Raw genomic sequence first — 114,967 nt, 5'->3', positions numbered from 1 at the left:
TCAGCAACATCATCGATCTCGGTGCGCATAGCTTCGGGGTAGAGATCGGGGGCGCCGGGGCGGTGATACGCCACCCACTCCGATTCCAGGTCGAGGGTGATCTGCGGGTAGTTGTTGGTCACCACTTTGCCCGATGGCACGTCGACGATGACCGGCACCGTGATGCCGCGCGGGTAGTCCGGAAAGCGCGCAAAGTAGGCATCCTGGATGCGTTCGATGCCGAGGACGGGGTCGAGGCCCTCGGGATCGCGGTCGAAGGTCCAGCTGTTCTTATCGTGGGTGGGTCCGGGCAGACCGAGGGAGATGGCTTGCTCGAGTCCGAGCAGCCGGCGCACGATTGCCGTGCGGTTCGCCCACGGGCACGCGCGGGCCGCTACGAGGCGGTATCGGCCGGGCTCTACGGGCCAGCCGTCCCGCCCGTCGCGGGTGATGCGGTCTTCAATGTAGTTCGTATCCCGGTTGAACGGCTGGCCCGGTTCGATGTAGCTGGGAGTGAGCGCGTTGCTGGTGATCGCGCTGGGCGCAGGGTTCGGGGTCGTCATGGTTCTACGCTATCCGCGACCCGCCCGGTGACCTACCCGCGCGGTCGACCCGGGCGACTTACGCGGTAGTGTTCCCGGCGACCTGCTCGGCGATCTCGGCGTCGGTTCGGGCGTCGAAGATGCCCCACATCATGTGGGTCGGACCGCTGCCGTCGCTGCGCGGCACGGCGGCGCGGCTGGCCCAGCGCTGCACGAGGGCAACGCTTCCGAGTGTCGCCAACGAGGGCGCGATGCGCTTTTTGACGAGTTTGCCGGCATAGACGGCACCATCCGGAGCGAGTCGCCAGCCGCGTTTGTGGGCGAGCACCTGGCCGATCTCTTCCTCGGTCAACCACCGCGAAAAGCTGCGGCTGGGCGGGTCAATGGCGGTCAGCTTCATGTTGGCCACTGTAGCGACAAGAGGCTGGGTCTGGCCGGGGTATGCCCTGGGCCGGCCATCGGCGCCGGTCCCGGACGGCATTGGCGGAGCCCGGGATGGACCCCGGCGGGCCCCGAACGTGGGCTGACCGGGGGTTCACCCCTCCCGCTAGGGTCGACGGATGGTCGTCATTCCGAGTCCCGTTGTGAGTGACCGACTGTTTTCCGGCGGTCTGAGCATGCATATGCAGCCCATCGTTGACCTGCAAACCGGGCGGCTCAACAGGGTCGAAGCCCTCGCTCGATTGAACCTCAGCGACGGAACCGTGATGTTTCCCGATGATTTTCTGCCGCCGTTGACTCCGGTCGAAATCGACCGGCTCTTTCGTGAAGGCCTTGATCAGTCACTCGGGCATCTGGCCCAGTGGGACGCTCTGGGAGTCGAGGTCACCATATCCGTCAATGTGGCCCCCGCAACCCTGCTGCACGACGATTGCCTGCACTGGGTCAGCGAGGCTTTGGAGCGGTACGGCATCGAGCCGCGGCGGCTCGAGTTGGAGCTGCTGGAATCCGACAGCATGAGCCAAAGGGCCCAGAGCAGCGTGGTCGAGCGTCTGCTCGAGCTCGGTGTCGGACTCGCGATGGATGACCTCGGCAGCGGATACAGCAGTCTGAAACGCCTGTCCACGCTGCCGTTCCGGTCAATCAAACTGGATCGTGACCTGCTGGTCGATATTCGGCGGAAGCCGACCCAGACCCTCAGCCTGATCGCCACCCTGCGCCAGCTCGGTCGCGACTTCGGGGTGAGCGTGGTCGTGGAAGGCCTGGAAGATCAGGGCATGACCGAGGCCGCAGCCGTGCTCGGGGTAGCCCTCGGCCAGGGCTATTTCCTGGCCAAGCCGATGCCGGCCGATGCCCTGCCCACCTGGATCGCAAACTATCAATATCCGCTGCACGCGGGAAGGATCGTCACGAATCTCGGCGCGCTCGCCTACCACTGGCAGTACTCGCGCTGGGACTGGCGCCACGTACTCAACCTCGAGCGCTGCCCGCTCACCGCGTATCTGGCGGCGACGCTGACAGCGGCAGATACGTCGACAGGTGTGTCGACGGATACCGCGGCGGTGCAGCACTGGCACGCCCTCCAACACGGCAGTGGCGGCGAGCAGGGCGGTGGCGAGCAGGGTAGTGGCGGCGAGCAGGGTAGTGGCGGCGAGCAGGGCAGTGACGCCCAGCGCCTGGCCGCGAGCCGGCATCTGGTGGACTGGTTCGAGGAACGCGTGCGCGCCGAGCGCTGACCGGCGCTGACCGGCGCTGACCCGCGCTGACCCGACGCCGGGTCGACTCGTCGACTCGTCGACTCGTCGAATCTGGTTCATAATCGAGCAGCACGCGACTTCAAGCCCGCACCGACGAACCCGTACCGACGACCCGTTTCGACGACCCGTACCGACGACCCGTTTCGACGACCCGCATCGACAATCGAGGAGATCCCATGAAAAGCACACTGAATCCCTACCTGTCCTTTCGTGAAGGCGCCCGCGAGGCGATGGACTTCTACCACGGCGTTTTCGGCGGTGAGCTCACACTCAGCACCTTTGGCGAGATGCACGCCAGTGAAGACCCCGCCGAGCAGCACAAGATCATGCACTCCGAGTTGAAGACCGACGCCGGATTCACGCTGATGGCCTCAGACACCCCCAATTCGATGGAGTATACGACGGGCAGCTCCATCTCCGTATCGCTCAGCGGTGACGATGATGCCGAACTGCGCACGTACTGGGACGGCCTCGCCGACGGCGGTATTATCGCCCTGCCGCTCGAAAAGGCACCCTGGGGCGACAGCTTCGGCATGATCCAGGACCGGTTCGGTGTCAACTGGATGGTCAATATCCTGGGCCCCAAGGACTGACAGCCACCCGGATCGGGCTAGGTTGTGCGCATGACGAGTGATGCCATGCTGCTGGCCGTTCCCGGCCCGCACGGAGACCGCGAGGTGCGGCTGTCCAGCCCGACACGAGTTCTGTACCCGGAGATAGGCCTCACCAAACTCGACGTGGCCCGGTACCTCATCGATGTCGGGGAGGCCTTCGTGACCGCCAATGGTGACCGGCCGGTGTCCCTGCAACGGTTCCCGGCCGGCATCGACGGCGAGCAGTATTTCTCGAAGAACCCGCCGAAAGGCGCGCCCGATTACGTCAGGGCGGTGACCGTGACCTACCCGAGCGGGCGGCAGCATCCACAGCTCGTGATCGACGAACCGGCCGCCGCCGTCTGGGCCGCGCAGATGAACACGATCGTATTCCACCCCTGGGCCTCCCGCGCCGGGGAACCCGACCTGCCCGACGAGCTGCGCATCGACCTCGACCCGCAGCCGGGCACCGACTTCGACGATGCCATCGCCGTAGTCGTCGAGCTGCGCGCGGTGCTCGCCGAGGCCGGCCTCACGGCGTTCGTGAAAACGAGCGGCAATCGCGGCTTGCACGTGTTCGCGCCCATCGAGCCACGCCACGAGTTTCTCGAGGTTCGGCACGCGGTGATCGCGGCCGCCCGCGAACTCGAACGACGGATGCCCCACCGGGTCACCACAGCCTGGTGGAAGGAACTGCGCGGTGAGCGGGTCTTTGTCGACTTCAACCAGGCCAACCGCGACCGCACCATGGCGGGGGCGTACAGTCCGAGGCCGCTCGCGCACGCGCCGGTGTCATGCCCGCTCGCCTGGGACGAACTCGAGAACGCCGACCCGGGCGCCTTCACGATCCTCACGGTGCCGGAACGCCTGCGCACAACCGGGGACCCCTGGGTGAACCTGCACGCCGACCCCGGCACGATCGACGTGCTGCTGGCCTGGTGGCAGCGGGATGTCGCCGACGGCCTGGGCGAGCTGCCGTTCCCGCCGGACTTTCCGAAGATGCCCGGTGAGCCCCCGCGCGTGCAGCCCAGCCGAGCCCGTCAGGAATAGGAAATCACCGGAATCACCGGATTCAGGATCGGCGAGGGCGCAGCAGCAGCACCGTGAGCACCGCGGCGACGAGGGCGAGGCCGGCGACCATGCCGGCCGTTCCTGCCCAGCCCCAGGTCAGGAAGAACACCCCGCCGAGCCAGCCGAACAGGCTCGAGCCCGCGTAGTACGACAGGTTGTACAGCGACGAGGCCTGCGCCCGGCCCACGGTCGCCTCCACCCCGGTCCAGCCGGATGCCACGGCGTGCGCCGCGAAGAACCCCGCGGTCGCCAGCAGCACCCCGATCAGCATCAGCACGAGCAGCGGCGACAGCGTCAGCACCACCCCGACGATCATCATCGCCAGCGAACTGAGCAGCACCCCCCAGCGCCCGAACCGGGCCGCGAGAATGCCGGCCTGCGCCGACGACCAGGTGCCGCCGAGGTACGCCACGAAGACGAGGCTCACGAGGGACTGCGGCAGGCCGAACGGCTCCCCGCTCAGCCTGAAGCCGAGGTAGTTGTACAGGGCGACGAAACCGCCCATCAGCAGAAACCCCTGGGCGTAGAGGGCGAGCATCCGCTTCGATTTCAGGTTTTCGCGCAGCAGGTGGGCGAGCGTGGGATGCCCGCGGGTCGTGTCAGGGGAGGGGCGGCGGGCGGGCCGCGGCACGAAACCGCGCGAGGCGGGAACCAGCACGATGAACAGCACCGCCGAGATCGCGCAGAGCACCGCGACCGCGAAGACTCCGACCCGCCAGGTGCTGAACTCCGTGACCGGGCCGGCCACCAGACGGCCGAGCAGCCCGCCGATCGAGGTTCCGGCCACATAGGTTCCGGCCGCTCGGGCGGCATGGCGGGGTTCGATCTCCTCGCTGAGGTAGGCGATGGCAATCGCCGGAACTCCGCCGAGCATGAGGCCCTCCACCAGGCGGCCGGTCAGCAGCAGCGAAAAGGTCGGAGCGAACGGCACCAGCAGCCCGAACACGGTCGCGGCGATCACGGCGATCGCCATGGCGCGCACTCGGCCGATGCGGTCGGCCACGACCGACCAGGGGATCACCCCGATCGCCAGGCCGATGGTCGACGCCGATACGACGAGGGCGGAGTCCGCGGCACTGACCCGCAGATCCTCGGCGAGGTGGGCGAGCACCGCCTGCGGCGAGTAGAGCTGGGCGAAGGTGGCGATGCCGGCGAAGAAGAGGCCGGCGAGCAGGCGGCGGTAGTCGCTGCTGCCATGCGCGTGGCCGTTCCAGTCGACGGATGCCCCGGGTCGCCCCGCATCCCTCGCCTTCGCTGTCACTCGACCACTGTACTGGCGCGTGTCCGGTGCCGACGCGTGTAGGTGGTCTTGTCCCGGCCCGTGTCATGTCCCGTGTACCGGCGCGGGTACGGCCTCCAGATATCGGGCGGACAGCGTCCTGAGCGCAGTAGCATGTCACGCGTGAAACCGTTTCTGCTGCTGGCCACGCGCCCCGAAGATGAAGCCGCCGACGACGAATATGCCGGGTTTCTGGCCGGCGCCGGCCTCACCCGCGATCAGCTGGTGCGGGTGAGGCTTGAAGCCGGGCCGATGCCGGCGATCGAGCTGAGTGACTACTCCGGCATCATCGTGGGGGGCAGCCCTTTCAACGCGGGCGATGCCGAAGTGGCGAAGACGGCCGTGCAGCGCCGCGTCGAGCAGGAACTCGCCGGGCTTCTCGACCGGGTACTCGCGCAGGACTTTCCGTTCCTCGGTGCTTGCTACGGCGTGGGCCTGCTCACCGCGCACCTGCACGGCATCGTCGACAACACCTGGGGCGAGGAGGCGGGACCGATCGACATCACCCTGACCGAGGCCGGCCGCAACGACCCGGTGTTCGGCACCCTGGCCGAGAGCTTTGTGGGTTTCGTCGGTCACAAGGAGGCCTGCAGCCAGGTGCCGCCCGGCGCAGTCGTGCTCGCGAGCGGCCAGGCCTGCCCGATCCAGGCTTTCCGGGTCGGGCGCAACGTGTACGCGACCCAGTTTCACCCCGAACTCACCCGGGAGAGCATCGTCACCCGGCTGCGCATCTACCGCGACAACGGCTACTTTCACCCGGACCGGCTCGCGGACGTGATGACGGCGATCGGCGCATCGACGGTCACCGAGCCGGCCAAGCTGCTCACGTCGTTCGTCGCTCGCTTCGGTACCGGCACACCCGAGCGAGCGGATGCCGCCCAGGCCGCAGGCGCCTAATTTGTTGCCCAGACATCTGGCCCTCAAACCCGTTCACTAGGTACGATAGTCGTCTAAGTGTGCACAGCGCCGCCCGCTCGACTTCGACCCGCCCTGGCGCCGGCGATGGAGACGCCCGACACGTGCGAACCCGACGACCCTGACGAACAAACCCGGCCAACGAAGGAGTGCGGCATGCAGAACATCAGCCCCTTTCTGTGGTTCGACCACCAGGCCGAAGAGGCCGCGACGCTCTACACATCGGTCTTCAAGAACTCTCGCATCCTGAACGTGACCCGATACCCCGAAGGATCCCCGGCTCCTGCCGGCTCGGCGATGTCGGTCACCTTCGAAATCGACGGCCTGCGGGTCCAGGCACTCAACGCCGGGCCTACCTTTCAGTTCACCGAAGCCATTTCACTGTTCGTGAACGCGAACACCCAGGCCGAGATCGACGACTACTGGAACGCTCTCACCGCGGACGGCGGCGAGCCGAGCCAGTGCGGCTGGCTGAAGGACAAGTTTGGGCTGTCCTGGCAGATCGTGCCGGCCGTTCTCGGCGAGCTGCTCTCTGACCCTGATCCCGAAAAGTCGGGCCGCACCATGCAGGCGATGCTCGCCATGCACAAGATCGACATCGCCGCGCTGCATGCCGCGCACGATGGCACCAACCTCGACACCGCCTAGTGGCTCGAGGGATACGAAAGGAACCATCAATGAGTGAAACCAATCCGCTCGGTGCCGAAGCCGAGGGGATGCCCGCCGATGCGCTCGACGCGTATTCGCGGATCGTGACCGAAGTCGCGGCAAGCGTCACGAAACAGGTCGCCGCCATCGAGATGTTCCTCGCAACGTCCCGTGGGAATGCCCGACGCGGGGGAGGGTCGGCCGTGGTCTTCTCCGAATCGGGTCATCTGCTCACCAACGCCCACGTCGTCAACGGCGCTTCGGCGGGTCACGCCACCTTCGCCGACGGCTCCACCAGCCCAATCGACATTGTCGGCGCCGACCCGCTCTCCGACCTTGCCGTGTTGCACGCCCGCTCCGGCATCCTGCCCGTTCCCGCCACCCTCGGCAACGCCGACACGCTCCGGGTCGGCCAGCTCGTCGTCGCGGTCGGCAACCCGATGGGACTGGCCGGATCGGTCACCGCCGGCGTCGTCAGCGCTCTGGGGCGCTCGTTGCCGACCCGTTTCGGTGACGCCGGCCGCGTCATCGAAGACGTCATCCAGACGGATGCCGCCCTCAATCCCGGCAACTCGGGCGGCGCACTCGCAGACTCCCGAGGCATCGTGGTCGGCATCAACACCGCCGTCGCCGGTGTCGGGCTGGGCCTCGCGGTGCCGATCAACCTCACCACTCGGCGCATCATCGACGCCCTGCTGCGCGAGGGTCGGGTGCGCCGCGCCTACCTCGGCCTGATCAGTGCCCCGGTGCCGTTGCGGCCGGACCTGGCCGTGCGGGTGGGCCAGGAGGTCGCCCTGCGCGTCGTCGACGTGATCGAGCGATCGCCGGCCGCCCGGGCCGGACTCAAGGTCGGCGACCTGCTGCTCTCGGCCGGGCGCCAGCCGGTTCACGATGCCCAGAGCCTGCAACGATTGCTTTTCGCGGAAGCGATCGGACATCCGCTGCCCGTGACGGTGCTGCGCGGCACGGCCATGGTCGACGTGATCGCCGAGCCGGACGAGTTGTCGGCCCTGCGCTAAGGACACCGGTGCTAGCCGAACACCGGCGCTGACTGAACTCCGGCGCTGACTGAACACGGCGCTGACTGAACACGGCGCTGACTCTTGCCCGCTTCATAGGATGAGCATGAGCGCCGCATAGCCAGCAGTGGCTGGATGAACACTAGCGAATTCCCACACCGGGAATTCACCGCTTGTTCATCTGGAGAACCCCCATGCTGCCTGTCGCGATGATAGCCATCGACCTGTTGTTCATCACCCTGCTCACCTTCGGCCTGTACTTTCCCCGGCACCGCCGGCGTGACCTCATTGCGGCCTACCTCGGCGTGAACGTCGGTGTGCTCGCCGTCGCCATGGTGCTCGCGTCCAGTGCCGTCGGGGTCGGACTCGGGCTGGGCCTGTTCGGGGTGCTGTCGATCATCCGGTTGCGCTCCACCGAGATCGAGCAGCACGAAGTCGCCTACTATTTCGCTTCGCTCGCCCTGGGCCTGCTCGCCGGCCTGAGCGCAACCACCACGACGTTGAACTGGTTCGCGGTCGCCCTGATGGGCCTCATCGTCGCCGTCATGTTCGTCGGCGACCACCCGCGTCTCTTTCGCCACTACCGCGTACAAACTGTCGTCCTGGAACGCGCGATCTCCGATGAGACCGAGCTGCACGCCCACCTCGAAGACCTTCTCGGTGCCCGGGTGCACTCCGCGCACGTCACCCGTCTCGACCTCGTCAACGACACCACCGCCGTCGATGTGCGCTACGAGGTGCGGCAGCGGCCGGTCCGTTCGGCACCTGCCGCCGCCGCGGATGCCCCGGGCCGGCTGACCGAGCCAGCGCGCGAGCATCCGCAGCCCGGAACGGCCGTGCTGGCGCGGGTGAACTCATGACCCGGCTCGCCGCCCTCGAGCCGATCAGCCTCGAGGAGCTGACCGACCGGGCGAGCCTGCTCACCCGAGTCGATCGCAAGTACGTGCTGCCGTTGGCCGACCTGGGCGCGGTGCTCGCCGACCTCGCCGACGACACCCGGGTGCTCTCGATCGGGGGAGTGCGCGCCTTCGACTATGAGTCGATCTACTTCGACACCCCCGAGCGCACGAGCTACCTGATGGCGGCGCACCCGCGCCGCCACCGATTCAAGATTCGCACCCGCAGCTACCTCGACTCCGCCGCCACCTACCTCGAGGTGAAAACCCGCGGCGGACGCAGCGTCACCGTGAAGGACCGCCTGCCCTACGACCCCGCCGACGGCCACCGTCTCACCGCCGAAGGCCGACGGTACGCCGACCAGATCCTCGACGAGTCGGGCATCACCGGCACCGCCGGGCTCACCTTCACGCGGGCGCTCACCACGCGCTACCTGCGCACGACGCTCTACCTGCCGGCGTCAAAAAGTCGGGCGACGATCGACACCGACCTGTCCTGGGCGATCGACGATCAGCACCGTCTCGACCTGCCGGCCCTGACCGTCGTGGAGACCAAGTCCGGCTCCCGCGCCGGGGCCGTTGACCGGCTGCTCTGGGCCCACGGCCACCGCCCCGCAGTCATCTCCAAATTCGGCACCGGAATGGCGGCGCTCTGCCCCGAACTGCCCGCGAACAAGTGGGCGCCCGTTTTGAGTCGCTACGTCCACCAGCCCGAGACCCACCAGCCCGCCCGCACCGCTTGGAGCACCCGATGAAAAAGATGAAACGCCCCACCACCGTCCGTTCCGTGGCAATCGGCGCCGTTTCCTTCGTGCTGGCCGTCGCCCTGCTTGCCGGATGTGCGACCTCCCCAAGGGGCTCCGGCACCAGCAGCACCGGCACCAGCACAACGGTCGACACGACGGCCGGCACCACCTCGACCGCCTCCGCAACCGCGCTGTCCACGGCCGCCGAGGTGCTGGCGTCGAACCTGGCCGTCACGGACACGAGCGACGAGACCTGGGACGAGTCCGCCGAGATCGCGATCATCCTGGACGGCGACAGGGCCTCGGCCACCGGCACCGGGTCATCCGCTGCCGTCGCGGTCAGTTCTGAGTCGGGAAGTACCACGGTGACCATCACCGCCGCCGGTACCTACCGGATCAGCGGCTCCCTCGACGACGGCCAGATCGTCGTGACCACCGCCGACACCGGAACCGTGCGGCTCGTGCTCGACGGCGCCGACGTCTCCAGTTCGACGACCGCCGCCATCAACGTGACGGATGCGGACACCGCCACGGTCGTGCTGGCCGCCGGTTCTGAGAACACCCTCAGTGACACGTCCAGCTACACCGAGACTTCGACCTTGGCTGAGACCGATGGGGCCAACGCCGCGCTGTACAGCTCCGCCGACCTCACGATCACCGGAACCGGGTCCCTCACCGTGACGGGCAACGGCAATGACGGCATCACCGGCAAGGACGGACTCGTCATCGACTCCGGCACGATCACGGTGACCGCCGCCGACGACTCCCTGCGCGGCAAGGACTACCTCGTCGTCAACGGCGGCACCCTCGACCTGACGGCCGGCGGCGACGGCCTCAGCTCCGACAACGCCGACGACGCCGTGGCGGGCTTCATCGCCCTGACCGGCGGCAGCCTCGACGTGACCGCCGACGGTGACGGTGTGGCCGCGGTGACGGATGTCGTCGTCACCGGCGGCGAGATCAGCATCGAATCCGGGGGCGGGGCCGCGGCATCCGTCGCCGCTGACGCCTCGGCCAAGGGCCTCACGGCCGGCGTGATCGTCGTGCTCGAGGGCGGCACCCTGGGCGTCGATGCGGCAGACGACGCGGTGCACTCCGACAGCATCGTGCACGTGTCCGGAGGCGACCTGACCCTCGCGGCCGGCGACGATGCGGTGCACGCTGATGTCGAGTTGCTCGTCTCGGGCGGTACCCTCACCGTGACGGAGGCCCATGAGGGGCTGGAAAGCGCCGCGATCACCGTCAGTGACGGCGTGGTCGACATCACCGCGAGCGATGACGGCATCAACGCTGCCGGGGGCAGCGCCACCGGCACGGCGCAGCAGCAGGGCGGCATGAGCCAGGCCGGCAACTACTCGCTGACGGTCAGCGGCGGGTCGATCACGATCAACGCCGCCGGCGACGGCTTCGACTCCAACGGGTCCGCGTCGATCACCGGCGGCAGCCTGGTCGTAAACGGTCCGACGGATAATGGCAACGGCTCGCTCGACGTCGACGGCACCTTCGAGATCAGCGGCGGCTCGATGCTCGCCATCGGCAGCTCGGGAATGGCCGTCTCTCCCGATTCGACCTCGAGCCAGTCGACGATCTCGGCCAGCCTCAGTGCGGCGGAGTCCGCCGGAACCGTCGTGACCGTCGTGGCCGTGGACGGCAAGCAGGTGCTCGAGTACAAGGCGGTGAAAACCTTCCAGTCGGTGGTGTTCTCCTCGATGGACGTCATGGACGGCGCCGGCTACGAGGTCTACGCCGACGGCAGCCTCGTGTCGACCGTCACGGCGGGTGTCGCGACCGCCGGCGGCATGGGCGGCGGGCCCGCCGGTCGCTGACCGCGGGTTCTGCCCGCGCCACGCCGTTGCGCGGATGCTGCGCCGTTGCGCGGGCCCTGTGTCCGGCCCCAGCGGCCGCGAATGTGGCGGTCCATAAGTGACCTTTGACCCTAGACCGGGTGTACGGTGCCTTCAAGACTGGGACTAGACGATCAAAGGACGATCTCATGGCCACGCCGCACACAACCCCGCGCACTTCCGCAGAGCCGCGCACTTCCGGCGAGCAGCGCACTGCCGGACTGCAGCGCACGACCGAACTTCGGCTCGCGCGTGCACGGTGGCGGGCCGATGAATCGGCACCGTTGCTCGATGATGTGGTGGCTTTTGCCCGCGTGGCGTATGCGGGCCTGACGGATGCCGCCGGTCACCCGGCCATCGAGCATCCGCTTCGGGTGATAGACATGGTGAGCAGTGATGACGCGCGGATCGTCGCCGTGCTGCACGACACGCTGCTGCACGAAGCGATCCTCCACGATGCCTCCTGCAGCCCTACCCTGGCCCGCGACCTGCGGGCGCTCGTCTCGGATCGCCTACTGATGGCTGTCGCGGCGTTCTCCCACAGCGACGACGGCATCGACGGTATCTCGGCCGAACTCATCGCGGGCGATCCGATCGCCCGGGAGGTCGAGCTGGCTTGCCTGGCCGACCTGACCGACCCCGATCGGCTCGCCGAGCTCGACCCATTCTCCCGTCGGCGCCTCGAGGCGAGTTGTTCCGCCTCCGCGCGCGCCCTGGGCACCACGTTGCCGGCCGTGCAGGCCGACCACTGGATTGCCAAGCGCAACGCCACCCGCGCGCTACGCGCATCCGGTGAGACCGGGGAACCCGCCCTGGGGCTGGCCTCGCCCCGCACTCGTGGCTCGCGGGTCTGGTCCTTCACGCGCAACCGCTGAGCGGCTCGCGCACGCCGACACCACCCCGTGCACGAGAGCGGCTGAATCCTCGGTCTGGGCCAGCCAGACCGACGAGGCGCCCGCCCCCGCGCAAGCACGAGTTGCCGTACACCCGCTACAGAGCGGCGGCCTTGCGGTGGCGGAGGTGCTGCACGATGCTGATCAGAATCGCGAGCGCCATGATCGCGTACAGCGAGACCGAGATCGGCGAGGCGACCAGGATTCCCAGGTCACCCTCCGAGACGGCGAGCGCCCGGCGCAGTTCGGTTTCGGCCAGCGGGCCGAGAATGGCCGCGATCAGCACCGGTGCCACCGGAATCTCGAAGCGACGCATCACAAAGCCGAGCACGCCGATGGCGATGAGCAGCCACAGGTCCTTCATTGACGAAGCGATCGCGTAGACGCCGAAGACCGAGAACACGGCCACCCCGGCGTAGAGATAGTGCTTGGGAACCAACAGCAGCTTGGCCCAGACCGACGCGAACGGCAGGTTGATGACCAGCAGAATGATCAGGCCCACGAAGAGGCTCGCGAGCAGCGGCCAGACCAGGTCGGCGCTGCGCTCGAAGAGCAGCGGGCCCGGCTGCATGCCGTACTGCTGAAAAGCCGCCAGCATCATCGCCGCGGTCGCCGACGTCGGCAGGCCCAGCGCCAGCAGGGCGCCCATGGCGCTGCCGGCGGTCGCGTTTCCGGCCGCTTCTGGCCCGGCCACACCCTGGATCGCGCCGCGACCGCCGAACATCGAGTCGCCGCGCCGTTTCGCGAGCCGCTTTTCGGTGCCGTAGGCGAGGAAGGTGGGAACTTCCGAGCCGCCGACGGGGATGGCCCCGAAGGGGAGCCCGAAGGCGGTGCCGCGCATGAAGGCCGGCAAGACCTGCTTGAACTCCCGCCAGGTGAGGTAGGGGGAGCCCGAGGTCTGGATTTGCATGGCCGAGCCTTCACGGTGAATGCGGGAGGCCACATGCAGCACCTCACCCATCGCGAGCAGCCCGACGGTGACGACGATGATCGAGATGCCGTCGAAGAATTCCGGGTTGCCCAGCGTGAAGCGCGCCGCGCCGCTCTGGCCGTCGATGCCGACCATGGCCAGCGAGAGACCGATGCCGAGGGCAATCAAACCGCGCACGACGGATTCCGCGACCACGGCCGAGATGGCGACGAAGGCGAACGCCGCCAGGGCGAAGTATTCTGCGGGCCCGAACAGGGTGGCCAGGCGCACCAGGTAGGGCGAGAAGAACACGACCAAGGTTGTGGCGATCATTCCGCCCATGAAGGCGCCGATCGCCGCGGTGCCGAGGGCTTTTGCCGCCCGGCCGTCCTTGGCCATGCGATGGCCTTCAAACGAGGTCGCGATCGCCGATGAGTTGCCGGGCGTATTCAAGAGGATGCCGCTGGTCGAGTCACCGAACAGGCCACCGAAGTAGATGCTCGCGAACATGATGAACGCGCCGGTCGGGTCGAGACTGAACGTGACCGGGAGCAGCAGCGCCACGGCCATGGCGGAACCGAGTCCGGGCAGCACGCCGACGGCGGTGCCGAGAATCGCGCCGATGACCAGAAAGACCAGGTTCATCGGGGTGAGGGCGACGGAGAAGCCCTCGAGCAGGTTGCCTAGTTGATCCATGAGAAGACTCCCGTCAGAATTCCCGAAGGAAGGGTGAGGCCGAGACCGGCCGAGAATGCGAGCTGCATGCACGAGGAGAAGATCAGCGACACCCCGATGTCAAACAACGGGCGTGTGCTGCCCAGCGCCCAGGCGAGCGCCCAGAACAGGGCGGCGGCGGCGAGCAGCCAGCCGATGGGCTGCAAGATCAGCACGAAGATGATGACGCTGGCCAACACGATGCCGGTGGTTTTCCAGTCGGTGAGGCCGATCTTAGACGTGGTTTTCGGGTTCACCGTCGACCGGATCACCCGGATCTCGCTGGTCGTGTCAATGTCGCCTACGTCGTTCAGCAGGTCCGTGGAGACTCCGACGCGGCTGGAATTGCTGTCCCCGTCGACCGGGCGGGGAGCCCGTACGACCTGAACGGCCAGCAGCACGGCGAGCACGTAGAGCAGTCCGGCGACGATGATCGGGAAGAACGTGGGGCCGGGGGAGCCGGCGCCCTCCGGCACGTCCATGGTGACGATGCCGACGGTGAGGAAGACCGCGATGCCGAGCGTCATGGCCGCCACGACGAGTTCGCCGCGGCCGGCCAGCCACGACGGTGTCGGGGACACGGCCTCAGACGCTGACACCCGCGCATCCGTCGTGGCCGGCGAGGCGCCTGCCGGCGGATGGAACTTGTCCTCGCGCCGTTCCGAATCGGTCACAGTCCGAGCTCCTCAACAATGGATGCGACGCGGAGACTTTCCGTGTCGATGAAGTCCTGAAATTCACCGTCGATGGCGTAGCTGTCGCTCCATCGGTTGCGGGCCATCGAGTCGTCCCATTCGTCCGTGGCGTGCATCTCGGTGACGATGTCGACGAGTTCCTGGCGGGCGTCCTCGCTGATGCCGGGGGGCGCCGCGTAGCCGCGCCAGTTCGACATCTCCACGTCGTAGCCGGATTCGATGAAGGTGGGCACGTCGATGCCGTCGACCGGTTCGGCGGCGGAGGTGCCGAGCGCGCGCACCGAGCCGGCCTCGATTTGGTCGCGGAAGTCGTTGTAGCTCGAGATGCCGGCCGCTGCGGTGTTGGAGAGCAGGGAGGTGAGCACCTCACCGCCGCCCGCGTAGGCGACGTAGTTGACGGCGGCGGGGTCGATGCCGATCTCCCGGCCCAGCAGCCCGCTCAGCAGGTGGTCGATGCTGCCGAGGGAGCCGCCGGCGATGGCGGTGCCACCCGGATCCGCGGCCCAGGCGGCCGTGAACTCGTCCATCGTTTCGTACGGAGAGTCCTTGGGCACGACGAGTACGTTGTAGTCGTCGGCGACCCGGGCGATCAGGGTCACGTCGTCGAAGGACACATCGGCCGTGGACAGTTCGATGCCGCCCATCATCGCCGCGCCCGTGGCGAGCAGCAGGTCTTCGCGGCCGTCCATCTGCGCGACCTGGCCGAGGCCAATCGTGCCTCCGGCGCCGGGAACGTTGATCACGCGGGCGTTATTGACGATGCCGTTGGCGCGCAGCGCCTGCTGGGACTCACGGGCGAAGCCGTCCCAGCCGCCACCGGGGGCGGCCGGAGCCAGCAGGGTGAGCTTGCTGCGGGCGGTGGCCCCGCCGCCGGCCGAGCTGGCGTTTGCGGTGGCGGCCAGAACGAGCACCGCGGTCACGGCCGCGAAGGCGACCGTGAGAATCGTTTTTTTCATGCACGAATCCCTTTCTACGGGCGACATCGTTGTTGCCGCAGGAGTGAGGTCAACCCTGCCATCGGCTCCGAGCGACTAGTATCAAAACAGTAGTTGTGGACTTAGATGCACCCGCCCTCGTGCAGCACACGGCCGGACACCGCAGAATATGGCAGGACTCAGGGCACGATTCACACCAGGCAGCGGGAGCAGAATGATCGGCAAGCGGCGCGGCATGCTGCTGCTCGTGCAGCTTCTGATCGTCACCGTCTGCGTGAGCGTCACCACGATCGTCGCCGTACGCGTGCAAGAACGGCTGCTGCTGGACCGCACCATCGAACGGGTCACCGCGGTGGCCGAGAGTCTCGCCGACCTGCCCGCCGTCATCACAGCCGCGCAGGTCTTGGCGGCGGCCGGTTCCGCCCCCGACACGGCGGCGGCGACCGAGGCCCTGCAACCCCTGGCCGAGATCGTGCGCCAGGCGTCCGGGGTCGACTACGTCGTCATCACCGATGCCCGCGGCATCCGTTTGACCCATCCGACACCGGATGCCCGCGGCGCGCTGGTCTCGACCGATGCGTCCCGGGTGTTGCTCGGCGAGACATTCGTCGGGGTGGAGGAGGGCACCCTTGGACTGACGCTGCGCACCAAGGTTCCCATCTGGGCGGACCGCACGGCAGACAGCACTCCGGCAGACAGCACTCCGGCAGTCATCGGAACCGTGTCAGTGGGGTTGCTGGCCAGCCATGGCGCCGCCGACCTCGACGAGGGCGTTCTGCAGCTGACCCCCTGGGTGCTCGGCTCGCTGGTCTTCGGCATCCTCGCGGCAGCGGGTGTCGACCGCGTGGTGGGTCGGCGGCTCGACCGGCTTGAGGCGGACAGTCAGGAGCTCGACGTGCAGCGGCGCCTGGCAGCCGTGCTGCGCGACCAGACGCATGAGTTCAGTAACCGCCTGCATGTCGTGTACGGACTCGTCGAGAGCGGAGACCCGAGGGAAGCCCTCGACTACATCGGCACCGTCGTCCCGGTGGCCGCGCTCGACTCCGCCGAGGCCCTGCGCTCGATCGAGGCCGTCGGGCTGAGGGCAGCCCTGGCGCCGCCACTCGCGGCGCTGACCGCACGCGGCGCACGGTTCGTGCTGCACGCAGACACGGTGGCGCGGGCAGCTCACGTCGATGACGAGCAGGTCACCCTGACCGCCAATCTCGTCGGAAACGCCGTCGACGCCGTCACCGCCCGGGGCACGGAGGGGCGGGTCGAGGTGCTTGTGCGCGCCGATGAACAAGGATTCGCGCTCACGGTGAGTGACAACGGGCCGGGGCTCGACCCACAGCTGCGCACGCGCGTGTTTGAGCGGGGCTTCAGCACCAAACGGCTGGAGCGCAGCCGCGGCATCGATATTCCCCGTGGGGTGGGGCTCGCCCTCGTGCGGGAGATCGTGCTGCGCCGCGGTGGGACGATTGCGGTCGGTCGCTCCGACGCCGGCGGGGCGCGCTTTCGGGTGACGCTGCCGGCCGTCGCCCTCGAGCCTGATCGGGTGTGGCGGTGACCGGCTCGATGACCGGCCCGATGACGAGCCCGATGACCGGCATCCGCACGCTGATCGTGGAGGATGACGCATCCGTCTCGCGGTTGCATGTGCGCTATCTCGAGGGGGTGGGCGGTTTCACGGTGGCTGGCACCGCGGCGACCGGCGCCGAGGCCGTGGCGTTCGTGACCGGGCACGAGGTTGACCTGGTGCTGCTCGACATGCATCTGCCCGACTTCAGCGGCATCGAAGTGTTGCACCGGCTGCGGGCGCTGACCTTCGAGAACATCGACGTGATCGTCGTCAGCTCGGCGACGGAGGCCGTGACCGTGCGCCAGGCCGCGGCGGCGAGCGTGGCGGACTACCTGGTCAAGCCCTTCTCCCGGGCGGTGTTCGACCTGCGCCTGATCGCCTATCGGGCCCGGTTCGCGGCCCGGGTCGCAGCGCGAAAGCAGAACGATACCGGGCAGATCCCCCTGCGCCAGGTTGATATAGACCGGCTTGTCGCCGGTCGGGAGCCCGCGCCCGCGACGCGGCCGATCAGCCTGCGCCCGGTACCAGTCGAAGCGGCCCGCCCGGCCGGACTGTCGGGGCTGCCCAAGGGGCTGTCCGAACCGACCGTTCAGCTGGTGTTGCAGGCCCTGAATGCGCAGGACGTCAGTACAGCCGTGCAGGTGGCCACGGCGTGTGGCCTGGCCCGTGGAACGGCCCGGCGCTACCTGGATTTTCTGCGGCAGGCAGGCCTCGCCGATGTCACGCACCGTTATGGAGCGCGTGGCCGCCCCGAGCTGCTCTACAGCGTGACCCCCGCCGGGCGCAGCTGAGGGACGGACTTCGTGCCTTCCCGTCGCGCGTGAAGGTGCGAAGTGCGTACCTCAGCGTGTCCGAGGGACAGGGGTGGAGTTCAGGGGGTGGAGCTCACGGGGGTGGAGCTTCTTCGGCCGCAGCGCAGAGCGCGCGCACCGCGGCGAGGGGGATCGGCAGCCAGGTCGGCCGGTTGCGGGTCTCGTAGACGGTCTCATAGACGGCCTTGTCCAGCTCGAAGGCGTCGAGCAGGGCGCTCTGGGCGAACAGGTCATGCCCGCTGGCGGTGGCGTACCCCTCGAGGAACGCCGTACGACATTCGGCGGCCCAGTGCGCGATGGCGGCCGGGTCGTGGTCGGGAAAGTCCATGGCGATCGTGCTCGCCGCGTAGGCGAACGAACGCAGCATGCCGGCCACGTCCCGCAACGGCACATCGGGACGCACGCGTTCGTTCAGCGGTTTCAGCGGTTCACCCTCGAAATCGACCAGTGCCCAGCCGCGCCCGGGCACGTTGAGCACCTGGCCGAGGTGATAGTCACCGTGGATGCGCTGCAACGCCGGCCAGTTGGCGGTTTCGGCACGGTCGAAAATGCGGTCGACGGATGCCGCGTGCTCGGCCAGCTGCGGAACCTCGCGCACCGCAGCCCGGTATCGATCCCGCATACCGGCGATCGTGGCGGCCCGCACCGTGGCGGTCGCGTCCTGGCTCGGCATCACCCGGGCGAGGTCGAAGTGCACGTCGGCGGTGGCGGCGCCGAGGCTGCGCGCCTGGGTGCTGAAGTCGGTGCCAGCCTGGGCGGCGGTGAGGGCTGTGCGCCAGGCATCCTCGACCCCTGGCAGAAACTCCTGGGCGAAGGCGAGGTGGCCCCTCACGGTCTGGGCATCGGGTGTGTGGGGATCGGCGCCCGTCCAGTGGCCGCTCACACTGCCGACGGGTTGCGGAACAAGGCGAGAGCCCGCGCGGGCCAGGGCAGTCTGAACGGCGACATCGGGATTCTCGCCCGGGTGCAGGGCTCGGAAGACCTTGCAGATGATGGGCGTGGCGGGCCGGCCCGCGGCATCCGTCACGTCGTAGATGATCGAGGTGTTCGACTGTTCTCCGCGCAAAACCCGGCTGTCGGTCACGTCGTGCGCGGTCGTACCCGCCTCGGACTCACCGGCAGCGTCGGCTTGATCGTTGTCCGCTGCGGGGGAGGCCCCGCCGCGGAGCATGAGGCTCAGCAGTGCCGCGGCATAGGCCGGGTCGTGCGGGGCGTCGTAGAGGTAGCGTGCCAGGCCAGGGCCGGCCGCGTCGATCGGGGCCGCGTAGATCAGGGCGGCGTCGCCGCCGGGCAGAGGGATCGTGCGCTCCGTGAGTGGCAGCTGATACAGCGTTGAGGCCGCACCGGCCGACGAGTCGTCAGCACGGGTGTCGTAGACCAGCAGGGTGCGGATGCGTACCCCGGCATCGGGCGTCGGCAGCGACCACTCCCCGATGCTCGCCAGCGCGGGAACGCTGCCCTTGCTGGCAAACCAGCGTTGCCGCGCCACCCACTCATTGAGGTAGGGCGGCAGCAGGGCGGGCGACGGTGTTGATGTACCGGTGGCGGTCATGCCCACATGGTACGCGAGGCCGGTGACACCGGTGGGGTGCGCTGGTGGTTCGCGCTGGTGGGTTGCCGGTGGTTGACGCCGATGGGCTGAATCGATGGGCTGCGCCGGCGAATCGAACCTAGGAGGTCGGTTTCTCCGGTGACGTGTCCGGCTTGGTGTCGGCAGTCGCCTCGCCGGCCGGCGGGTCGCTGCGAATTTCGGACTTGAAGATCTTCATCGACTGGCCGACGCTGCGCGCGAGCGCCGGGAGTTTGGGCGCACCGAAGAGCAGCAGGACGATGAAGAGGATGACGATGAAATGCCATCCGCTGAGGTTGCTGAGCATGAACGGGCTCCTCGGTTCGACGGATTCGGCATAGTCTGCCGAAAGCTTGTGTCAGTGTACCCGTCGCGTGTGGGAGGCTGCCCTGAGAGATGGCTGCGGGTCGGACTCAAACCTGCGGTGTGCTCCCGACGAGGTCGCTCGCGAGGGATTCACTGGCGACCAGATCGCGGCCGAGCAGTTCCGCAAAGCGGGGCGAGGGTTCCACCCCCAATTCGGTGCCGAGGCTGCGCCGAAACTCTCGGTAGGCCCGAAGCGCGGAGGCGTGATTGTCTTCGGCGAGGTGCCCCCGCACCAGGATGAGTTGTGCGCTCTCGCGCAGCGGGTCGATCGCGGTCGCCGCCCGAGCGGCGCCAATGGCAGGGCCGACGTCGCTGTGGTCCAGGTGATGACGTGCCAGGGCCTCCAGTGCCTCGACGCGTTGCTGCTGCAGGCGGTCCTGTTCGCGCAGCACCCAGTCTTCGTACCAGCCCGGCAGTAGGTCAGCGGATCGCAGCACCTCGGCCGCATCGGCGGCGACAGCGAGCTGAAGGTCGGGCCGAGCCGCGGCATCCGTGATGTCGTCGATGAGACGACGCACCCCGTGCAGGTCGACGCACACTGCGGATTCGAGCTGAAGGGGGTCAATCGGCCGCACCAGGGCGGGCAGGTCGTGGGTGATGCGGAACAGGCTCGCACGCAGGTTTCCGGCAGCCTGCAGTTCTGTGCTGTCTGGCCAGAGCAGTCCGGCCACGACGTGACGCGAGCGGGCACCCAACAGGGCAAGAACGGAGATCAGGCGTTTCTGTCGTGCTCCGACGTCTACGGTTTGCCCGTTCCGCCGCAATTGCCAGCAGCCGAGCACAGTGAGGTTCCAAGCTGGCGCTCCCATGGAGACATGGTGGCGAGGTCTCGGTGCCTTGTCAATGAGACTGCCTTGTCAATGACGTCGGGCGGGTCGACAATGTCTGCGTTCGCGTTCCCTGAGCTCATCAATCGGGCGGGCAAGCGGTGTGGGGCGAACGGTCGGGAGGAATCATGTCCAGTCTCGCGGTCTGCGTAGGGATCAACCAGTTCGAGAACCTGCCCACCCACAGCTGGTTGAACGGTTGTGTGAACGACGCCGACGATCTCGTGTCGCTCCTCACACGGCACTACGGTTTTCGTGACAGCGAGGTGACCCGGCTCACCGATTCGGCGGCCACCAAATCCGCTGTACTCGGGGCGCTGACCGACGCAATGGGCCGGGTACGCACGGGCGAGGTCTCGCACCTGGTGTTCTCGTTCTCCAGCCACGGCACCCAGGTGCCTGACGAGAACGCGGACGAGTCGGACAGCGTCGATGAGGCCTTCGTCACGTACGACATGCGCCAATCGGGGGACAACTGGGACCCCGCATCGCTCATCGTCGACGACGAACTGCACGACCTCTTCGCCCTGCTTCCCGAGAGCGCCCTGCTCGACGTGATCCTCGACACCTGCCACAGCGGCACCGGACTGCGTGCAATCGACCTGCTCCCCAGCCGTCGCCCCCGTTTCGTTCCGCCGCCGACACCGATCGCGGTCGAACGCGCGGAGGCTGCAAACTCGCGGTCGTTCCGCGATCTGGTGCGCGCGGCGACGGACACGGGCGACGAGAGCGAACAGGGCTCCGGGCATCCTGCCCTCTTCGCAGCCTGCCGCTCGAGCCAGACTGCGGCCGATGCTAGTTTCGGCGGCCGCTACAGCGGCGCCTTCACGCACTTCCTGATCCAGGCGCTGCTGGCCAACCCCTACCTCACCCGGGCCGACATTCTGAAACAGGTCAACACCGACCTGCGGGCCGAGAAGTTCACCCAGCGTGCCCAGCTTGAGGCTCCGGCCGCAGGCAAGCGGATGCCGTGGGGCAGCCCCTTCGCCCGGGCCGCGGCACAGGAGCCCGCCGGACGCAACGGGCGTGAGTCTGGCGGGAGTGACGCTGCCGGCGCACAGACACAGGCCAGGGACGACCGCAACTGAGTCGGACCTCCCACCAGCCCCGAAAACCATCGGTCCGGATGTCATCGGGTCGACGGTCGAGCACGTGGCCAGCTAGCAGCCGCCGTCGGAGGCGGCGCAGGGCGCGCGCCCCACTCATCCATCAATCTCNCAGCTAGCAGCCGCCGTCGGAGGCGGCGCAGGGCGCGCGCCCCACTCATCCATCAATCTCCCTGGTCGAAACCACGGTGGGCCAAACCTCGGACTGTGGGTCGGCTCGCCGTGGTTTCGACACGGGCGCGCCAAAGACATGCGCGCCCTGCTCAACCAGCGAAAAGGGGGTGCCCGTTGATCTCGCTGGTTGAGCCTGCGCGCGAAGCGCGCTGGTCGAAACCCGGTGGGCCAAACCTCGGACTGTGGGTCGGCTCGCCGTGGTTTCGACACGGGCGCGCCAAAGACATGCGCGCCCTGCTCAACCAGAGAGAAGGGGTGCCCGTTGATCTCGCTGGTTGAGCCTGCGCGCGAAGCGCGCTGGTCGAAACCACGGTGGGCCAAACCTCGGACTGAGGGTCGGCTCGCCGTGGTTTCGACACGGGCGCGCCAAAGACATGCGCGCCCTGCTCAACCAGAGAGAAGGGGGTGCCCGTTGATCTCGCTGGTTGAGCCTGCGCGCGAAGCGCGCTGGTCGAAACCACGGTGGGCCAAACCTCGGACTGAGGGTCGGCTCGCCGTGGTTTCGACACGGGCGCGCCAAAGACATGCGCGCCCTGCTCAACCAGAGAGAAGGGGGCCGCCCGGGCCGATCTAGGCGGTGGCGGGCGCGATATGTGGGTGGAACGTGGTTCCAGTGACCTGCGGGACGGCGGCTGCGGCATCCGCTGCCTCGAGTTTGGCGCGCTGCCGGGCCAGCGACGTGGTCGGCGCGACGGCGGCGAAGCTGAGCCGGCCGCCCTCGTCGAAGCGCAGCAGGCCGCCGCCGCGGATTAGCACCGGGCCGGCAGCGGGTAGCCCGGCGCGGCGGGCCTCGGCGCGGTCGAGCAGAAATTCCTGCGTGAAGCTGGCGCCGATTTCCGAAACGACGAAGCCGTCGGGGCTGACCCGCACACTTGGCCGGACCCGGTCGACGCTGATGGACCGGGTCGGGTCGATGCCGGCCGCCGTCATGAGGGCCGGGTTTTCCCAGATCAAGCGCAGCACCTCCTCGGGGTCGCTCGCGAGCGCGGCGAGACGGATTGGATACCGCAGCGCGGAAGCCAGGGCCGCCACGTCGATCGGGGCAGCCCGCAAGACTCCGATCGCCGCGAATGCCTGCAGAACGGCGTCGCGGTACCGGCTCTCGTCCTGTGGAACGAGCTGTTCGTCGGCGGACAGGATGCCGTGCAGCAGGTCTTCCCAGGTCGTATCCACCGGGGGCAGGTAGCCGAGGCCCCGCACCAGCATCGCCAGGACCCGGCGGCCGATCACGGCGCCGGCAGCGGCGACCTGATCGAGGCCGGCCCGCCCGCCGGGCCGGGCGAGGCGTTCCAGCCAGAGTCGAACCACGACGGACAGGAGGGCGTGCACGACCGGCTGGCTGCGCGCGTGCGGGCCCGGCAGGGTGCGCCAGTCGTCGGCAATGTCATCGGTCAGGCTGTTGCGTGAGGCCCCGGCCTGTGCTGCGCTGTTCTGGGCACCGCCGGCTTCCGGCGCACGATGAGTGGCGAGTCCGTCGGCAAAACCGAACAACCGCTCCTGCAGCACATCGGCTGTGATGCCCGCCAGGTCGGCCGCGGTCGGATCGGGCGGCAGCGCACCGGCCAGCAGCTGCCCGACCCGCTCGTCGGCTGAGAACACCGACAGGATCGCCACCACATCGGCGACCGCTTCGTGCAGGGCGAGCGTGTCGACCCCCGCGTGCGCGTCGGCCCACTTCGGCCGGTACCCGTCGAGAATCGCGTGGGTGACCTCGTGCGCCACGATGTCACGAAAGAGGGCCAGCGGCACCTGACGGCGTTCGTGGGTGTCGGACCGGTGCCCCAGACGGATGCGCCGCTCGGCACGGTCGTACCCCGAGTCGTTCGCTGCGACCGGGTCATAGGCCGAAATGGACAGGCGTTTGCCGCCGGCCCAGCTCATCCGTCGGCCGAGCGTGGATTCGAAGACGGAGAGCGTCGACGCGGCCACGGCGTAGACGTGCTGGGCCAGGAACCGGCGGTCGCCGAGCAGCTCGGCCCGGCGCGGTGGCGGCGGCCGGTCGACACAGCCCCACGGTGAGTCGGGAGCGGCGAGTCCGGCCAGGTCGCCCGGGCTGGCCGCCTTCGGAGCCCGTGCGGGGTGGTGAACCGTGATGGCGAAGCGGGCGCTCAACAAGGTGGACCCGTCGAGCACAATACGTTCGCCGGGCAGCCGTAACCGGGTGAGGAGGACGCCGGTCGGCCCGCGTGTTTCCGGACCTTCAGCGAGGGCAGTGAGCGAGATCAGGTCGTTTTCGATGGGCACGTGTGCACGGTGTACCGGTCTCCGGTGGCTGTCAAGTGGCTTGATAACGCCCGGGTAACGCCTCGATAACGGCCCGATCGGCAAGCTGACGGCACATGTGAAACCGCTGTACCAGCGAAAGGAGCACCACCATGATTGAGCCCGGATCAGAGAACTTCGCCCGCGGAACCGGACGCCCTCCCGGCAGTGAGGTACTCGAGACAACCGGTCGCTTCATCGTCGTCTTTGATGAAGGCGAGGGTGACCCTACCGCCACCCTGCGCAACGCGGGCCTCGGCAACGTGGCGAATTCGCGTGACTTCAGCAACCAGTCCGTCGACCCGCTCGAGGTCGAGAACGCCGATGCCACCATCTTCTCGGAGCTGGGTATCGCCGTCGTGTCCGCCGACCGTGGACAGGTGCGCAGCTTCGCGCACTCCGCCGAGGACCGCGGCCCCATCCAGTCGATTTCCCCCGAGCTCGTTCACCACATCCAGAAACGGCAGGGCACCCAGACGTCGACCGGCCAGGGGCAGAACAGCCAGGCCGGCCAGCAGGCCGGCTTCCAGACGGCGACGCGCACCGACTTCGGCGCGAACCCGCTCGCGTTCCAGGACTCGCCGCAGTTCACCTGGGGCCTGCAGGCTACCCAGGTTCCGTCGTCGCCGTGGTCGGGCCGCGGAATTCGGGTCGCGGTGCTGGACACCGGGTTCGACTCGACGCACCCGGATTTCGCGGGACGTCAGATCACCACGCAGTCGTTCATCCCCAACGAGCAGGCGCAAGACGGCCACGGCCACGGCACCCACTGCATCGGCACGTCCACGGGAACCAACGCCCCGGGCAGCGGCCCCCGCTACGGCATCGCCTATGGCGCGGAAATCTTCGTCGGCAAGGTGCTCAGCAACGCCGGCTCCGGCAGTGACGGCGGCATCATCGCCGGCATCAACTGGGCCGTCGCCAACAAGGTGCCGATCATCTCGATGTCGCTGGGAGCCAACGTGCCGCAGGTGCACCCGCCCTACACGGCGGCCGGTCGCCGCGCCCTCAACAAGGGCTCGCTGATCATCGCCGCCGCCGGCAACAACGCGGCCCGGCCACAGGGCAACTTCGGCTTCGTGACCCCGCCGGCGAACAGCCCGCACATCCTTGCCGTCGCGGCGCTGCAGCAGAACCTCGACGTGACCTTCTTCTCGGCACGCACCCTCGCGGAGCGCGGCGGACAGGTGGACATCGGCGGTCCTGGTTTCCAGGTGCACTCGTCGTGGTTGATGCCCGCGAAGTACAACACGATCAGCGGCACGAGCATGGCGACACCGCACATCGCCGGCCTCGCGGCGCTCTGGGCAGAGGCGACCGGGTTCCGTGGGCGTGAACTGTGGGCCACGCTCGTGCAGGAGGGCCAGCGACTGCTCGCCCCCTCCGTCGATGTGGGGTCGGGCCTCGGCCTGGCACCGCAGCGCGGATCCCGCAGCGTATCGTCGGACGATGATTCCCGCTAGCCGCAGCCGCAGCCGAATGCGAGGACCAGCGCCATGGTGAATGTCAGCGTCGTCGTTGACGACGGGCACGCCGACGACCTCGACCGGGTCGCCGAACGGCTGCGCGCCAGCGGCATGGCGGTCGACGCTGTGCTCGACGAGGTCGGCATCATCACGGGGAGTGTGCGCCCGCAGGATCTGGCGGCCGTACAGGAGGTGGAGGGTGTGGCATCCGTCACCGCTGACAGGCAGGTGAGCCTGCCGCCGCCGGATTCCGACATCCAGTAGCCGGGCCTGCCGCCCGCTGACTCTCAGGCACTCTATTCGGGGTGTTGGCGGGCGGGGCGGTGGATCACGGTTCCGGTCAGTGCGGCAATCGCGCGCACGACCCGCGGGCGGGCCGCGGCCCAGACGACGAGCGTGAACACGAGAGCGGCGGCGAAGATCCCGAAGCCCAGCCAGCCGTCGCCGTCCTGGGCGGCATACATGTGGTTGAGGTTGCGCAGGGCTCCGGTCGTGAACACCAGGAACACGTGCACGATGACGAAGACGACGAAGAAGATCATCACGGCCATGTGCACGGTGCGGGCGACACGCACCGGAAACAGTGCACTCAGGCGGCGGCTGGTCCACGACGGCGACAGGCGAAGCCCGGTGAACAGGGCCAGCGGAGCTGCCACGAAGACGATCAGAAAGTAGCTGATCGTCTGAAGAGCGTTGTAGTTGACCCAGCCGTTCTCCATCGGCCAGTCCAGCGACGCGTACTGCAGCGCGGCCGACAGTACGTTCGGCACGATGTCCCAGGTCACCGGCACGAGGCGCAGCCACTGCCCGGTGGTGAACAGCAGCACGTAGAACAGCGCTCCATTGAGCACCCACAGGGCGTCGAACGTGAGGTGCACCCAGACGTTCAGGCCGATTCTGGTCGGCGGGCGTTTCGTGCGGAGCAGCCCGTCGTTCTTCCGCTTCCAGAACGTGGTCGGCCGACCGCTGCGCCGGAGCTGCCAGCCGGTGCGGATGATGAAGAACAGGAAGAACGCGTTCAGGCCGTGCTGCCAGGCCAGCCATGCCGGGATCCCCACCGGTGCCGAAGCGGGAAGCGTCGTCGTGCCGGGGTATTCGCCGAGGAATGACTGCACGTCGGGCAGAGAGCGGATGCCCCGGGCGGCCAGCACGATACCGGCCAGCACCACGAGTGCCACCGGAATGACCCACAATAGGCGCAGCCACCGGTTTCGCGGGGGAGTCGCGGAGCCCGGTGCGGCGGGACCCGTGGGTGCGGTGGGGCCCGTTCGTCCGCTGTCCCTCGGTCGCTGCATGGTGGATCGCTCCGTCATCGATTGACCCGAACGAGTACTCTCATGACCTAATTCCTGCGGGCAGTATGGCGCGTGCAGGGGGTTTCCCACACTGCTTTGCAGCCTAGCGGTCACCGGGTTTTCGCCCGAGGTCTGGCGACCGTGAAAAATTGGGACGTAACATTTGGGTCAGGGTCAGCGCAGCAGCGACTCGACATCGCGGCGCATCGTGACGGGGTATTCGGTGGTGGCGGTGCCGACGCGCACGAGCATCTGCAGGGTGGCCCCGGCCGGCGCGTACTCGGAGTGGATGGCCGCATAGGGTTCGGCCATGGACTCGTACTCTTCGAGCACCTGGCTGATGGGCTGCACCACGAGGCCCAGCGTGCGGGCCCGCAGGGACACTGCGCCATAGAGCAGGCCTGCCTCAACCTGTTCTGTGCGGGAGTTTCCGGGGGTGCTGATCAGCGCATAGGCCGGGGTTGCCGCGGCAGCGGCGGTGGCCATCGCCACGTCGCGGGTGGCGGCGCTGTCGGCGGTGTTCATGCTCGGCAGCAGGGTGAGCAGGCCCTGAAGCAGGTATTTCATGAAGCCCGAGGTGCCCTGCCCCTCCACGGCGAATCCGTACCGGGAGTCGTTCTTCTCGTTCTCGTTCGTGCGAAACAGGCCCGCGGACTCGCTCGCGACATCCGCATTGCCGGACTCGATGGTGGTGCCCTGCACGCCGAAGGCACCGAGTGTGGCAACGTCGGCGGCCTCGGTGAACAGGTCGAGGCGGGCGACGGATGCCCCAGCCGTGTCGGAGAACGCGCTCACCTGATCGGCGCTGAGGGTCTCATCGCTGTACGGGCTGCGGTTGGTGTCTGACAGGAAAAGCGAGTCGAAGTCGGCGGCCAGAGCGTCTCCGGTGCCGGGCTCGTCGGAGTTCAGCACGAGTCGGGCCACGGGGCGCTCGGTCATACTCACTGCCAGGTTGGCTTCGTCATATTCGCCCTCGGGAAACAGCTCGATGGCCACGCCGATGCCAAGGTGCGCGGCACCCACCGTCAGGTACTGCAGAAACGTGCCCTGGGAGACCACAATCTGCCGCGATACCGGGTCGACGGCCGGCGTCAGCCGTTCAGCGTCGACGTAGAGCGAGAACACGTCGGCGTCGGTCGAGTCGAGTTCGATGATCCACGGCTGCATGTTGTGGCTGTTCGGGGCGAGCAGGCCGTAGGCGGCCAACTGCACCCGCGGGTCGTCACGCTGCGCCGCGTAGTCGGCGGCCCACGGTTCCAGATAGTGCGGAGTCGCGAAAAGTCCGCCGACGGTGAGTACGGTCACGAGCAGAATAGCGACCAGCCCGACGACGGAACCGGAGATGATCAACCAGAGGCGGCGCATCCGGTGCCGACGCGGGTTCTGAATTGAAACCGGCGGCTGGGTGGCTGGGCGCTCGCGGGTGCTGTGTGTCATGGTGCTTCCATCATCTGGCTCTGCATCACCCGGGGTATAGAGCCGAACGTCCCGCACCGAAGGTCCCCGATCCAGAACCTCCAGCCGGCGAACGGATGCGTGGGGTAGCGTTGCCGGCCCAGCCTACGGAAAGAGTGCCAATGTCGAAACGAACCATCGTCATCACCGGGGCGAGCGATGGCATCGGCGCCGCCGCGGCCCGCAACCTGAGCCGCCGCGGCGATAACGTCGTGATCGTGGGGCGCTCGGCCACCAAGACCAGGCAGGTCGCCGACGAGCTCGGCGCGGACTTTTTCGTGGCCGACTTCGCCGTTCTTGCCGAGGTTCGGGCTCTCGCCGCGACCCTGCTCGAGCGCTACCCGCGCATCGACGTGCTCGCCAACAACGCCGGTGGCATCATGGGAGCACGCCAGAGCACCGTCGACGGCAACGAGAAGACCTTCCAGGTCAACCACCTCGCCCCATTCCTGCTGACCAGCCTGCTCATGGACCGGCTCGTGCAGAGCCACGCGACCGTGATCAATACCTCGAGCGCGGCCAACTCGCTGCTCGGCAACCTGGTGATCGGTGACCTCAACGCGACGAGCGGCTACTCCGCGAACAAGGCGTACGGCGACGCGAAGCTCGCCAACATCCTCTTCACGACCGAACTGCACCGGCGCTTCCACGAGCAGGGTGTCTCGACGGCTGCCTTTCACCCGGGCGGCGTCGCGACCGGCTTCGCGACCGGCTCGACGAGCGTGATGCGCCTCGTCTACACGACCTGGCTCAAACGCTTTCTGAAGACGCCGGAGCAGGGCGCCGACACGCTGGTCTGGCTGGCGACGACGAAGCCGGGAGTGGACTGGGTATCGGGGGAGTACTACGACAAGCGCACGGTCGCGAAGGCGAACAAACAGGCCGACGACGCCGGGCTCGCCCGCGAGCTTTGGGAGCGCAGCCTCGACCTCGTCGCCGCCCCCGTGGTCTGACGTTCAGCCCGCGGTCGGCGGCGGCGTCTCGTAGACGAGTGCGGCGACCACGAGGTCTTCCCAGGACATTCCACTGCTCGTGAAGACGCGGGGGCGGTCGGTCGCGACCGGCACGGCATCCGTCAGCACGCTCTTGAGCGGCACGAGCGCTGACTCCTTGATGACGCCCTCGCCGAGTGGGATCAGCACGTCGCCGCCCTCGCGCAGAGCCACGGCCCGGTCCTCGACGACCACCTGGGCGCGGGAGATGAGGGCGGAGTCGAGCTCGCGGGCATCCGCTTCATGGGAACCGACCGCGATGATGCAGCAGTCGGTGGGCACCAGGGTTCCGTCGAAAAGCGGCTCGCGGGCCGTCGTAGCGCAGACCACGAGCTGGGCATCCTGCACGTCGCCGGCCGCTCCGACGCGCGCCGGCAGCCCCGATGCCTGCACGCGGGTCGCGAAGGCTGCCGCCCGATCCAGGTTGCGGGCCACCACGGTGACGCGACCGATCGAGCGGATGCTGCGCATCGCCGCCACGTGCCCCCAGGCCTGCGGCCCGGTTCCGAACACCACGAGGTGGTCGACAACCGCCGGCGCGAGCACGTCGGCTGCGGCTGCGGACACGGCCGGAGTACGGAGCGTCGTCACCATTGCCCCGTCGAGCAGCGACAGGGGGCTGAGCGTGGCGGCATCCATCAGCAGGTAGACGCCCTGGATGCGCTCCCGGCCGAGCGCCGGGTTGCCCGGCGCGACGGAGGCGACCTTCACGCCCACATACCGCGGCGATTCGGTCGGCATCAGCAGTAGCTGCCCGTGATCGAGGTCGAGGATGCCGCGGGGAAAGTCGGTCGCCGGGTCGAATGCGCCGCGCAGGGCGGCCTGAATCGCTCGCACAGCGGCGCCGTAGCCCACCCGGGCCGTGATCTCCTCGGCCGAAATCCACGGCAGGGCGGGCGGCTGGACGGGGTCCGAAAAGTCGAGTGTCATCCCTCGATCCTGCCACCGGGCACACCGGCGGCGTTCCGTGCCCGCGGCGGCATACGAACTTTGCGAGAATGAAACCTATGACTGAATCGGAATACTCGGCAACGCTGCCGACGCAGGGCGCGACCACGCCGTCTCGAGCCACCAGCGCCTACCGCGCCGCCCGCGACCAACTGCTCGCGCTGCGCGACAACCACGCGCAGGCCGCAGCCGACTTCGAGTGGCCCGCCGTGGGACCCACCTTCAACTGGGCCACCGACTGGTTCGACGTCATCGCCACCGGCAACGACCGCATCGCGCTCTGGATCGTCGAGGAAGACGGCCGCGAGCAGCAGATCAGCTTCGCCGACATGAAACTCCGCTCCGACCGGGTGGCCACCTGGCTGCAGCAGAACGGCGTCGGCATTGGCGACCATGTCATGCTCATGCTCGGCAATCAGGTCGAGATCTGGGAATCCATGCTCGCCATCATGAAGGTCGGCGCGGTCATCATGCCGACCTCCGACATGCTCGACGCCGGCGACCTGGTCGACCGGGTGACGCGCGGTGGCGTGCAGCACGTCATCGCCAACGCGCACGACACCCACAAGTTTGCCGAGATTGCGGGGGATTTCACGCGCATCCGGGTGGGAAAGGCCGCCGCGGCATCCGTTGCTGCACAATCAGGTGACGGATGGCTGGACTACGCCGCCTCCGCCGCAGTCACTCCCGCAGAACTCGGCGTGAGCGTCGCCTCCGACGATCCCTCTCTGATCTACTTCACCTCGGGCACCACGAGCAAGCCGAAAATGGTGCTGCACTCGCAGACCTCGTACCCGGTCGGGCACCTGTCGACCATGTACTGGCTGGGCCTCCAGCCCGGCGACGTGCAGCTCGCCATCAGCTCACCCGGCTGGGGCAAGCACGCCTGGAGCTGCTTCTTCGCCCCATGGATCGCCGAAGCCACGGTGTTCGTCTACAACTACTCCCGGTTCGACCCGACCGCGCTCACCGCGCAGCTGCACCGCGCGAAGGTCACGACGTTCTGCGCGCCGCCGACCGTCTGGCGCATGCTGATCCAGTCCGATGTGGGCAGCAAGCCTGCTGCCCTGCGCGAACTGCTCTCGGCCGGTGAACCCTTGAATCCCGAGGTGATCGCCCAGATCACCCGCGCCTGGACCCTCACCATCCGCGACGGCTACGGCCAGACCGAGACCACCGCGATTGTCGGAAACGCGCCCGGATCCGAGCTGCTCGCCGGTTCGATGGGGCTGCCGCTGCCCGGCGTTGAGATCGCGCTGCTTGACCCGATCACCGGGGCGATCGCCGAAGAGGGCGAAATCTGCCTCGCGCTGTCGGACCGGTCCGTGAACGTCATGACCGGTTACCACGGCGACGCGGCTCTCACCGCGCGCGCCACCCGCGACGGCTACTTCCGAACCGGCGACGTCGCCCGTCGCGAACCCAACGGCTACCTCACCTTCATCGGCCGCACCGACGACGTCTTCAAGTCCTCGGACTACAAGGTGTCACCGTTCGAGGTGGAGAGCGTGCTGCTCGAGCACCCGGCCGTCGCCGAGGCGGCCGTGGTTCCGGCACCGGATGCCACGCGCCTCAACATCGCGAAGGCCTACGTGCACCTTGCGGCCGGCTGGGAGCCTACCCGCGAGACGGCCCTCGCGGTGCTGCACCACGCCCGCGTCGGCCTGCCGCCCTACATGCGGGTGCGCCGGGTCGAGTTCGTCGAACTGCCGAAGACCAGCTCAGGCAAGATCCGCCGCGTCGAGCTGCGGGTGCGCGAGAACGTGGCCGCCCAGCAGGGGGTCGCCCTGCCCGACGAGTGGCGCGATGACCAGTTCCCCGAGCTGAAACGCCCCGAACCGAAGTAGCGTTCGTCGAACCGTGAGTTGAGCATCCGTTTCGGTCCGAAACCGATGCGAAACTCACAGTTCGGCGAGGCCAGCGGTTAGAAGCGGGCGAGCAGCTCGGTCTTCTTGGCCTGGAACTCGTCGTCGGTCACGATCCCGGCATCGCGCAGCTGGCCGAGCTGCAGCAGCTGGCTGCCCGCCGAGTGGTCGATGACGGAGTGGTCGATCGCGGTGATCGCGGGGCGAGTGGATGCGGCGGGCCCGGTCAGCGCAGCCGGCGCGGTGGGGGATACGGCCGGGGAAACAGCGGGGGCAACCGGCGCCTCGCCCATCGTCGACGGCTTGGCCGGCCCGTGGGCGGCACCCTGCGAGATCCGGTCGATCCAGGCCAGGGCGACGGCCGAGAGAATGAACACCATGTGGATCACGACCTGCCAGAGCACGCCGTCCCAGGTGTAGACGTTGCCCGTGATGGTCTCGCTCGGCTCTTCGTTGATGGGGGTGCCTCGCGCGGCGAGGTCGCCGACCTCGATGAACGTCTTCAGCAGGTGGATCGACGAGATGCCGACGATCGCCATCGCGAGCTTGACCTTGAGCACGTTCGCATTGACGTGGGAGAGCCATTCGGGCTGGTCGGGGTGGCCCTCGATGCGGATGCGGGACACGAAGGTCTCGTAGCCGCCGATGATGACCATGATCAGCAGGTTCGCGATCATGACCACGTCGATCAGGCCGAGCACCGAGAGCATGATCGCGGCCTCTTCGACGTGGATGGCTCCGTCGTCGCCCGGCACGGTCAGGGAATGCCAGACGCTGCCGCCGAGGTTCACGAGCTCGACCATGAACACGATCACGTAGATGATCTGCGCCACGATGAGCCCGAGATAGAGGGGAGCCTGCAGCCAGCGGCTGGTGAAGATCATCAGGCCGACGCCGCGCACCCAACTGGATTGCGGCCGGAACGGGCGCGGGGCGGTCGAGGTCGTGGTGGGGGGAGCTTCAGTCACTGGGCAACCCTAGGGTGCGCTTCTTGTGAATCCCCCTGTACGCGGGGGACGCGTGAGGCGGGCCACGAGGCAAGTGGGGCCGAAAGACCCGGGCGCGCGGGGCATCCGTCGGCGTACGGTCTCAGTAGACGCACCGTTTATCGCGCGCGCGTCTCGATACCGCACTGTCGTTACCGCAATCTCGATCCCACAAGGAGAGCGAAATTATGACCATGACCGAAGACACCCGCACCGCCCGCATTCAGGCTGGAGCGCAGACCGAACCCCTCGGCTGGGCGGGCTTCGTCTCCGGTCCCTGGCAGGACGGCATCGACGTGCGCGACTTCATCCAGCGCAACTACACGCCCTACCTCGGCGACGCGGGCTTCCTCGCCGGAGCCACCGCGCGCACGACCGGCGTCTGGGCGAAGCTCACCGCGATGTTCCCCGAGGAGCAGCGCAAGGGTGTCTACGACGTCGACGCGACCACCCCGGCCTCGATCACCGCGCACGCTCCCGGCTACATCGACCGGCCCAACGAGATCATCGTGGGCCTGCAGACGGACGCCCCGCTCAAGCGTGCCATCATGCCCTTCGGCGGATGGCGCATGGTCGCGACGAGCCTCGAAACCTACGGCTACCCGGTCTCGCCCGAACTGGAAACGATCTTCACGAAGTACCGCAAGACCCACAACGACGGCGTCTTCGACGTCTACCCGCCGGCCGTCAAGCGTGCCCGGCACAGCCACCTGATCACGGGCCTTCCGGATGCCTACGGTCGCGGCCGCATCATCGGCGACTATCGCCGCGTGGCCCTGTACGGCGTCACCGCCCTCATCGCTGCGAAAAAGCGCGAGCGGGTCGGGCTCGACATGCAGTCCTCCACCGAAGAGATCATCCGCGGCCGCGAGGAGAACTCGGAACAGATCAAGGCGCTCAAGGAACTCATCCAGATGGCCGCCTCCTACGGCTTCGACATCAAGCGCCCCGCCGAAACCGCCACCGAAGCCATCCAGTGGCTGTACTTCGCCTACCTCGGCGCGGTGAAGGAGCAGAACGGCGCCGCCATGTCCTTCGGCCGCAACACCGCGTTCCTCGACGCCTACATCGAACGGGACCTCGCCGCCGGAACACTCACCGAGGAGACCGCCCAGGAGCTGATCGACGACCTCGTCATCAAGCTGCGCATCGTGCGTTTTCTGCGCACGCCCGAATACGACGAGCTCTTCTCCGGCGACCCCACCTGGGTGACCGAGTCGATGGGCGGCATCGGCCTCGACGGTCGAGCCCTCGTCACCAAGACCGCGTTCCGCTTTCTGCAGACCCTCTACAACCTGGGCCCGGCGCCCGAGCCGAACCTGACCGTGCTGTGGAGCGACAGCCTGCCCGAGGGCTTCAAGCGCTTCTGCGCCCAGGTCTCCATCGACACCTCCGCGATCCAGTACGAGTCCGACGACCTGATTCGCGACGCCTGGGGCGACGACGCGGCGATCGCCTGCTGCGTGTCCCCGATGCGGGTCGGCAAGCAGATGCAGTTCTTCGGCGCCCGGGTGAACACCGTGAAGGCCCTGCTCTACGCCATCAACGGCGGCCGCGACGAGATCACCGGCGAGCAGATCGCCCCCGAGACCGTGCCGCTGGCCGGCGACGTGCTTGACTTCGACACCGTCTGGACCGCCTACCTCGGCACCCTCGAATGGCTCGCCGAGACCTACGTCGACGCGCTCAACTGCATCCACTACATGCACGACAAGTACGCCTACGAGCGCCTCGAGATGGCCCTGCACGACGGCGACATTTTGCGCACGATGGCCTGCGGTATCGCCGGGCTGAGCGTATCCGCTGACTCGCTCAGCGCCATCAAGTACGCCACCGTGCGTCCCGTGCGCGACGAGACCGGTCTGGTCATCGATTACACCGTCGAGGGCGAGTACCCGGCGTTCGGCAACGACGACGACCGGGTCGACTCGATCGCCGTGCTCATCGTCGAAACCTTCATGGGCATGATCCGCAAGCACCCGACCTACCGCAACGCGACCCACACGCAGTCGGTACTCACGATCACCTCCAACGTCGTCTACGGCAAGAAGACCGGCAACACCCCCGACGGTCGTCGTGCCGGCGCCCCCTTCGCGCCCGGTGCGAACCCGATGAACGGCCGCGACACCCACGGCATGCTCATCTCCGCGCTCAGCGTCGCGAAGATCCCCTACGCCGAGGCGCAGGACGGCATCTCGCTCACCAACACGGTCGTGCCGGCCGGCCTCGGCCACACGCCCGACGAGCAGGTGACCAACCTGGTCGGCCTGATCGACGCCTACACCCTCTCGCACGGCTACCACCTGAACATCAACGTGCTCAACCGGGAGACCCTCGAAGACGCCATGGAACACCCCGAGAACTACCCGCAGCTCACCATTCGAGTGTCGGGTTACGCGGTCAACTTCATCCGGCTGACCCGGGAACAGCAGCTGGACGTCATCAGCCGCACGTTCCACACCAGCGTCTGACCCGCGTGAGCGCGATCATGCTCGGCATGCCGAATGCTGCTTTTCCCAGCAAGGAGTGCGCCGTCGTCGCCCTCGACAGCGGCGACGGCCCGGTGACGGATGCCGCCGCACCCGACGCCACGGCGGCCCACCACGCCGAAATGGCCGCGATCCGCGCCGGTACGGTCGCGAGCCTGCACTCCTGGGAGCTCGTGACCGCGGTCGATGGTCCAGGCACCCGGCTGACGCTGTTTCTCTCGGGGTGCCTGTTGCGCTGCCAGTACTGCCACAACCCGGACACCTGGAAGATGCGCGACGGCACCGTGACCGATATCGAGGAGATCCTCACCCGCATCCGCCGCTATGAGGGCGTCTTTACGGCCACGAAGGGTGGCGTGACGGTCTCGGGCGGGGAGCCGCTCATGCAGCCCGCCTTCGTCAAGCGTCTGTTCGCTGAGCTGCACGGCCGGGGCATCCACACCACCCTGGACACCTCCGGGTACCTTGGCGCGAGCGCGTCTGACGCGCTGCTCGACAACGTCGACCTCGTGCTGCTCGACGTGAAATCGGGCCTGCCGGGCACCTACCGCGAGGTCACCGGGCGCGAGCTCGCGCCGACGATCGCGTTCGGTGATCGGCTCGCCGAGCGCGGTATCGCCGTCTGGGTGCGTTTCGTGCTCGTGCCGGGGCTGACCGACGCGGTCGACAACGTGGAGGCGGTCGCCGAGATCGTCGCCCGCTGGCCCAACGTTGAGCGGGTGGAGGTGCTGCCCTTTCACCAAATGGGGGAGGACAAGTGGAACCGGCTCAGCATTCCGTATCCGCTGCACGGTGTGACACCGCCGGATGCCGCGCTCCAGGACCGCGTGCGGGGCCAGTTCCGCGCGCACGGTCTGACCGTCTTCTAGCGGCCCCTCGTTCGGGGGACTTGCGTAACCGAGGAAAATACATTGATTCGTCCCTCGGATCGACTTAGCCTTGGGGGAACGATCGGCTCCGGAGCCTCTCGGGAGTCGGAGCACCATGCTGTTGAGCGCGCGAATCGGAGCGACGGTCGTCGCCGTCGTCGGTGTGCTCGTGCTCGTGGGGTGGTACGCGGGCATCACCCAGCTCACCAATCTGATTCCCGGATTCGGTGCGATGCGGCCCACGACAGCGCTGTGCGTGGTCGTGCTGTCGGCTGCCGTGGTGCTCCTGCAGCACCCCATCGTCGGCCGGATTCTCGGTGGCCTGGTCGTGGTGATCGGAGTGCTGACTTTGGTCGAATACAGCCTCGACGCCTCCCTCGGGGTGGACACCCTGATGCCCGGAATCGACCTGACCCGTGTCGACTTCGGCGAGAACTCGGTGCTGATGGCCCCCGGTACGGCCGCGGCCCTGATCTTTCTCGGGGCATCCGTCGCCCTGATCGGCACCACCCGTCACACGACGCCGGCTCTCGTGCTGGCGATGGTCGGCCTCGGAATCAGCCAGATCGCGCTGATATGTAGGGGTATTTGTCAAGAGGGCGTTTTTGAGCGGCGCCCGTGATGCTGTTGTTCGAGTTCTGGGTGGGAGTGGGGCGCTTTTTCCCCACTCCCACCCAGAACTCGAGAGACTGGAATCTCGGGTGCTGCGGAAGGCTGATCGCCGGTGACCGAAGTGGGTCGAGTTGTCTGTCGACATCACGGTCAGGCTGATATACGCGGGTTGGTTACCGCAGGGCGAAGTGTTCGGCAGGAGTGGAGCCGCTGGTCTAGAAATCGGGCGTCACCTGCGGGGTCGGGCTGCTCATAGCGCGCAAGCGGGTCACTCCATCGTGTTCGTCGCCACGTCGGTCCCCGGCGATCAGCAGTCTGAAGTTTAGGTATCCATCACCGCGAGGGACCAACACCAGCCGGCCAGCTCACGGGCGACGGCGACATTAGCCACGACAGGACGCTTCTTCCGGGCCGTGAACGCCACCCACTGATGATGCAACCGCTCGTTACCGGCCTGGCCGCGCAGTTGAGCTGCGACGGGTGCCTTGTCCCATCGCGCTTGCAACACCGACGTCGGCGACGGCCGATAGTCGCGGCGATGATGCCACGCCGCCTCGACGAGCAGCCTTCGCGCGTGCGTGTTGCCGGTCTTGGTGATGCCGCCCAGCTGCCGGGACTGGCCCGACGAATACTCCGACGGCACCAAACCCAGGTACGCACCAATCGTGCTGCCGGTAAAGCGGTGCCAGTCCGTGATCTCCACCGCCAACGCGAACCCGGTCAGCGTCGAGATCCCGCGCAAGCAACCCAGCCGGTTCACCAGCGGAGTGAAGGGTGAGTCCTCGGCCATCGTCGTGATGGCTTTATCTAGCCGGTCACGCCGAGCGGCAGCCTGCACCACGGCCTCGTAGTTCGCGTCAAACGCGGTCCTATAGGCGAGGTCTCCGCTGCGGTGCTCGCGCAACCACCGGTCATGCTGCCGAGTCCACGCGGCACCGTCGTCATAGACGAAGCCGTGCCGGAGTAACAGCTTGGATAGCCGGTGCCGCGCACTCATCAGGTCCTGACGAGTGTCCTCACGAGACCGCACCAGATCGCGGGCGGTTTCCTCCTCGACGCTGGGGACAGTCACCGCGGTGATCTCTTCCAGATGGAGCAGGCGCATCAGGTGGAACGCGTCGCGGGCATCGGTCTTGACCCGGTCGCCGCTGGGTCGTTGTAGTTTCGACGGGGCCGCGACGAGACACGCAGTCCCTGACTCCACCAGCCGGCGGTAGAGGCCAAACCCGGTCGGGCCGGCCTCATACGTGGCGAGCTGCGGCCCCGGCAACGACCGAGTCCACGCGACCACCTCGTTTAGATCAAACCCGAACCGGTGCCGCAGAACTTCCCCGGTCGTCGCGTCCAAGGCGCTGCCGACGATAGTTCGGGCGTGCACATCCAGGCCAACGAAAGTACGATAATCACTCAACTGGGGCCTCCAGAATTCAGCTATGGATAGGCCAGCCCTGCCAAGCTGGCAACCCACGTATACCTGAACGCAGGCCCCAGCCTCAAGAGCCGGACACCCTCATATCGTCTAGTCGGCTTCGCCTACAGCGCCTCGGCGCTGTACACCGTCGCCGGCGCCGCCGGGATGGCACCGCATACCGGCGGGAGCCTGCTGATCTTGGCGTTGGCGATCATGGCGCAGCGACCCCGCGACGGGCTCATCGGGTTGATGCGCGACCAGGGCAGCGCCGGCACCCTGCTGCGCGGAGCCTTTCCGTTCTTTCTTCTGGTGCCGTTCATCGTCGGCTGGCTGCGCCTCTGGGGCGAGCGCGCGGGCCTGTACAACACGGCGTTCGGCACCGGAATGCTCGTGATCGGCATGACGATCCTCGGTTGCGGGGTCAGCTGGATGGCGGCGCTGCGGCTGCGCGAGCTGGACCACCTGCGCGACGCCAGCGAGGATCAGCTGGCGGAGGTGAATCGCACCCTGGAATCGACGGTGTCCGAACGCACCCGGGAAGTCGCCGAATCTGCAGAGACCCTGCACGCGCTGATTCGGGTGGCACCCGTCGGGTTCGTGCAACTCGACGCCACCGGCGGACTGCTCACGGCCAACGACACCTGGATGGCCCTCAGCGGCATGTCGGTGGAAGAGTCGCTCGGCGGCGGCTGGGCCGCCGCGATCCACCCTGACGATGTCGACCGGGTCGTGCGGGACTGGGCCGTGTGCGTCACCGAAGGCGGCAGCTACGAAGGGGTGGTGCGGTTTCGGCGGCCCGATGGCGAGGAGAGCTGGGTGCAGGTGAGCACGACACCGCTTCACGCCCCGGACCCCCAGCATCACGCCCCGATCATCACCGGACACCTCGCGAGCGTCACCGATATCACCGCCCTGCGCCAGGTCGAGGCCCGCATCGAACACCTCGCCTTTCATGACGCGTTGACGGGGCTGCCCAATCGGGTGCTGCTCCTCGACCGGCTCGAGCAGGCGCTCTTGAACGCCGGCCGTCACGGCCGCGGAGTCGGGGTGCTCTTTCTCGACCTGGACCGCTTCAAGATCATCAACGACAGCCTCGGGCACCATGTTGGCGACGCGGTTCTCAGCCAGGTCGCCACGCGGCTCTGCCAGGGCGCGCGCAGCACCGACACGGTCGCTCGGATCGGCGGCGACGAGTTCGTGGTGGTCTGCCCCGATGTTGCCGACATCGACGATGTGGCCCTCATCGCGGCGAAGATCCGCGAGCTGGTCACCGACCGGATCGTGCTGCCGGAAGACCTCGACACGGGCGGGCATTCGCCGCGGGCAGTGAGCGTGGGGGTGAGCATCGGGATCGCCTTCGGGGTGGGCGGTGACGAACCCGAACCGTTGCTGCGGGAGGCCGACCGAGCCATGTACCTCGTCAAGGATCCCATGCGCACTCCGCTCGCCGCGTTGCCGGATCGGCGGGACCGCTCGGCGCTCTAGATTCGCCTGACCTGATTCGCCTGCCCAGATTCGTCTGCCCTGACGCCCTCTGCGAGACTGGGCGGGCACCAGGACCAGCAGCACCACGCACCAGCACCACGCAGCAGCACCGAAAGGACTCCATGCTCGACTTTTTGTTCGGCCCGATTCCGGGGATCATCGTCACCGTCATCGTCGTGGGGGTCGTCGGCCTCATCTACGCCCGCACGATCTACAAGAACGCGGGGCCCGACGAGGCCCTCATCATCACCGGCAAGAAGAGCCGCAAGACGATCGTCGACGGCGCCACCCTCGAAGAATCCGGACAGCGGGTCGTTCACGGCCAGGGCGTGTTCATCACCCCGTTCTTCCAGAAGGCCTTCAAGATCAGCCTGCGCAGCCGGGCGATCGAGATCACGGCCGTCGCGCAGGACCGCAACGGCATCACGCTCTCGGTCGACGCCGTCGCCATCGTCAAGGTCGGCGACTCCCCGCAGTCGATCCGCGCCGCCGCCCAGCGTTTTCTCGGCCAGGACAAGAATATCGACGCGTTCGCCCAGGAGGTGCTGAGCGGCTCGCTGCGTTCCTCGATCGGCGCGACCGATGTGATGACCGTCATCCAGAAGCGCGACGAACTCGGCACCTCGGTGCTCGCCACCGCCCGTGAATCGCTCGCCAACCAGGGCCTCGACGTCGACTCCTTCGAGATCAAGGGCATCACCGACGAGAACGACTACATCCGCGACATCGGCCGCGCCGAGCAGGCCAAGGTGCGCCGCCAGGCCGAGGTCGCCGAGCACTTCGCCAACCGCGAATCGCAGGAAGCCCTGATCGCCGCCGAGCAGGCCATCGCCGAAGCCCAGAACACGCTCGCGCTGCGCCGCGCCGCGCTGCAGCTCGACACCGACAAGGCTGCCGCCGAAGCCGCCGCGTCAAAGCCGCTCGCCGAGGCGAAGGCCCAGCAGGCGATCGTGCAGGAGCAGGAGCTCACCGCGCAGCGCCGGGCCAGCCTGCGCAAGGCCGAGCTCGAGTCCGAGGTCAACGCGATCGCCGACGCGGATGCCTACCGGATCCGGGTGACCGCGATCGCCGCGGCCGAGGCATCCGTCGCCGCCGCCAACGCCGACCGCGACAGCCGTGTCGCCTACGCCGACGCCATCCGGGCCGAAGGTCAGGCCGAAGCCGACGCCATCCTCGCCCGCGGAACCGCCGAAGCCACCGCAACGCGGCTGTCGGCCGAGGCCGTCGCGCAGCAGTCCGAAGCGCTCATCCAGCTGCGCCTCGTGGAGATGCTGCCGAAGATCGCCCACGAACTGGCCGCGCCGATGGGCAACATCGACCAGCTCACGGTCATTTCGACGGATGGCGCCAGCCAGCTCTCGAAGAACGTCGCCTCCGGCTTCACCGAGGTGGACGCCGTGCTGGCCTCGACCATGGGGGTCGGCATCAAGGACCTGCTCGGCGGTCTTCTCGGCGGCGGTGTCGCCAGTGTTTTGGCAAAGGACGGTGCCCTGGCCAAGGACGGCGTTGTGGCCCAGGATGTCGTGCCGGCGGTTGTGCCCGAAAGTTCCGACAGCAGATCGTAACTTTCAACCCCTAGCTTTAGCCCCCGCGGTGTTGTTGCATGAGTCATTGCCCCCGAACACGGTGTTCGCGGGCGCAGGCGCGGGGGATGACCATGGTAGTCACAGCATTCGAGCCCTACACGTTCGCGGAAACCCACCGGCGCACCGGCCACGGTGTGCTCGGTGGGTTCCTCGGCTTCGTCGCCATGAGCGTGGCCGTCGGAGTGCTGGCGAGCGTGGCCGTCACGCCCGTGCTCGCCGTGTCGGGTGTCGCGGTGAGCAACACGATCAGCGCCTTTGAAAACCTGCCCGCATTCGTCTCCATCGAACCGCTCTCGCAGAAGAGCAACATCTACGCGACGCAGACCGACGGCACGCCGGTGCTGCTGGCCTCCTTCTATGACCAGAACCGGGTCGAAGTGGGGTTCGACGCGATCAGCCAGTTCGTGAAGGACGCCGCCGTGACGGGCGAAGATCCGCGATTTTACGAGCATGCCGGCGTCGACCTGCAGGGAACCGTGCGGGCCACCCTGAGCACCGTCGCCGGCGGTGACACCCAGGGTGGATCCTCGATCACCCAGCAGTACGTGAAAAACGTGCTCGTGCAAAAGTGCGAAACCATTGTCGACCAGGCCGAACACGATTCCTGCTACCTCGCCGCCACCGAGACCACCCCCGAGCGCAAGCTCAAGGAGATGCGCCTCGCGATCGGCGTCGAGAAGAACTACGGCAAAGACGACATCCTGCGCCAGTACCTGAACATCGCCGGATTCGGCGGCACCGTCTACGGCATCGAAGCCGCCGCCAACTACTACTTCAACACCACCGCCGCGGCCCTGACCCTGCCCCAAGCGGCGAGCCTCGTGGCCATCGTCAACAACCCGGTGAAATTCCAGCTGGATCGGCCGGCCAGCGAAACCAACGGGGCCGCCAACGGGTACGCGACCAACAAACAACGCCGCGACTACCTGCTCGGCGAAATGCTGAAGTACGGCAAGATCACCGAGGCCGACCACGCCGCCGCGGTCGCCGCGCCGATCGAGCCCGTGATCACCGAACCCAGCACCGGCTGCCAGACCGCCGGCGACAACGCGTTCTTCTGCGATTACGTCACCCAGAAACTGCGCAACGATCCGGCCTTCGGGGCGGATGCCGCCTCCCGCCTGATGACCTTCCGCCGCGGCGGGTACAACGTGTACACGACCCTCGACCTCGACCTGCAGGCAGCGGCGGTCGCCACCATGAACGCTGAGGTGCCCAAGACCTACGCCGCCGGCGATGTGGGCGCCGTCATCTCGAGCGTGCAGGTCGGCACCGGCCGGGTGCTCGCCATGACGCAGAACAAGGACTACAGCCAGGACCCGGCCGTGCAGGCGACCGGCGGCAACTACACGAGCATCAATTACAACACCGACTTCGCCGAGGGCGGCTCCCGCGGCTTCCAACCGGGGTCGACCTACAAGGTGTTCACGCTCGCCGAATGGCTGAAGGAGGGGCACTCCCTCAGCGAGCGCGTCGACTCGCGGCGCAAGGCCAACTGGGGCACCTTCAAGGACAGCTGCCTCGGCCCCCAGAACTACGACAAGCAGGGCTGGAACCCTCGCAACGACGCCAATGAGAGCGGCGGCAACTACAGCGCCCTCGAGTCGACGATCGGATCCATCAACACCGGGTTCATCGGGATGGCGAAGAAGATCGACCTGTGCGGCATCCGTCAGACCGCCGAATCGTTCGGGGTGCACCGCGCCGACGGCACCCCGCTGCTGCAGAGCGCGGCGACCGTGATCGGTACCAACGAGGTGGCCCCCCTGAGCATGGCGGTCGCCTTCGCCGGAATCGCCAACAACGGCAAAACCTGCTCACCGATCGCCATCGACCGTATCGAAGGCCCCGACGGCATTCAGATTCCGGTGCCGCAGTCCGAGTGTGTGCAATCCGTGGAACCGGCGGTCACCGCGAGCATGGCCTACGCCATGCGCCGGGTCATGACCGGCGGCACCGGACGCCAATCGAACAGCGCGGCGAAGCCATCCGTTCCCCTGATCGGCAAGACCGGCACCACCGACGGCGCCAAGGACACCTGGATGAGCGGGGCCAGTACCAAGGTGGCGACCGTCGTCGCGGTGGTGAGCCTGACCGGTGCACTCAACCAGCGGCGACTGCAGTTTCCGCACGGCCAGGTGGCCACTGCCCGGCACCGCATGTGGCCCGCGGTGATGAGCGTCGCCAATGCCAAGTACGGCGGTGATGCCTTTGTCGAGGCTGCGCCCATTCCGGTGCGGAGCGTGCCCCGCGCGACCCGGGCGCCCGTTGCGCCGCCGGTTGCGCCGCCGGTTGCGCCACCGGTTGCGCCACCGGTCGTGCCACCGGTCGTGCCGCCGGTCGCGCCAGCCGTTCCCGAGACGCCGCCGACGCAGTAGCCTGGACCGGCGCGTTGGACCTCCCGAAAGGGTGGCAAAGTTTGTTCGATTCAGGGGGTGTGTGCGGCGGTGCGGCGACGTAGTCTGAAGCTGCTCGATCTGCGCGGGTGTGAACGCGGAATGGGCGTGCCGCTGCCGCCTCACTGGGGGAACCATGACCGTCCATATTCTCTCCCGTCTTCTTCCCCGTCGCCGGCCGCAGCGGGTGCGGGCGACCGCGCTCGTGCTGGCGGCCCTGCTCGTGGCGACCAGCTGGTGGGGTGCGTCGCCGCAGGCCCAGGCGGCGGGCGCGACGTCCGGCTGGCTGCACACCAGCGGCAGCACCCTCAGAACGGATGCCAACCAGGCCTACGTCGTGAAAAGTGTCTCCTGGTTCGGCATGGAGACCACGAACTGTGCCCCGCACGGCCTGTGGACGATCAGCCTCGACGCCGGCCTGACCCAGATTGCGTCGATGGGGTTCAACACCCTCCGGCTGCCATTCTCCACAGAATGCCTCGCGGCGGCCTCGGCCAGTTCCATCGACTACACCCGCAATCCCACCCTCGCGGGTAAGACCCCGCAGCAGATCATGGACACCGTGATCGTGCGGGCCAAAGCCGCCGGGCTCAACGTGATCCTCGATCGGCACCGGCTCGACTCCGGCTCGCAGTCCGAGCTCTGGTACACCGCCCAGTACAGCGAAGCCCGGTGGATCAGCGATTGGAAATCCCTCGCCAGCCGATACCGGGCGGACCCGACCGTGATCGGTGTCGACCTGCACAACGAGCCGCACGGCCGGGCCTGCTGGGGCTGCGGCGACGCAGCCGTCGACTGGCAGGCAGCGGTAACCCGCGGCGGCAACGCCGTGCTCGCGATCAACCCCAAACTGCTCGTGATCGTGGAGGGCGTCGAGAGGCAACCGGACGGGTCGTCGACCTGGTGGGGCGGCGGACTCTCCGGCGTGGCTTCGAAGCCCGTGACGCTGTCGGTGCCGAACCGGGTGGTGTACTCCCCGCACGACTATCCGGCTTCGGTGTACGGGCAGCCGTGGTTCAGCGCGGCGAATTATCCGAGCAACCTGGCCGGCATCTGGGACAAGAACTGGGGCTTCATCGCCAAGAACGGGATCGCTCCGGTACTCCTCGGGGAGTTCGGCACGAAACTCGAGACCGGCTCGGACAAGCAGTGGCTCGACACCCTCGTCGGGTACCTCGGAGCCCATGGCATGAGCTTCTCGTTCTGGTCGTTCAATCCGAACAGCGGTGACACCGGCGGCCTCGTGAAGGATGACTGGACCACCCCGCAGGCCGCGAAACTCGCGGCCCTCCGCCCGATCCTCGGCGCGGGCGGGACCACGCCGATCCCGACCCCGACCCCGACCCCGACCCCGACCCCGACTCCCATACCCATACCGACGCCCAGCTCAACGCCGACTCCGACTCCGACTCCGACTCCGACTCCGACTCCGACTCCGACGGTTTCTCCCACGCCGACCCCGACGCCCACTCCCACCGGAACCGCGCCGCGGGTGACGGCCATCTGGATGCTGCAGAACGCCTGGAGCGCTGGCTACGTCGCCGAATTTTTCGTCTCGAGCAGCACGGGAGCCGCGGGGTGGACGGTCAGCTGGCCCGACGCATCCGTCACCAGGATTGTCAACGACTGGGGAATGACCTGTGTCGCCACGGTCAAGGTGTCCATCACCTGCACCGGTTCGGGCTGGACGGTGCCGCTTGCCGCCGGCCAGACCGTGCGTGTCGGACTGCAGGTCGATGCCACCGCGGCCCCGGTCAACCCGAAGCTCACCGTCACCGCACGCTGACTCCGTCGGGCTGGGTTCGGAAGCTGCCGGCGGAGGCTCAGCCGCTCGCGCGCAGCGGAAAGAGGTGACGCAGGGGAGCGAGGTTGGTGGCGAACTGGGCGGCTGCGGGCGCCGCGGCATCCGTTCTGGTCACGGCCGACGCGGCGGCCTCGGCGGCGTGTCGTTTCTTGGCCTGTACGGCGACGTCGACGAGGTCCCACAGGCTCTCGCCGGTGAGGGAGAGGCCCTTCGCGCCGGAGCGGCGGGTGCGGCCTCGCACGAGCATGTAGTTGGTCTGGAAGACCGCGCCGCCGATGCGTTCCTGGGCGTCGTGGAAGAACACGACGTTGCTGACCGGTCCGGTGCCGTCGTCGAGGCTCACGAACACGACCCGGCGGCCGTCACGCATCGGGGGAGTGTTCGTGGCGCGGCGCACCCCGGCGATGAGCACCTCGGTGCCGCCGGGCAGGTCCCCGAGCTTCGACGCCGGGGTGACGCCGAGCTCCGCGAACAGCGGGTAGAACATGCTCATCTGGTGCCCGTTCACCGCGAGCCCCATATCGCCCAGTTCCAGGTCGGTCTGGGTGCGCCCGCGCAGCTCGAGCGAGGTGACAGCGTTGAAGCGGCTGCCGGTGAACGTGGGCACCGGCAGCTCGACCTCGAAGGCGAGCTGGTCGACGGCGATCGAGACGGCGGTGCCGCGCAACGCCTGGATATGCGCGAGCAGCTCGTGCCGCCGGTCATGGTCGTACCCGATGAAGCTGTCGAGCGCGCCGACGCGGGCGAGGGCCTCGAAGGTGCGGCGCCGCGGATGCACGCGGTCGCGAAAGTCCTGCAGCGAGCTGAACGGCTGGTGTCGCGCGATGCGGGCCCGTTCGGCCTCGCTGCTGCCGGTCAATTCGGGCAGCGCCAGACGGATGCCCTGGCCCCGGCTGCCCGCGCCCCCGGCCGGCAAGTCTTCCACCCGGTAGTCCAGCCCACTGTGCTGCACGTCGAGACCGAGCACCGGCACGCCGAGATGGCGGGCCTCCGCCACGATCAGGTCTTTCGGCCACATGCCGGGGTCGTGGGTGAGCAGCCCGCAGAGGAACGCCGCCGGGTGGTGCGTCTTCAGCCAGGCGGACTGGTAGGTGGGCAGGGCGAACGCGGCGCCGTGAGCCTTGGCGAAACCGAAGCTGCCGAAGCCGGCGAGCACGGTCCAGATGCGGTCGATGACGCTCTCGCTGAAGCCGCGCTCGAGCGCCTTCTCCCGCACGTATTGTTCGATCCGGGGCAGCTGCTCGGGTTTGCCGAGGTGGCGGCGAAAGACATCCGCTTTGCCGAGGCCACAGCCGGTGAGTTCGTCGAAGAGCCGCATCACCTGTTCGTGAAAGATCACCACGCCCTGGGTCTCGCGCAGGATCGCTTCGAAGCGGGGGTGGATGTAGTCGGGGGAGGTCTCGCCGTGCCGTGCCCGCAGATAGGTGAGCGGCATGTTGTTCTGCATGGGGCCGGGCCGAAAGAGCGAGATCTCCACGGTCAGGTCGTTGAACTTCTCCGGCTGCAGCTTGCCGACCAGCTCCATCTGGCCGGGGGACTCCAGCTGAAAGATCCCCAGCGTGCGGGTGGAGCGGATGAGTTCGTAGGTGGCCGGGTCGTCGAGCGGCACCCGGTCGAGGTCGATGCTCTCGCCGGTGAGCCGGTGGTGCTCCTCGACGGCGTGCGCCATGGCCGACTGCATGCGCACGCCGAGGATGTCGAGTTTGATCAGGCCCATCGGGTCCATGTCGTGTTTGTCGTACTGGGACATCGGCAGGCCCATGCCGCTGGCCTGCACGGGGGTGCGGTCGAGCAGCGACGCGTCGCTGAGAATGACCCCGCACGGGTGCACAGAGATGTGCCGGGGGAGCCGGTCGAGCTTGGCCGTGAGATCGACGAGCAGGTCGAGCTGCTGCGACTCGCGCACCTCGGCGGCCAGGGCTTCGAGCTCGGGCTTTTCTTCGAGGGCGCGCCGAAAGTCGCGGGCATTGAAACGCCACATCTGCTTGGCGATGACGGTGATCTGGGCGTCGGGCATGCCGAGGGCGAGGCCGGCGTCCCGCACCGCGCCGCGGCCCCGATAGGCGTTGGTCATCGACATGAGTGAGACCCGGTCGCTGCCGAAGGTCTCGAACAGGGTGCGGTAGATGTCGTGCCGGCGGGCCGACTCGACGTCGAGGTCGATGTCGGGCAGGGTTTGGCGTTCGGGGGAGAGGAACCGCTCCCAGAGCAGCCCGTTGGCGATCGGTTCGACCGAGGAAGTGCGCAGCGCGTAGTTCAGCACCGAGCCGACTCCCGAGCCGCGGGCCTGGATGCGGATGCCCATTCCGCGCACGATGTCGGCGACCCGGGAGACCGTGAGAAAGTAACTCGCAAAGCCGAGGTGTTCGACCGTCTTCATCTCGTGGGCGAGCTGCAGGTGCGCGGCCTCGATCGCCCGGCCGCCCTCGCGGGCGTAGAGGTCGTCGATGCCGTGTCGGGCCCGCCGCCACAGCTCGGCGACGGGGTCTCCGGTGACCCCGATGATGCGGGCCTCGGGCATGCGCGGCGTGCCGAGGCCGATGTCGGCGGCAGGGTCGAGCGCGCACCGGTCGGCGAGCTGCTCGGTGTCGCGCAGCATCCGTTCGAGGGCGCCGTTGTCGTGCAGGCCGGCGTCGACGACCATGCGGGCCACCTGCCGCATGGGGCCGATCGGTTTGAGCCAGGCCTGGCCGTTGAACTGCGGATGCTCCAGCTCGGCGAGCGAGGTCAGGTTGCGCGCCGCGTCGGCCAGGTCGGCGGTGACCGCCTCGTCGGGGGTGCCGTAGCGTACGGCGTTGGTGAGGATTGCGGGCAGGCCGGTGCGCTCGGCTAGCGAGAGCATGCGGGTGGCCGGGGTGACGCTGCCGGCGGTGCCCGGCTCGGCGAGGTGGCAGACGACCTCGAGGTTCAGGGACTCGGGTGGGAAGGCCCGCAGCCAGGCGCCCAGGCGATTCTGGGCATCCGTCGTCTCGCGGCGGTCGAGGGCGAGGCCGACGTCGCTGGCCGGGCCGAGCAACACGGTCAGGGAGCGCAGGCCGGCCAGTTCGGCCAGGCGGCCCCGGTCGATGCTCGGGGTGTGGGCGCCGGCCGCGACCGCTTGATGGGCGGATGAGACCGCTCTGCAGAGGGCGGCATAGCCCCGGCCGGCGGTGTTGCCGTGTGCGAGCAGCACGACCCGGCCAAGCGGGCGGTGTTCGTCGTCGTGCACGGCGAGGTCGGCGCCGAGCGCGGGTCGGATGCCGGCCGCCACGCACGCGCGCACGTGTTTGACCGCACCGTAGAGCCCGTCACGGTCGGTGATCGCGAGCAGGCTGGCCCCCTGGGCGGCCGCCTGCTCGGCAAGGGCCTCTGGCATGGTGACGCCGTAGTGCGTGGAATAGGCACTCGCGACGTGCAGGTGCGAGAAGGTCATGGCCAGTTCCTAACCCCAGTCGAGGGCGAGCACCCAGGAACCGTCGTCGTCGTGGCGCAGGTCGTAGCGGTGCTGCTCTTCGCCGCCGCGGGAGGCGTCGAGGCGCCACAGCTCGGTGTCGATACGCACCGGGGCGCCGCCGTTCTCCCACCAGCGGGTGCGCTTGAAGACGGCCTGGGGCTGGCCGATGACGGTGTGTTCGAAGCGGTTCCAGATGAACGCGCGAGGGTCGCCGTCGGTCGACAGGACGACGTCGACGGGCGAATCTATGATCTGTGGCATGACCCGACTCCTTGGGTGAATTAGAACGTGTGGACTAGAAAGTATGTGTGGTTTGAGTGTACGTCACCCCTCCGACACCGGCCAGAAATTAATGCTGGGAAGCGCCCGGGCGCATGGCCAATCAGTATGTTTACGCATAAAAGATCGGTAGGCTCGACGTGAAATCCTTCGGCAGTTCAAGAACTAGAAAGGTACTTTCATGACAGTCAACAGAGCCGTTGCCTACAAAAGCCCGGGAGAAGTCCAGGTCATCGACACGGACTATCCCACTTTTGAGCTGAAAGACGGACCGGGTGTCAACCCGGCCAACGTCGGTCGGAAAGTGCCGCACGGGGTCATCCTGCGCACGATCACGACCAACATTTGCGGATCGGACCAGCACATGGTGCGCGGTCGCACCACGGCCCCGAAAGACCTCGTGCTCGGGCACGAGATCACCGGCGAGGTCGTCGAGGTCGGCCCCGACGTGGAGTTCATCACGGTCGGCGACATCGTCTCGGTGCCGTTCAACATCTCCTGCGGCCGGTGCCGCAACTGCAAGGAGCGCAAGACCGGCATCTGTCTCAACGTCAACCCCGACCGCCCCGGCAGTGCCTACGGCTACGTCGACATGGGTGGCTGGGTCGGCGGGCAGTCCCAGTTCGTGCTCGTGCCCTACGCCGACTGGAACCTGCTGAAGTTTCCCGACCGCGATCAGGCCCTCGAGAAGATCATGGACCTCACCATGCTCTCCGACATTTTCCCGACCGGGTTCCACGGCGCCGTCACCTCCGGCGTCGGTGTCGGCTCGACCGTCTATGTGGCCGGTGCCGGCCCGGTCGGCCTCGCGGCCGCCGTCTCCGCGCAGCTGCTCGGCGCGGCCGTCGTCATCGTCGGCGACATGAACCCCGAGCGCCTCGCCCAGGCCCGCAGCTTCGGCTGCGAGACCATCGACCTCACGAAGGGTGACCCGCAAGACCAGATCGAGCAGATCCTGGGCGTGCCCGAGGTCGACTCCGGCATCGACGCCGTCGGCTTTGAGGCCCGCGGCCACGGCAAGGACGTCGGCACCGAGGCACCGGCCACGGTGCTCAACTCGCTCATGACCGTCACGGCCGCAGGCGGTGGCCTCGGCATCCCCGGCCTCTACGTGACCGGGGATCCGGGCGCTAAGGATGCCGCGTCGCAGGAGGGATCCCTGTCGCTGCGTCTCGGCCTCGGCTGGGCCAAATCACTCTCGTTTGCGACCGGCCAGTGCCCGGTGATGAAGTATAACCGGCAGCTGATGATGGCTATCCTGCACGACAAGGTGCAGATCGCCAAGGCCGTCAACGCCCAGGCGATCACCCTCGAAGATGCGCCGCGCGGCTACGCCGAGTTTGACGCCGGCGCGGCCACGAAGTTCGTGCTCAACCCGAACGGCTACATCACGGGCTAACGCCGAACCAGCCGCGCGAGGCATCCGTCGGGAATCGAGGGGACCGATTCTCGACGGATGCTGGCAGGGCCAGCATTTGTCACGGTGACCGGGGGCTTGTTGCACAGGTTGCGGAGGTTAGTGTGGGAACTATGACCGGTGCTGAACTTCCTGAACCCGCTGGGCGGTTTTTCCACACCCTCGCGGACATTCCCGAGCACCTGGAAACCCCGACCGGCCTGATTCGTGACCGCGGCAACCGCCCCCTGCAGGACCTGCGCCTCTCGGTCACGGACCGCTGCAACTTTCGCTGCGTGTACTGCATGCCCAAGGAGATCTTCGGCCGTGACTTCGCGTTCATGGAACGCGACGAACTGATGACCTTCGAAGAGATGACCCGACTCGCCCGCATCTCGATCGCGCACGGCGTGGAGAAGATCCGCCTGACCGGGGGCGAACCGCTGCTCCGCCGTGGGCTCGAGGAGCTCGTGGGTATGCTCGCCGAGCTGCGCACCCCCGACGGCCGCGAGATCGACATCGCGCTCACCACGAATGGGTCGGCCCTCGCGACCAAGGCGCAGGCGCTCAAGGATGCCGGCCTCAAACGGGTCACCGTCTCGCTCGATTCCCTCGACGACGCGACCTTCCAGGCCATGAACGACGTGAAGTTTCCCGTCGCCAAGGTGCTGCACGGCATCGATGTCGCCCACGAGGTGGGCCTCGGCCCGATCAAGATCAACATGGTCATGCAGCGCGGCAAGAACGACCAGGACATCGTGGCGATGGCCCGCCATTTCAAGGACACCCCCTATATTCTGCGGTTCATCGAGTTCATGGACGTCGGTACGAGCAACGGCTGGGACATGGCCGCGGTCATCCCCTCGGCCGAGGTCGTGCGCCGCATCAACGAGGAACTGCCGCTCGAAGAGGTCGCTCCGAACTACAGTGGCGAAACCTCGAGGCGCTGGCGCTACCGCGACGGCGGCGGCGAGATCGGCGTGATCTCGAGCGTCACCCAGTCGTTCTGCCACTCCTGCTCGCGGGCCCGGGTCTCCACCGACGGCAAGCTCTTCACCTGCCTGTTCGCGACCGAGGGCCACGACCTGCGCGCTCTGATGCGCGGCGGCTGCACCGACGAGCAGCTCTCCACCGTCATGGCGCACATCTGGCGCGACCGCTCCGACCGCTATTCGGAGCTGCGCAGCTCCAAGACCCGCGAGCTGCGGGCATCCGGTGCCAAGAAAATCGAAATGTCCTACATCGGCGGTTGACCCGCTGCTTCGGCCTGTGTGCGGCGGCCTGTGTGCGGCGGAACGCCCGGTTGTCGAGCTTGTCGACACGTGCGCCGACTCGGCACGCTGGTGCGCGGAAAAGCTGCTGGTGCGCCCGTACGGTGCACCGCGTTGTGCGGCGGGAAGCCCGGTTGTCGAGCTTGTCGACACGGGCGTGGGAAAGCTGCTTGTGCGCTCGAACAGTGCACTCCCTGGTGCGCCCATTAGCTGCACGTGCGCCCGCAACCGGCACTCCTGATCGTTCGTGCGCCCGAAAACTGCTCGTGCGCCTGGCAGGCCAAGCGCACGAGCAGTTTTCGGGCGCATGGGTGAGGCGCGGTGCAGGTTTGAGGCGCACAAGCAGTTTTGCGGCGCATAACGAGGTGTACGTTCTAGGCGCGGCGCGCGCGCAGCTTTCGAGCGCACGAGCCGGTTGTGCGGGCGGCAGGGACACTGGTTGTGGTTGTGGTTGTGGTTGTGCCTATGGTCGGGGGCGACAGGGGGCGACAGGGGCCGCGGGGTCGATACCGAGAAACCGGTGCCCAACACCGTCGAACGGCACGGGAAAGGTGCGGCGCTACACGCCGGTATCGCGACTCAGCGGGCTCGGAGAGAATAGACGGATGACTGACGCCGGCGACTTCGTGGATTCCACGCTGCGGGACGAGGGCTCCGAGTACCGCGCGGCCGACGACCAGGAGCGCCTGCACAGCGACCTGCGCTTCTACGGCGCCTCGGTCGGGGCGGTGCGCGGCACCGTGCGTGACCTGGCCCGGAAATACCCGGGAATGTCGCACGACGACATCACGGCACTGAGCTCTGAGCTGTGGCGGGAGCCCGTATTCGAGCGGCGCCTCGCATCCGTCGTCTTGTTGCAGGCAAACGTGTCGAGGCTGATCGGCACCGACCTCACCCGCATCGAGGGCTTCGTGCGCGACGCGCGCCTGGCCGCCCTCGTCGACCCGCTCGCGATCGACGTGATCGGCCCGCTGCGCGAGGGCCTTGACCGGCGAGACCAGGTGCGCGCCGACCTCGCCCTCGACCGGTGGGCGCGGGACGACCCCTGGCTGGCCCGCGCCGCCCTGCTCTCGCCGCTGCGCGCCCTGCGAGCCGGAGCGGGGGACTGGCCCGGCTTCGCCCGCCGCGCATCCGTCGCAGGTGACAGCAGCGTCGTCACCGACGTGATCGACCGGGTGCGGTCTGAGGTCGGCGCGTCTCGCCCCGACCTCACCGCATGACGGATGCTGCGGCAGGGCTCACACGACACGTTCGGCCACACCGTGGCACAATTTTGGGATGAGCAGAATCACGGTGCGACGCAAAATCACCCGGCTGACCGTTGGCCAACGCCGAATCCCCAACGAAGACGTGCTGGCCGTCGAGGAGCCGCTGGAGATTCGCGTGCAGGGCCGTTCGCTCGCAGTCACGATGCGCACTCCCGGCCATGACTTCGAACTGGCCGCCGGGTTCCTCGTCTCCGAGGGCGTCATCGCGCACAGCGACGACTTCAACACCGCGCGGTACTGCGCCGGCGCGACTGAAGACGGCGTCAACACCTACAATGTGCTCGACGTGACGCTGGGCCACGGCGTCACACCGCCGGCGCCGAGCCTCGAACGCAACCTGCTCACGACCAGCTCGTGCGGCCTGTGCGGCAAATCCAGCATCGACATGGTGCGCACGAAGTCCTCGTTCGAGGTGCGCGACGATCAACTGCAACTCGACGCCGAGCGGCTCACGACCTTTCCCGACCGCCTGCGGGCCGGACAGTCGGTGTTCGAGAAGACCGGCGGCATCCACGCGGCAGGCCTGTTCGACGGCGCGACCGGCGAGCTGCTCGTGCTGCGCGAAGACGTCGGCCGGCACAACGCCGTCGACAAGGTCATCGGCTGGGCCCTCACCGAAGGCCTGCTGCCGCTGACCGGCACGGTGCTCATGGTCTCGAGCCGCGCGAGCTTCGAACTGACGCAGAAAGCCCTGATGGCGGGCATCCCGGTGCTCGCCGCGGTGTCGGCACCGTCGTCACTCGCCGCCGAATTCGCCACCGAGGTCGGCATGACCCTGGTCGGGTTTCTGCGCGGCGACTCGATGGTGATCTACTCCGGCGGCGAGCGCATCACCGAACTCGCGCCGGCTCTCACGGAGTAAAGGACTCCGGGGCCGCAGCTCCTGCTGCGGCCCCGGCTGCCCGATCAGCTCAGCTGAGGCGCGCTGTGGCTCTCGTGCGCGACGAACCGCACCGACATCGCCTTATAGCCGGGCGTGTTCGACTCCCGCGCCACCAGCTCGCGGTGCATGAGTGCGTTCGCCTCGGGGAAGTACGCCGCGGCGCACCCGCGGGGCGTGGGATACGCGACGAGCCGGAACTTGTCAGCCCGGCGCTCGGAGCCCTGGAAGGTGCTGATCACGTCGACCAGGTCGCGATCGGCGAAGCCCATCTCGGTGAGGTCGTCCTCGTGGATCAAGATCACGCGGCGGCCGTCCTTGATGCCCCGGTAGCGGTCATCGAGCCCGTAGAAGGTGGTGTTGTACTGGTCGTGGCTGCGCATGGTCTGCAAGATCAGGTGGCCGGGCGGGGGAGTGAGATACTCGAGCGGGCTGACCGTGAACCGGGCCAGGCCGATGTCCGTCGCGAAACTGCGGCTGTCCCGCGGCGGGTTCGGCAGCACGAATCCGTTCTTGGTCTTGAGTCGGGCATTGAAGTCGTCGAAACCGGGCAGCACCCGGCTGATGTGGTCACGCACCACGTCGTAGTCCTCGGACATGGCCTTCCAGTCGACCGGGTGATCGTCACCGAGGGTCGCGGCGGCCATGCGGGCGATGATCACCGGTTCGGCGAGCAGATGGTCCGACACCGGCTCGAGACGCCCCTGCGTGGTGCGAACGACCGACATCGAGTCCTCCACCGACAGAACCTGTCGGCCAGACGGATGCTTGTCGTCGGTGTCCGTGCGGCCGAGCGTCGGCAGGATCAACGACGTGAGGCCGTGCATGACGTGGGAGCGGTTGGGCTTCGTCGACACGCTCACGGTGAGGCCGACCCGCTGCATCGCCGCTTCGAGCAGCACGGTGTCGGAGCAGGCGAGCGCGAAGTTTCCGCCCATCGAGACAAACACGTCGACATTGTCGTTCTCGAAGGCGTCGACCGTGTCAACGGAATCGAGGCCGTGCCCCCGCGGCGACTCGATGCCGAACTCGGCGTCGAGGGCGGCCAGCATCCACTCGTGTGGTTTTTCCCAGACGCCCATCGTGCGGTCGCCCTGCACGTTGGAGTGCCCACGCACCGGGCAGGCGCCGGCGCCCGGCTTGCCGAAGTTGCCCTGCAGCAAGAGCAGGTTGATGATTTCTTTCAGGGTGTTGACCGAGTGCGGCTGCTGGGTGAGGCCGAGGGCCCAGCAGATGATGGTTGCCTTCGAGGCGACCATCATCTGGGCGACCGTGGCGATCTCCAGGCGGGAGAGCCCGGTGGCGGCCTCGGTCTCCTCCCAGTCGATGGTCTTGCGGGCGGCGCGGTAGGCGTCGATCCCGTCGGTGTTCGCGGCGACGAACTCGTGGTCGACGACAGAGCCGGGAACGCGCTCCTCTTCTTCGAGCAGCAGGTGGCCGAGCGCCTGGAACAGGGCGAGGTCGGCGCCGACCTTGATCTGCAAAAATTCGTCGGCGAGGTCGACACCCTTGCCGACAACGCCGGTCGGGGTCTGCGGGTCGCGAAAGTTGAACAGTCCGGCCTCGGGCAGCGGGTTCACGGCGACGATCTTGCCGCCGTTGGCCTTGCAGTCGGCGAGGGCCGAGAGCATGCGGGGGTGGTTGGTGCCGGGGTTCTGGCCGACGACGAAGATCAGCTCGGCGTTGTGGATGTCTTCGAGCGAGACGGTGCCCTTGCCGATACCGATCGTGGGGTTGAGGGCCGAGCCGGAGGACTCGTGGCACATGTTCGAGCAGTCGGGCAGGTTGTTCGTGCCGATCGACCGGGCGAACAGCTGGTACATGAACGCCGACTCATTGGCGGTGCGGCCCGAGGTGTAGAACACGGTGCGGTCGGGCGTGGTGGCGCGGATCGCTTCGCCGACGAGTTCGAAGGCGTCGTTCCAGCTGATCTGGGAGTAGTGGGTGTCACCGGGGCGAATCACCACCGGATGCGAGATGCGCCCCTGGTTGCCGAGCCAGTACTCGGTCTTCGTGGCGAGTTCTTCAATGGAGTGCTCCGCCCAGAACTCGGGGCCCACGGTGCGCAGGGTGCTCTCTTCGGCGACGGCCTTCGCGCCGTTTTCGCAGAACTCTGCGGTCTTGCGGTGTCCCTGGGACTCCGGCCACGCGCATCCGGGGCAGTCGGTGCCGTCGCGCTGGTTCAGCCGCAGCAGGGAGCGGGCCGTGCGACTGAGGCCGGCCTGGGCGATGCCCCGGTCCAGTGCCACGACGACGGCCTCGAGGCCGGCGGCGTGCGTCTTGGGTGTGGTGACGACGAGATTGTCTTCATTGATATCTTCAACCGGTGCTGGGCGTTTCATGACTTCATCCTGCCTGCAAAGGCTGGGAATCACGAACCGTGCCCGTCCGCCGCGCCGCCCTGCCGAAGGAAAGAGCTGATTGCACGTAAGGTTGCCCCTACCCGTGCGGCGCCACCAGTGCCGCTCCTGAACGAAGCCTGTAACGAAGCAGGCACGAGGACCCCATGAGTTGGCTTGCCCGTGACCGCACCATCGCCCCACCCGGATTCAACCGCTGGCTTATTCCGCCGGCCGCCCTCGCCGTGCACCTGTGCATCGGCCAGGCCTACGCGACGAGTGTCTACAAGACCGCCCTCGTGGAACACTTCGACGCGAGCCTGACCCAGATCGGCGTGATCTTCTCGATCGCCATCGTCATGCTCGGGCTGTCCGCCGCGATCATGGGCACCTGGGTCGACACCAACGGCCCCCGCAAGGCGATGTTCGTCGCGGCCCTGTTCTGGTCGGGCGGCTTTCTCGTCGGCTCGCTCGGCATCTTCAGCAACCAGCTCTGGCTCGTCTACCTCGGCTACGGCTTCATCGGCGGTATCGGCCTCGGCATCGGCTACATCTCGCCGGTGTCGACGCTGATCAAATGGTTCCCCGACCGCCCGGGACTCGCGACCGGCATGGCCATCATGGGCTTCGGTGGCGGCGCCCTCATCGCCAGCCCGGTGTCCACCGCGCTGCTCGCCTTCTACGACCCCAATTCCGGCGCGGCCGACTGGGTCGCCAGCGGCGACGCCGTGGGCAAACTCTTCCTCACCCTCGGTGTGCTCTACCTCGCCTACATGATGTTCGGCGCGTTCACGATCAAGGTGCCCGCCGCAGGCTGGACCCCGAAGGGCTTCGACCCGAGCACCATCAAGGTCAAGGCCCTCGTCACGAGCAACCACGTCTCCGCACGCAACGCGATTCGCACCCGCCAGTTCTGGCTGGTCTGGATCGTACTGTTCTGCAACGTGACCGCCGGCATCGGCATCCTCGAGCAGGCCGCCCCGATGATCCAGGACTTCTTCCGCCAGGGGGACGGCACCTCGCTGGTCACCGCCGCCGTCGCGAGCGGCTTCGTCGGGCTGCTGTCGATCGCCAACATGGGCGGCCGTTTCGCCTGGTCGGCCACCTCGGACAAGACCGGCCGCAAGAACATCTACATGATGTACCTCGGCGCCGGAACCGTGCTGTACCTGCTGCTCGCGCTCTTCGGCGGCAGCAGCACCGGCCTCTACGTCGTGCTCGCCTTCGTGATCATCTCGTTTTACGGCGGCGGATTCGCGACCGTGCCGGCCTACCTGCGTGACCTGTTCGGCACGTTCCAGGTCGGCGCCATCCACGGCCGCCTGCTCACCGCCTGGTCGGCGGCCGGAATCGCCGGCCCGCTGATCGTCAACGCGTTCCTCGACGCGCAGGGCACCCCGGGCGAGCTGACCGCGGCGGCCTACCAGCCGGCGCTGCTGACGATGGTCGGTCTGCTCGTGATCGGCTTCGTCGCCAACCTGTTCGTGAAACCGGTGCACAGTGATTATCACGAAGCGGATGCCGCACCCGGCGCATCCGCTCAGCCTGCGATGACTGGAGACCGCACGTGACAACCCTGAAGATCACCATCGCCTGGGCGCTCGTGGGCATTCCCCTGGTCTACGGGATTGTGCAGACCCTCACTCGCGTGACCGCCCTGTTCGGCTGAGCGCTCGGGAATGGCCCCCGTCGCCGCCCGTTCGAGGCGGCGAGGGGCCATTTCTGACACTTCGCGGATGCTGCCTCTCGCCAAGGGGCCGTCTCTGACACCTCGTCGGTAGGTGTTGGGCCCCAAGGGGCAATCTGTGACACCTCGTGCGTCAAGTGTCACAGAACGCCCCTTGGCCTTCGCGAAGTGTCACAGAATGCCCCTTGATCGCATCCGAAGGGGCGATTTGTGACACCTCGCGGGACATTTTTCGCCTCAAGGGGCCATCTCTGACACCTCGTGCATGAAGTGTCACAGATGGCCCCTTCGCTCGCCTGGTTCGATGGCGACCGGCCGACATTCGTGGCGAGCTCGTGGCGAGCTCGCCACGAGGTCAGCGGCCGGCGGCGTAGCCCTGAGCGCCGCGCGGGTTGGCGGCCGCGGTCATCACGCCCGTCTCCGGGTCGAGTCCGACGCTGGACAGGCGGCCGAGGGTCCAGTCGCCGGTGCGGGTCACGACGTGTCCGCGCTCCTCGAGCTCGGCGATCACCGTCTCACCGAGGCGGTCTTCGACCTCGGCGCCGCCGGGGGTCCAGGTGCGCGGCCAGAACGACCCGGGGAACGAGGTCGTGTGGAACGCCGGGGCATCGATCGCCTGCTGCGGCGTGTACCCGCCGACCAGGGTGCGCAGCAGGTACAGGAGTTGCCATTGGTCTTGCTGGTCGCCGCCGGGGGAGCCGAGCGCCGTCACCGGCACCCCGTCTTTCAGCACCAGGGTCGGGGTGAGGGTCGTGCGCGGGCGCCGGCCGGGCGTGAGGGTCGACGGTGATCCGGGTTCGAGCCAGGTCATCTGCAGGCGGGTGCCGAGGCAGAATCCGAGCTCAGGCATGTACGGCGAGGACTGCAGCCAGCCGCCCGACGGCGTCGCCGAGACCATGTTGCCCCAGCGGTCCACGACGTCGATGTGGCAGGTGTCGCCTCGGGTGACCCCGTTGTCGCTGACCGTGGGCTCGCCCACACCGGCCTGCTGCGCCGCCAGATCACCGGTCGACGGATGCCCCACTCCGGCCCGCGCGGGCGGCCGATACTCGGTGCGCATCGGCGGCAGGAATGGTGTGTGACCCGGCACTGTTCCCGGCCTAAACGCCCGCGAGGCGCGGTCGGTGATCAGGGCGCGGCGCTCGGCGGCGTACTCGGCGGAGAGCAGGTGCGCGATCGGCACGGGGCGCTCGGCCGGGTCGACGTCGGTCGGGTCCCCATAATAGGTATCCCGGTCGGCGAGGGCGAGCTTCTCGGCCTCGAGGATCGTGTGCGCTCCGAGTGCCGTCGACGGGTCGAGGCACTCGTCGGGAAAGCCGTCGAGAATCGTGAGCATCTGCAGCAGCACCGGGCCCTGCCCCCAGGGCCCGGTCTTGGCGATGGTGTGGCCTCGAAATTCGATCGTGGTCGCGGGCTCATAGCCGGCCTCGAAAGCGGACAGGTCGGCATCCGTCATCACGCCCGCGTGATCGGTGCCGGAGGAATGCCGGTGCGGCGTCTGCTGGAATTCGACGATCGCGCGGGCCACGAATCCGTCCCGCCACTCGCGGCGCACGGCGTCGATGCGGGCCTCCCGGGTGGTGCCGGTGCCCGCCAGCAGCAGCCGGATCAGGCTCGCCGCCCAGGCCTCGTTGACCACGAGTTCGCCGGCGACCGGCGCGCGGCCGCCCGGCATCCAGTGCGCCGCCGAGGTCGGCCAGTGCTCCGCGAACAGCGCGCTGACGGTTCCGATCGTGCGGCACACCGCGCCGAGCACCGGATGCCCGCGGCGCGCATACCCGATCGCGAACGCGAGCACCGGCTCGAGTTCCCAGGTGCCGTGGTCGCGCAGCAGCACCAGCCAGGCGTCGACCGCGCCGGGCACGGCCGCGGCGAGGGCGCCCGAGCCGGGTACGAGCTCGAGGCCCTCAGAGCGGTAGTGCTCGGGCGTCGCGGCGGCCGGCGCCGGTCCCTGGCCCATCAGCACGATCGGGTTGGCGGGGTGCGCGGCCGTGGCGAAGATTCCGGTCATGTCGCCGCCGGGCCCGTTCAGGTGCGGTTCGACCACGTGCAGCACGAACGCCCCGGCGACGGCCGCGTCGAAGGCGTTGCCGCCGCGCTCCAGCACGGCCTGGGCGGTCGCCGTCGCCAGCCAGTGCGTGGACGCGGTCATGCCGAAGGTTCCCTGCAGGGTGGGGCGGGTGGTGAAGGTGGGTGGGGCGGTGAAACTCACGGCGGCCGCTTTCGATCGGGTGCAACGAAATGTCAGGGGGTCATGCAATGATGACCCGGAACTCGCGCCAAACCGATTTGAGATCCACTCCGAATCATGATGTGACACAGAATGCCAAGAAGTAGTATTCCTAGTAACCTACTTACCGAAGTACTTCTCTCGAGGTACCTCTTTGTGCAGCACGAATTGACGCTGCGGAGCGATCCGCAGGGAGGAGCACACGCGTGGGACCCCTCACCGCCCTGGACGAACTCCGCACCGCCACCATCCTCGACGGAATGCGTGCCGCCGACGCGCTGACGATCGCGGCGAGCCGTGACGGCGGCACCCGGGCCGTGCGCCTGCTCGCGCGGGCCGCCGTCGACTCCAGCGACCAGCTCACCGCGATCGCGGCCGTGCACGCCCTCGGCCAGGTCTTCGACGACACCGCCGACGACGCGCTCGTCGCCCTGCTCGGCCATGACGCCGACTACCTGCGCGAGCACGCCGCCTGGGCCTTCGGCTCGCGGCTGCCCCGGCTTGACGCCATCGCCGGCCTCATCCGCCTGGTCGCGGCTGGCGGATTCTCGGGCATGCTCGCCCAGCGCACCCTCGAGCAGTGGGGCGCCTCGGCGCCCGACTCCGTGGCCCTCGCCCTCGAAGGCGCCCTGATCGGTATCAATGAAGCGGATGCCCGCGCGCGCCTGGTCGAAACCATCGGCCTCGTGGCCGGCCGCATCCCCGACCGCCTGTTGCGCCGGGTCGCCGCCGCCGAGGCGGAACCCCCCGTGGTGCGTGCCGCCGCCGTCGCCGCCCTCGGCGACCGGCCGAGCACCGAGGCCGGCCTCAGCATCGTCACGAACCTCTCGTTCGGCAGTGACGAGCTCGCCGCTGTCGCCCGGCTCGCCCTCTTCGACCTGACCGTGCCGTCCTATCCGCGGCCGCCGTGGAGCCAGGGGTTGACCGTGGCCCAACTGTTTCTCCACGCCGACATCGACGGCGAACTGTCCCAGGTCGGCGCCGGCGACAACGGCGGCATCGCCACCCTGCTTGTGCGCCTCGGCGACGCGCTCGTCGCCCGCGGTGCGAATCAGGCCTACGCCGCACCGAACGACCAGGTCGAGCGGGTCATCACCATCTCCCGCGGCGGCTATGACGCCGCGCTGACCGGCCTGGCCACGGTCGGATCGACCCTCGCCGGGCATTCCTTCGCCGCCGTTCCGTTCCCGGGCGGCCCGATGCCTGCCGCGGATGCCTGGCCCCGTCGGATCGCCGCGCAGCGCGGCATCCGTCGCATTCTGCGTGCCGCCGGTACCGTCGACGCTATCCACCTGCGCATGGCGGATGTCGGCAGCCTCGCCGCCGCGACCGTCGCCCGGGAGCTCGACATTCCCGTGGTGTTCACCGTCGCACCCGACCCGCACGCCGTCATCAACTCGCTCGAGCACTCCGGGGCTCTGAGCCACGCCAACTTCGGCACCGTCGACGCCGTCGAGCACTTCTGGTTTCGCGCCCGCCTCGTGCAGCGCCTCGCCGCCGACGCCGAACACACCGTCTTGTTTCCCCGGCCCGAACTCGAGCGCGACATGCGCGACCTCGTCGGCATCGACGTGACCGCACACCCGGAACGACACTCGGTGATCGCCGAGGGCATCGACCTCGCCGTCATCGAGCAGTCACGAGCGGATGCCCTGGCCTCGGCTGCCGCTTCGACCGCCACAGCCACTGCCGACGCTGTTCGTGCAGGAGGCGAAGCCACGGCCGACGCGGCGGCGGATTCGGCGGCGGACTTCGGCGATCTCGACGCCCTGCTCGCCACGCTGCCGCCCGAGCGCCGCGGCCTGCCGCTCATCATCAGCGTCGGCCGGCTGCACCGGGTGAAGGGCATGGCGGCGCTCGTCACCGCCTGGGCCACCACCCCGACACTGCGCGCGCGAGTCAATGTGCTGATTGTGGGGGGCGACCTGCAGCATCCGTCGTCCGATGAGCAGCAGCAGCTGCAGCTGATGGCGGGCGCGGTTCCTGTTGACGCCGCGGCGGCCCACGGCCTGCTGCTGGCCGGGCACCGCGGCAACGACACCGTCGCCCGGTGGCTCGCCGCGGTTCGGGTCGGCCGGCCGGGCTTCGCGGCCTCGCACGGCGTCTACGTCTGCGCGAGCGTCAAAGAAGAATTCGGCCTCGCCGTGCTCGAAGCCATGGCGAGCGGACTCACCGTCGTCGCCCCCGCCGGCGGCGGCCCGGCGACCTACGTCGAGGACGGGGTGACCGGGCTGCTCGTCGATACCGGAGACCAAGCCGCGCTGGCCGCTGCCATGGCCGCCGCCCTCGATCTGGCGGAGGGGCCGTTCGGTGCCGACTATGCCGAGCGGGCACGCCGCATGGTCGCCGACAACTTCACCATCCAGGCGATGGCGCGGGCCTTGACCGGCATCTACCGTGATGTCGCCGCCGCCAACGAGCCGCTCGCCTGGGCGCTCAGCGCATCTTGATACCTGCTTCCTGATACCTGCTTCCTGATACGTGCTCCCGATACGTGCTTCCTGAGGACCCTATGACCCTGCTCATCATCAGCCCCGACTACGCCTCGCACCTGTTCCCGCTCGCGACCCTCGGCACCGAGTGGCAGCGCGCCGGCGAACGCGTGGTCGTCGCCTCCGGTCCGGCGACCGCCGACATCGTCGCCGCCTTCGGCTTCGAACGGGTCAACCTACAGCTCGGTCGAGGCTCGAACCCCGGCACCATCCGTGCCGAAGACCAGCCCAAGGGCGAAGACGATGCCCTGCGCGGGTTCTTCGACGCGACCCGCCGCGGCATGGTCGAAACCCTCACCTTCCAGGCCGAGGCGCGCAGCAGCGACCTGCTCTACAACCCCGTCGAGATCGCCCGCACGGTACAGCTGCTCGTCGAGCAGGTGCGACCCGACCGGGTGATCGTCGACCACCTCGCCTTCAGCGCCCGGCTCGGGCTGATCACGGCCGGGGTGCCGCACGCGGATGTTGTGCTCGGGCATCCTTCGGCCCTGCCCGTGGCCGGTGAGGTCTATGGCTACCCGCCCGCCTGGCCCGGCGTCTTCGAGCCCACGGCAAGGGACTTGGCCGAGCTGCGCACCCTGTGCGAGGCGGTTCGAGAGTCCTTCACCAGTCAGTGGAATGCCGCTCTAGCCATTCTGGACCCCGGCGCACCGCCGAGCACCGATGTCTTTCAGGAGACCGGCGACGTGCTGCTGCTGAACTACCCGGAAGAGCTGCACGACCCGGCGCGCACCGCCTTGTTGCCGCCGCACCGGTTCCTCGGTTCTGCCGTGCGTGACGAGGCCTCCGACCCTGAGGTCGAGGCGTGGATCGCTGGCTCTGATCTGCCCGTCGTCTACGTGAGCTTCGGCAGCTTTCTCGCGGTGCGCGGTGACGTGCTCGCCCGGGTCGCCGAGGCGCTGCGTCTCATCGGCCTCGACGGGCGGGGAGTGCGCGTCGCGATGGCGACGGGCCCGACCGACCCGAGCGAACTCGGTCCGATCCCCGACTCCTGGCTCGTGCGCGGTTTCCTGCCGCAGGTGACCCTGCTGCGAAGCGCTGCGGTCGCGGTCTCCCACGCCGGCAATAACAGCGTCACCGAGGCCATGACCGCGGGCGTTCCGCTCGTGCTGCTTCCCTTCTCGACCGACCAGTTCGCGGGAGCGGCAGCGCTTGAAGACGCGGGGGTGGGCGTGGCGCTCGACCCGAATGCGGCATCCGCTGCCGACATTCGAGTCGCCATTGAGCGGATGCTCAGCCTCGCCCCCGATCCGCGGGCTCGGCTCGACGCATTGGGCACGTCGCTGCGCGGCAGCACGCTGCTCGGCGGTGCCGGCCCGAGGCGCGCCTTCGAGGCGCTCGAGGCCCTGCCCGTCGCGCGCTGAGTGCCCTGCCCCTGAATGCCCTGCCCCTGAGGTGCGGACTTCGTGCCTTCGTTGAGCTTGTGAAGGCACGAAGTCCGCACCTCAGCGGGCGCGGGGGACGGGTGGCGCGGGGGTGTCCACGTCCACGCCACTTGACAGGTCCGCGCACTCCACGGGCTGCGCGTCGTGTGCCACCAGGTACGGCCGCGCACCCCGGTCGCCGGTCAGCCCCGCGGCCAGTGGCGCCCAGTGTGCACGCCCGATCAGCACCGGATGCCCCGGCCGCCCGCCAAAAACGGCCTGCCTGAGCGTGTCCGGCGTGAGGGCAGTTTCCCGTTCGTTGAGCACTCGGGCAACGGTTGCCAGATCGAGGTCGGGAACATCCACGGGAATGACCGCGATCGCCCGGGTGGAATCCGCCAGCCGGCCCGCCGCGTTGAGTCCCGCACGCAGCGATGCCGACAGGCCCTCGGCCCAGTCAGGCGCCCGCACCAGGATCACGGGCGTTGTGAGCGCCCCGGCCACCAGCGCCCCGGCCACCAGCGCCTCGGCCTCGTCGGCGGCGGCGCCGAGCACCACGAGCACGGGGGAGCATCCGCTTGCCGCTAGTGTCTGCACCGCGTGCAGCAGCCAGGAAATCCCGTCGGCGCCCCGCACCACGGCCTTCGGCGAGCCGTAGCGGGTGCCGCCGCCGGCCGCGAGCACCAGCCCGGCGACGGCGCTTGCCGGGGCGTCACTTGTGCTGTCAGTCATGGTGCCTATCGTAGGACGCAGCGGCATCGACGACGCCGCGCGAATCCGACTCGCAGAAGGAGCCACCATGATCGACACCACCAAGGGTTTCACTCTCGTTCGCACCTATCCGGCGACCCCCGAGCAGATCTTCACGGCCTGGACCGACGCCGACGCGATCTCGCAGTGGTGGCATCCGCGGGGGGCCACCACTCCGCGCGACGCCGTCGCCGTCGATCCGCAGGTGGGTGGTCGCTACACCTACACGATGGTGAACGAGGACACCGGCGACCGTGTCGTCACCGCGGGCATCTACCGCGAACTCACGGCGAACGAACGACTCGTCTTCACCTGGGGCGAGCCCGACGGCGACCCCGAGGCCACTCCTGTCGTCACGATCACCCTGGAGCCGTCGTCAGAATCAAAGTCGGTATCCGCGGGCACCCGCCTGACCTTCGACCTGCGCGGAGTCGAGGGATCGGCCGGCGACGGGTTCTTCTACGACGGCTGGGACAGCGCCCTCGATTCCCTGGGGGACTACCTGGCCTAACCCGGCCGCGGCGCAGTGAAAGACTGACGCCATGAAAGACTGGGGGCATGGCGCGTCGACAGGTCCCCAAGAAGTTGCGCGCTCCCGTCATCCTGCTCGCGGGGCTGGTCGTCGCCCTCGCGCTGGTGGGCAATCTGCTCGCCGAGCCCGAGCCGACGAGCCAGCCCGCGGCATCCGCTGCCCCGAACGCTGACCCGGACCCAGATGCGGCGGCCACCCTCGCGACCGTCGCGGCCCTGCCCGAGACCGAGTGGGTCGACGACGGCAGTTACGCCGGGGCGCGCGACCAACTCTTCGGCGATGCCTGGTCGTACGACTTCGATAACAACGGATGCGACGCCCGCAACGACGTTCTGGCCCGCGACCTGACCGCGATCAGACTCAACGCCGGTTCGAACCTGAGCGAGTGCACCGTGACGACCGGCACCCTGCTCGACCCGTACACCGGCGAGACGATCAGCTTCACCCGTGGCGTCGACACCTCGAGCGAGGTGCAGATCGACCACCTGCTGCCGCTCAAGGCGGTCTACGCGACCGGCGGACAGGCCTGGAGCCAGGAGAAGCGCGAGGCCGTGGCGAACGATCCGATTAACCTGCTCGCGGTGAAGGGCTCCGAAAACGGGTCGAAGTCTGACTCGCTGCCGAGCGACTGGCTGCCGGGTGTGTACCCCGACGTCTCCGACCGGCACGACCTCGGCCAGCGCGTGGTCTGGGACGATCTGCCCGCCGACACCAGCCTGCAATGCTGGTACGTGCAGCAGCTGGTGCCGGTTTTTGTGGCCTACGAGCTGGGCCTGACCGAGCAGGACCGCGTCGCGATGACCACGGTGCTCGAAACCTGCTGACCGGTCCGCGTAGGCTGCTGAGCGAACCCGTGTGGTCCCGACGCGACTCCGCCGGGCGATAACCTACGAGCAGGGCAGGCCCGCGACACCCGCAGCACAACCCGCACCCACACTTTCCCTGACGGCCGCCCGGGAGGCCCGCCATCTCATTCCGCGACGTTTTGCAGCCCGGCACCGGCACCATCCGCTCGGAGCACTATCTGCCCGCCACGCTCGAGACCGTGTTCTGGGGGCGGCTGCCCTGCGCGAGCGATGTCGGCGTGCTCACGATCGACGCCGGCACCGAGGTGACGATCGACACGATCAGCCACGAGGGCGTGCTCGAGGACCAGGGCCGCAACCCGGCCGCCTTCTTCGGCGCCCACGGCGTCGACCGCGAGAACGTGCTCGACGACGCCGTCGAACTCGCGGCGAGTGACTTCTCGCGCAATCCGCGCGTGGACGGCCCGCACGTCGTGACCGGCCCGATCCACGTGCGCGGGGTGCGCCCGGGCGACCTGCTGAAGATGACCCTGATCGAGGCGATTCCGCGGGTGCCGTACGGCATCATCTCCAACCGGCACGGCAAGGGCGCCCTGGCCGGCGAGTTTCCGCTCGGCTCCGACAATGTGAGCATCTTCGCCGAGGTCGACGCCGCCGACGGCAGCGAACACGAACCCGCCGGCACCCTCGTCGGCACCCTGCCGCTCGTTCCCGGCGGCGAGCGCGTGGTGCGGTTTCCGCTGCATCCGTTCCTCGGCATCATGGGCGTCGCCGTGGCCGGCGAGCAGCGCGCACACTCGGTGCCGCCGGGCGCGCACGGCGGCAACATCGACATCAACCTGCTGACGGTCGGGTCGTCGCTCTACCTGCCCGTGCAGGTCCCCGGCGCGCTCGCCTACGTCGGTGACCCGCACTTCGCCCAGGGCGACGGCGAGGTCGCCCTCACCGCGATGGAAGCGAGCCTGCGCGTCACCGTGCGCTTCGACGTCATTCCGGCAGCGGATGCCCTCGCGAGCTTCGGCGCGCTGGCCGGCCCCCTCGCCGAAACGGCCGAATTCCTCGTGCCGACCGGGCTCAACGAGCACCTCGACGAGGCCATGCGCGAGTGCGTGCGGGCCGCGATCGCGCTGCTCGGCGCCCGCTACGGCATGGAACCGGCCCTCGCCTACGCGTACCTCAGTGCCGCGACGGACTTCAATATTTCCCAGGTCGTCGACCTGGTCACCGGGGTGCACGCGCGCATTCGGGTCGCGGACTTCGTGGGCGCGGGGCTGGTACGGGATCGGGCCGAGGCCTCCTCATGACCGGCCCTTTCGATACCAGCGTCTGGCGGGTGCTCGGAAACCCACTGGTTTCCGGCACGACCGAGCCGCACGGTCGGCTCGCCGGCGAGACCATCGCCGTGAAAGACCTCTACGCCGTCGCCGGGTTCGCAATTGGCGCCGGAAACCCGCAATACCTGCGGGAGGCTGCTCCCGAGCCGAGCCACGCGGCGGCGCTGGCCGCCCTGGTGGGGGCGGGGGCATCCGTCGTCGGAATCGCCCAGACCGACGAATTCGCCTACAGCGTCGCCGGCGTCAACGCCCACTACGGCACCGCCCCGAACCCGCGGGTGCCGGGCGGACTGCCGGGCGGCTCGACGAGCGGACCGGCCGCGGCGCTCGCGCTCGGTCATGCGAGCATCGGCCTCGGCACCGACACCGCCGGATCCATTCGGGTGCCCGCCTCGTACCAGGGACTCTGGGGCCTGCGCTCGACCCACGGCGCCGTCAGCCGGGCCGGCCTGCTGCCGCTCGCACCGAGCTTCGACACGGTCGGCTGGCTGACCGGCACGCCCGAGCTGCTGCAGCGGGTCGCCGAGGTCGGCCTGCGCGCGACGGCGTCGCTGCAGGTTGAGGCGCCCGCGCGGTTCGCCGTGGCCGTGCCGCTGATCTTCGCCGCCGATGAGGGCGCCCAGGCGGCGTTCGTCGACGGCCTCTCGCTGCTCGAGCGGGCCGGGGTGCTGCCCGCCCCCGAGATCATCGAGGTCGGCGACCTGACCGCGCTGTTCGCCGCTTTTCGCACGGTGCAGGCCGGCGAGGCCTGGAGCGCCCACGGGGCCTGGGTGCGCGCGCATCCGGGAGCCCTCGGCGCCGACGTCGCCGCCCGGTTCGACGCGGCTTCCCGGGTCACTCCGTTCCAGATGACGGATGCCCGCGCCTCCCTGGCCGCGCACCGTGCCGCCCTCGACGCGGCGCTGGAGGGGCGCATCCTGTTGTTGCCCTCGACCTCGTCGACCGCGCCCGATCGCGGTGCGTCTGCCGCCGAGGTCGACGCCGCCCGCGCCGCGACCCTGTCGATGACCTGCCTCGCCGCGATCGGGGGATACCCGGCCGTGTCGGCGCCGCTGCTCGAGGTGGCCGGCGCGCCACTCGGCCTTGGGCTGGTCGGCCCGCGCCACAGCGACCTCGCCCTGGTCGACGTCGCCGCCCGCTTCGCGGCCACGCTCGCGGCCTGACCCGCGGACCCGGGGCATCCGTCGCCTGAGACCCCGAAAAGCATGGCTGCAGCGGCCCGTGCCGGTGCTTTTTTGGGGTCTCACCGCTTCACGGCGTGCGCCACCGTCGCCCAAGGGGCCAGCTGTGACACTTCGCCCGCGAGTGGTCACAAATGGCCCCTTGGGCGGGCGGCATGTCTCGTGAGTGGGCGCATATGGCCCCATGGATCGAGCTGACGGGGCGATTCGCGCCCACTCGCGAGGGCCAAGGGGCCATTTGCGCCCACTCACGCCCGCCCCACGCGCTGAGGGGCCACCTGCGACGCCTCGCGAACTCGACCCCGGCGCTCGTGGCTGTTAGCCTCCGGCCAAGGGGGAAACATGACCACACTCACGACCACACCACACGATCTGTCCCAGCGTGCGCGCCCGAAACTGTCACTCGCCGTGGCGCTGGGGGCCGCGCTCGTGCTCACCGGGTGCGCCGCGATATCCGTCTCGGCGCCCGAGGCTACGTCGACGACGGATGCCGCAACGGACACCACCGCACAGCCCGCCACCCTAGCCCCGGGCCAGGTCATCGGCACCGGAGCCTTCGCCTCCGCCGATGGCGACACCACCGGCGTGCTGACCATTTCGGCCGCCACCGGCACCGAGGGGTTCGGGGGCACCGAGGGGTTCGCGACCGACGAGGGCTACTTCACCATGCGGCTCACGGACTTCACCTCTGACGAGCCCGGCCCTCTGACGCTGCTGCTCGGCCCGCCGTCGGTCACCGCCGACACGGAGTGCTTCGACAGCGGCCGTCGGTTCTCCGCCGGCGAGGTGTCGACCGAGCCCACGCAGGATTTCGTGTTGGGCGACGAGACGGGGGATCCCAGCCACTTCGGCAACGCGGTGCTCACCCGCCCGAACGTTCCCGGCGACACCGAGTGCCTCGCATCCGTCGCCGCGGTCGCGCCCCTGGTCTGGACGCTCCCCGACCTGCGCTCGGGCCTCGACCCGACGGATGCCGGCTCCCGCACCCATGCCGCCGGCACCGTCGCCCTGACCGACGGGGTGCCGACGAGTTATGGCGTGGCGCCCGACGACGCGCTCGAGGTGATCGCCGAGCGCTTCGGCGTGACCGTGGACGACATCTTCTACCTGAATCCCGGCCGGAGCCCGAACCCGCGGGATCCGGTCGTCTACGCCGGCGAAACCCTCAACCTCGACCGCGCCCGGCGCTGATTGGGCCGGGCGGCATCCGGAGCGCATCCGTAGTCCCCTGAAACCTGCCTGAAACGTTCGTTGCGTAAACTAGCTAGATGAAACAACTGTTTCAGCAGCCTGAGGGGATGAAACAGATGAACGAGCGACCGATCACCACCGCGGGCACGCCGCGGCCGTCACGCCTGCCGATCAACCCGCCGCCGCGCCTGCTCATGGGCCCCGGCCCGATCAACGCCGACCCCCGCGTGTTGCGGGCCATGTCGGCGCAGCTCGTCGGCCAGTACGACCCGTCGATGACGGCCTATATGAATGAAACCCAGGAGCTCTACCGCGGCGTCTTCCGCACCGAGAACGAGCAGACCCTGCTCGTGGACGGCACCTCCCGCGCCGGCATCGAAGCCGCCCTGGTCTCCCTCATCGAACCCGGCGACCGGGTGCTCGTGCCCATCTTCGGCCGCTTCGGCCACCTGCTGCGGGAGATCGCCGAACGTGCCGGCGCCGAAGTGCACGTGCGCGAGATCGAGTGGGGCCAGGTCTTCACCCCCGAAGCGATCGAGCAGGCTATTCGCGAGACCCGCCCGAAACTGCTCGCGATCGTGCACGGCGACACCTCCACGACCGTGATGCAGCCCCTCGACGAGCTCGGCGCCATCTGCGCCCGCCACGGCGTGCTGTTCTACACCGACGTCACCGCCTCGCTCGGCGGCAACACCTTCGAAGCGGATGCCTGGGGCCTCGACGCCGTCACCGCCGGCCTGCAGAAATGCTTGGCCGGGCCCTCCGGGTCGGCGCCGTCGACCTTCTCGCCGCAGGCCGTGGAGGTCATCACCGCCCGCCGCAGCGTCGAGGCGGGGCTGCGCGAGAGCGGTGATGCCGGCCTGGCCAGCGGGCACAGCGTCATCCGCTCGAACTATTTCGACCTGGCGATGCTGTTCGACTACTGGGGCCCGCGCCGCCTGAACCACCACACCGAAGCGACGACCGCGCTCTACGGCGCCCGCGAGTGCGCCCGGCTGCTGGTCGAGGAGGGCATGCCCGAAGCGATCGAACGCCACCGCCTGCACGGCGCGGCGATGCTTGCCGGGGTGCGGGGCCTCGGCCTCGGAGTCTTCGGCGATGTCTCCCACAAGATGAACAACGTCGTCGCCGTCGAGATCCCCGACAGCGTGAACGGCGACGCCGTGCGCGGCTCGCTGCTCGCGGACTTCGGTATCGAGATCGGAACCTCCTTCGGGCCGCTGCACGGCAAGGTCTGGCGCATCGGCACCATGGGCTTCAACGCCCGCACCGACACCGTCATGACGACGCTCGCCGCGCTCGAACAGGTTCTGCGCCGCCAGGGCGCCGCGGTCACCGGCGGCGGCGGGGTCGGCGCCGCCTGGGACGTCTACGCCGACGCTGCTCAGGCCGACGCCGCGGATGCTGCCCGCTCGGTCGTCGCGGCGACCCCCGATCTCGGCGCCGCGGCCACCACCCGGGACACGGTATGAGCCCGGAGCCGATCACGCCCCGCAGCTCGGCCATCGCGGGCGGCCCGCCCGCGAGCACCGCGGCATCCGTCGTCATGAACCGCTGCGATGAACTCGCCACCCACTCGGCCCTGCCCGACGGACTCATCGAGCGGGTCTACCTCTCGCCGCAGCACGCCGCCGTCAATGCCCGCACCGGGCAGTGGATGCGCGCCGCCGGCCTCACGACCTGGCAAGACCCCGCGGGCAACCAGTGTGCCCGACTCGACGGCCACCGGCAAGGACTGCCCGCGCTGCTGCTCGCCTCCCACCTCGACACCGTGCCGAGCGCCGGGCGCTACGACGGAATCCTCGGGGTGCTGATCGCCCTCGCCGTCGCCGAACGCATCGCCGCGAGCGTTCCCGCCGCCGACCGTCCGGTCGCCCTCGAGGTGCTCGCCTTCGGCGATGAAGAGGGCACCCGCTTCGGCACTACCCTGCTCGGCAGCCGCGCCGTCGCCGGAACCTGGGACCCAAACTGGTGGACCCTCGAAGACGCCGACGGCGTCACCCTCCACGACGCCTACCTCGCGTTCGGCCTCGACCCGGCCGCCGTCGGCGCGGCCGCCCGCACCCCGGCCGAGCTCGTCGGCTACCTCGAGGCCCACATCGAGCAGGGCCCGGTGCTCGACGAGGCCGAGCTTCCGCTCGGGGTCGTCACCTCGATCGCCGGCGCCCGCCGCTTCCAGATCGTGGTCGAGGGCGCCGCCGGCCACTCCGGAACCCCTTGGGCCCGCCGCCGCGACGCCCTCGCCGGCGCGAGCGAGGCCGTGCTCGCGATCGAGCGCATCGCCCGCGGCGACGCCGGACACCCGACCGGGCTCATCGCCACCGTCGGCCACCTCGTGGTGTTCCCCGACGCCGTCAACGTCATCGCCGGTCGCGTCGAATTCAGCCTCGACCTGCGCGGCGAGTTCGACGACGCCCGCGACACCGCGTGGCTCGGCATCAAGGCGGCGATGACCGCGATGAGCGAGCGTCGCGGGTTGCAGGTCACCTGGGAGCAGACGCATTCCGCCTCGGCCGCGCACTGCAGCGAGCGGATGCGCGGGGTCGTCGCTGCGGGCATCCGCTCGACCGAAAGCGCCGAGCCGGACGCCGCCGCACCCCCGGAACTTTTCTCGATGGCGGGCCACGACGCGATGGCCCTCGCCGCCGTCACCGAGATCGGCATGCTGTTCGTGCGCTGCGCCGGGGGAGTGAGCCACCACCCCGACGAATCCGTCACCGAAGCGGATGTCGCCCGCGCCATAGACGCGCTCGAGGCCGCCGTTCTCGACCTGTTCGAGCAGTACCGCGCCGAGGCCGTGCCGGTCGGTGCCGAAGGATCGGACTCGCCATGACGGTCGTGAATATCGGCCAGCGCATCGACGGCCAATACGGGGAGCTGTCCCCGCAGGAACAGCGGGCGGCCGACTTCATCCTCGACCATCTGAGCGACCTCGCGGTGTACAACGCCTCCGAGCTCGCCCGGCTGAGCGGGGTCTCGAAAGCGACGGTGTCACGACTATTCCGGCGACTGGGCTTCCAGGATTCCGCCGAGGTGCGGGAGCACGCCCGGGCGCTGCGCAGCTACGGCTCGCCGGTCGGCGGCCCCGGCGCGTCGGCCGGCACCCCCTCGCGGCTCGCCGCTCACGTCGAGGCCGAGCAGGAGAACCTGCGCCGCATGCTGGTTGGCGTCGAAGACGGCCGGCTCGACGAGGCGTCCCGGCTCATCGCCTCGGCCCGCCACGTGCTCGTGATCGGCATGCGCAACAGCTATCCGCTCGCGCTGCACCTGCGGGAGCAGCTGATGCAGTCCCGCGACCGGGTCACGCTCGGCCCGGTGCCGGGCCAGTCGATCGGGGAGGACCTCGCCGAGCTCGGGCCGCGCGATGCCGTCGTCTTGTTCGGCTTTCGCCGCCGCGCCGCCGGATTCGCGCAGCTCGCCCAGGCGATCCAGCGCCGCGGGGTGCCGCTCGTGCTGATCGCGGACTCCTCCGCGCGCCGGCACAGCGACAAGGCCACCCACTGGCTGGAGTGCCCGATCGACAGCGTCTCGGCCTTCGACAGCTACGCCGCCGCGATGAGCCTGGTCAACCTGCTCGCGACCGGCGCGATGGGCGCGCACGTGCGCGAGAGCCGCACCCGCATCGCCGCAATCACGAGCGCCTACGAGGACCTCGACGAGCTCGAAGTTCCCTGGTAACCGCCGCCCTCCCGCGCCAGCCCTAAGCTGACGGTATGTCCCCGTCCCTCCTGACCCTCTCGCCGGAACAACTGCGCGAGCCGCTGCACGCCTGCCTCGCCGTGCCCCGCTGGATCGATGCCGTCGCCGCACACGCCCCCTACGCCTCGACCGCCGACCTGCTCGACGTCGCCCGCGACGCGGCCCTCTCGCTGACCCGCAGCGAGGTGGACGAAGCCATGCAGGAGCATCCGCGCATCGGCGAAGTCCCGGTGGCGGCACCCGAGCAGGCGCAGCGCTTCTCCCGCGCCGAACAAAACTCGGCCGACGCCGGCGACGAAACCCTTGCGGTGGCCATGCTCGAGGGTAATCGGGCGTACGAAGAACGATTCGGCCGGGTCTTCCTGATCCGCGCCGCCGGCCGCACCCGCGCCCAGATCCTCGAAGAACTGCACCGCCGCCTGGGGCTGTCCGACGAGGAGGAGGCCGTGATCGTGGCCCACGAGCTGCGCGACATCGCCCTGCTGCGCCTCGAAGCCCTCGCCGGGCGGGCCGAATGAGCGCCCGCAGCGCCATCACCACCCACGTTCTCGACGCGGTCACCGGCCGGCCGGCCGTCGGTGTGCCGGTGTCGCTCGAGCAGCTCGGCGCCACCGACGGCACCACCACCTGGGTCTGGCTCGCATCGGGGGTGACGGATGCCGACGGTCGCCTCGCCGACCTCGGCCCGGCCGCGCTGGCCCCCGGCCGCTACCGCGTGGTCTTCGACACCGGCAGCTTCTTCGCCCGCACCGCCACGCCCACCCTGTACCCCGAAGTGATCGTGTCGATCGAGCTGCCCGCCGACCCGGCGCTCGCGCACGTGCATGTTCCCCTGCTGCTCAGCCCGTTCGCCTACTCGACCTACCGCGGCAGCTGACCTCCTCAGGGGGCGTTCTGTGACACCTCGTGCCTCGAGGGGCGTTCTGTGACACCTCGCGGGCGAAGTGTCAGAGAACGCCCCATGCCGCGCGTGCCCTGGCAGCGTGTCGGCCCACCATGGGGCCATCTGTGACACCTCGTGGGTGAAGTGTCACAGATGGCCCCTTGGCCTTCGTGAGGTGTCAGAGAACGCCCCTTGGAGGCCCGCGAAGGGGCAATCTCTGACACTTCGCGGGGGGAATTTCTCCTCAGGGGGCGTTCTGTGACACCTCGTGGGCGAAGTGTCACAGAACGCCCCCTGGGGTGCGGTCCGGGGTGCAGAACTGCCCGCAGCGGGGGGCTAGTCGGCGGCGGGCGCCTGCACGCGGCGACCCTGCACGTAGACGCCGGTGATAGCCGGTTCGCGCAACCCCATCAGCAGCGCGAACAGGGTCTGCTCGGCCGGCGTGGGGGCATCCGCTTGCCCGGCCGAATCAGCAGCAGGCGAACGGATGCCGTGCTCGAGCACCCGGGAAAGCGGCGGCCACTCCTCGGGGTCGATCAACAGAAAGTCTGCGTCTTTGCCGAGGTCGAAGTTGCCGTAGCGGGCCTCCATATCGAGGGCCCGCGCGCCGGCGAGGGTACCCGTGAACAGCAGCGCGGCCGGGTCGATGGCGACGCCGTCGTCGCCGGGCTCGGACAGGTGTGTCTTGTAGGCGTCGTTGAGCACCCGGGAGACGAGCCATTCGTCGCCGGCGCCGACATCCGTGCCGATCGCCACGGTCACGCCCGCGGCGATCGTGCGCAGCCACGGCATCGTGCCCGATCCGAGAAACTGTTGCGAGGTCGGGCAGTGCGCGATCGACGACCCGGTCGCGGCGAGCCGGGCCAGCTCGGCATCGGTGCAGTGCACCGCGTGCGCGAGGATGCTGCGCCGCCCCAGCAGGCTCGACCCGCCGCGCGTCGATCCGGGCAGGAACAGTCCGTCATAGGTGTCGAGGTAGGTGTCGACCCCGTACACCGCCTTCACGGCATCGATTTCGCCGGTGATCGGCCGATTGTTCTCGTTGAGGTGGCTGTGGAAATATACGCCGTCGTCCCGGACGCGTTCGTACAGGGCGCCGAGACCGGCGAGGGTTTCGGGTGTGACCGAGAGGCTGAACCGGGGCACGAGCGCGACCTGCAGCAGTGCGGTCGTCGGGTCGCCGGTGTCGACGGCGTGCCAGCGGGCGATCTCCTCCTCGGCCAGCCGCAGGGCATCCGCTTCGCTCGTGAGCAGGGCCTGGGCGGCCGGCGACCCGACCGTCTGGATGCCGCGGCCGCTCACCACCCGCAGTCCGGCCCGGCGGGTCTCCTCGAAGAGCGAGTCCTGCGCGTGCGCAAACGCCGACCCGAAGACCAGGGCGCTCGTGGTGCCGGCGTTGATGCGGGCGCGGGTGAAGTCCCGCGCGACCTGGGCGGCGAAGGCCGCGTCGGCGAGCTCGGCCTCGGCCGGAAAAATGCAGGTCTCGAGCCATTCCAACAGCTGGCCGCCGCCGTAGGCATCCGTCGTGTAGGTCTGCGGAAAATGCACGTGCGTGTCGACGAAGCCCGGCACGATGAACCCGGCGCGGCTCACCGGCAGGGCGGCGAACTCGGCGGGCAGCGCCTCGAACTCCCCGACCCAGGCGATGGTGCCCGTCGTGCTCGTGACGAGGGCGCCAGCCGGCAGCGACACGAGGTGGTCGTGGGCCTGCTGCACGGTCGGTGCCCCGGCGACGTGAAAGATATGGCCGCGGTACACGTGGGCGCGGCTGGCGGTCGAGTCGGGGTCGGCGACGGATGCCCCGGGCCCGCCCTCTGCAGAAAAGGTCACCCCCCAGCTTGCCATGCTCACGGGCAGCCTCCGGTCGCGGGGACTACACGAGCCCGGTGTAGGAGTCCCACGCGGGCCCGGCATCCTCGGCGTCATCGTGCAGCACCGTCGCCTGGATCAGCCCGTAGGGCCGGTCCGCGGCGTGGAACACCTCGTTGGTGTTCTCGACCCCGAACGGCGACAGGTCGTAGAGAAAATGGTGCTTGTTCGGTGCCGACAGGCGGATCTCGGCGATGAACGGGCAGGCCTCGAGTACGGCCTTGCCCATCTCGTAGAGCGTCTGCTGCAGGGCGAGCGAGTGCACGAGGGCGAACTGGCGCAGCAGGATCTGCTTGATCTGCAGGTACGCGGCCTCCCAGTCCACGTCAGTGCTGCTGAAGCGCCAGCCCGCATCCAGAGAGGTGGCCATCACCCGGTCCCCGGTCGGCTCCAGCAGCGTGTACTCGTCGTGCATGAACCCGGTGAACTCCGACCCGGTTGATTTCAGGATGACCAGATCTTTCAGTCCGCCGACCACCCAGGTGCGCTGGTCTTGCCCGCTGCCGTCGACGGTGATCGCGGCGGTGCGTACCTCCTGCCCGCGCCGCACCCAGGTGTGGTCGTGCTCGCTGCCGTCGATCACCACGCGTTCCCAGGCGAACTCCTCGATCTCGATGCGGGCGGTCTGCACGGGTTCGACGTGATCGACGAAGTGCCCGGCAAGGTCGAGGCCGTAAGTCTCGATCGAGAGCAGCCCCTTTTCTTTGGCGAACGAATAGGCGGTCTGTTTCTGGGTGTCGGTCGGCAGCACCAGGGACTGGTCCCCGGCGAGGTGGGCGGCGGCGAAATCCCCGCGCAGCGCCGTCGAGACGCTGATGTCGTGAATCTCGTGCCGGGGCGTGTCGCGGTAGATGCGCACGATGCGGTTTTCCGCCTTGCCGTACCGGTTCGGGCCGAGAACGATCGCCATGGGGACTCCTTCAGTTGCGGTGACTGCTGGTGCGGACAGGGGACAAATCCGTGTGGGCTCAGGGGCAGGGGCGGCGCAGCACCCCGAGCGGCACTCCGGCGATTCCGTCGTCGACCGCGTAGACGGATGCCCCCGCCAGCCAGGTGCGCTGCACCCGACCGGTCAGGGTGGCGCCGTCGAAGGCGCTGATCGGGTTCTTGTGCCGCAGCCGGCTCACATCCACCGTGAAGCTCTCGGCGGGGGCGAAGGCGACCAGGTCGGCATCCGCTCCGACAGTGATGCGGCCCTTGGTCGGCAGCCCGGCGAGCCCCGCAGGGGCGACGCTCATCCAGCCGAGCACCCGCTCCAGGGGGATGCCGCGCTCGGCGGCGGCAGTCCAGACGGCGGCGAGGCTCAGCTGCAGGCCCGAGATTCCGCCCCAGGCCAGGCCGAAGTCGCCGCCGTGGCCGAGTTTCAGCGCCCGGGTCGACGGTGAGTGGTCGCTGGCGATCAGGTCGATCACGCCGCTCTCGAGGCCCTGCCACAGCAGGTCCCGGTTGGCGGCGCTGCGAATCGGCGGGCAGCACTTGAACGCGGTCTCGCCGTCACCGATCTGCTCGGCGCTGAAGAAGAGGTAGTGCGGGCAGGTTTCGACCGTGATCGGCAGGCCCTCGGCGCGTGCTGCGGCGAGCTGGGGCAGCGCCGCCGCCGACGACAGGTGCAGGATGTGGGCGCGCACCCCGGTGCGGCGCACGGTTTCGATGACGTGGCCCACGGCATCCGTCTCGCTGCGGTCGGGGCGGCTGGCGACAAAATCGCGGTAGGCATCGCCGCCGCCGTTCGCCGCGCTCTCCAACACGGCCGGATCCTCGGCGTGCACCAGCAGGAGCCCGTCGAAGGCGGCGATCTCGTCGGCCGCCGCTTCGAGCTGGGACAGCGACAGGTGCGGAAACTCGGGCACCCCCGACGGCGACAGGAACGCTTTGAAGCCGAACACGCCGGCGTCGTGCAGCTCGCGCAGGTTGCCGCGGTTGGCCGGGATCGCTCCGCCCCAGAAGCCCACGTCGACGGATGCCTTCGGACCGGCCGCGCGCCGCTTCTGTTCCAGCGCGCTCACCGTGCAGGTGGGCGGCAGGCTGTTCAGCGGCATGTCGATGATGGTCGTGACGCCACCGGCGGCCGCCGCGAGGGTCGCACTCGCGAAGCCCTCCCAGTCGGTGCGGCCGGGTTCGTTGACGTGCACGTGGGTGTCGACGAGGCCGGGGATGAGCACCTGGTCGGGCGGCAACACGACGTCGTCGCGGGCGGCCAGGGTGGCGTCGATGGGCTCGATGGCGGCGATCCGGCCGCCGCGCACGGCGACGGCGGCCGGCACGAAACCGCCGCCGGTCAGCACGCGCTGGCCGCGAATCACGAGGTCGCAGGCAGAGGACATCGTGCTCCTTGGTGGGGTGTGTCGGGCGCAAACGCCGGTTTGACCGGCCCCGAATCGGGCCGTGAATTCGACTGTACTGAAATCTTTGGGTCGGTATCGGGCACTTGTGAAACGTGTGTGACACACGAAACCTGATCGTTGCACCCGGCCCGGATCGGTAACCTGCCTGACGCATAGCCGATGCGGAAGCGACACACGTTCGGCTTAGGTTCGGGTCAGCCGAACGCGTCCCGCGCCCGGTTTCTCGCCCGCCGGCGCAGCAGTCGGCCCCCGCCCACACCGAGAGGCCCCATGACCCAGCCCCTTCGCTCCCACTTTGCCAGCCTTCGCCGGGCCCGCCGCACCGTGCAGGCAATCGCCGCCGCGCTGCTCGTCTCGGTCGCCCTGAGCGCGTGCGCCGGCAGCGCGGACGATTCCGATGCCGGGGCAGCGGATGCCGCGGCCGACGGTTTCGGCGCCGCGAGCATCCAGCTGTCCTGGATCAAGAACGCCGAATTCATGGGGGAGATCGTCGCCGAGAACGAGGGCTACTTCACCGACGCCGGGTTTGACTCGGTCGACCTCGTCGCCGGGCCGTCGGCCATCGAAGCCAGCGTGCTCGCCGGAACAGTCGACATGGGAATCGGCAACGCAGTGTCGACCGGCACGGTGGTCGCCAACGAGGGTGCTCCCTTGAAGATCATTGGTGCCACCTACCAGAAGAACCCGTTCTCGATCCTGTCCCTCGAGGACAACGGCAACATCGCCACGATCGACGATCTGAAGGGCAAGACGATCGGCGTGCAGGCCAGCAACCTGAACCTGTGGGAGGCCTTCCTCAAGGTCAACGACATCGACGAGGCCGACGTGACGACGCTGCCCGTGGAATACGACCCGACCCCGCTCTTCAACGGCGAGGTCGACGGCTGGTTCGCCTACCTGACGAACGAGTCCATCGACGCCGACCTGAAGGGCCTGAAACCGGTCAACCTACCGCTCGCCGACAACGGCCTGCCGTTCGTGGCGGAGACCTTCACCGTCACCGACGACGCCCTGGAAAACGACCGGGAGAAGCTCAAAGCCCTGCTGGTGGCCGAGATTCGCGGCTGGACCGACGCGCTGAAAGACACCGACATGGCCGCGACTCTCGTCGTCGAGGGCTTTGGCAGCGAGTTCGGCCTGACGATCGAGAAAGAGACCCTGCAGGCCGAGATCCAGGCCGCCGACCTCGTGGTGAGCGAGGAGACCGCCGAGAACGGGTTGTTCACGATCAGCTCCGACCTGCAGGACGAGAGCATCTCCACCCTCGCGGCCGCCGGCATCACGGTCACGGCCGACCAGCTCTTCGACCTGAGCCTGCTCGCCGAGGTCTACGACGAGAACCCCGAGCTGCTCGACTACACGAACTAGGGCGCCTGAGTGAGCATCCCGTTGGGTACCGTGCCGAGCACCGGCCTGCACATCTCCGGCCTGCACAAGGTCTTCGCGGTCGGGCGCACGGAGGTCGTGGCGCTCGAGAACGCGACCCTGCACACCGACAAGGGCACCTTCCTGTCGCTGCTCGGTCCGTCGGGGTGCGGAAAGTCGACGATCCTGCGCATTCTCGCGGGGCTCGAGACGGCGACCAGCGGCACGACCTTCGTCGACGGCAAGACGCCGGCCGAGCTGAAAAACGACCATCAGCTCGGCATCGCGTTCCAGGATTCGGCGCTGCTGCCGTGGCGCAGCGTGCGCGGCAACATCAGGCTGCCGTTCGAGGTCGCCCGCATCCCGGTCGACGAGGCCTACATCACCGAGCTCATCCACCTCGTCGGCCTCGACGGGTTTGAGACGGCGAAACCGGCGCAGCTGTCCGGCGGCATGCGCCAGCGGGTCTCGATTGCTCGCTCGCTCGTGCTGAAGCCCTCGGTGCTGCTGCTCGACGAACCCTTCGGAGCACTCGACGACATGACTCGGCAACGGCTCAACACGGAGTTGCTGCGCATCTGGACCGAGAAGCCCGCGACGACCCTCATGGTCACGCACGGCATCGCCGAGGCGATCTTTCTCTCCGACCAGGTCGCCGTGATGAGCGCGCGGCCCGGGCGGGTGAAGCAGGTGATCGAGATCGACCTGCCGCGTCCGCGGCATCCGGAGATGATGCGCACCCCCGAGTTTCACGCCCTCCACGACCAGGCGTCGGAGCTTTTGTTCGGCGGGGCGGCCGCGGATTCGGCCGCTGACTCGGCTGCCGATGCGCCTGACGATTCGGCACGGCCCGTTCAACACGCCGGAAAACGGGCATGAGCGGCACGACACCCGTGGCCGCACGGCTCCCGTTGCGCCTGCCCGGTTGGGCGACCGGTCTGTTCGGCGCCGTGATCGTGATCGCCCTCTGGTGGTTCGGCGCCGCGACCGTCTTTCGCGATGTCGGCTCGATGCCGGGCGGCGCGATCCCGACGCCCGGCGATGTCGCGGTGCAGTTCGTCACCGACGGCTGGTTGTTCTACTGGCCGCACATCGCGGTCACGGCGACAGAGGCCGTCACCGGCTTTCTCTGGGGCACCGGCCTGGCTCTGCTGCTCGCCGGCCTTGTACTCGTCGTTCCGCGGGTCGAGAAGGTCGCCCTGCAGATCGCCGTCATCACCTACTGCGTGCCGATCGTGGCGATCGGCCCGATCGCGTACATCGTCATCGGCGCCCCACCCGGTGGCCAACCCGCGGGTACGGCCGTGTTCCTCGCCGCCCTCTCGGTTTTCTTCACGACGGTCGTCGGTTCGCTCGTCGGACTCAAGGCAGCGGATGCCGCCAGCCTCGACCTCGTGACGGCCTACGGCGGCAGCCGCTTCACCCAACTGCGCAAGGTGCGGCTGATCTCGGCACTGCCGAGCGTTCTGACCGCACTGCAGGTCGCCGCGCCGGCGGCGTTTCTCGGAGCGATCCTCGGCGAGTACCTTGGCGGCGTCGAGCGGGGGCTCGGCATCGCGATGCTGGTTGCCGGGTCCTCTGCCAACGTCGACCGCGTCTGGGCCCTGGCCGTCGTGGCCGGTGTGGTCGCCGGAATCGGCTATGCCCTGTTCGCCGTCGTCTCCCGGTTTGCGACGCCGTGGTCCAGCGGACGGGCGGTGAGGCGATGACCGCGGTCACGGCTCGGCGCGCGGCGCGGGGCGCCGTGGCGGGCGAGGCGAGCGGGGTGGGGAGCGGAGCATCCGCTGCCCGCGGAGTGGGAGCGAGTGTAGGCAGAGCGGTTCTCACCGGCCTGATCACGCTCGTGGTCGTGGTGCTCGCCGGGCAGGGGCTGCTGCTCGTGCTCGGGGTGTCGCCGTTCCTCGCCAAGGGGCCGCTCGACGTGTGGACGTGGCTGTTTACGGTGCCGGCCGCGGCCGAAAACCGTGCGCTCATCGCTGAGAACCTGGTGGTCACCCTGGGCGATGCGTTCCTCGGATTCACCGCCGGCCTCGTCGCCGCGACACTGCTTGCGACCCTGTTCACGCTGTCCCGTGGGGTGGAGAGCGCACTGATGCCGATCGCCCTGCTGTTGCGGTCGGTGCCGCTCGTGGCCCTCGCCCCCGTGATCAGCCTCATCACCGGGCGGGGACTCACAACCGTGGTCGTGATGGGCAGCATCGTGGTGCTGTTTCCCGCGCTGGTGAACATCGCGTTCGGGCTGCGGTCGGCGTCGCCGCAGATCAGCGATGTGATCGCCGTCTACGGCGGAAACGCGTTCACGGCGCTGCGCAAGGTGGCACTGCCGAGTTCGCTGCCGTCCTTCTTCGCGGCGGTGAAGATCTCGATTCCGGGGGCGATCACCGGGGCCCTGCTCGCGGAGTGGCTCTCGACCGGCACCGGACTCGGCAACGGCATCGTGACGGCGGTCGCGCAGGTGAAGAACTTCGAGGTCTGGGCATCCGTCGTCGCGATCACGGTCGTGTCGCTCGTGCTCTACGGTCTCGCCCAGCTCGTGGAGACCCTGGTGCTGCGCCGCATGGGCATGGAGCAGTCCACGAACTAGGGCACGGATCGCGTGCGACGCGGTGGTGGGTTTCGACCATTCCCGAGCCACGTGCACGCCGCGCGGTCATGGGGCCATTCTTGGCGTCTCGCGCGCGAGTTGCCACAGAACGCCCCTTGACCAGTCTCCACCCATCGCGAGTTGCCGAAAATGGCGCCTTGAATCGATTTCACGGCCCCATGGATCGCGGCTCTTCCCCGAGACGCCCTGGCTTCAGGGCTGCAGCGCCCGCCAGATGCGGTCGCGGGACATCGGCAGCTCACATAAGCGGATGCCCAGCGCATCACGCACCGCATTGGCCAGCGCGGGCGCGACCGGGTTGTAGGTCGACTCGCTCATCGACTTCGCGCCGAACGGGCCGAGCTCGTCGCGGGTCTCGGCGAAGTAGACCTCGGTGACCGGCAGGTCCGCGAGCTGGGGCACGTGGTAGTTGCGCAGCACCCGGGTCAGCACCGTGCCGGCGCCGTCGAGCGTGACCTCTTCGAACAGTGCCGTGCCGATGGCCTGGGCTACGCCGCCCTCGACTTGGCCGCGTACCTGTTCCGGGTTCATGAGCGTGCCGGCATCCGCTGCCTGGACGGACTGAAGAATGCGCACCTCGCCGGTGAGGGTGTTCACGGCGACGCGGAAGGCGTGCACGTTGAAGGCGAGCGAGCGCTGGGCGCCGTGCTCGTCGGCGACGCCGCGCAGCACGCCGGTGACGGATGCCCCGGTCGGCACTGCCCACCGGGCGTCTGCCCCGCGGTCTGGCGCCACGGGTGTGGTGGGTGCCGCGGGTGTCGTGGCCTGGGCCGCGGCGGCCGCGAGTGCCGTCAGCGGAACGACGACCGGGCCGCAGCGCAGGCCGTGGGCTTCGAGGGTGAAGTCTTCGGCGCGCAGCCCGGTCTGAGCGGCCGCCGCCTGGCGCAGCAGGCCGGCGAGCCGGGTCGCCGCGCCGAGCACGGCCTTGCCGGCGACAACCACTCCGGCTGAGCCGAACGCCCCGGTGTCGTAGCCGGCGTCGTCGGTGTCGGAGTGCCGAATCAGCACCCGGTCGGCGGTGGTCAGCAACGCGGTCGCCACGATCTGCGCGTGCACTGTGGTGGTACCGTTGCCGAACTCGGTGGTGCCGACCCGCACGGTGTAGCGGCCGTCAGCTTCGAGGGTCACGCTGGCCTGCGAGTGGTGTCCGCGCGGGGGAGTCGTCGCGATCATCGAGGAGGCCATTCCGCTGCCGATCCGCCACTCCGGGCCGGTCGGCGCGGCGTGCCCGTTGCCGCGGGCGAGCGCCGCCTCGGCGAGGTCGAGGCACTGGTCGAGGCCGTAGCTTCCCGAGAAGCCGATGTCGTCGCCCTCCGCGGTGGTGACGACCAGCGCGTCCCCGGGCTTGACCGAGTTCATGCGCCGCAGTTCGAACGGGTTCAGGCCGAGCCGCACGGCGAGCTCGTCGAGCGCGGACTCGATGGCGTAGATCATCTGGCCGAGCCCGTACCCGCGAAACGCTCCCGATGGCGGGTTGTTCGTGTACACGCACTCCGCATCGATGCGTTTGTTGGGCACGTTGTAGAGCGCGACCGACTCTGAGGTGCCGTGGAACATGACGCCCGGTCCGTGGTTGCCGTACGCGCCGGTGTCGCTCAACACGTCGAGCTGCAGCGCGGTCAACCGCCCCGCGCCCGTCGCTCCGAGGGTGACCCGCACCCGAATCGGATGCCGCACGGTCGCTCGGGTCAGCTCGTCGGTGCGGGTGAATTCGTACTGCACCGGGCGCTTGGTCGTGAGCACGGCGAGGGTCACGAGGTCTTCGGTCAGAAGCTCCTGCTTGCCGCCGAAACCGCCGCCGACCCGCGCGGTGAACACCCGCACGCCCTCGACCGGCAGGTCGAAGATGCGGCAGATCTCCCGCTGCACGAGAAACGGCACCTGGGTGCTCGTGCGCAGCACCAGCCGGTCGTCCTCCAGCCAACCGATCGTTCCGTGGGTCTCGAGTTGGGTGTGTGCGATGCGCTGAGTCTGCCAGGTGCCACTGACAGTCGTATGGGCCTCGGCGAGGGCGGCCGCCACGTCGCCGAACTCGCCGTGCAGGGCGGCCACGAGGTTGCGCGACGGATCGTGGATGCGGCTCGCCGCGGCATCCGCCTGCCCGTGCACGAGGGGGGCGCCGGGCGCGCGCGCGAGCTCCGGGTCGAAGACGGCCGGCAGCAGTTCGTAGTCGACCTCGATCAGGCGGGAGGCGGCCTCGGCGATGCCGACGGTGTCGGCGACGACCGCCGCGACGCGCTGCCCGCGAAAGCGCAACACCCGGTCGAAGACGAGGGTGTCGTCGGGGTCGTCGAAGCGGCTTTCGTGCCGCGCGGTGCTGAACCGGGTTGCGGGGGAGTCCTCCCAGGTGAGCACGGCGTGCACGCCGGGCAGCGCGCGGGCGGCGGCCGCGTCGACGTGCCGGATGCGGGCGTGCGCGTGCGGGCTGGCCAACACGCTGAGGTGCAGCAGCCCGGTCACGGCCACGTCGAGGGTGAAGGGTTCCTGCCCGGTGACCACGCGGCGGCCGGCGAGGGCGCCGAGCGAGGTGCCCACCAGTCCTCCCTCGGCGCGCGGCACCCGGCCGGTGCGAACCAATGGCCCGAGCGTCGCGGTTCCGGAGGCACCTGCGTGCGCCGCGATTCCGCTCTCCCCGGCGACGGATGCGGGCTCGGCGACGGATGTCCCGGGCTCGGCGATGCCGCAGCCGGCGGCTGCGAGAGGGCCGGCACCGCAGCCCGCCGCGGGGTGCGGTTCGTGGCTCGGCCCCTCGGCCGGGGTGTGCTGCCCGCGGATCGCGTCGTCGATCGCCCGGTAGCCGGTGCAGCGGCAGAGGTTGCCCTTGAGCAGCCGCGGCAGGTCTTCGAGGTCGTCGTCACTCAGGGTGGAGGCCGTCACGACCATGCCGGGAGTGCAGAATCCGCACTGGAAGCCGGCCGCGTCGACAAAACGTTGCTGCACCGGATGCAGCACGGCTTCGGTGTCGGAAGGCGCGGACTCGCGGGCACCGCCGAGGCCTGCAGCGGTCGTGACCGCTGCCCCGTCCGCCCGGAAGGCGGGGTAGATGCAGGAGTGCACGGCCACCCCGTCGAGCAGCACCGAGCACGCGCCGCAGTCGCCGGTGTCACAGCCCTTTTTGACCTCGAAGTGCTGCTGGTCGCGCAGGAAGGTGCGCAGGCACTGCCCGGCCGAGGCCGGAGCCTCGACCGATTCGCCGTTGATCTGGAGTTTCATTCGGGTTCCTCCGTGGTGGCGCTGAGCTCGACACGGATCTCTTCGCCGAGAACCTCGCTCACCGCGCGCCGCCAGTCGGCGGCGCCGTGGGCATCCGTGAACCAGCACTCGATTGCCGCGATATGGGCGGCGAGCGTGGTCGCGGAGGGGATGCTCGGGTAGTCCAGCAGCAGCGGCCGCAGGGTGCCGCCGGTGACCGTGAGCGTGAAGCGGCCGTCGCGTGCGAGGCGTCCGGCGAGCACCGCGCCCGAGCGACCGATCGGCGAGAGGGCGATCTTGCGGAATGCCGTGCGGGAGGCGAGGGCGTCGGCCGACACGTGAATCGAGCGCAGCACATCCGTCGACTCGAGGATCGTGGTCATGTTGCCGGTGACGAACGTCGCGGCGGGCACCCGCAGGTCGGTGCCGTCGCCGCGCCAGATCAGCAGTTCGGCGTCGAGCGCGACCGCGAGGGTGATCATGGGGCCGGCGGGCAGGGCTGTGGCGAGGTTGCCGCCGACCGTCGCGACGTTCCAGACCTTGAAGGAGCCGAACAGGGCCGTGCAGCACTGATAAAACAACGGATGCGCCGCCCAGGCCGCGTCCCCGGCCAGATTCGGCAGGTCGGCGAGCTCGGCGAGGGTGCAGGTCGCGGCGATCTCCAGCCCGCCGTCGTCGGTCAGGGCGAGCGCCGGCCAGCGAAAAGCGAGCAGGTCGACGAGCCCGGTGAGCTCCACCCGCGGATCGGCGAACAGCTCGCTACCCCCGGCCAGAGGCACGACTCCCGGGCCGAGCAGCCGCAGGTCATCGCGGTGCCGGGCGGGGGTGATGCGGGTAACGGTGTTCAGGTCCAAGCTGTCCTCCGACGGGGTGGGGCGACGGGCTGACGGCATTGTCGGGCGTGGGGCGGTGCGGGCTGAACCGGTCGTTGCGCGGGGGCATTCCCCCGCGGATGTCCCGGTTCCGTTCCAGACTACTGGGACGCGGGGGCCGCCCCGGCGTCACTTCGCTGTTTCCCTGGCGCACTCCCCGCGCAGCGGCGCAGTACCCGCGCACCTGGTGCGACGCGCTCACGTCGGGTGGCGCAGTACCCGCGCAGCGGCGCAGTTACCGCGCACTGCGGAAAGTGGCTAGTACTCGACCCGAAAGCCGCCGATGAAGGTGATCGTATTGCCGTCGGGATCGGTCAGCGTTGACAGCTGCACGCCCTTGTTGGCGAGCACGGTCCCGCCCGGAGTCAGTCCGCGGGCGGTGAGCTCGGCGAGGTGCTGCGGCAGGTCATCCACCGCGACGTTCAGCAGGCCGGTGCCGGCGCGCTCGGCATCGTGGGTGACCTGCACCCAGCCCGAGTCGGTCACCTGCCACTCCACGAGCAGTCCCTTCATTGGCAGGTTGTCGGCGGGCCGGCCGAACAACTGCTCGTACCAGGCATGGGCGGCGTCGAAGTCGGCCACGGGAACGACGGCCAGCAGGTGTGCGATGGGCATGTGGGGCATCCGTTCTGAGCGCTAAAGCGGGCTACACGTCGATGGCGTACACGAGCGACTCCTGCACCATGCCGAGCCAATCGTAGAGGCCGCCGAGAAAGCTGGCCTCCTCGCCCTCGAGGCGGATCTCGCCGTCGGGCCCGATCAGCAGCCGCTCGGCGAGGGTCAGGCGCAGGTCGGTCAGGGTGCGCAGCCACGCTTGCACCGCGGCGGCGTCCAGGGTGATCGCGACGGTTTCGGTCGCGTCCAATTCGACGGATGCTTCCGGCTCCGTTTCGTGCACCAGGTCGAGGTCGGTCCGGTCCAGGTCGGTGAGTTCCTCGCCCGCGGAATCGAATCCGGGGGAGTCGAACCCGGGGGCCTCATTGAGGGTGTCGAGCACCGAGCGGGCGTTGCGCGCCTTGGCGGCGAGCAGGTCGTCGCTCGTGAACCGGCGAAACTCGGCCGCCGCCTCGGGGTCGTCGCGGTAGGCGTCGGGCAGCAAGCGCTGGAAGGCCGGATCGGTCAGGGCCGACTGGGGATCGGTGGTCGCGGCATCGAGCATGTCGACGAGCTGGGTGGCGGCCAGGCGCAGCAGGTCGATTTCGATCGCCTCGAAGCGGGCGGAGACGACGATCGGTCCGGGCTCGCCACTTTCCGGAGCGTCACCGCCGGGCTGGAACGGCATCATGCGTCGTCCTTGGCGAGGGTCGCCCAGAGGCCGAAGCCGTGCATGGCCTGCACGTGGCGCTCCATGGCCTCGCGGTTGCCGGTCGCGACGACCGCGCGGCCGTTGTTGTGCACCTGCAGCATCAGGCGCTCGGCTTCGGCGGCGGGTACCCCGAAATAGCTGCGGAAGACATAGGAGACATAGGACATGAGGTTGACGGGGTCGTCCCAGACGAGGGTGATCCACGGGCGCTCGAGGGAGACCGAGTCGCGCAGGTCCAGATCGGGAAGTTCAACGGTTAAAGCCACCCTCCCAGCCTAAGCCGCACCTTCACGCACGCCTACCGAGTGCACAGGATGCGGCCGAGTTGAGGTGCGGAGACTGAGGTGCGGAGATCGTGCCCTCGCCCCGACAACGAGGGCACGAAGTCCGTACCTCAGCGGAACGCGCCAGGGCCCAGGGCTCAGAGCGCCACGCTCGACACGCGTTGGGCGTGCGCGTAGGCCACCGGCTCCGGCAGTCGCGCATCACTGCGCACTCGGCGTGAGAACCGTTCGATCGACTTCAGCGCGCTGACCAGCTCACCGACCGAGATCTCGAACGGCATGTTGTGGATCGTCTCGCCCGCAGCCGTCGCCGCCGTCGCGACCGTGATCAGGTCGTCTTCATCGGTCACCTTCAGGCCGACCTCGGTCAGCGTGTTCGGCAACCCGACCCGGGTCGTGAACTCGACGAAGTCCCGAATCTCCTGCGTCGGCGCGCCCTCAAGCACGAGCTGCGTGACCGAGCCGATGTTCACCTTCTGCCCGTGCGCGAGGCCGTGCGTCTGGTGCGCCGCTGTGAGCCCGTTGTGGATCGCGTGTGCCGCCGCGAGGCCGCCCGACTCGAAACCGATCCCCGACAGCAGGGTGTTCGCCTCGACGACCTTCTCGACCGCCGGCGTCACGACGTGTTCCCGGACGGCGTCGAGGGCCGGCAGGGCGTTGTCCCAGAGCACGCCCCACGACAGTTCGGCCAGCGCGGTGCCGGCGAGGGTCGGCAGGCCGCCAGCCATGGTTGCGGCGTGCGCCTGCGCGGTCGCCCGAGCTTCGAGCCAGGTCGCGAGGGCATCGCCGACACCGGCGGCGAGAAAGGCGGCGGGTGCGCGGGCGACGAGCTGGGTGTCGACGAGTACGAGGTCGGGGTTCTTCGGAAAGAACCGGTACTCCTCGAACGCGCCCTCTTCGGTGTAGATGACCGCGAGGGCGGAGGTGGGGGCATCCGTCGACGCCACCGACGGCACCGTCACCCAGCGAATGCCGCACAGGAACCCGGCGGACTTCACGGCGTCCATGGTGCTGCCGCCGCCGACCGCGACTACGACGTCGGAGTCGTTCGCCGCGATCACCTGCACGAGCCGGTCGATCTCCTTGGCGGTCGGGATGCCGCCGAACTTCTCGCGGGTCAGCGGCAGCCCTGCACTCTGCAGCGCAGTCTGCACTTCGTGCCCCACGAGCCCCCAGACGATGTCATCGCTGACGATCAGGGGCCGCGAGCCGAGCGGCTTCAAAAACTCGCCGAGCCGGGATATCGCCCCCTGACCCTGCACGTAGCGACCGGGACTGATGATTGTGCGGATTAAACCGGGGGTGGCCATGTCACTCTCCTTTGAATGAATCTGGTGCCTGCGAATGGATCGAATACGAATGTCCAGCCTATTTTTCGTACCCCGCCGCCGGTCAGTCGCCCTGTCACGATGTGAGAAATTGCCAGCGGATTCGGCGGCGGGAACGATTGTGCCCCGGCCGGACCCGGCACACAATGTGCGCATGACGACCTCGGATCCCATTCCCTACCTCGACCCGGCTCCGGATGCTTCGCCGGGCCAGCACGCCCGGCGCGGCGACCGAAACGCTCCGGTGACGCCACTGCATCCGGCGCCGCTGGCGATCGCTGGGTCGACGGGTGGTGTGCCCGACAGCACCGGTGTCGCCTCGATCAACAAGTCCCTCGCGATCCTCGAGATCGTTGCCGAACGTGGCGGGGCGAGCGCCCGTGAGGTGTCTGCGTCGCTCGCCCTGCCGCTGCCGACGGTGTACCGGCTGATGCAGACCCTCGTGCAGAGCGACTATCTCGTGCACCTCCGCAGCGAGCATCGCTTCGAACTCGGGTACAAGCTGCACCGGCTCGGGGTATCGCTGCATCGCCAGATCGGGGTGCCGCAGCAGGTGAGGGCGGAGGTCGACGGGCTGCACGCATCCGCTCGGGCCGCCGCCTATTTCGCGGTTTACCGCGGATCCGACGTCGTCGTGATCTACATTGTGGACAGCCCCGAGAACCCGCGCCTGCAGCCGCTGACCTTCGGGTTTCACGAGGCCGCGCACGCCACGGCGTTCGGCAAGATCATGCTCAGCGGGATGACGGCCGAGCAGCGCGACCAGTACCTCGGCGCCCACGGCCAGGCCCGCCTGACGCAGACCACGGTCACCAACCGGGCCACCCTCGACCACGAGCTCGCGGCGATCAGCGCGACCGGCGTGGCCTGGGAACACGAAGAGTTCATGCCCGGTATGAGTTGCGCCGCCGTTGGCGTGCGTGATGGCGCCGGCCTCGTTGTCGGGTCGGTCGCCGTCAGCGCCCGCGCCCGCGACCTCGACGGCCGCGAACGCGAGGTCGAACTGCTGCTGCGGGAGTCGGGTGCCCGCCTCAGTCGCTATTTCCGCTCGGGAACGCTGCCGGCCCGGCACCCGGACTGAGCGGATGCCGGACCGGGCGGATGGCTACTGCTCGACCTCGGAGGTGTGCACGGCCTCCCACCACGGCACGATCACGCCGCGGGCGAGCGTGTGGAAAGACATGTTGAAGGCCAGGAACGCGGGGCTGGCGTCGCGGCTGATCCCGATGCTTGCCACGTCGAGGGCGTGCACGGCGATGAAGTAGTTGTGCTTGCCGCTGCCGGCGGGTGGGGCCGCCCCGAGAAACCGCTTGAGCCCGGCATCGTTGGTGAGGTGCCACGCTCCGGAGGGCAGCACCGTGCTGTTCTCGTCGCCGGCACCGGTCGGCAAGGATGTCGTCGACGCCGGGATGTCGGCGATCGCCCAGTGCCAGAAGCCGCTCGCGGTGGGAGCGGTCGGGTCGTACATCGTCACCGCGAAGCTCTTGGTCCCTTCCGGGAAACCGCTCCAGCTCAGCTGGGGGCTGGTGTCAGTACCGCCGGCCCCGAAGATCCCGCTCACCTGCGGGGTCGGCAGCTCTTCTCCGTCACGCACGTCGGTCGAGGTTACGGCGAAACTCGGCACGGTGCCGATCAGGTCGTAAGGGCTCTGCTGAGTCGTCTGCTGAGTCGTCTGTTGGGTCGTCTGTTGGTTGGCCATGGGGGCTCCCTTTCTGGTTATCGGAACGGAGGTTGCAGCTACAGTTCGTGCCGGGAGAACAGGTCCACGATGTGGTCCGCCTGCCGCATGGCGAGGGCCACGATCGTGAGCGTCGGGTTCGCTGCGCCGCCGGTCGTGAAGACCGAGCCGTCACTCACGAACAGGTTCGGCACGTCATGGGCCCGCCCGAACGCGTTGGTCACGCCGTCTTCGGGCTTCGCGCTCATGCGGCTGGTGCCGAGGTTGTGCGTCGACGGATACGGCGGCGTGCGGTGGGCCGACGTCGATCCGACCGCATCGTAGAGCAGTTCGGCCTGACCGTAGCCGTGCTCGCGCATGGCCACGTCGTTCGGATGGTCATCGAAGTGCACGTTCGCGACGGGCAGCCCGTGGGCATCCGTCACCGTGCCGTTCAATGTCACCCGGTTGGTTTCCTGCGGCATGTCTTCGCCGACGATCCAGAGGCCGGCCGTGTTGACGTAGCCGTCGAGGATCGAGGTGAAGTCCGGGCCCCACGAGCCCGGCTCGGCGAACGCCGCCAGGAACGCCGGCCCGAGCGCGAGCGTCTCGAGGTAGTAGCCGCCGGCGAAGCCGCGATCGGGGTCGTGCCGGGCCTCGTCGGCGATGATGCCCGCCATCGTCTCACCCCGGTACTGGTGCACCGGATGCTCGAACTGCGCGTACACCGACCCGGTCGTGTGCCGCATGTAGTGGCGACCGACGTGCCCGGACGAGTTCGCCAGCCCGTCGGGAAACCGCGAACTCGCGCTCAGCAGCAGCAGCCGCGGCGTCTCGATCGAGTTTCCGGCGACCGCCACCACCCGGGCGCGCTGCCGGTGCAGGTTGTCGTCGGCGTCGAGGTAGATGACCGCGTCGGCGCGCCCGCGGGCGTCGTGGGTGATCTGCACGACCTGGCAGTCGGGCCGCAGATCGAGGTTGCCTGTGGCTTCCGCGCGCGGAATCTCCCGCACCAGCGTGCTCCACTTCGCGCCCGACCGGTCGCCCTGAAAGTTGAACCCGTCCTGGATGGTGCCCGGGCGGCCGTCGTAGGGTTCGGAGTTGGTGCCGTAGGGGCCGGTGGCGTAGAAGTTGTAGCCGACCCGGGCGGCGCCGTTCGCGAGCACCTTGTAGTTGTTGTTGGCCGCCATCGCCGGGCGCCCGTGCCGGTGGCTCGAGCCCAGGGCGATCTCGGCGCGGTCGTAGTACGGTGCCAGCTCGGCCAGGGTCAGCGGCCAGTCCAGCAGGGTCGCGCCCTCGATGGAGCCGTAGGTCGACCGGGCACGCAGCTCGTGCTCGAGAAACCGGGGGGTCGCCCCGGCCCAGTGAGTGGTGGTGCCGCCGACCGCTTTCACGAGCCAGGCCGGCAGGTTGGGAAAGTCCCGGGCGATGCGCCACGACCCGCTCGTGGTGCGCGGGTCGGTCCAGGCCATCTGCCCGAAGGCCTCCCACTCATCGTTGACGTGCTCTTCAAGACGGATGTGCGCCCCCGCCTCGATCAGCACGACGCGGATTCCGCGGGTGGTCAACTCGTGGGCGAGGGTTCCGCCGCCGGCGCCCGACCCCACGATGACGACAACCTCGTCATCGTGGTCGAACGCGGTCACAGGGTCACCTCGTCAGCCTCGGTGCGACGAGATGCCTTGACGGGGTAGGGCAGCGGGCCCTGTTCGACCCGGGTGAGTTCGCCGCTGTACTCCTCGACGCGGGGGTCGGGCAGCCAGTTCAGGTCGTCGAACCCGCGGGTGAGGTAGCCGCCCTTCTCGACGGATGCCCCCTCGTAGCCGAGTGCGGCCCACACCTCCGGCAGGTTGTACAGCGTGAGCACGGTATTGCCGCGCACGAACGTGAAGAATTCGGTGCGTTCGATGGACTTCAGGTGCGCGAAGGCCTCGTCGTCGGGGAGGCCGAGAAAATCGCCCTGCGGCAGCGAGCCGAGGCTGTCGAGGCCGTTCGCCACGGCGAGGGTCATGCGGTTCGTCTGCACGGCGAGGTTCAGCAGGCTGTCCGCCGTGCGTTCATACGCCGAAACCGGCAGGGTGTCGTGCGGAAATGCGATGCGGATCACTCGAACCAGCAGCACGTGGGCGCGATCAGATTCGAGAAACCGACGGGGGGCTTCCTCGGTGGAAAGAGACGTCACTGTTCACTCCTTCGTTGGTGCGTGTCTGTTGCGGTCTGGGTTCGGGGTCAGCCGACCGGGGTCGGCACGAGAATGCCGCGCCCCACCAACCGGCCGCTGTCGAGGTCGGCGATGGCGTCATTGGCCGCTTCGAGCGGGTAGAGCGCGGTGTGTAGGGTGACCTTGCCCTGCGCCGTGAGGGTCATCAGTTCGACGAGGTCGTTGTAGGTGCCCACGAGATTGCCGATCACGTTGATCTCGCGGCTGATGATCTCGATCGTCGGCAGGTTGACGGCGCCGCCGTAGCCGATCACGTAGTGCGAGCCGCGGTTGCGCAGCAGGCGGGGGGCCAGCAGCTCCGCACCGCGCTCGCCCACGAAGTCGAACACGACCTGCGCGCCGCCCGAGGTGAACTCCGTCACGGCGCGGGCCACCTCATCATCCGTCGTGGCCAGCACGGTGTGGGTGGCGCCGAGCTCGCGGGCCAGCTCGAGGGCGGCCTCGGACCGGTCGACGACGGTGATGTCGGCGCTCGTGATGGCGGACAGGCTCTGGATGCCGATGTGCCCGAGCCCACCGGCGCCGATGACCACCGCGTGGGTACCCGGGAACAGGTCGGCGGCGGCCTTGCGCACCGCGTGGTAGGCGGTCAGTCCCGCGTCGGCGAGGGCGGCGATGTCCCGCGGCTGCAGGGCGGGGTCGAGCTTCACGACGGCGCGCGCGTTGGTGAGCATGATCTCGGCCATGCCGCCGTTGGCGTTGATGCCGGGGAACGTGGCGTTCTCGCAGTGTGAGTCCTGGCCGATCCGGCAGGCCGGGCAGAGTCCGCAGCTGGTGAGCGGATGCATGATCACGGTATCGCCCGGAGCCACGTTGTGCACGGCGGAGCCGACCTCCCGCACCCAGCCAGCGTTCTCATGCCCGAGGGTGTACGGCAGATGGGGGTGTTGGATGGGGTCCCACTGGCCCTCGATGATGTGCAGGTCGGTGCGGCAGAGCCCGGCCGCGCCGACGTCGACCAGTACGTCCCACGGGCCGAGCAGTTTGGGCTCGGGCACGTCGTCGAGGGTGGGGTGTTCGCCGTAGGAATGTAACCGGACTGCCTTCACGGTGGGCTCCTCGTCGTTGAGTTGCGGGGTGTGACTCGCTCGAACACGCAGGTGAACCCCCATAATCGACGGTCGGCGCTCGCCGGGGTAGCCGCGCTCTCACGTGGTGAGAACGCGGCACGGCACACGCAGCTCCGACACACTGGTTCCGAGTGTCGGAGGAAGGAATACCCTAGAAGCATGAGCCCTTTCCCCGCCCCGACCTCCCCGCCGACCCGGTCTGCCCTCGCGCTGACGGATGTCGAGGTGGAACGCATCCGGAACGACTTTCCGGTGCTCGCGCAACGGGTGAACGGGCATCCGCTCACCTATCTGGATTCGGGCGCGACCTCGCAGAACCCGATCAGCGTGATGGAAGCCGAGCAGGAGTATTACGAGCAGCGCAACGCCGCCGTGCACCGCGGTGCCCACACCCTCGCGGTGATCGCCACGGAGAGCTTCGAACTGGCGCGGGAGAAGGTCGCCGCCTTCGTCGGGGCCCTGACCGATGAGATCGTCTGGACCTCCAATGCCACCGAGGCGATCAACCTGATCGCGTACTCGTTCAGCAACGCGTCGCTCTGGCTCGGCGGCCCGGCCGCCCGCCGGTTCCGGCTCGGCGCCGGCGACGAGATCGTCGTCACCGAGGGGGAGCACCACGCGAACCTCATTCCGTGGCAGCAGCTCGCCCTGCGCACGGGGGCGACCCTGCGGTTCATTCCGATTCTGGATGACGGCTCGCTCGACCTGGCCGCGGCATCCGTCATCGTGAATGCGAAGACCCGGGTGCTGGCCTTCACCCACGCCTCCAACGTGACCGGCGTGATCAACCCGGTCGAGGAGATCGTGGCGCTCGCCAAGGCCGTGGGCGCGCTGACCGTGCTCGATGCCTGCCAGACCGTGCCGCACCTGCCCGTGAACGTCACCGCGCTCGGCGTGGACTTCGCCGTGTTCAGCGGGCACAAGATGCTCGGTCCGACCGGCGTGGGAGCCCTGTTCGGCCGCGCCGAGTTGCTCGCCGCAATGCCGCCGTTCCTGACCGGCGGGTCGATGATCACGACCGTGTCGATGGAGGCCGCCGAGTTTTTGGCGCCGCCGCAGCGCTTCGAGGCCGGAACGCAACGCATCTCGCAGGCGATCGCCCTCGCCGCGGCCGTGGACTACCTGACCGAAACCGGCATGGGCCGCATTGCCGCGTGGGAGGCCGAGCTCGGGCAGCGCCTCGTCGCGGGCCTCGCCGAAATTCCCGGGGTGCGGCTGCTCGGTCCCGGGGCGGGTGTGGAGCGGCTCGGCCTGGCCGCGGTCGACGTGGCCGGCGTGCACGCGCACGACGTGGGCCAGTACCTCGACGACGCCGGAATCGCCGTGCGCGTCGGGCACCACTGCGCGCAGCCGCTGCACAAACGCCTCGGTGTGACCGCGTCGACGCGGGCGAGCGCGTACCTGTACACGACCACCGACGAGGTCGACCTGTTCCTGGCGACCCTCGCCGAGGTGCGGCCGTTCTTCGGCGTCTCTGAACTGTCTGTGGGAGGTAAGTGATGAGCGACCTGCAGAACCTCTACCAGCAGATCATCCTCGACCATTCCAAGGCCCGGCACGGCGCCGCGCCCCAGCCCCTCGGGAGCATCGACGACATCCCGATTCCCAACGGAACCCACCTCGGCCAATCGCACCAGGTCAACACGACCTGCGGCGACGACGTAACCCTGCGGGTTGTCGTGAAAGTCGATCCGCCGACTCCGGAACAGCTGGCGATCTCCAACTCCCTGCCGTTCGAGATCTCCGGTGACGACCCGCGGCTTCCGAAGCTCATCGCGTATGTCGACCAGGTGCAGTGGAGCGGCGACGGCTGCTCGATCTCGATGGCATCGGCATCCGTACTGCACGATCTGCTCACCAAATTGCCGGTGGAGGATGCCCTGGAGCTGCTGGGCACGTTCCGCGAGGTGCTGCGCTCCCGCGGCAAGATCGAGCCCGACGAGGAGGTGCTCGGCGACGCCGCCGCGTTCGGCGGAGTCTCCCGGTACCCGGCGCGGGTCAAGTGCGCGATGCTGCCCTGGGTCGCGTTCGAGGCCGCCCTGAACGAGGCCGAGCGCAGCTAGCCCGCGCCGGACTCGTCAGGGGCAGTGGCCTCGGCGACCAGGCGGGCAGCGGCGGCGCGGGCGACGAGGTAGTCCGCGTAGCTCAAAGTGCCGACGCGGTGGCTCGGCACCAGATTGTGGCCCGATTCGAACGCCGCGAAGGTGCGACCCGGCAGCCGCAGCGGCACGATCGGCCGACGCGAGCCCACCGACCCGTGCGAGCCTGCACCGTGCGCGCCGCCGGAACCCCCGGCCCGCGCAAAGCTCGACAGCGTCGCGCGGGCCAGGTCGGTGGCCAGCTCAACATCGGGCCCGCCGATGTCGGCGACCCGCCCGGCCGCCCCTGCACGCACGAGCGCGAGCAACTGCGCGGCGACGTCACGCACGTCGATGGGCTGCAGGCGGATGTTCGGGGCCAGGACCGCGGGCATCCGTCGCTGGGCGGCGAACATCGTGAAGACGAGGTCGTGAAACTGCGTGGCGCGCAAAATGGTGAACGGCAGCACCGACGTTGCGACGGCCTCTTCGGCGGCGAGTTTCTGCCGGTAGTAGCCGAGGGGAATCTGATCGACGCCGACGATCGACGGGTAAATCAGGTGGGGGAGCGGCGCGGTCATGCGGGGTCCGCGGCGGGCCGCGTCGATGAGCGCGCCGGTGAGTCGTGCGTCTGTGCCGCGCGGGTTCGTGGCGAGGTGCACGATCGTGTTCACGTTGCGCACGGCGTCATCGAGGTTCTCCCCGGTCGCGAGGTTTCCGCGCACCCAGCTGCCGGGCTCGCAGTCGGTGGGAGCGGCCGCTCGGCTCAGGATGCGCACGCGCAGGTTGGCGGCGCGCAGCAGGGGCACGACGGCGCGGCCGAGGGTTCCGGTGCCGCCGGTGACGAGTACGTAGCTCATGGCAGGTCCTTTCGCGCGCAGCCGCCGGGCCGCACAGGCTCTGGCCCCAGTGTGGCACCGCACCCGGCGCGCGGTACAACATTGACACCTTGGCTGCGCCCGCGCGGGGAGCATCCGCTGCCCGCTGCCCGCTGCCCGCTGCTTGCCGCCCGCGTGTCGATACGTGACAACTGTGAGCGAGCCACACCGCAGAGAGCGGGTCGCGCGCTCTCAGCTGTCACGTATCGACACGACCCCGAGCACGACCCCGAGCACGACCGGCACGGCAGCGCGCCACACCAGCAGGCTGGGGGCTAAGCGCCGTGCGGCGTGAGCGCGGCCTGCAACGGCCAGTCCTGACCCTCCAGGATGAGCTGCGCGGCGGCACCCGTGGCGGAGTTCACGACGATCGGCGCCATCAGGTTCACGGTCGTGGCAGCGGCTGCCCCAGCGGACGCCGCGGCATCCCCGGGATTCACGACGACGAGCACGAGGGCATCCTTCGGAGCGGTCAGGGCCAGTGAGGCCTGCTGTTCGGCCGAGATGTACGGCGTGTAGTGGGGCAGAAACGCGGCGGCGTCGAGCACGAAGAGCCGGGTCGAGACCGCGTCGAGGGCCTGCAGCGCGAACAACCCCGTGGCACCCTCGATCTCGGTGAGCGAGAACGCGGTGAGCGGCGCGAGCCCGGGTGGGGGAGTGACGAAGCTGAGGGTCGCGTTCATGGGGCTCACAATCGTAGGTACAGCAGAAGCAACAGCAGTGTTCATCGCAGGAAGTCCATCAGGGTCGGCTGCAGCACGCGCGCGGTCACGGCGAGTGCGGCCTGATACGTGGTCTCCTGCAGCGTGAGGTCGAGGATGGCCTGGCCCAGGTCGAGGTCTTCCAGGCCCGAGCGGGTGGATTCGAGGGTTCCGGCCTTGGTCATCAGAGCCTCCTGAGCTCGTTCCAGGTTTGCCTGCCGCGCGCCGCCCACCGAGCGTTGCTCGATCATGGCCGACATGCGCGAGTCGAGGGCGTCGAGGTTGCCGCCGATGTTGGTGCCGCCGCGCAGCTCGCTCGCGATGGTGTCGATCAGCGCGAACACCGAATCGGCGCCGTCGCCGAACACCGCGGAGCCGTCGGCGTCGACCCGCACGGTGTTGCTGCCGCCCACTCGCCGCTCGACCGAGCCGCCGGAGTGTGACGTGTAGGTCCACGCGCCCGCGTCGTCTTGCGTGGCGGTCACGGCCGCGCCGGCGTCGGAGTTGCCGGCGAACACCGTGCGCCCGACGAAGGTCGTGTTCGCCGTGGTGAGAAGTTCTTCTTTCAATCCTTCGAGCTCGACCGCGATGGCCTCCTTCGCCGTTGCTGACAGCGCGCCGTCGTTGGCGCCCTGCACGGTGAGGTCGCGCACCTTGTTCATCAGCGACGACGCGGTGTCGAGGGCGCCGTCGATCGTGGTGAGCCAGTTGTTGCCGTTTTCGGCGTTGCGGCTGTACTGGGCCACGGCGCTCTGCTCGGTGCGCACGGCCATGGCACTGGCGGCGGCGGTCGGGTTGTCCGACGCTCGGCTGATGGCCTTCAACGAGCTGGCCTGCTCCTGCAGCTTGGCCAGGTTCGCCATGTTGGTCTGCAGGTTGCGCTGCGCGTCGCGCATCTGGGTCTGACTCGTCACTCGCGTGATCATGGGTTACCTCCCGACCAATCCGGTGCGGTTGATGAGGGTGTCGAGCATCTCATCGACCGCGGTGAGCATGCGTGCCGCGCCCTGGTACGCGGTCTGGAACATGAGCAGGTTGACGTTTTCTTCGTCCATATCGACCGACGCATTCGCCAGCTGTCTTCCGACAGCGGATGTCGCGGCCGCGTCGTCGATCGTCGCGCCCTGCAGCGCGCTCTGCGTAACCACGCCGATCTGGGTGACGAACGTCGCCCAGTCGTCGCTGGGGGAGACGATTGCGGCGCCGTCGGCATCCACGGCTTCGCCGGCGCCGAGCTGCGCGACGGCGTCGGCGATGGAACCGTCGTAGGCACCGGCATCCGGATCGCCCGCCACGACCGTGGTCGCCGCGACGGTGATCGTAGAGGCGGCGCTGCCCGCGGTGTACGAGAAGAGGTTGTCAGCGCCGGCCGACGTGTAGATCGCGTTGACCTTGTCGGCCAAGTCTCCCGCAAACGAGTTGTACGAGGCCGCTGCTTCGGCGAGCACGCCGCCGGTGCCGGAGTCGTTGGCCGAGCCGAGCAGCGACAAGGAGCCGGCCATCTCGCCGCCCTCGATCGAAACGGTCGTGCCGGAGGCCCAGGTCAGGCTGACCGGGTTCGCGTCCAGCCCATCGAGGGACGTGGCTCCCGAGACGCTGAGCGCGTTGGCGAAGTCGCCGCTGACCAGCGCGTTGCCGCCGATGACGACCGTGACGGTGCCGTCGGCCTGGTCGCGCACGCTCGCGCCGGTGAGCGCGGCGATCGTCGTGGTGAGCTGGCTGCGCTGGTCGATCAGTTCGTTGGCGGAGCCGCCCGACGCCAGCGCCGAGCGAATCTGGGTGTTGAGCGACGCGACCTGGCTGGCGGCGCCGTTCAGTTCCTCGGCCATCGACGACAGGTCGTTGCGAGCCGATGCCCACTGGTTCTCGACCGCTGAGTAACCCTGCGAGATCTGCGTGGCGAGCTGGCCGGCGGTCTCGAGCAGCAGCGAGCCGTTGGTAGGGTCGTCAGCGCCGTTGGCGAGGGTCTGCCAGCCCGACCAGAACTCGCCGAGCTTCGCGCTGAGTCCGCTGTCGCCGGGTTCGTTGAGCGAGGTTTCGAGGGCGGCGAGGGTGTTGGCGCGCACCGCAGAGTAGCCGGCGGCCCCAGCGCTCGTGCGCACGCCAGCGTCGAGCTGGGCGCTGCCGAAGCGGGCCACGCCGTCGACCGAGACACCCTGGCCGACGGTTCCGGCATTGGCAACGGCACCGGTCTGGGCAGTGGCCGCGATCGACGAGGTCGTCACGCGCTGGCGGGTATAGCCATCCGTGTTGGCGTTGGCGATGTTCTGGCCGACCGTGTTGAGGCCCTGCCGAGCGGCGACGAGGCCGGTGTACGCGGTGTTGAGGCCGCCGAAGGTGCTCATGGGCGAAACATCACAGGTTCTGGTCGAACAGGCGGGCGGCCGCGCTGAGGGCGGCGCCGTCGTTGCCGCGGGCGTCGTAGGTGGCCACGGCGGGGCACAGTCCTGCAAGGGTCTCCTGCGCCGAGCGCGCGGCGCTGCGGATGAACTTCTCGTTGGTGTCTCGCAGGTCTTTGATCTGCACGGTGAGGTCGCCCATGGCTTTGAGGTGGGCGGCGAAAATCTCGCCCCACGGGCCAGCCGGGGCCTGGCTGGCGAGCTCCCGCAGATTGGCGTCTTCGTTGGTGCCCCACTCGGTGGCGAGGTGGGCGACCTCGACGGCGCGGCCCAGGCCGGCTTCGCGCACCAGGTTGAGCACCTGCTCGACCTCGCGGGTGGCGTGCTGCAGCCAGCGGCCCTTGCCGCCCTGCAGCAGCAGGTGTTCTTCTTCGAGCTTGAAAATCAAGAGTTCGAGCAACTCGCGTTCACGCCAGAGCAGCGCAGACAGTTCATTGGCGCCCATGCCCTCAACCATCCTTTCGTTCACGCGGTTCACCCCGCGCATGCGGGGGCCTTCCAACTCGTTCGTAGGTACTGTCGGCCCTGGTTCGCGGAATGTAAGACGCGGTGGGCCTCTTTTTTCGGGGTGTACTCAACGTCTGTCCCTCAAAGATAGGACGAATTCTCCCCGAATGGGGGGCATTGCCTGAACTCTTTGTAATGCCACGGTATGTACCTTTAAAGCGAAGGCTCCGATTGACTATTCGCGTGGACACACATACGGGTGATTGTAGCAATTCAATAATATTCCGTCCAGCTTCACAATCCGTTCAACTCGCACTGGGGGCCCGCTCGTGAACCGCACCGAACGTAATGCGCTCGTGGTCGAAAACCTCCCTCTGGTGGGTTATCTCGTCTCCGAGGTCTGGGCCAAGGCCCGTCACCTGTCCCGCGACGACCTCGCCTCGGCCGGTGCGGTCGCCCTGATCACGTCAGCGGATGCCTTCAATCCCGCCCTCGGGGTTCCCTTCGGTGCCTTCGCCCGCCGCCGCATCATCGGGGCCTTCGCCGACGACATGCGCTCGAGCGATTGGGCTACCCGCTCCGCGCGCAAGCGCATCAAAGAGACCCTCGCCGTGCAGGAGACACTCTCCGCCGCCCTCGGGCGCACTCCCAACGTGGGCGAGATAGCCGCAGCGCTCGGAGTGGACAGGGAGACGGCCTCCGCCGGCCTGGCCGATGCCGCCCGGACGCTGTCGACCCTTGACGACACGACGGCCGAGTTTCTGGTTGCCGAGACCGTGCTGCCCGAGGAAGCGCTGCTGTCGTCCGAGCGGCTCGTGTACCTGCGAGCCGCGATCGCCGCGCTGCCCGAGAACATGCGGGTCATCGTGGAGCAGGTCTACTTCGACGACCGCACGGTGAAAGAGATCGCGGCCGAGCTCGGCACCACGCACTCCGCCGTCTCGCAGCTGCGGGCCGAAGCGATCCGCCTGCTGCGCGACGGTCTCGGCACTCACTACGCCGACGACGCCGAGGCCACCTACGAGCCGGAGTCGCGCATCGCGCCGGCCCGCCGCAGCGCCTACCTCGCCCGCCTCGCCGATGTCGCCGCGGTCGGCATGACCCGAGCCGTGCACGAACGACTACACGTCGACGAATTGGCCGCTTCCTAGCCCCCACGCTTGTCGAGCCCCCCAGACCCGCGGGCACGATTAGCCCGCCGCTTCCCCGCGGCGGGACCACCGCCGGCCCACGGATGGGCCGGTGACGTTACACCCAACACGGAAGAACACATCATGGGTATGCAGCTGAACAACAATATTTCGACACCGTCCACGCCGGCGAGAGCGGAGGGCACCCGGGGGGGAGTAGCCCAGCCAACCGTCGCCCTCTCGGGCGGGGTGCAGAGCACGCCGGTTGACACCGTCTCCCTGGCTACCAAGACGGATGCCGTCGCCACCGAAAACCGCCTCGCCGCAGCGTCGCGCATCACGAGCGGTGAAATGGCCGCTCAGGTGGCCGAGGTGACGCAGGAGAAGATCCTCGCCGAGCCCGCCACCGCCGTCAGTGCCCAGGCCCGGCAGTCCAACGCCGACGTCTTGCAAATCCTGGAGCCCAAGCCCCAGTAGTCACACCCCAAGCGCGCGCCCCCTTCGACCACTCACCGCTGGTTGAGCCGGGCGCGCGTCGGTTGTCGAGCTTGTCGAGACTTGCGCCCGGTCGAAACCCCGCAAGCCGCTCCTCAAACTCAACCGCCCCCCGATCGCCCGATCGCCCGATTTAAAAGAATCTCCCCTCCCCGCCTAACCTCACCCCACCCCCGGCCGATAGCTCTTTGTGCTGGCCCATGGATGGGCCGGCGCAACACGACCCAATCACGGAGGATTCATCATGGGCATGCAGGTCAACACCAACGTCGCGGCAAACAACGCTTACCGCAACCTTTCCACCACACAGAACGACCTCAGCAAGTCGCTCGAAAAGCTCTCCAGTGGTCTTCGCATCAACCGCGCAGCGGATGACGCGGCCGGCCTCGCAATCTCGGAGGGCCTGAAGTCCCAGGTCGGTGGCCTCACGGTCGCTGCCCGCAACGCGCAAGACGGCATCAGCGTCATCCAGACCGCTGAAGGTTCTCTCACCGAGGTCCACTCCATTCTTCAGCGCGTGCGCGATCTCGCCGTTCAGGCTGGTAACGACTCGAACAACGGCGATTCGCGCAAGGCAATCGCGACTGAGGTTGCCGCCTTGGGTGCTGAGCTGACCCGAATCGGTGAATCGACGAACTTCAACGGAATCAAGCTCCTGGGCGATACGTCCACGGACGACAGTCACGTCGCTGCTGAACTGACCTTCCAGGTCGGTGGAGGATCGACAGCCGACGATCAGATTTCCGTCAGCTTCACCGACGTAACGGAAATTGGTGCCGCCGTCAGCGCCATGAGCGTCGTCACCGGCGACGGTTCGGACGCCACGCCCTACGTTTCAGGATTTTCCAGTGCTGACGTAGCTTTGACGACGATTGCGGCTCTCGACGTGCAGATCACCGCTGTCTCGACGGCACGTGCCGACCTTGGTGCGGACCAGAACCGGTTTGAAAGTGTCGTCAAGACCCTGGCCGTCTCGAAGGAGAACCTCACCGCTGCCGGATCGCGTATTCGCGACACCGACATGGCCGAGGAAATGGTCAAGTACACCCGCGCAAACATCCTGTCCCAGGCCGGTACCGCCATGCTCGCGCAGGCAAACCAGTCCAACTCGGGCGTGATGCAGCTTCTCCAGTAACACCGGCACCACATCAGGTCGCACGTGATCTGAGGTTTGCGGCAACCGCGGGGCGAACTGGACCTCGTCTCGCGGTTGCCGCAACTCGTTAACCCACACCCTTCTTTCAGGCTCACTTCGGTTTCAGGCTCACTTCGGTTTCAGGCTCACTTCGGTTTCAGGCTAATTTCGGAAAGGCGTCACCATGTCGATGGCAGTTGACGGCCTCATTAGCGGCCTGGACACCACGGCCCTCATCAACTCCCTGATGACTCTCGAGGCAGGCCCACAGACACTGCTGAAGTCCAAGGTCACGACCGCCAATACGCTGGTCACCGGCCTTCAGGCTCTCAACTCGTCGATTGCCTCGCTCGCCACCCTCGCGACCGAGTCCACCGTGGCCAACGCCCTCGATCTGTACACCGCATCGAGCAGTTCCACCGGCGTCACCACCACCGCAAGCAGTACGGCCAGCGCCGGCTCCATCGACATCGTCGTCGATCGCCTCGCCCAGACCCAGGTGTCCGTCTCCGACACCGTGACCGAATGGGCGGTATCGGACTTCACGATCACGAGTGCCTCGGGCACCGTCACCACGATCGCGGCCGACTCCACGTCGCTCGACGACGTCGTGACCGCGGTGAATGCATCCGAGGCCGGCGTTTCCGCGGTCAAGGTTGCCGCGGGCGCAGACGCCAACGGTAACGCCCTCTATCGCCTGCAATTTACGTCGGCGGAGCCCGGCGCCGATGCCGGGTTCACCGTGGACAATGCCACGCTGACGACGATCAAGACCGCGCAGGACGCACAGGTGACCCTCTGGTCGGGAACCACGGCCGCGCAAAGCATCAGCTCCAGCAGCAACACGTTCGCCGAACTCCTCCCCGGAGTAGCCGTCACCGTGACGGCGGCCTCGGACGTGCCGGTCACGATCACGGTCACCAGCGATGACGACGCCGTCAGCGCGATTGCGGAAGGTCTGGTCTCGTCTCTGAACGCCATCTTCGCGCAGATTTCCACTAAGACCGCCGTCGTGAACAGCACCGACAGCAGCGGCGCCGCCATCGTGTCGGCCGGCATCTTCAGCGGAGACACCACGGTACGGGCCGCCCAGCAACTGTTGATCTCGGCCGCGTCGATGCCCGTTGACGGGCGATCACCCTCGGAAATCGGCATCAGCATCACCAAGAGCGGCACCCTCGAATTCGACGCGGAGAAGTTTGCCGCCGCGATGGCCGAAGACCCGGACTACGTGAAGAGTGTGCTCACCGAAATCGCCACCCGCGTTGCGGGGGCCGCGGAGAGTGCCTCCGACAAATATGACGGCCTGCTCACCTCCAAGATCACCGGCCAGGAGAGCTTGGTCAAGAGCCTCGGAACCCAGATCGACAGCTGGGACCTGCGCCTAACCTCCCGTCGAAGCAGCCTGGAGCGCACCTACGCGTCGCTCGAGGTGCAGCTGAGCAACATGAACGCTCAGTCGGCCTGGCTCACTGCCCAGGTGGAATCCCTCAACGCCTCGAAATCGAGCTCATGACCATGACGATGAATGCCGGCGCCCAAGCGCAGCGTGCCCGCTACAACCGCGAAGCCATTCTCTCGGCGACGCCGGTTCGCCTGCTCACGATGCTCTACGACCGTCTGCTGCTCGACCTGAACCGTGCGGAGGTCGCGCAGGAGGGGCAGGACTGGCAGGTCGCGTCGAACAATTTGATTCACGCCCAGGCCATCGTGTCGGAGCTGAGTACATCGCTCAACATCGACGCGTGGGACGGTGGCGAGGGACTGTTCGCTCTGTATACGTACGTGTCGACGGCGATGATGGGCGCCAACACGAACCGCGATCCGGCCCGCACTCGGGAGTGCATTGCGCTGCTCGAGCCGCTGCGGCAGACCTGGCACGAGGCCGCGGAGATGCTGCCGGCGCAGACGGCGCCGATGCGAGCCGGGGGAGATCTGGGGATTGGCTGAGTCTGAGAATGTGAGCGCCTGGGAACGGGTGCTGGGGGATATGGAAGTTCGGTTGGATGACGCCGCGCGGGTCATGGGATCGGCTCGCGGGGTTTCGACCGGGCGCGTGTCTCGGCAGGCTCGACAACCGGAAGGCGTGGACTCCCCAACTTGGGCTGTGCCGGAGGGCATTGGGGCACTGCCGGCGGAGCTGGCGGAGCGGGCTCAGGATGTGCTCGTGAATCAGCGGAAGATTGTGGGGGAGCTAGAGAAGGCCAAGCGGGTCACGTTGCAGCACCTGGCCGCGGTGCGGTCGGTGCCCCCGGCACGCAACCCCGGAACATCCGTTTATCTCGATGTCGCAGGATAGACGAAAGAATTTCGTAAGAATTTCCTAAGATTTTTGCCCCCACTCCTAACGGCACTCGGATAAGAGCCGATAGCAGGACTTGAGTACGGAGTGCTCGCCACTGGCCACGGATCGGCCGTCTTGTCTTTTCACGACGAAACGGAACATCATGCTTGGATCGGTGACCTCCAACGCACTCGCCAGCACGCTGACCGCGCTGTCCCTGCGCCAGAGCGTCATCGCGACCAACATCGCCAACGTCAACACCCCCGATTACCGTGCCCAGGTGGTCTCCTTCGAAGGAGCCCTCGCCCGGTCGATCGAAGAGGGCAGCGGCATCATCACGCCCACCGTGACGCGCTCCGACGAGGCGACAAAGCTCAACGGCAACAACGTGAACCTCGATGTCGAGACCCTCGCCAGCACCGAAGCCCTGCTGCGTTACCAGTTCGCCGCCAAGGCCGTTGAAGGCCCGGTTACCGGCCTGCGCACCGCAATGAGGACCAACTAATGACAGACGCCATCAGCATCGCCGGGAGCGGCATGGCCCTGCACCGCAAGTGGCTCGACGCCATCGCCGATAACATCGCCAACGCGAACACCGTGCGCGGCGGTGACGACGCCGCCTTCCAGGAACGGCTGATTGTGGCCCAGGAAGGTGAGGGCCTCACCGGTGTCACCGCCGACGCCGCTCTCGGCGACACCGAGGGCCTGCTCGTCTACGAACCCACCAACGCCCTGGCCAACGCGGCGGGCTATGTGCGCTACCCCGACATCGACCTGTCCGAGCAGATGGGCCAGCTCATCATGGCGCAGCGCGGTTACCAGGCGAACGCGGCCGTCGTCGACCGGGCCAAGACCGCCTATGAAGCCGCTTTGCAGATTGGTCGTGGCTGATGCCTTTCAGCGCAATTTCCCTGGTGTCGAGCGTTGCCGGCACCGCTGGTGTCTCGGGCACCACTTCGATCGCCAGCACCCAGGGCAATCAGGACGACGGCGCCAGCTTTGGCGTGGCCCTCGCCGGCGCGGTCGAAAACGTGCAGACCCTGCAGAACACCTCCAACAACCTCGCGCTCAAAGCCGTCGAGGGTGGTGTCGGCGACATCGCCAGCGCCACGATCGCCTCGACCGAGGCGCAGGTCACCCTCGAACTCGTCGCCGCGATCCGTAACAAGGGCATCGACGCGTTCACCGAGATCATGCGGATGCAGGCCTGATGCCCGCTCAGATGACGTCGGCATTCCGACGCTTCGGCAACGCCATCAAGGCGTTCACTGTGGGCCAGCGCACCCTCGCCATCATCGGCGTCGCCGTGCTCGTGCTCGGCATCGCCGCCCTCACCATGTGGGCCGCCAAGCCCGCATACACCCCCCTGTTCTCCGGCCTCAGTGGCTCCGACGCCAACACCATCGTCGAGCAGCTGCAGGCCGACGGCATCGGCTACGAGCTCGCCGACGGCGGCGCCACCATCATGGTTCCCGAAGCGGATGTCTACGCCCAGCGCCTGAAGTCGGCCGCGGCCGGCCTGCCCTCCGACAGCACGGGCGGCTACTCGCTGCTCGACACCATGGGCGTCACCTCGAGCGAGTTTCAGCAGTCGGTCACCTACAAGCGTGCGCTCGAGGGTGAACTGGCCTCGACGATCATGGCTCTCGACGGCGTGCAGAACGCCTCGGTACAGCTCGCGATCCCCGAGGAGAGCGTGTTCGTGTCTGAGCAGGGTGACCCCACGGCATCCGTCTTCGTGCAGACCAGCAACGGCGTGACTCTGTCCAACGACCAGGTTCAGGCGATCGTGCACCTCACCAGCGCGTCGATCGACGGCATGAAGGCCAGCGACGTCGCCGTCGTCGACGCGGCCGGCACCGTGCTCAGCGCCGTGGGCGTGGGCACCACCGGCTCCAGCGCTCAGCAGGCCTCCGACTACGAAAGCCGCGTGCAGGGCGCCGTGCAGGCCATGCTCGACACGGTCGTCGGCAGCGGCAACGCCACCGTGGTCGTCGCCGCCGACATGAGCACCCAGACCGGCGAACGGGTCGAAGAGACCTTCACCAACCCGGTCGATGCTCCGGCGCTCACCGAGACCAGCGAGACCGAGACCTACACCGGTTCCGGCGCCACGGCCGGCGGCGTGCTCGGCACCGACACCGCCGCCACAACCACCGGCGATGACGGCACCTTCGACTCCGAATCCACGACACGCAACAACGCGGTCAACAAGGTCACCGAGTCGACCGTGATTCCGGCCGGCCAGATGACCCGCCAGACGGTTTCCGTGGCCGTCAACGCCGATGCCGCCGCCGGCATCAACGTCGCCGACATCACCTCGCTCGTCTCTTCGGCCGCCGGCATCGACGCGGCCCGCGGCGACGCCGTCACCGTCGAGGTGATGGCCTTCGACGCCACTGGCGCTGCCGCCGCGGATGCCGCCCTGGCCGCCGCCGCGGACGCCACCGCTGCCGCCGCGCAGGCCGAGCTCATCCGCACGATCGTCATGACGGTCGGCATCGTGCTCGCCGTCGCCGCATCGCTGCTCGTCTACGCCCGCCGCTCGCGCCGGCAGAGCCGCGAGACCGTCGACATGGACGAACTCGACGCCCTCGACGCGCTCACGAAGCAGCAGGCCCTCGGCGGCATGACCATGCCGATCGCGCTTCCCGCTCCGTTCACGCCGCGGCCGATCGACGCCCCGACCGAACTGCTCACGCCGCCGACCGAGGGCGACCTGCGTCGCGGTGAGATCGACAACCTGGCCCGCAGCGATCCGCACCGCACCGCGGACTACCTGCGCAGCCTGATGAGTGATCGGCAGTCCTGATGACCGACGCGCTGCAACAGCTGAACGGCCCCCAGAAGGTCGCCGTCGTGCTCATGAACATGAACTCGATCCAGGCGACCGATGTGATGAAGCAGTTCACCGACGCCGAGGCCGAGGTCATCACGGCCGAACTCATCCAGCTCAACAAGGTCGACGCCGAACTCGCCGAGAGCATCCTGGTCGAGTTCCAGGAGATCTCGCGGCGCGGCGGTCGGCACTCCCAGGGCGGCCACGACTTCGCCCGGGGGCTCCTCGAATCCTCCTACGGCTCTGATCGAGCGGCCGGCGTCATGGCTCGGGTCGCCAGCTCCCTGGCCGGCAAAGCCTTCGAGTTTCTCGACTCCTCCGACGCCTCCGGCGTCATCAACCTGCTCGAGGGCGAACTGCCCCAGACGGTCGCACTCGTGCTGGCCCACCTCAGCCGGGAACGGGCATCCGCCGTGCTCAGCGGCATGAGCGACCCGTTGCGCACCGACGTCGTGCTCTGCATCGCCACCATGGGCAGTGCCTCGCCCGAGGCTATTCGGGTCGTCACCGACACGCTGAAGCTGCGGGTCGGCGCGAGCGTGTCCCGCGACCCGATCGAGGTCGTCGGCGGCGTGCAGCCGCTGGTCGAGATCATCAACCGAGCGGATGCCGCCACCGAACGCGCCCTGCTCGAAGGCCTCGACGCCCGCGACCCGGCCCTCGCCGACGAGGTGCGCTCCCACATGCTCACCTTCACCGACATCGTGCGCCTCGAGAGCCGCGACGTGCAGCAGGTACTGCGCGGCATCGACGCGAGCGTTCTCGCGACCGCCATGAAGGGCACCTCGAGTGCCGTCGTCGAGGTCATCCGAGCGAACCTGTCCGAACGCAACCGCGACATCCTCGACGACGAGACACAGAGTCTCGGCCCGGTGCGTGTGCGCCAGGTGGAAGACGCCCGTGCGGAGATCGTGCGCGCCATCCGCGACCTCGAGGCCCAGGGCTCGATCACCATCAGCCGCGGAGCTGAAGATGAATATGTCAACTAGGGGCGGTGCCGCGCCGGCCGGTTTCTCCAACCTGGTCTTTCCGCGCCTGAACGCGCCGACGACCAGCGAAACGGCCGCCCAGACGGATGCCGCGGTGCAGATTCGCGAGCAGGCCCGCGCTGAGGGACACTCGGCCGGGTACGCCGCCGGGTTGCGCGCGGCCGCCGAGGAGGCCGCCGCCCAGACCCTGCGCATCGAGCACGCGCAGGTCGCGGCGGCGCAGACCGCCCAGGCACGTGTCGACTATGCCGTGCAGCTGCTCGGCGCCGCCGCGGCCGCCCTCGACGCCAAGGCCGCCCCGAACATTCTTGAGGTCGAGTCCGCCCTCATCGAGACGGCCCTCGAACTGACCGAGGCCGTCATCGGCTTCGAATTGGCCGACACCGAGACCTCGGCGCGCCGCGCGTTCGAACGCGCGCTCAGCCAGGCCGACGAGGGGGAGACCCGCACGGTGCGCATGCACCCGGCCGACGTGCTCGCCCTCAACAGCACCGTGAGCGGAAGCATGTTCGGCTCCGCCACGGCAGCACTGCCGGGAGTCGAGCTCGTCGGCGACCCGACGCTCAACCGCGGCGACGCCGTCGTCGATTTCTCTGACGGCTTTCTCGATGCCCGGCTCGCGAGCGCCTTCGCCCGCGCGAAGGCCGCACTGACGGGGGCTCGACTGTGACCGCGTCAGGCTTCACCCTCGCAACGCCGCCGGTCGTGTCCGCAGCGTCCCTCACGCCCGCCGCCGTGCAGGCCGCGCCGCTGCCGCAGTCGGCCGCCCCCGTGCCGGCACTGCCCGAACCTTCGGCCTGGCGCCCCCGCACCGACACCCTGACCCCGGCCCTCGCCGCGGCCCTGCCCGAGCGCGTGGGCACCGTCTCCTCCATCATCGGCCTGAGCGTCGAGCTGCGCGGCCTGCCCGCGGCGATCGGCGACCTCATCACCCTCGGCGACAACCCGCGCATCGACGCCGAGGTCGTCGCGACTACGCGTGACGGCATCCGCTGCATGCCGCTCGGTCGCCTGACCGGGCTGCAGGCCGGCGCCCCCGCCCGGGCCGCCAGCACCCCCCTGCTGGTTCCGAGCGGCCAGGGCCTCTTCGGCCGGGTCGTCGACGGCCTCGGCCGCCCGATCGACGGCAAGGGCCCGCTCATCGTCGACGCCTATGTCTCGTTCGACAACGAGAGCCCCTCGGCCATGGGCCGCGCCCGCATCGACACCCCCTTGCAGCTCGGCGTGCGGGTGCTCGACACCCTTACCACGATGGGCCGCGGCCAGCGCATGGGCCTGTTCGCCGGTTCCGGCGTGGGCAAGTCCTCGCTGCTGTCGATGATCGCCCGGGGTACGGATGCCGAAGTGTCGGTCATCGCCCTCGTCGGCGAGCGGGGCCGCGAGGTGCGCGAGTTTCTCGAAGACGACCTCGGCGCCGAGGGCCTCGCCCGCTCCATCGTGGTTGTCTCGACCAGCGACGAACCCGCCATGATGCGCCTGCGCGCCGCGTTCACCGCGACGCGGATCGCCGAATCCTTCCGCGACCAGGGAAAGCACGTCGTGCTGATGATGGACTCGCTCACCCGCGTGGCCATGGCCCAGCGCGAAATCGGGCTGTCGGTGGGGGAGCCGCCGGCGACCCGCGGCTATCCGCCGTCGACGTTCTCGCTGCTCGCCCGGCTGCTCGAACGCGCCGGAACCGGCGAAACCGGCTCGATCACCGGCATCTACACCGTGCTCGTCGACGGTGACGACCACAACGAACCCATCGCCGACGCCGCCCGCTCGATTCTCGACGGCCACGTCGTGCTCGACCGCAAACTCGCCGTCATGGGCCACTTTCCCTCCGTCGACGCGCTGGCCTCCATCTCGCGGGTCGCTTCGCGGGTGAACACCCCCGAGCGCAACCGCATCGCCAGCACCCTGCGCAAGGTTCTGGCCGCGCGCCAGAACGCGCAGGACCTGCTCGACGTGGGCGCGTACCGGGCCGGCACCAACCCGCTCGTGGACGCCGCCGTCACCCACGAGGCCGCCATCAACGCCTTTCTGCAGCAGCGGATGGACGACCAGACTCCCGCAAACGCGGCCTGGGACCGCCTCGCGCAGCTCACCCGCCAGCTGGCGGTGGCCGCATGAAGCGCCTCTTTCCGCTCGCCGGCCTGTTGCGCCTGCGGCACCTGCAGCAGGATCAGGCCTCGGTCGAGCTCGCCGCCGCCAACACGGCGCTGCGCGCTCACGACGAACGCCACCTGCACGCCCGCGCCGCGCTCTACGGCCTCTCGGCGACCCCCACGAACATGGCCGCACTGAGCGCGATGGCCGCGGCCCGCGCGTCCTCGCGCAGCATGCTCGGTGACCTCGACGCTCTCGGCCGCAATCACCAGACTGCGGTGGATGCCGCCCAGACCGTGTTTGATTCGGCCCGCGCCGACTCGATCCGCCTCGAAAAGCTCGAGGTGCGCCACGCCGAAGCCCTCGCCGCCGAAGACCTCCACGCCGAACAGACCGTGCTCGACGAGATCGCGTCGACCCGATGGCACCGCGACCAGGGCGGTGAGCCCGAATGAGCATGAGCGACACCCTGGGCCGCATCGGACAGATCCAGTCCATGCTGCAGCAGTTCTCCGGCACGGCCCGGGCCGCCTCCACGACGGCGGCCAGCACGGCGCTGTCGTCGGCCGCCACCTCCGGGTCGGCGTCCGACTTCGCCTCGAGCCTCGCATCCGCTCTCGGTGTGACCGTCCCGACCACCGGCGGAACGATCGCCAACCCCGGTTCGGTAACAGGAACGGATGTCGCCACCGCCGCCCAGAAATACCTGGGCGTTCCCTACGTTTTCGGCGGCACGGACTCGACCGGTATGGACTGCTCCGGACTCGTGCAGACCGTCTATGCCGATTTGGGCATCGAGGTTCCGCGCCTGGTTTCGGGCCAGATGACCATCGGCACCGAGGTCGGCTCCCTCGCCGAGGCCCAGCCCGGCGACCTGATTGTGACCGGCGGCGGCGCCCACATTCTCATCTACGCCGGCAACAACAAGGTCATCCACGCGCCCTACCCGGGCCGCGACGTGTGCATCGTCGAGGCGTACATGACGGATGCCGACATCGACACCATCCGCCGCGTCATCCCCGAGCAGACCGCGTCGACCGCTGCCGCGAGCCTCGCCGCTTCGGTCAGCACCGCGACGAACGGCACCGACATGCTCAGCGCGGCCTTTGCCTCGTTCGCGAAGGGGAGTGCCTCATGAGCCTCGCGCTGACCCCCAGCGCTGGCCCGGCCCGCCCGGCCGCCGCAGCCGGAACAACGTCTGCGACGGTCGCCGGGGGAGCCGCGGCCTTCGCCGCCGTTCTGACGGTGCTCGCCGTCGCCCCCGCCGTTCTAGCCGTACCTGCCGCCGGTCGCGAGCACCCCACCGCAGAACACGCGGCACTCGCCGACCCGCTCGCCACACCCGGTGTGGCTCCACTCGCCGCGCCTGACGTTGCTGACGTTCTGGTTGAGGCGGCTTCCACGCCGCCGACCAGCGAGCCCGAGTCGACCGTCGCGCCGAGTGTCGCGCCTGAGCAGAGCGTGGCGCCGGCAGCAGGGCCTACCCTCGCCGAACGCCCAGACCCGGAACGCGCCGACCCGGAACGCACCGACGCCGAACCGGCAGCCTCCGAACTCGCCCATTCCGAGCCGTTGACCCTCGGTGCGACCGTGATCGTTCCGGCGGCCGTCGCCCCGATGTCGACTCGCGCAACCGAGCCCAGCGGACGCACCGAGACGCCGGATCAGGGACGCGATGTTGCACCCGCTCCCGGTCCAGCTCCTGTGCCCGCGCCCGCGCTGGCACTGGCACCTGCCCTTGCGGTCGCGCCGACCCCGGTGGCGACCAAGACGCCGCAGTCGCGCCCGACGGCGAGTGGCCCGGTTGCGCCAAGCCCGGTTGTCGTGAGCCCGGTTGTCGCGAGCATGGCCGAGCCGAGCATGGTTGAGCCGAGCATGGTTGAGGCCAACCCCACCCCGGCTGCAGAGCTACGGGGAGAGACGACCCCGGCTGCGCCGACCCCACTCGAAGCACCCGCCGGCATTTCGGCCGTTCCCGCTCCGGCAGGCGCTGAGCCGCTTGAATCAGCCGCCGCCCCCGCGCACCGGATCAGCGCGCCGGTTCCGACCAGTTCCGTCACGAACGTCCCGGTGGCCGATGCCTCCTTGGCCTCGGCCGTACCCTCTTCGGAAGCGCCTGAGGCGGCCCCTACGACCACCGCGGCACCCACAACCGCTGCACCCGCCCCCGCCCGTGCCGAACCCGAAGCGTCGACCCCGTCACCGGCATCCGTCGCCCCGGTCGTGGCAGCACCCGTGCCGGCCCCGACACCGACTCTCACCCCGATTGCCGCACCCGAAGCGCCGACCCCGGCCGCGGCCACCCCGCAGACCCCGCTCGCGAGCCAGCTCGCCAAGCCGCTGTTCTCGCTTGTCGGCGTCGCGCCCGGCGAACACGTGATGACCCTCACCGTGTCGCCCGACAACCTCGGGCCGGTCACCGTGCGGGCGCACGTCGGGGCCGACGGCATCCGCGTCGAACTGTTCAGCCCGAGCGACGCGGCCCGCGAGGCCCTGCGCCTGATCATGCCCGACCTGCGCCGCGACCTTGCCGGTGCCGGACCGGGCGGATCCGGCCTGGCCGCACAGCTCGAACTGTCGTCGCACAGCCAGCCCGGCGACCCGCAGGGCAGCCGGCAGCCGCGCACCCCGGCCGACGGCCAGCCCGGAGCCCGCGCGC

At 68.7% G+C, this 114,967-nt stretch carries 103 protein-coding genes (1 of these 103 cut by a window edge); 65 read left to right on the top strand and 38 right to left on the bottom strand.

Annotated elements, in window-relative coordinates:
- Together D6T64_RS11545 and D6T64_RS11540 are read right to left on the bottom strand one after the other, a co-directional pair.
- Positions 1-542: the 5' portion of a glutathione S-transferase family protein gene (locus D6T64_RS11545; RefSeq protein WP_119974815.1), read on the bottom strand. The gene continues 508 nt to the left of window position 1, outside the view; the window shows 542 of its 1,050 coding nt (coding positions 1-542); the start codon lies at positions 540-542; its stop codon lies beyond the left edge, outside the window.
- A 58-nt stretch (positions 543-600) separates the two neighbouring features.
- On the bottom strand, positions 601-921 hold the full coding sequence (locus D6T64_RS11540) for a hypothetical protein (protein WP_147364531.1): 321 nt from the start codon (positions 919-921) through the stop codon (positions 601-603).
- Positions 922-1,081: 160 nt separating this feature from the next.
- On the opposite strand from D6T64_RS11540, the gene D6T64_RS11535 reads away from it, so the two are divergent.
- The 3 genes from D6T64_RS11535 to ligD all read left to right on the top strand — a co-directional run bounded on the left by D6T64_RS11535 (position 1,082) and on the right by ligD (position 3,861).
- On the top strand, positions 1,082-2,197 hold the full coding sequence (locus tag D6T64_RS11535; protein ID WP_119974813.1) for an EAL domain-containing protein: 1,116 nt from the start codon (positions 1,082-1,084) through the stop codon (positions 2,195-2,197).
- 197 nt (positions 2,198-2,394) lie between these two features.
- Positions 2,395-2,811 (top strand): VOC family protein, encoded by a 417-nt coding sequence (locus D6T64_RS11530; RefSeq protein WP_119974812.1) that lies wholly within the window; start codon positions 2,395-2,397, stop codon positions 2,809-2,811.
- Between the two features lie 30 nt (positions 2,812-2,841).
- Complete coding sequence (gene ligD, locus D6T64_RS11525) at positions 2,842-3,861, top strand: non-homologous end-joining DNA ligase (RefSeq protein WP_119974811.1); 1,020 nt, start codon at positions 2,842-2,844, stop codon at positions 3,859-3,861.
- Between the two features lie 22 nt (positions 3,862-3,883).
- Here the strand turns inward: ligD and D6T64_RS11520 are convergent, their stop codons facing one another.
- Positions 3,884-5,143: an MFS transporter gene (locus tag D6T64_RS11520; RefSeq protein ID WP_119974810.1), complete on the bottom strand. Its 1,260-nt coding sequence runs from the start codon at positions 5,141-5,143 to the stop codon at positions 3,884-3,886.
- A 132-nt stretch (positions 5,144-5,275) separates the two neighbouring features.
- Between D6T64_RS11520 and D6T64_RS11515 the strand changes: the two genes are divergently transcribed.
- The 7 genes from D6T64_RS11515 to D6T64_RS11485 all read left to right on the top strand — a co-directional run bounded on the left by D6T64_RS11515 (position 5,276) and on the right by D6T64_RS11485 (position 12,104).
- Entirely contained in the window at positions 5,276-6,058 is a 783-nt protein-coding gene (locus D6T64_RS11515; protein ID WP_377011348.1) for a glutamine amidotransferase, read from the top strand.
- Positions 6,059-6,232: 174 nt separating this feature from the next.
- Positions 6,233-6,724 carry a VOC family protein gene (locus tag D6T64_RS11510; protein ID WP_119974809.1) on the top strand — a complete coding sequence of 164 codons (492 nt, stop codon included), beginning with the start codon at positions 6,233-6,235 and terminating at the stop codon, positions 6,722-6,724.
- Between the two features lie 29 nt (positions 6,725-6,753).
- Entirely contained in the window at positions 6,754-7,743 is a 990-nt protein-coding gene (locus D6T64_RS11505) for a S1C family serine protease (protein WP_119974808.1), read from the top strand.
- 194 nt (positions 7,744-7,937) lie between these two features.
- Entirely contained in the window at positions 7,938-8,603 is a 666-nt protein-coding gene (locus tag D6T64_RS11500) for a DUF4956 domain-containing protein (RefSeq protein WP_119974807.1), read from the top strand.
- A complete protein-coding gene (locus D6T64_RS11495) occupies positions 8,600-9,394 on the top strand; it encodes a polyphosphate polymerase domain-containing protein (protein ID WP_119974806.1) in 795 nt (264 codons plus the stop codon). Before D6T64_RS11500 ends, D6T64_RS11495 begins: the two co-directional genes overlap by 4 nt.
- Entirely contained in the window at positions 9,391-11,211 is a 1,821-nt protein-coding gene (locus tag D6T64_RS11490) for a carbohydrate-binding domain-containing protein (protein ID WP_119974805.1), read from the top strand. The genes D6T64_RS11495 and D6T64_RS11490 overlap by 4 nt, the downstream gene beginning before the upstream one ends.
- A gap of 167 nt (positions 11,212-11,378) precedes the next feature.
- Positions 11,379-12,104: a hypothetical protein gene (locus D6T64_RS11485; protein WP_119974804.1), complete on the top strand. Its 726-nt coding sequence runs from the start codon at positions 11,379-11,381 to the stop codon at positions 12,102-12,104.
- A 115-nt stretch (positions 12,105-12,219) separates the two neighbouring features.
- On the opposite strand, the gene D6T64_RS11480 is transcribed toward D6T64_RS11485, so the two are convergent.
- The 3 genes from D6T64_RS11480 to D6T64_RS11470 are packed head-to-tail and all read right to left on the bottom strand — an operon-like array spanning position 12,220 to position 15,397.
- Positions 12,220-13,728 (bottom strand): tripartite tricarboxylate transporter permease, encoded by a 1,509-nt coding sequence (locus D6T64_RS11480; RefSeq protein WP_119974803.1) that lies wholly within the window; start codon positions 13,726-13,728, stop codon positions 12,220-12,222.
- A complete protein-coding gene (locus tag D6T64_RS11475; protein WP_199719144.1) occupies positions 13,716-14,420 on the bottom strand; it encodes a tripartite tricarboxylate transporter TctB family protein in 705 nt (234 codons plus the stop codon). The genes D6T64_RS11480 and D6T64_RS11475 overlap by 13 nt, the downstream gene beginning before the upstream one ends.
- Positions 14,417-15,397, bottom strand: coding sequence for a Bug family tripartite tricarboxylate transporter substrate binding protein (locus tag D6T64_RS11470; protein ID WP_119974802.1), 981 nt, complete (start codon positions 15,395-15,397; stop codon positions 14,417-14,419). The genes D6T64_RS11475 and D6T64_RS11470 overlap by 4 nt, the downstream gene beginning before the upstream one ends.
- A 193-nt stretch (positions 15,398-15,590) precedes the next feature.
- On the opposite strand from D6T64_RS11470, the gene D6T64_RS11465 reads away from it, so the two are divergent.
- Together D6T64_RS11465 and D6T64_RS11460 are read left to right on the top strand one after the other, a co-directional pair.
- Positions 15,591-16,925 (top strand): sensor histidine kinase, encoded by a 1,335-nt coding sequence (locus tag D6T64_RS11465; protein ID WP_119974801.1) that lies wholly within the window; start codon positions 15,591-15,593, stop codon positions 16,923-16,925.
- Positions 16,922-17,728 (top strand): response regulator, encoded by an 807-nt coding sequence (locus D6T64_RS11460; RefSeq protein ID WP_233551097.1) that lies wholly within the window; start codon positions 16,922-16,924, stop codon positions 17,726-17,728. Before D6T64_RS11465 ends, D6T64_RS11460 begins: the two co-directional genes overlap by 4 nt.
- 94 nt (positions 17,729-17,822) lie before the next feature.
- On the opposite strand, the gene D6T64_RS11455 is transcribed toward D6T64_RS11460, so the two are convergent.
- The 3 genes from D6T64_RS11455 to D6T64_RS11445 all read right to left on the bottom strand — a co-directional run bounded on the left by D6T64_RS11455 (position 17,823) and on the right by D6T64_RS11445 (position 20,494).
- Positions 17,823-19,301, bottom strand: a complete 1,479-nt coding sequence (locus tag D6T64_RS11455; protein ID WP_119974800.1) for a maltokinase N-terminal cap-like domain-containing protein — start codon at positions 19,299-19,301, stop codon at positions 17,823-17,825.
- Between the two features lie 118 nt (positions 19,302-19,419).
- Positions 19,420-19,626 (bottom strand): twin-arginine translocase TatA/TatE family subunit, encoded by a 207-nt coding sequence (gene tatA, locus D6T64_RS11450; protein ID WP_119974799.1) that lies wholly within the window; start codon positions 19,624-19,626, stop codon positions 19,420-19,422.
- Between the two features lie 106 nt (positions 19,627-19,732).
- The gene (locus tag D6T64_RS11445; protein ID WP_119974798.1) at positions 19,733-20,494 is read right to left on the bottom strand and encodes an AfsR/SARP family transcriptional regulator; all 762 of its coding nucleotides are present in this window, start codon (positions 20,492-20,494) and stop codon (positions 19,733-19,735) included.
- Between the two features lie 146 nt (positions 20,495-20,640).
- Between D6T64_RS11445 and D6T64_RS11440 the strand changes: the two genes are divergently transcribed.
- A complete protein-coding gene (locus tag D6T64_RS11440) occupies positions 20,641-21,600 on the top strand; it encodes a caspase family protein (RefSeq protein ID WP_119974797.1) in 960 nt (319 codons plus the stop codon).
- 762 nt (positions 21,601-22,362) lie between these two features.
- Here the strand turns inward: D6T64_RS11440 and D6T64_RS11435 are convergent.
- The gene (locus tag D6T64_RS11435; protein WP_119974796.1) at positions 22,363-24,036 is read right to left on the bottom strand and encodes a gluzincin family metallopeptidase; all 1,674 of its coding nucleotides are present in this window, start codon (positions 24,034-24,036) and stop codon (positions 22,363-22,365) included.
- Between the two features lie 131 nt (positions 24,037-24,167).
- Between D6T64_RS11435 and D6T64_RS11430 the strand changes: the two genes are divergently transcribed.
- Complete coding sequence (locus D6T64_RS11430) at positions 24,168-25,517, top strand: S8 family serine peptidase (RefSeq protein ID WP_119974795.1); 1,350 nt, start codon at positions 24,168-24,170, stop codon at positions 25,515-25,517.
- A 33-nt stretch (positions 25,518-25,550) separates the two neighbouring features.
- Positions 25,551-25,784: a ketohydroxyglutarate aldolase gene (locus tag D6T64_RS11425; RefSeq protein ID WP_119974794.1), complete on the top strand. Its 234-nt coding sequence runs from the start codon at positions 25,551-25,553 to the stop codon at positions 25,782-25,784.
- Between the two features lie 32 nt (positions 25,785-25,816).
- Here D6T64_RS11425 and D6T64_RS11420 read toward each other — a convergent pair whose 3' ends face one another.
- Positions 25,817-26,698: a cytochrome b/b6 domain-containing protein gene (locus D6T64_RS11420; protein WP_233551095.1), complete on the bottom strand. Its 882-nt coding sequence runs from the start codon at positions 26,696-26,698 to the stop codon at positions 25,817-25,819.
- 291 nt (positions 26,699-26,989) lie between these two features.
- Positions 26,990-28,252, bottom strand: coding sequence for an Acg family FMN-binding oxidoreductase (locus D6T64_RS11415; RefSeq protein ID WP_147364530.1), 1,263 nt, complete (start codon positions 28,250-28,252; stop codon positions 26,990-26,992).
- A 140-nt stretch (positions 28,253-28,392) separates the two neighbouring features.
- Here D6T64_RS11415 and D6T64_RS11410 point away from each other — a divergent pair, with 140 nt between their 5' ends.
- Complete coding sequence (locus D6T64_RS11410) at positions 28,393-29,223, top strand: SDR family NAD(P)-dependent oxidoreductase (protein ID WP_119974792.1); 831 nt, start codon at positions 28,393-28,395, stop codon at positions 29,221-29,223.
- A gap of 3 nt (positions 29,224-29,226) precedes the next feature.
- Here D6T64_RS11410 and D6T64_RS11405 read toward each other — a convergent pair whose 3' ends face one another.
- Complete coding sequence (locus tag D6T64_RS11405) at positions 29,227-30,192, bottom strand: ornithine cyclodeaminase family protein (protein WP_119974791.1); 966 nt, start codon at positions 30,190-30,192, stop codon at positions 29,227-29,229.
- Between the two features lie 77 nt (positions 30,193-30,269).
- Between D6T64_RS11405 and D6T64_RS11400 the strand changes: the two genes are divergently transcribed.
- The gene (locus tag D6T64_RS11400) at positions 30,270-32,057 is read left to right on the top strand and encodes an AMP-binding protein (RefSeq protein ID WP_119974790.1); all 1,788 of its coding nucleotides are present in this window, start codon (positions 30,270-30,272) and stop codon (positions 32,055-32,057) included.
- 77 nt (positions 32,058-32,134) lie between these two features.
- Here D6T64_RS11400 and D6T64_RS11395 read toward each other — a convergent pair whose 3' ends face one another.
- Complete coding sequence (locus D6T64_RS11395) at positions 32,135-33,043, bottom strand: TIGR00645 family protein (protein ID WP_233551093.1); 909 nt, start codon at positions 33,041-33,043, stop codon at positions 32,135-32,137.
- A 212-nt stretch (positions 33,044-33,255) separates the two neighbouring features.
- On the opposite strand from D6T64_RS11395, the gene pflB reads away from it, so the two are divergent.
- From pflB to D6T64_RS11380, 3 genes are all read left to right on the top strand, one after another.
- Positions 33,256-35,532, top strand: coding sequence for a formate C-acetyltransferase (pflB, locus tag D6T64_RS11390; RefSeq protein ID WP_119974825.1), 2,277 nt, complete (start codon positions 33,256-33,258; stop codon positions 35,530-35,532).
- Positions 35,533-35,537: 5 nt separating this feature from the next.
- The gene (pflA, locus tag D6T64_RS11385; RefSeq protein ID WP_233551091.1) at positions 35,538-36,419 is read left to right on the top strand and encodes a pyruvate formate-lyase-activating protein; all 882 of its coding nucleotides are present in this window, start codon (positions 35,538-35,540) and stop codon (positions 36,417-36,419) included.
- A gap of 115 nt (positions 36,420-36,534) precedes the next feature.
- Positions 36,535-37,041 carry a hypothetical protein gene (locus tag D6T64_RS11380; protein WP_119974789.1) on the top strand — a complete coding sequence of 169 codons (507 nt, stop codon included), beginning with the start codon at positions 36,535-36,537 and terminating at the stop codon, positions 37,039-37,041.
- A 312-nt stretch (positions 37,042-37,353) separates the two neighbouring features.
- Here D6T64_RS11380 and D6T64_RS11375 read toward each other — a convergent pair whose 3' ends face one another.
- A complete protein-coding gene (locus D6T64_RS11375) occupies positions 37,354-38,442 on the bottom strand; it encodes an IS110 family RNA-guided transposase (RefSeq protein ID WP_119974788.1) in 1,089 nt (362 codons plus the stop codon).
- A 165-nt stretch (positions 38,443-38,607) separates the two neighbouring features.
- Here D6T64_RS11375 and D6T64_RS11370 point away from each other — a divergent pair, with 165 nt between their 5' ends.
- The 4 genes from D6T64_RS11370 to D6T64_RS11355 all read left to right on the top strand — a co-directional run bounded on the left by D6T64_RS11370 (position 38,608) and on the right by D6T64_RS11355 (position 45,695).
- The gene (locus D6T64_RS11370) at positions 38,608-39,927 is read left to right on the top strand and encodes a diguanylate cyclase domain-containing protein (RefSeq protein ID WP_119974787.1); all 1,320 of its coding nucleotides are present in this window, start codon (positions 38,608-38,610) and stop codon (positions 39,925-39,927) included.
- 122 nt (positions 39,928-40,049) lie between these two features.
- Positions 40,050-41,492, top strand: coding sequence for a flotillin family protein (locus D6T64_RS11365; protein WP_119974786.1), 1,443 nt, complete (start codon positions 40,050-40,052; stop codon positions 41,490-41,492).
- Between the two features lie 86 nt (positions 41,493-41,578).
- On the top strand, positions 41,579-43,891 hold the full coding sequence (locus tag D6T64_RS11360) for a transglycosylase domain-containing protein (protein WP_158594864.1): 2,313 nt from the start codon (positions 41,579-41,581) through the stop codon (positions 43,889-43,891).
- Between the two features lie 154 nt (positions 43,892-44,045).
- Positions 44,046-45,695: a cellulase family glycosylhydrolase gene (locus tag D6T64_RS11355; protein WP_119974784.1), complete on the top strand. Its 1,650-nt coding sequence runs from the start codon at positions 44,046-44,048 to the stop codon at positions 45,693-45,695.
- Between the two features lie 37 nt (positions 45,696-45,732).
- Here D6T64_RS11355 and D6T64_RS11350 read toward each other — a convergent pair whose 3' ends face one another.
- Positions 45,733-49,125, bottom strand: a complete 3,393-nt coding sequence (locus D6T64_RS11350) for a DNA polymerase III subunit alpha (RefSeq protein ID WP_119974783.1) — start codon at positions 49,123-49,125, stop codon at positions 45,733-45,735.
- A 9-nt stretch (positions 49,126-49,134) separates the two neighbouring features.
- Positions 49,135-49,407: a hypothetical protein gene (locus tag D6T64_RS11345; RefSeq protein WP_119974782.1), complete on the bottom strand. Its 273-nt coding sequence runs from the start codon at positions 49,405-49,407 to the stop codon at positions 49,135-49,137.
- Between the two features lie 199 nt (positions 49,408-49,606).
- Between D6T64_RS11345 and fdhA the strand changes: the two genes are divergently transcribed.
- The 4 genes from fdhA to fdhD all read left to right on the top strand — a co-directional run bounded on the left by fdhA (position 49,607) and on the right by fdhD (position 54,222).
- Positions 49,607-50,824, top strand: coding sequence for a formaldehyde dehydrogenase, glutathione-independent (gene fdhA / locus D6T64_RS11340; RefSeq protein WP_119974781.1), 1,218 nt, complete (start codon positions 49,607-49,609; stop codon positions 50,822-50,824).
- A gap of 131 nt (positions 50,825-50,955) precedes the next feature.
- Positions 50,956-52,074 carry a GTP 3',8-cyclase MoaA gene (moaA, locus tag D6T64_RS11335; protein WP_119974780.1) on the top strand — a complete coding sequence of 373 codons (1,119 nt, stop codon included), beginning with the start codon at positions 50,956-50,958 and terminating at the stop codon, positions 52,072-52,074.
- A 623-nt stretch (positions 52,075-52,697) separates the two neighbouring features.
- Positions 52,698-53,312 (top strand): DNA alkylation repair protein, encoded by a 615-nt coding sequence (locus tag D6T64_RS11330; protein ID WP_119974779.1) that lies wholly within the window; start codon positions 52,698-52,700, stop codon positions 53,310-53,312.
- Between the two features lie 58 nt (positions 53,313-53,370).
- The gene (gene fdhD / locus D6T64_RS11325; protein ID WP_119974778.1) at positions 53,371-54,222 is read left to right on the top strand and encodes a formate dehydrogenase accessory sulfurtransferase FdhD; all 852 of its coding nucleotides are present in this window, start codon (positions 53,371-53,373) and stop codon (positions 54,220-54,222) included.
- A 44-nt stretch (positions 54,223-54,266) separates the two neighbouring features.
- On the opposite strand, the gene D6T64_RS11320 is transcribed toward fdhD, so the two are convergent.
- Positions 54,267-56,582, bottom strand: a complete 2,316-nt coding sequence (locus tag D6T64_RS11320; RefSeq protein WP_119974777.1) for an FdhF/YdeP family oxidoreductase — start codon at positions 56,580-56,582, stop codon at positions 54,267-54,269.
- 164 nt (positions 56,583-56,746) lie between these two features.
- Between D6T64_RS11320 and D6T64_RS11315 the strand changes: the two genes are divergently transcribed.
- Together D6T64_RS11315 and D6T64_RS23715 are read left to right on the top strand one after the other, a co-directional pair.
- Positions 56,747-58,150: an OFA family MFS transporter gene (locus D6T64_RS11315; RefSeq protein WP_119974776.1), complete on the top strand. Its 1,404-nt coding sequence runs from the start codon at positions 56,747-56,749 to the stop codon at positions 58,148-58,150.
- Positions 58,147-58,248 (top strand): MFS transporter small subunit, encoded by a 102-nt coding sequence (locus D6T64_RS23715; protein WP_417291727.1) that lies wholly within the window; start codon positions 58,147-58,149, stop codon positions 58,246-58,248. The genes D6T64_RS11315 and D6T64_RS23715 overlap by 4 nt, the downstream gene beginning before the upstream one ends.
- A 373-nt stretch (positions 58,249-58,621) precedes the next feature.
- Here D6T64_RS23715 and D6T64_RS11310 read toward each other — a convergent pair whose 3' ends face one another.
- A complete protein-coding gene (locus tag D6T64_RS11310; RefSeq protein WP_119974775.1) occupies positions 58,622-60,478 on the bottom strand; it encodes a gamma-glutamyltransferase family protein in 1,857 nt (618 codons plus the stop codon).
- A gap of 224 nt (positions 60,479-60,702) precedes the next feature.
- Here D6T64_RS11310 and D6T64_RS11305 point away from each other — a divergent pair, with 224 nt between their 5' ends.
- Positions 60,703-62,946: a glycosyltransferase gene (locus tag D6T64_RS11305; protein ID WP_119974774.1), complete on the top strand. Its 2,244-nt coding sequence runs from the start codon at positions 60,703-60,705 to the stop codon at positions 62,944-62,946.
- A 62-nt stretch (positions 62,947-63,008) separates the two neighbouring features.
- The gene (locus D6T64_RS11300) at positions 63,009-64,352 is read left to right on the top strand and encodes a glycosyltransferase (RefSeq protein WP_119974773.1); all 1,344 of its coding nucleotides are present in this window, start codon (positions 63,009-63,011) and stop codon (positions 64,350-64,352) included.
- An 81-nt stretch (positions 64,353-64,433) separates the two neighbouring features.
- On the opposite strand, the gene D6T64_RS11295 is transcribed toward D6T64_RS11300, so the two are convergent.
- Positions 64,434-65,084, bottom strand: coding sequence for a nucleotidyltransferase family protein (locus tag D6T64_RS11295; RefSeq protein ID WP_119974772.1), 651 nt, complete (start codon positions 65,082-65,084; stop codon positions 64,434-64,436).
- Positions 65,085-65,151: 67 nt separating this feature from the next.
- Here D6T64_RS11295 and D6T64_RS11290 point away from each other — a divergent pair, with 67 nt between their 5' ends.
- From D6T64_RS11290 to uraH, 10 genes are all read left to right on the top strand, one after another.
- Entirely contained in the window at positions 65,152-65,613 is a 462-nt protein-coding gene (locus D6T64_RS11290) for an SRPBCC family protein (RefSeq protein ID WP_158594863.1), read from the top strand.
- 47 nt (positions 65,614-65,660) lie between these two features.
- A complete protein-coding gene (locus D6T64_RS11285) occupies positions 65,661-66,458 on the top strand; it encodes an HNH endonuclease family protein (RefSeq protein ID WP_119974770.1) in 798 nt (265 codons plus the stop codon).
- Between the two features lie 161 nt (positions 66,459-66,619).
- Positions 66,620-67,744 carry an acetamidase/formamidase family protein gene (locus D6T64_RS11280; RefSeq protein ID WP_377011376.1) on the top strand — a complete coding sequence of 375 codons (1,125 nt, stop codon included), beginning with the start codon at positions 66,620-66,622 and terminating at the stop codon, positions 67,742-67,744.
- Complete coding sequence (locus D6T64_RS11275) at positions 67,741-68,937, top strand: amidase family protein (RefSeq protein WP_119974768.1); 1,197 nt, start codon at positions 67,741-67,743, stop codon at positions 68,935-68,937. The genes D6T64_RS11280 and D6T64_RS11275 overlap by 4 nt, the downstream gene beginning before the upstream one ends.
- Before the next feature lie 360 nt (positions 68,938-69,297).
- Positions 69,298-70,146 (top strand): LysM peptidoglycan-binding domain-containing protein, encoded by an 849-nt coding sequence (locus tag D6T64_RS11270; protein WP_119974767.1) that lies wholly within the window; start codon positions 69,298-69,300, stop codon positions 70,144-70,146.
- Positions 70,147-70,340: 194 nt separating this feature from the next.
- Positions 70,341-71,618 (top strand): pyridoxal-phosphate-dependent aminotransferase family protein, encoded by a 1,278-nt coding sequence (locus D6T64_RS11265; RefSeq protein ID WP_119974823.1) that lies wholly within the window; start codon positions 70,341-70,343, stop codon positions 71,616-71,618.
- Positions 71,615-72,979 (top strand): allantoate amidohydrolase, encoded by a 1,365-nt coding sequence (locus D6T64_RS11260; protein ID WP_119974766.1) that lies wholly within the window; start codon positions 71,615-71,617, stop codon positions 72,977-72,979. Before D6T64_RS11265 ends, D6T64_RS11260 begins: the two co-directional genes overlap by 4 nt.
- The gene (locus D6T64_RS11255; protein WP_119974765.1) at positions 72,976-73,824 is read left to right on the top strand and encodes a MurR/RpiR family transcriptional regulator; all 849 of its coding nucleotides are present in this window, start codon (positions 72,976-72,978) and stop codon (positions 73,822-73,824) included. The genes D6T64_RS11260 and D6T64_RS11255 overlap by 4 nt, the downstream gene beginning before the upstream one ends.
- Positions 73,825-73,859: 35 nt before the next feature.
- Complete coding sequence (gene uraD / locus D6T64_RS11250) at positions 73,860-74,363, top strand: 2-oxo-4-hydroxy-4-carboxy-5-ureidoimidazoline decarboxylase (RefSeq protein WP_119974764.1); 504 nt, start codon at positions 73,860-73,862, stop codon at positions 74,361-74,363.
- On the top strand, positions 74,360-74,722 hold the full coding sequence (gene uraH / locus D6T64_RS11245; protein ID WP_119974763.1) for a hydroxyisourate hydrolase: 363 nt from the start codon (positions 74,360-74,362) through the stop codon (positions 74,720-74,722). The genes uraD and uraH overlap by 4 nt, the downstream gene beginning before the upstream one ends.
- Before the next feature lie 342 nt (positions 74,723-75,064).
- Here the strand turns inward: uraH and D6T64_RS11240 are convergent, their stop codons facing one another.
- Genes D6T64_RS11240 through allB form a run of 3 tightly spaced genes read right to left on the bottom strand, consistent with a single transcriptional unit; the run spans position 75,065 to position 78,921 of the window.
- Positions 75,065-76,558, bottom strand: a complete 1,494-nt coding sequence (locus D6T64_RS11240) for an amidohydrolase family protein (protein WP_233551088.1) — start codon at positions 76,556-76,558, stop codon at positions 75,065-75,067.
- Between the two features lie 43 nt (positions 76,559-76,601).
- Positions 76,602-77,507 (bottom strand): factor-independent urate hydroxylase, encoded by a 906-nt coding sequence (gene pucL, locus D6T64_RS11235; RefSeq protein WP_119974762.1) that lies wholly within the window; start codon positions 77,505-77,507, stop codon positions 76,602-76,604.
- A gap of 58 nt (positions 77,508-77,565) precedes the next feature.
- Positions 77,566-78,921, bottom strand: a complete 1,356-nt coding sequence (gene allB, locus D6T64_RS11230; RefSeq protein ID WP_119974761.1) for an allantoinase AllB — start codon at positions 78,919-78,921, stop codon at positions 77,566-77,568.
- Positions 78,922-79,212: 291 nt separating this feature from the next.
- Here allB and D6T64_RS11225 point away from each other — a divergent pair, with 291 nt between their 5' ends.
- The 4 genes from D6T64_RS11225 to D6T64_RS11210 are packed head-to-tail and all read left to right on the top strand — an operon-like array spanning position 79,213 to position 82,891.
- On the top strand, positions 79,213-80,310 hold the full coding sequence (locus D6T64_RS11225) for an ABC transporter substrate-binding protein (RefSeq protein ID WP_119974760.1): 1,098 nt from the start codon (positions 79,213-79,215) through the stop codon (positions 80,308-80,310).
- A gap of 9 nt (positions 80,311-80,319) precedes the next feature.
- Entirely contained in the window at positions 80,320-81,186 is an 867-nt protein-coding gene (locus tag D6T64_RS11220) for an ABC transporter ATP-binding protein (RefSeq protein ID WP_119974759.1), read from the top strand.
- Positions 81,183-82,016 (top strand): ABC transporter permease, encoded by an 834-nt coding sequence (locus tag D6T64_RS11215; protein ID WP_119974758.1) that lies wholly within the window; start codon positions 81,183-81,185, stop codon positions 82,014-82,016. The genes D6T64_RS11220 and D6T64_RS11215 overlap by 4 nt, the downstream gene beginning before the upstream one ends.
- Positions 82,013-82,891 (top strand): ABC transporter permease, encoded by an 879-nt coding sequence (locus D6T64_RS11210; RefSeq protein ID WP_119974821.1) that lies wholly within the window; start codon positions 82,013-82,015, stop codon positions 82,889-82,891. Before D6T64_RS11215 ends, D6T64_RS11210 begins: the two co-directional genes overlap by 4 nt.
- Before the next feature lie 213 nt (positions 82,892-83,104).
- Here the strand turns inward: D6T64_RS11210 and D6T64_RS11205 are convergent, their stop codons facing one another.
- The 6 genes from D6T64_RS11205 to D6T64_RS11180 all read right to left on the bottom strand — a co-directional run bounded on the left by D6T64_RS11205 (position 83,105) and on the right by D6T64_RS11180 (position 89,876).
- Complete coding sequence (locus D6T64_RS11205) at positions 83,105-86,125, bottom strand: molybdopterin-dependent oxidoreductase (RefSeq protein ID WP_119974757.1); 3,021 nt, start codon at positions 86,123-86,125, stop codon at positions 83,105-83,107.
- On the bottom strand, positions 86,122-86,958 hold the full coding sequence (locus tag D6T64_RS11200; RefSeq protein ID WP_119974756.1) for an FAD binding domain-containing protein: 837 nt from the start codon (positions 86,956-86,958) through the stop codon (positions 86,122-86,124). The genes D6T64_RS11205 and D6T64_RS11200 overlap by 4 nt, the downstream gene beginning before the upstream one ends.
- 276 nt (positions 86,959-87,234) lie before the next feature.
- Positions 87,235-87,591 (bottom strand): VOC family protein, encoded by a 357-nt coding sequence (locus tag D6T64_RS11195; RefSeq protein WP_119974755.1) that lies wholly within the window; start codon positions 87,589-87,591, stop codon positions 87,235-87,237.
- A 31-nt stretch (positions 87,592-87,622) separates the two neighbouring features.
- Positions 87,623-88,261, bottom strand: a complete 639-nt coding sequence (locus D6T64_RS11190) for a DUF2017 family protein (RefSeq protein ID WP_119974754.1) — start codon at positions 88,259-88,261, stop codon at positions 87,623-87,625.
- Complete coding sequence (gene clpS, locus D6T64_RS11185; RefSeq protein ID WP_119974753.1) at positions 88,258-88,548, bottom strand: ATP-dependent Clp protease adapter ClpS; 291 nt, start codon at positions 88,546-88,548, stop codon at positions 88,258-88,260. The genes D6T64_RS11190 and clpS overlap by 4 nt, the downstream gene beginning before the upstream one ends.
- Positions 88,549-88,703: 155 nt before the next feature.
- On the bottom strand, positions 88,704-89,876 hold the full coding sequence (locus D6T64_RS11180; protein ID WP_119974752.1) for a glycerol dehydrogenase: 1,173 nt from the start codon (positions 89,874-89,876) through the stop codon (positions 88,704-88,706).
- Between the two features lie 172 nt (positions 89,877-90,048).
- Between D6T64_RS11180 and D6T64_RS11175 the strand changes: the two genes are divergently transcribed.
- Positions 90,049-90,975 (top strand): IclR family transcriptional regulator, encoded by a 927-nt coding sequence (locus D6T64_RS11175; protein WP_119974751.1) that lies wholly within the window; start codon positions 90,049-90,051, stop codon positions 90,973-90,975.
- A 24-nt stretch (positions 90,976-90,999) separates the two neighbouring features.
- On the opposite strand, the gene D6T64_RS11170 is transcribed toward D6T64_RS11175, so the two are convergent.
- Genes D6T64_RS11170 through D6T64_RS11155 form a run of 4 tightly spaced genes read right to left on the bottom strand, consistent with a single transcriptional unit; the run spans position 91,000 to position 94,821 of the window.
- The gene (locus tag D6T64_RS11170) at positions 91,000-91,593 is read right to left on the bottom strand and encodes a YbhB/YbcL family Raf kinase inhibitor-like protein (RefSeq protein ID WP_119974750.1); all 594 of its coding nucleotides are present in this window, start codon (positions 91,591-91,593) and stop codon (positions 91,000-91,002) included.
- Between the two features lie 38 nt (positions 91,594-91,631).
- Positions 91,632-93,197, bottom strand: a complete 1,566-nt coding sequence (locus D6T64_RS11165) for a GMC family oxidoreductase (RefSeq protein ID WP_119974749.1) — start codon at positions 93,195-93,197, stop codon at positions 91,632-91,634.
- Entirely contained in the window at positions 93,194-93,733 is a 540-nt protein-coding gene (locus D6T64_RS11160) for a hypothetical protein (RefSeq protein ID WP_199719143.1), read from the bottom strand. Before D6T64_RS11160 ends, D6T64_RS11165 begins: the two co-directional genes overlap by 4 nt.
- A gap of 47 nt (positions 93,734-93,780) precedes the next feature.
- Complete coding sequence (locus D6T64_RS11155) at positions 93,781-94,821, bottom strand: NAD(P)-dependent alcohol dehydrogenase (RefSeq protein ID WP_119974820.1); 1,041 nt, start codon at positions 94,819-94,821, stop codon at positions 93,781-93,783.
- Positions 94,822-95,001: 180 nt separating this feature from the next.
- Between D6T64_RS11155 and D6T64_RS11150 the strand changes: the two genes are divergently transcribed.
- Together D6T64_RS11150 and D6T64_RS11145 are read left to right on the top strand one after the other, a co-directional pair.
- Positions 95,002-96,342: an aminotransferase class V-fold PLP-dependent enzyme gene (locus D6T64_RS11150; protein WP_119974748.1), complete on the top strand. Its 1,341-nt coding sequence runs from the start codon at positions 95,002-95,004 to the stop codon at positions 96,340-96,342.
- A complete protein-coding gene (locus tag D6T64_RS11145; protein WP_119974747.1) occupies positions 96,342-96,905 on the top strand; it encodes an iron-sulfur cluster assembly scaffold protein in 564 nt (187 codons plus the stop codon). The genes D6T64_RS11150 and D6T64_RS11145 overlap by 1 nt, the downstream gene beginning before the upstream one ends.
- On the opposite strand, the gene D6T64_RS11140 is transcribed toward D6T64_RS11145, so the two are convergent.
- The 5 genes from D6T64_RS11140 to D6T64_RS11120 form a co-directional block, all read right to left on the bottom strand.
- Positions 96,902-97,780 carry an SDR family oxidoreductase gene (locus D6T64_RS11140; RefSeq protein ID WP_119974746.1) on the bottom strand — a complete coding sequence of 293 codons (879 nt, stop codon included), beginning with the start codon at positions 97,778-97,780 and terminating at the stop codon, positions 96,902-96,904. The genes D6T64_RS11145 and D6T64_RS11140 overlap by 4 nt on opposite strands.
- A 293-nt stretch (positions 97,781-98,073) precedes the next feature.
- Positions 98,074-98,481 carry a flagellar assembly protein FliW gene (locus D6T64_RS11135; protein ID WP_119974745.1) on the bottom strand — a complete coding sequence of 136 codons (408 nt, stop codon included), beginning with the start codon at positions 98,479-98,481 and terminating at the stop codon, positions 98,074-98,076.
- Positions 98,482-98,522: 41 nt separating this feature from the next.
- Complete coding sequence (gene flgL / locus D6T64_RS11130; RefSeq protein ID WP_325049797.1) at positions 98,523-99,413, bottom strand: flagellar hook-associated protein FlgL; 891 nt, start codon at positions 99,411-99,413, stop codon at positions 98,523-98,525.
- Between the two features lie 15 nt (positions 99,414-99,428).
- Positions 99,429-100,844 carry a flagellar hook-associated protein FlgK gene (gene flgK, locus D6T64_RS11125; protein ID WP_119974743.1) on the bottom strand — a complete coding sequence of 472 codons (1,416 nt, stop codon included), beginning with the start codon at positions 100,842-100,844 and terminating at the stop codon, positions 99,429-99,431.
- A gap of 10 nt (positions 100,845-100,854) precedes the next feature.
- Positions 100,855-101,343: a flagellar protein FlgN gene (locus D6T64_RS11120; RefSeq protein WP_119974819.1), complete on the bottom strand. Its 489-nt coding sequence runs from the start codon at positions 101,341-101,343 to the stop codon at positions 100,855-100,857.
- Between the two features lie 331 nt (positions 101,344-101,674).
- On the opposite strand from D6T64_RS11120, the gene D6T64_RS11115 reads away from it, so the two are divergent.
- The 16 genes from D6T64_RS11115 to D6T64_RS11040 form a co-directional block, all read left to right on the top strand.
- Positions 101,675-102,496 carry a sigma-70 family RNA polymerase sigma factor gene (locus D6T64_RS11115; RefSeq protein ID WP_119974742.1) on the top strand — a complete coding sequence of 274 codons (822 nt, stop codon included), beginning with the start codon at positions 101,675-101,677 and terminating at the stop codon, positions 102,494-102,496.
- Positions 102,497-102,619: 123 nt separating this feature from the next.
- Positions 102,620-102,952 (top strand): hypothetical protein, encoded by a 333-nt coding sequence (locus tag D6T64_RS11110; protein WP_119974741.1) that lies wholly within the window; start codon positions 102,620-102,622, stop codon positions 102,950-102,952.
- 262 nt (positions 102,953-103,214) lie between these two features.
- On the top strand, positions 103,215-104,105 hold the full coding sequence (locus D6T64_RS11105; RefSeq protein ID WP_325049796.1) for a flagellin N-terminal helical domain-containing protein: 891 nt from the start codon (positions 103,215-103,217) through the stop codon (positions 104,103-104,105).
- A 184-nt stretch (positions 104,106-104,289) separates the two neighbouring features.
- Positions 104,290-105,621, top strand: coding sequence for a flagellar filament capping protein FliD (gene fliD / locus D6T64_RS11100; protein WP_119974740.1), 1,332 nt, complete (start codon positions 104,290-104,292; stop codon positions 105,619-105,621).
- A complete protein-coding gene (gene fliS / locus D6T64_RS11095; protein WP_325049795.1) occupies positions 105,618-106,055 on the top strand; it encodes a flagellar export chaperone FliS in 438 nt (145 codons plus the stop codon). Before fliD ends, fliS begins: the two co-directional genes overlap by 4 nt.
- Before the next feature lie 217 nt (positions 106,056-106,272).
- The gene (locus tag D6T64_RS23440; protein ID WP_267900484.1) at positions 106,273-106,404 is read left to right on the top strand and encodes a hypothetical protein; all 132 of its coding nucleotides are present in this window, start codon (positions 106,273-106,275) and stop codon (positions 106,402-106,404) included.
- Positions 106,405-106,564: 160 nt separating this feature from the next.
- Positions 106,565-106,894, top strand: a complete 330-nt coding sequence (locus tag D6T64_RS11085; RefSeq protein ID WP_377011401.1) for a flagellar basal body rod protein FlgB — start codon at positions 106,565-106,567, stop codon at positions 106,892-106,894.
- Positions 106,894-107,280: a flagellar basal body rod protein FlgC gene (locus tag D6T64_RS11080; protein ID WP_119974737.1), complete on the top strand. Its 387-nt coding sequence runs from the start codon at positions 106,894-106,896 to the stop codon at positions 107,278-107,280. The genes D6T64_RS11085 and D6T64_RS11080 overlap by 1 nt, the downstream gene beginning before the upstream one ends.
- Positions 107,280-107,600 carry a flagellar hook-basal body complex protein FliE gene (locus tag D6T64_RS11075; RefSeq protein ID WP_119974736.1) on the top strand — a complete coding sequence of 107 codons (321 nt, stop codon included), beginning with the start codon at positions 107,280-107,282 and terminating at the stop codon, positions 107,598-107,600. The genes D6T64_RS11080 and D6T64_RS11075 overlap by 1 nt, the downstream gene beginning before the upstream one ends.
- Entirely contained in the window at positions 107,600-109,201 is a 1,602-nt protein-coding gene (fliF, locus tag D6T64_RS11070) for a flagellar basal-body MS-ring/collar protein FliF (RefSeq protein ID WP_119974735.1), read from the top strand. Before D6T64_RS11075 ends, fliF begins: the two co-directional genes overlap by 1 nt.
- Entirely contained in the window at positions 109,201-110,217 is a 1,017-nt protein-coding gene (gene fliG, locus D6T64_RS11065; RefSeq protein WP_119974734.1) for a flagellar motor switch protein FliG, read from the top strand. The genes fliF and fliG overlap by 1 nt, the downstream gene beginning before the upstream one ends.
- On the top strand, positions 110,207-110,887 hold the full coding sequence (locus D6T64_RS11060) for a FliH/SctL family protein (RefSeq protein ID WP_158594862.1): 681 nt from the start codon (positions 110,207-110,209) through the stop codon (positions 110,885-110,887). The genes fliG and D6T64_RS11060 overlap by 11 nt, the downstream gene beginning before the upstream one ends.
- A 110-nt stretch (positions 110,888-110,997) precedes the next feature.
- Positions 110,998-112,332, top strand: a complete 1,335-nt coding sequence (locus tag D6T64_RS11055) for a FliI/YscN family ATPase (protein ID WP_119974816.1) — start codon at positions 110,998-111,000, stop codon at positions 112,330-112,332.
- The gene (locus tag D6T64_RS11050) at positions 112,329-112,763 is read left to right on the top strand and encodes a flagellar export protein FliJ (protein ID WP_119974732.1); all 435 of its coding nucleotides are present in this window, start codon (positions 112,329-112,331) and stop codon (positions 112,761-112,763) included. The genes D6T64_RS11055 and D6T64_RS11050 overlap by 4 nt, the downstream gene beginning before the upstream one ends.
- Before the next feature lie 2 nt (positions 112,764-112,765).
- Complete coding sequence (locus D6T64_RS23220) at positions 112,766-113,446, top strand: C40 family peptidase (protein WP_325049794.1); 681 nt, start codon at positions 112,766-112,768, stop codon at positions 113,444-113,446.
- The coding region (locus tag D6T64_RS11040; protein WP_199719142.1) for a flagellar hook-length control protein FliK at positions 113,443-114,967 on the top strand (1,525 nt) is incomplete at its 3' end. The genes D6T64_RS23220 and D6T64_RS11040, both read left to right, overlap by 4 nt.

Origin of the sequence: Cryobacterium melibiosiphilum (genome assembly GCF_003602235.1) — a bacterium.
Lineage (GTDB): Bacteria > Actinomycetota > Actinomycetes > Actinomycetales > Microbacteriaceae > Cryobacterium > Cryobacterium melibiosiphilum.
This window is presented reverse-complemented; position numbering and strand designations above follow the sequence as displayed.

Coding starts and splice junctions, on each gene's coding strand:
- D6T64_RS11540 (WP_147364531.1), bottom strand. CDS start 921: ATGAAGCTGACCGCCATTGACCCGCCCAGCCGCAGCTTTTCGCGGTGG.
- D6T64_RS11535 (WP_119974813.1), top strand. CDS start 1,082: ATGGTCGTCATTCCGAGTCCCGTTGTGAGTGACCGACTGTTTTCCGGC.
- D6T64_RS11530 (WP_119974812.1), top strand. CDS start 2,395: ATGAAAAGCACACTGAATCCCTACCTGTCCTTTCGTGAAGGCGCCCGC.
- ligD (WP_119974811.1), top strand. CDS start 2,842: ATGACGAGTGATGCCATGCTGCTGGCCGTTCCCGGCCCGCACGGAGAC.
- D6T64_RS11515 (WP_377011348.1), top strand. CDS start 5,276: ATGTCACGCGTGAAACCGTTTCTGCTGCTGGCCACGCGCCCCGAAGAT.
- D6T64_RS11510 (WP_119974809.1), top strand. CDS start 6,233: ATGCAGAACATCAGCCCCTTTCTGTGGTTCGACCACCAGGCCGAAGAG.
- D6T64_RS11505 (WP_119974808.1), top strand. CDS start 6,754: ATGAGTGAAACCAATCCGCTCGGTGCCGAAGCCGAGGGGATGCCCGCC.
- D6T64_RS11500 (WP_119974807.1), top strand. CDS start 7,938: ATGCTGCCTGTCGCGATGATAGCCATCGACCTGTTGTTCATCACCCTG.
- D6T64_RS11495 (WP_119974806.1), top strand. CDS start 8,600: ATGACCCGGCTCGCCGCCCTCGAGCCGATCAGCCTCGAGGAGCTGACC.
- D6T64_RS11490 (WP_119974805.1), top strand. CDS start 9,391: ATGAAAAAGATGAAACGCCCCACCACCGTCCGTTCCGTGGCAATCGGC.
- D6T64_RS11485 (WP_119974804.1), top strand. CDS start 11,379: ATGGCCACGCCGCACACAACCCCGCGCACTTCCGCAGAGCCGCGCACT.
- D6T64_RS11480 (WP_119974803.1), bottom strand. CDS start 13,728: ATGGATCAACTAGGCAACCTGCTCGAGGGCTTCTCCGTCGCCCTCACC.
- D6T64_RS11470 (WP_119974802.1), bottom strand. CDS start 15,397: ATGAAAAAAACGATTCTCACGGTCGCCTTCGCGGCCGTGACCGCGGTG.
- D6T64_RS11465 (WP_119974801.1), top strand. CDS start 15,591: ATGATCGGCAAGCGGCGCGGCATGCTGCTGCTCGTGCAGCTTCTGATC.
- D6T64_RS11455 (WP_119974800.1), bottom strand. CDS start 19,301: ATGACCGCCACCGGTACATCAACACCGTCGCCCGCCCTGCTGCCGCCC.
- tatA (WP_119974799.1), bottom strand. CDS start 19,626: ATGCTCAGCAACCTCAGCGGATGGCATTTCATCGTCATCCTCTTCATC.
- D6T64_RS11445 (WP_119974798.1), bottom strand. CDS start 20,494: ATGGGAGCGCCAGCTTGGAACCTCACTGTGCTCGGCTGCTGGCAATTG.
- D6T64_RS11440 (WP_119974797.1), top strand. CDS start 20,641: ATGTCCAGTCTCGCGGTCTGCGTAGGGATCAACCAGTTCGAGAACCTG.
- D6T64_RS11430 (WP_119974795.1), top strand. CDS start 24,168: ATGATTGAGCCCGGATCAGAGAACTTCGCCCGCGGAACCGGACGCCCT.
- D6T64_RS11425 (WP_119974794.1), top strand. CDS start 25,551: ATGGTGAATGTCAGCGTCGTCGTTGACGACGGGCACGCCGACGACCTC.
- D6T64_RS11415 (WP_147364530.1), bottom strand. CDS start 28,252: ATGACACACAGCACCCGCGAGCGCCCAGCCACCCAGCCGCCGGTTTCA.
- D6T64_RS11410 (WP_119974792.1), top strand. CDS start 28,393: ATGTCGAAACGAACCATCGTCATCACCGGGGCGAGCGATGGCATCGGC.
- D6T64_RS11405 (WP_119974791.1), bottom strand. CDS start 30,192: ATGACACTCGACTTTTCGGACCCCGTCCAGCCGCCCGCCCTGCCGTGG.
- D6T64_RS11400 (WP_119974790.1), top strand. CDS start 30,270: ATGACTGAATCGGAATACTCGGCAACGCTGCCGACGCAGGGCGCGACC.
- pflB (WP_119974825.1), top strand. CDS start 33,256: ATGACCGAAGACACCCGCACCGCCCGCATTCAGGCTGGAGCGCAGACC.
- D6T64_RS11380 (WP_119974789.1), top strand. CDS start 36,535: ATGCTGTTGAGCGCGCGAATCGGAGCGACGGTCGTCGCCGTCGTCGGT.
- D6T64_RS11370 (WP_119974787.1), top strand. CDS start 38,608: ATGGCACCGCATACCGGCGGGAGCCTGCTGATCTTGGCGTTGGCGATC.
- D6T64_RS11365 (WP_119974786.1), top strand. CDS start 40,050: ATGCTCGACTTTTTGTTCGGCCCGATTCCGGGGATCATCGTCACCGTC.
- D6T64_RS11360 (WP_158594864.1), top strand. CDS start 41,579: ATGACCATGGTAGTCACAGCATTCGAGCCCTACACGTTCGCGGAAACC.
- D6T64_RS11355 (WP_119974784.1), top strand. CDS start 44,046: ATGACCGTCCATATTCTCTCCCGTCTTCTTCCCCGTCGCCGGCCGCAG.
- D6T64_RS11350 (WP_119974783.1), bottom strand. CDS start 49,125: ATGACCTTCTCGCACCTGCACGTCGCGAGTGCCTATTCCACGCACTAC.
- D6T64_RS11345 (WP_119974782.1), bottom strand. CDS start 49,407: ATGCCACAGATCATAGATTCGCCCGTCGACGTCGTCCTGTCGACCGAC.
- fdhA (WP_119974781.1), top strand. CDS start 49,607: ATGACAGTCAACAGAGCCGTTGCCTACAAAAGCCCGGGAGAAGTCCAG.
- moaA (WP_119974780.1), top strand. CDS start 50,956: ATGACCGGTGCTGAACTTCCTGAACCCGCTGGGCGGTTTTTCCACACC.
- D6T64_RS11330 (WP_119974779.1), top strand. CDS start 52,698: ATGACTGACGCCGGCGACTTCGTGGATTCCACGCTGCGGGACGAGGGC.
- fdhD (WP_119974778.1), top strand. CDS start 53,371: ATGAGCAGAATCACGGTGCGACGCAAAATCACCCGGCTGACCGTTGGC.
- D6T64_RS11320 (WP_119974777.1), bottom strand. CDS start 56,582: ATGAAACGCCCAGCACCGGTTGAAGATATCAATGAAGACAATCTCGTC.
- D6T64_RS11315 (WP_119974776.1), top strand. CDS start 56,747: ATGAGTTGGCTTGCCCGTGACCGCACCATCGCCCCACCCGGATTCAAC.
- D6T64_RS11300 (WP_119974773.1), top strand. CDS start 63,009: ATGACCCTGCTCATCATCAGCCCCGACTACGCCTCGCACCTGTTCCCG.
- D6T64_RS11295 (WP_119974772.1), bottom strand. CDS start 65,084: ATGACTGACAGCACAAGTGACGCCCCGGCAAGCGCCGTCGCCGGGCTG.
- D6T64_RS11290 (WP_158594863.1), top strand. CDS start 65,152: ATGATCGACACCACCAAGGGTTTCACTCTCGTTCGCACCTATCCGGCG.
- D6T64_RS11285 (WP_119974770.1), top strand. CDS start 65,661: ATGGCGCGTCGACAGGTCCCCAAGAAGTTGCGCGCTCCCGTCATCCTG.
- D6T64_RS11275 (WP_119974768.1), top strand. CDS start 67,741: ATGACCGGCCCTTTCGATACCAGCGTCTGGCGGGTGCTCGGAAACCCA.
- D6T64_RS11270 (WP_119974767.1), top strand. CDS start 69,298: ATGACCACACTCACGACCACACCACACGATCTGTCCCAGCGTGCGCGC.
- D6T64_RS11265 (WP_119974823.1), top strand. CDS start 70,341: ATGGGCCCCGGCCCGATCAACGCCGACCCCCGCGTGTTGCGGGCCATG.
- D6T64_RS11260 (WP_119974766.1), top strand. CDS start 71,615: ATGAGCCCGGAGCCGATCACGCCCCGCAGCTCGGCCATCGCGGGCGGC.
- D6T64_RS11255 (WP_119974765.1), top strand. CDS start 72,976: ATGACGGTCGTGAATATCGGCCAGCGCATCGACGGCCAATACGGGGAG.
- uraD (WP_119974764.1), top strand. CDS start 73,860: ATGTCCCCGTCCCTCCTGACCCTCTCGCCGGAACAACTGCGCGAGCCG.
- uraH (WP_119974763.1), top strand. CDS start 74,360: ATGAGCGCCCGCAGCGCCATCACCACCCACGTTCTCGACGCGGTCACC.
- pucL (WP_119974762.1), bottom strand. CDS start 77,507: ATGGCGATCGTTCTCGGCCCGAACCGGTACGGCAAGGCGGAAAACCGC.
- allB (WP_119974761.1), bottom strand. CDS start 78,921: ATGTCCTCTGCCTGCGACCTCGTGATTCGCGGCCAGCGCGTGCTGACC.
- D6T64_RS11225 (WP_119974760.1), top strand. CDS start 79,213: ATGACCCAGCCCCTTCGCTCCCACTTTGCCAGCCTTCGCCGGGCCCGC.
- D6T64_RS11215 (WP_119974758.1), top strand. CDS start 81,183: ATGAGCGGCACGACACCCGTGGCCGCACGGCTCCCGTTGCGCCTGCCC.
- D6T64_RS11210 (WP_119974821.1), top strand. CDS start 82,013: ATGACCGCGGTCACGGCTCGGCGCGCGGCGCGGGGCGCCGTGGCGGGC.
- D6T64_RS11205 (WP_119974757.1), bottom strand. CDS start 86,125: ATGAAACTCCAGATCAACGGCGAATCGGTCGAGGCTCCGGCCTCGGCC.
- D6T64_RS11195 (WP_119974755.1), bottom strand. CDS start 87,591: ATGCCCATCGCACACCTGCTGGCCGTCGTTCCCGTGGCCGACTTCGAC.
- D6T64_RS11190 (WP_119974754.1), bottom strand. CDS start 88,261: ATGATGCCGTTCCAGCCCGGCGGTGACGCTCCGGAAAGTGGCGAGCCC.
- D6T64_RS11180 (WP_119974752.1), bottom strand. CDS start 89,876: ATGGCCACCCCCGGTTTAATCCGCACAATCATCAGTCCCGGTCGCTAC.
- D6T64_RS11175 (WP_119974751.1), top strand. CDS start 90,049: ATGACGACCTCGGATCCCATTCCCTACCTCGACCCGGCTCCGGATGCT.
- D6T64_RS11170 (WP_119974750.1), bottom strand. CDS start 91,593: ATGGCCAACCAACAGACGACCCAACAGACGACTCAGCAGACGACTCAG.
- D6T64_RS11150 (WP_119974748.1), top strand. CDS start 95,002: ATGAGCCCTTTCCCCGCCCCGACCTCCCCGCCGACCCGGTCTGCCCTC.
- D6T64_RS11145 (WP_119974747.1), top strand. CDS start 96,342: ATGAGCGACCTGCAGAACCTCTACCAGCAGATCATCCTCGACCATTCC.
- D6T64_RS11140 (WP_119974746.1), bottom strand. CDS start 97,780: ATGAGCTACGTACTCGTCACCGGCGGCACCGGAACCCTCGGCCGCGCC.
- D6T64_RS11135 (WP_119974745.1), bottom strand. CDS start 98,481: ATGAACGCGACCCTCAGCTTCGTCACTCCCCCACCCGGGCTCGCGCCG.
- flgK (WP_119974743.1), bottom strand. CDS start 100,844: ATGAGCACCTTCGGCGGCCTCAACACCGCGTACACCGGCCTCGTCGCC.
- D6T64_RS11120 (WP_119974819.1), bottom strand. CDS start 101,343: ATGGGCGCCAATGAACTGTCTGCGCTGCTCTGGCGTGAACGCGAGTTG.
- D6T64_RS11110 (WP_119974741.1), top strand. CDS start 102,620: ATGGGTATGCAGCTGAACAACAATATTTCGACACCGTCCACGCCGGCG.
- D6T64_RS11105 (WP_325049796.1), top strand. CDS start 103,215: ATGGGCATGCAGGTCAACACCAACGTCGCGGCAAACAACGCTTACCGC.
- fliD (WP_119974740.1), top strand. CDS start 104,290: ATGTCGATGGCAGTTGACGGCCTCATTAGCGGCCTGGACACCACGGCC.
- fliS (WP_325049795.1), top strand. CDS start 105,618: ATGACCATGACGATGAATGCCGGCGCCCAAGCGCAGCGTGCCCGCTAC.
- D6T64_RS11080 (WP_119974737.1), top strand. CDS start 106,894: ATGACAGACGCCATCAGCATCGCCGGGAGCGGCATGGCCCTGCACCGC.
- D6T64_RS11075 (WP_119974736.1), top strand. CDS start 107,280: ATGCCTTTCAGCGCAATTTCCCTGGTGTCGAGCGTTGCCGGCACCGCT.
- fliF (WP_119974735.1), top strand. CDS start 107,600: ATGCCCGCTCAGATGACGTCGGCATTCCGACGCTTCGGCAACGCCATC.
- fliG (WP_119974734.1), top strand. CDS start 109,201: ATGACCGACGCGCTGCAACAGCTGAACGGCCCCCAGAAGGTCGCCGTC.
- D6T64_RS11060 (WP_158594862.1), top strand. CDS start 110,207: ATGTCAACTAGGGGCGGTGCCGCGCCGGCCGGTTTCTCCAACCTGGTC.
- D6T64_RS11050 (WP_119974732.1), top strand. CDS start 112,329: ATGAAGCGCCTCTTTCCGCTCGCCGGCCTGTTGCGCCTGCGGCACCTG.
- D6T64_RS23220 (WP_325049794.1), top strand. CDS start 112,766: ATGAGCGACACCCTGGGCCGCATCGGACAGATCCAGTCCATGCTGCAG.